Raw genomic sequence first — 112,037 nt, 5'->3', positions numbered from 1 at the left:
GGCATAGATCTCCAGCTCGGGCTTGCTGTCGATCTCCGCCGTGTCCGACAGCAGCAGCGCCCGGTTCAGCTGGTAGCCGTCGGTCTTCTGCGCGTCGGGGCGGACGATGATCTTGCCCTGGAACACGGCCCGGCCCTGGCCGCCGATGACGCCCTTCACCACCTCGCGGCTGGTGCAGTGGGGGTGGGCATGGTCGATCAGCGTGGTGATGTCGCTGTGCTGGCTGCCGGCGATGGCATAGGCGCCGGAGACGCGGCAGGTGATGCCGGTGCCGTCCAGAAGGCTGCGCGCCTCGTGCCGGGCCAGACGGGCGCCAAGATTGAGCACGAAGCTGTCATAGGTGGCGTCGCGGCCCAGGCGCGTGGTCAGGGTGGCCAGGTGGAAGGCGTCGCGCCCCTCCTCCTGCAGCTTGTAGTGATGCAGGCGGGCGCCGGGGCCGGCCACCACCTCCGCCGCCACATTGCTGAGATAGACGGCGCCATCGCGGCCCAGATGCTGCTCCACCAGCGTGGCCTCGGCATTGTCCTCCAGGGCCAGCAGCAGGCGGGGGTGCCAAGCCAGCGGGGCGTCGGCGCTGCCGCCGGCCGCCAGGAACACCAGTTCGATGGGCCGGTCCACCGTCACGCCCTTGGCCACATGCAGCAGGACGCCATCGGCCAGATAGGCGGCGTTCAGCGCCAGCAGCGCATGCCCGTCCACGGCGGCGGTGCGGCCCAGCATGGCCTCCACCTGCGCCGGGACCGTGGACAGGGCCTCGCCCAGGCTCAGCAGCGTGACGCCGGCCGGCAGCCCCTGGCGCCGCGACAGGTCGGGGCGGAAGCGGCCATCGACGAAGACCAGACGGTGACTGTCCGCCGCCACGGCGGGAATGGCGTCCACCGGAACGGCGGGCGCGTCGGCCGGTACCGGGGCGAAGCTCAGCTTCTCCAGCGGACGCAGCGTCGTGAACTTCCAGGCCTCGTTGCGCGGCGTCGGCAGGCCCAGGGCGGCGAAGCGGTCGCGGCCGGCCCGGCGCAGATCGGCAAGCCAGGGCAGGTCGGCGCCCGGCAGGGCGGCCTGCTGGAACGGGGCGAAGGGGAGGGGGGAAGCGGTGGTCGTCGTCATCGGTGTGATCCTCGGCCCTTACAGGGCGGGCAGCGGCATGCGCAGCACGGTCGTGCCCTGGCCGGAAAAGAGATCGGGAACGTAGGCCAAGTCCTGGAAGCCCAGCCGGCGATAAAAACGGGGCGCCTGGTAATCGGCGGTCTCGACCGTGGCCCGGCGGCATCCCATAGCGGATGCGGCTTCCAGGGCAGCGGATACCATGCGGGCGCCCAGCCCGGTGCCGCGCAGCCCGGCATCGAGCCAGACCATGTCCACCATGAACTCGTCACCCAGGGCATAGCAGAGGGCGCCGCCCTTCACCGTGTCGCCCGCACGCACAAAGGCGGACAGCCAGCGATAGGGCTCGCCGGTCAGCTGTTGCCGCCACCAGGTGGTGCAGGCGAAGGATTCCGCCGATTGTGGCCGTGTCGGCGGCAGGGCGATCTGCAGGGAAATCCCGCCCGGGATCTGCAGCACCGGCCAGTGTCCCTCCAGATCACGGCGATAGAAGCCCAGGGCGCCCCCCTTCAGATGGTCGGGCACTGACTGGGTCCGCTCGAACCCGGCCTGTTCCAGGGCCGTCACCGGCGCATGGGCGCGGGCGGTGATGACCATCTGTTTCAGCCCGCCGCCAAGCAGCATGCGCTGGGCCATGCCCAAGACCGCCGCTTCCGTGGCCTCCGGCGCTTCAGGACGGGTCCAGCTGCCCCACCAGGTGAAGGCACGGTCGCCATAGAGCGACAGGACCAGCCCGGCCAGGGGGGCGTCGGTTGCCATATCACGGGCGAACACGCCGAGGCGGCCGGTGGCCGGCATCGCCTCCTGATTGAAGGCGGCCAGCCCCGCCAGCACCGCCTGGGCGGCGGGCGTGAACGGGTCGGCCCCGGGTTCGACCGTGATGATGGGCTCCGCCGCCATTGCCTCAGGCCGCCTCGTCGGCGCCGAACTCGGCATAGCCTTTGGCTTCCAGCTCCAGCGCCAGCTCCTTACCGCCGGTGCGCTGGATGCGGCCGTGGGCCAGAACATGCACCACGTCGGGCACGATGTAGTCCAGCAGGCGCTGGTAATGGGTGATGACCAGCATGGCGCGCTCCGGGCTGCGCAGGGCGTTGACGCCCTCGGCCACGATGCGCAGGGCGTCGATGTCCAGGCCGCTGTCGGTCTCATCCAGGATGGCCAGCTTGGGCTGGAGCACGGCCATCTGCAGCGCCTCGTTGCGCTTCTTCTCGCCGCCGCTGAAGCCCACATTGACCGCGCGCTTGATCATCTCGTCGGTCATGCTGAGATCCTTGGCCTTGGCCCGGATCAGCTTCAGGAACTGCATGGCGTCCAGGGCCGGCTCGCCGCGGGTCTTGCGGATGGCGTTCAGTGCCTCCTTCAGGAAGGTGGTGTTGCTGACGCCGGGGATCTCCACCGGGTACTGGAAGGCCAGGAACAGGCCGGCGGCGGCCCGCTCCTCCGGCTCCAGGGCCAGCAGGTCCACGCCAGCGAAGGTCACGGAGCCGTCCGTCACCTCGTAGCCGTCACGGCCGGCCAGCACATAGGACAGCGTGCTCTTGCCCGACCCGTTGGGGCCCATGATGGCATGCACCTCCCCGGCATCGATGGTCAGGTCGATCCCCTTGAGGATTTCCTTGCCATCGACCGAGGCATGCAGATTCTTGATTTCAATCAGGGGCATCATTCCGTTTCCCATATCTTTCGATCCCGAGCCTTGCCCGTTGCCCGCCCTCCCGGACATGTCGGGACGGCGGGATCGGGAACCCGACGGGATTGCTGCTAACCCACGCTGCCTTCCAGGCTGATGGCCACCAGCTTCTGTGCCTCCACGGCGAATTCCATGGGGAGTTCCTTCAGGACCTCCTTGCAGAAGCCGTTGACGATGAGGCTGACCGCGTCCTCCTCCGCCAGGCCGCGCTGGCGGCAGTAGAACAGCTGGTCCTCGCTGATCTTGGCCGTGGTGGCCTCGTGCTCGATGCGGGCCGAGCGGTTCTTGCTCTCGATATAGGGCACGGTGTGCGCCCCGCACTTGTCGCCGATCAGCAGGCTGTCGCACTGGGTGTAGTTCCGCGCCCCCTCGGCCTTGGGCAGGATGCGGACCAGACCGCGGTAGGTGTTCTGCGCCTTGCCGGCGGAAATGCCCTTGGAGACGATGGTCGACCGGGTGTTCTTCCCGATATGGATCATCTTGGTGCCGGTGTCGGCCTGCTGCATGTTGTTGGTGATGGCGACGGAGTAGAACTCACCCACCGAATTGTCGCCCTGCAGGATGCAGCTCGGGTATTTCCAGGTGATGGCGGAGCCCGTCTCCACCTGGGTCCACGATACCTTGCTGTTCTTGCCGCGGCAGGCAGCGCGCTTGGTGACGAAGTTGTAGATGCCGCCCTTGCCGTTCTCGTCGCCGGGATACCAGTTCTGCACCGTGCTGTACTTGATGGTGGCGTCGTTCAGCGCCACCAGCTCGACCACGGCGGCATGCAGCTGGTTCTCGTCGCGCTGGGGCGCGGTGCAGCCCTCCAGATAGCTGACGTAGGAGCCCTCGTCGGCGATGATCAGGGTGCGCTCGAACTGGCCGGTGTTCTTGGCGTTGATGCGGAAATAGGTGGACAGCTCCATCGGGCAGCGCACGCCCTTGGGGATGTAGACGAAGCTGCCGTCGGTGAAGACGGCGCTGTTCAGCGTGGCGAAGTAGTTGTCGGAATAGGGCACGACGGTGCCGAGATACTGCCGCACCAGCTCCGGATGGGTCTGGATCGCCTCGGAGATCGAGCAGAAGATGATGCCCTTCTCCTCCAGTTTCTTCTTGAAGGTGGTGGCGACCGACACGCTGTCGAACACGGCATCCACGGCCACGGCGGGCATGTCGCCGGCGCCCTCGACGCCGGCCAGGATGGCCTGCTCCTTCAGCGGGATGCCCAGCTTCTCGTAGGTCTTCAGCAGTTCGGGATCGACCTCGTCCAGGGACTTCGGCTTCTCCTTCACCTTGGGCGCAGCGTAGTAATAGGCGTCCTGATAGTCGATGGGCGGATAGTGCAGCTTGCCCCAGTCCGGCTCGGCCATGGTCAGCCAGTGGCGGTAGGCGCGCAGGCGCCAGTCCAGCAGCCAGTCCGGCTCGCCCTTCTTGGCCGAGATGAAGCGGACGATGTCCTCGCTGAGGCCCTTGGGCGCCATCTCCGACTCGATGTCGGTGAAGAAGCCGTACTTGTACTTGCCTTCCGTCAGCTCGCGGACCTGGTCGATGGTCTGTTCCGTCGCGGCCATGTCTCGTTCCCTTCCCAACCTGTCCCGTCAGCCTGCCAACGCCGTTCCGCGCTCCGGCGCGGGCGCGTCGAAGAACAGGGGCGGGGCGGCCATATCGGCCAAAGTCACATCGTCCAAGGCGCGGCGGACCGCGCGGTTCACCTTGTCCCAGCTGCCGCGGCGGGCGCACAGGCTCTCCACCCCGCAGGACCCGGTCTGGCCGTCCACGCAGTCGGTCAGCGCGATGGGACCATCAATGGCTTCGATGATCTGGGCCACCGTGATGCCGCAGGGCGGCCGGGCCAGCGTATAGCCGCCGGTGGCGCCGCGATGCGACGCCAGGATGTCGCCACGGGCCAGCAGCTTCAGCAGCTTCTGCACCGTCGGCGCGGGCAGGCCGGTCCGCTCCGTCAGCGACGCCGCCGTGTGCAGCGCCCCGTCGGTGCGGGCCATGGTGGTCAGCACCACCACGGCATAATCGGTCAGCTTGCTCAGCCGCAGCATGCGCGGACACGCCCTCTTCAATCCGGACCAATCTGGTACCGTTTAAGTGAGCCTGTCCGGGGAAGGTGTCAAGGCTTGCCGCCCGGCGGGGCCATGCAGCCCCGATGACGGGGCCATGCAGCAAAAGTGTGGACGCCGAAGCAGTGGGCTGCGCCGGGACTTAGCACCCGCCGGTATGTCTGGCAAGGCACAGCAGAAAAAACCCCTCTCCGACCGGTCGGAGAGGGGCTCGATGGTTCTGTCCCGTGGGGATGCGGGATCAGGCCGGCCTGGCGGCGGCTGGCTGGCCCGCCATGCGTCCGGAGGACCGGTCGCTGCCCGGAGCCTGGTCTCCCGCCCCCTGCCGGGCCGTGTCCCTGGCCGCCTGAACTCCGGCCTGGGTGGCGTCACGGGCCACGGCGGAGGCGCGGTCCAGCGTGTCCTGCCCCTGGTGCCAGGCCTCATCCAGGAGGCGGTCACGATAGGCCCCCAGCCACTCATCCTCGGTCCGGGTCGATGGCAGGGTGGCGCCGATGGCGGCCCCCAGGGCCAGCCCCATGATGCCGGCCATCAGGGGATGGTCCTCGACCATGTCCCAGAAGCTGTCAGTGGCTTCGCTGGCCCGGCCCCGGACGCCGCCGATCATGCCGCGTGCCCGGTCGGTGATGCGGCTGCCCTGCGCATCCCGGCCGTAATCGGCGGTGGCCGCAGAGCCATAGGCGCTGTCTGCATCAGCGCTCCGCTCGTCGCGGGCATCGTAGTCGGCAATGCGATCGTAGCCGGCGGCCGTACCGTCATTTTCGTCCGACCAGCGGCTGGTGGCCTGGTCCCGCCATCCATCCGCCCGGTCGCGCACAGTGTCCCAGGCCTCGCCGACCCGTTCGCGCAGCCCGCTGGTTCTGCGGTCGGTCCAGCGGCTGGCCTTGCCGTAGCTTTCCGTCTCGCGGGCACCGGACAGCAGCATCCAGCCGATGCCGGCACCGACCAGGGCCAGCGGCCAGATATTGTCCCGTGCGGTCGCACCGATATGGGCGCGGCGATCCTTGATGTGCTTGCTCTGCATTCTGTTCTCCCCCGCGTATTATTGGCTGATCTGGGCCTTGGCCCAGCGCGCATCGTCCTTCACGGTCTCGATGGTGCGCTTGGGTTGCAGGCTGGTGGCGGACAGGGTCTTGCGGCCGGACTGGATCAGGATCAGCCCGATGACGGCCATCACCACTCCCACGATCAGCGCGGCCGCCCATTGCGGCATCACCGTGGACAGGCCGTAGACCACGGCCCAGAGCAGGAACATCAGCCCAAGGAAGGCCACGCCCCCACCCAGGGCCAGGGACACCAGGCCCCGTCCGGCCTCTGTCACCTTCTCCTGCACCTCGGCCTTGGCCAGTTCGACCTCCTTGCGGACCAGGGCCGTGGTTTCATTGGCCAGATCCGCCAGCAGGGCGGTCAGGGGCCGGTCGACCTGCGGACCACGCTGCGGTCCGGGGCCGAGGTCCGGATCGTCCATGCTCATGGCTTGGCGCCCTCCGTCGGGCGGTTGCTGGTGGATGCAGGCTTGTCAGACGCCGCCGCGCCGCCGCCGGATGTGCCGCCCCTGACGGTGTTGCCGGCGGTTCCGACACCATGGGTGCCGATGGCGCTTTCGCTGGGTGTGCGGTTGCCGCTGTCCGGGGAACTGCCCGCCGTCACCGGCGAACCGGCGGTGGCACCGGTGGTTGTGGTGGCACCGGTTGGACTGTCAGCCAGGCCGGCGCCGCCCAGCGCTCCGGCCTTGCCGGCCCCCATGCCGACCCCGGTCGAACCCGGCGTGCCAGCGCTGCTCCGGCTGCCGGTGTCGCCCAGACCTCCGGCCCCGGTGCCGCCCAGCGGCGATCCCTGCCCCCCGGCTCCGGCCCCCATCGAGGCGGTCCCGCCGGTGCTGCGCGTCGCGGCGGCATAGCTCCTGCCGCCACCGCCGGCCAAGCCCGCGGCCGTGGTGCCGGCCATCGGTTCCGGCCGGTTCCGTCCGGCCAGGGCATCGGCGGCAGGGTAATGGGAGAAGTCGTCGGCCCGCGACGAGCGTGTGCGCTGCGGGTTGCCGAATTCATCAAGCCCGCCGGACGGGCCGCGGCCGAGATCGTCGCCATAGTCGGCGGTGTACGGGCGATTGCGCGCACCGGCATAGCCGCTGGAACCATAGGCCGCCGTGCCGCTGCCGCCATAGCGGTCGCTGTCCCCGGTGCCGCGGGTCGTGCGTCCTGTCCGCACGTCCCGTGCGACGCGGCGTCGATTGCCCGAGGCTCGCAGGAAGCGGCCCAGTGCCACCCCTGCCAGCAGGGCGCCGCCGATGAACAACTCAGGCTGGCGCCGGGCGAAGGTCTCCGCCTGGGTGATGAGATCGTCGAAATCCCGCGCCCGGACCTGATCGGCGAAGCGCTCGACCCGGTCGGCCGCGCCCCGCACATAGCGGGCGCCCATGCCCTGATCCCGCTCCGAAAGCTGGTCCGCCGCCTCCCGCAGGGCATCGGCGACGCCGGCGATCTGCTCAGCCACGACGCCCTGCTGCCGCTCGAAACTGCTGCGCACGCGGTCACGCGCAACATCGGAAACCTGATCGCCGAAATGGCGGGCCTGGTCCTTGAGGTTTCCCGCCAATTCTCCAGCCTGGGCCTTGACCTCGTCGCCCAGGGCCGACGCATCGCTGTCCGGATGATCGCGGGTGGTTTTTTCGGACCGGCCGCGCGGCGTGGAGCCGGTCATGTCGCTCGCCATTCTTGGTCTCCTCGCATCCCTGAAGGATTTCCCCCACCCCGGAGCCGCACCATGGGGATGCTGCCGGGCTGGCGGTCACGCCGCTGTCAACAGGAGGCCGCCGCCTTCGTTCCGTGACAGGGGGGACGCCGCTGCCGCGCCGGCGCCAGCTATGAAATCGGCGGGGGAGACATGGCCTCGGGCATGCCCTCTCATCCGTTGACCGGACGCCGCCACGGGCGCACGCTTCATCCCATGGAGACAGGGCGGACGCCCCCTCCAGAAAGCACCGTCCGGGGGCTGGTCTTCCGGCGGACACGCGGCCGGATCTGTTGCGGCAAAGCCACCGCCCTTCGTGGGACACCCAAGGCTTGTGCCCATCCGGCTGGGGCCGGCTACAGCGGCTGAAAGACGGCGGGTGTGCCATGCATGCCCGCCGTCTTCCGTTGTGAGGGGTGCCGCCGTGCGGCTGGCCATGGGGGCCGCTGCACGGTTGCGGGTGTGAGGCGGCCGGGTATGCCGAATGCCGCAATCCTTTCCGTTACTATTTCCGGCACCATGTCCGGTCGGCGCCTTCCCTGGGCCGGGGCTCGGGGTGTGCCCGGCATGCACTGTCCGGATCTGGGCAGGGGACAAGGACCGATCCGACCGGGTTTCCCCCAGGCTGTCCCGCCCCCGCGGTCCGGCGCGTCGCCCTTTGCCGTGATGGCCTGCCTGTCGCCGGCAGCGCAGTACGACGGGGCGCCGGGCCAAAATCCCACCAGCCACGTCCTTGCCACAGGTCGGTCATACCCTGGTCCCGATTTACCGGTCGGATGCAAGCCCACACCCGTTCCTGTCTTCATTCCGTCTTCGAAACAACACAGATAATACCAATTTCCAGACAATTTCGGGCGGGCGCTGGGAAAAGGGGGTAGGGCGGGTTTTCTTAACCCGCCATTCACCATCGGGGCCATTTTTTGACCTTGGAAAGCGCGCGGAAAGTGACCGGTTTTTGCGACAGACCAGTCCGCTTTCTGCCTCGGATGCCGGCCTGGATGCCGGTCGGTGATGTCAGACGGTGAAGATGGAGGAGGGTCGGCCCGTGGTTGATCTGGCGGACAGTGGCGGAAGGGCGATGGCACGGGGGACCGGTCGCGGTCCACGCCCGGCCGGCGTCGAGGCGCTGGCCGCCCGGAGCGTGCAGGGGTTGTCGGCCTGTGTCCTGACGCTGCTGGTCTCCGCCGGGCTGCTGGTGGCCTGCGCCGACCGCACCCTGTCGGTCGCCGTGCCGCCGGCGGCGCCCGTGGCCAAGCCGAAGACGCTGGCGCCCTCGCTGGCCGAGGCGCCGATCCCGCGCAGCAAGCCCAGCGCGCTGGCGCGGCTCGGGACCACCGGCCCGGCGGAGACCAAGCCGGCGGCCATGGCCGCCGCGCTGCCCTTGCCGTTGCCGCGGCCGACGCCGCAGTTCGACCCGCATGGTCTGGTGGGCCTGACCGAACAGGAAACCCTGCGCCTGCTGGGCCAGCCCACCGATGTGGAGGAAAGCCCGCCGGCCAAGACCTGGCGTTATGCCGGTGACCGATGTGACCTGCGCGTTCATCTGTTCATGGAGATGACGACGCGGAGCTTCCGAACCCTGTCCTACGACCTCAGCAGCACGGACGAGAACCCCGATGTCGATCAGCAGCACTGTCTTGCCGAACTCGTCGCTCAAGCCTGGAGACCGGGCCAGCAGTGAGCCGCCCGTGGCGCGCGTGGCCCTGGTGGATGACGACGACCTGTTTCGGGAATCACTGGGCCTGAACCTGGCCGATGAGGGCTTCGAGGTGGTGCCCTTCGACCGCGGCCATACCGCCCTGGATTATTTCAGCAATGGCGGCAGCGCCGATCTGATCCTGCTGGACTGGCGCATGCCGCGCATGGACGGGATCGAGACGCTGCGGCAGCTGCGCGCCCGCAATATCGACATTCCCGTGATCTTCCTGACCGTGCTGTCGGACCAGATCTATGAGGAAACCGCGCTGGGTGGCGGGGCCGTGGATTTCGTCGAGAAGTCCCGGTCGCTGCCGATCCTGCTGAAGCGCATGCAGTTGATCGTCCAGGGGCGCAAGCCTGGCCTGGATGACGGTCCGCTGTCGGTTAGCCCCGGAGCGCCGGAGGCGGCCGTGGGCACCATCTTCCGCCGTGGCCCGCTGGAGCTGCGGATCGAGGTGGCGCGGGCCCTGTGGAACGGGACCCGGATCGACCTGACCCTGACCGAGTTCAACATCGTCAAGCTGATGGCGACGCGGGCCGGCGAGGACGTCTCCTACCGGGATCTCTACGATCTGGTGCATGGCAAGGATTTCGTGGCGGGCTACGGCCCGGCCGGCTACCGCGCCAATGTCCGGGCCTTCATCAAGCGCATCCGCCACAAGTTCCGTTCGGTGGATGGCAGCTTCGACGAGATCGAGAACTATCCCGGCTTCGGCTATCGCTGGTCGGACCGCTATGCCGCCGAGACCATCGCTGCATCGGCGGGTTCCGCCAGCAGTCCCCACGGTGCTTCCCCCGGCGGCCCCGTTGCCCGGGATCGTGCATGAGCGGTGGCGGCAAGGGCTGGGGCCGCGGTCGGCTGCGTGCGGGGCGCTGGCTGCTGCGGTCCCTGGCCACCCGGCTTATCATCGTGCTGCTGGTCTTCCTGACGGTGCCGCTGCTGGTCTATGAGCAGTTCCGCGGGGCCGATCTGGAAAAGCAGGCCCTGCTCTTGCGCAGCGCCCAGCAGCAGGGGCAGCTGATCGCCCGCGCCCTGGAGCCCCTGCTGGCCGGCGTCGATTCCAAGTCGCTAATGAAGCTGGGCGAACGGCTTCAGCCCTATGCCGACGCGGACACCAGCGTCCGCCTGCTGCTGCGGCCCGGCAATGCCGGGGGACGCACGGGCGAGGGCTTCTTCTACGTGGCCTCGGCGCCGGCCGTTCCCACAGCGGCCCTGGACCTGGAACGGGAGCGGCTGATGGAGCAAGGCCTGCTTCTGCGGCTCGCCGTCTCCTGCGCCGGCGATCAGCCGCTGGCCATCCCGGTCCCGCGGGAGAGCGGTGGCATCGACCTGCTGACTTCGATCACCCCGATCAAGACCGCCATGGGCTGCTGGGCGGTGGTGACCTCGCACACCGCGGCCGCCTATTACAATGCCGGGGCCGGCCGCCCCTATTGGCGGACGCCGGAGGTGCAGGCGGCGAGCCTGATCTATGTGGCCATGGCGGCCCTGGTCCTGCTGCTGCTGCTGGAATTGTGGCGCAATCTGCGCCGCTTCGGCGAGCTGGCGCGGGATATCGTGCTGCACCGGTCCCCCTCCGGCAGCTTCGCCGCCCAGAACAGCGTGCCCGAACTGGCCCCGGTGGCCGAGGATTTCGACCGGCTGGTGGCAACCCTGCACAACTCCGCCGCCAATCTGCGGCGCGCGGCCGAGGACAATGCCCATGCCTTCAAGACGCCCATCGCCGTCATCCGCCAGTCGCTGGAACCGCTGAAGCGGCTGATCCCGCCCGAGGATGCCCGTGGGCGCCGGGCGCTGGACATGATCGAGGGATCGGTGGAGCGCCTGGACGGCCTGGTCAGCTTCGCCCGCCGCATGGACGAGACCCAGGCCGACCTGCTGGAGCCGCCGCGGCAGCGCGTGGACCTGTCGGCCCTGCTGGACCGGGTGCTGCAGGGCTATCGCGGCCTGTTGGAGGAGCGGGCGGTGGATCTGGCCGGGCGCATCGAGGCCGGCGTGGTGGTGCGGGCCGGCGAGGACCTGCTGGAGACCATCATCGAGAATGTGGTCGACAACGCCATCAGCTTCTCCCCCTCCGGCAGCGTCCTGCGCGTGACCCTGCGGCGCGACCAGGGGGAGGCCCTGCTCAGTGTCGATGATGAGGGGCCGGGCGTGGACCAGGCCAGCCTGGACAAGATCTTCGAGCGTTATTTCTCGCAACGGCAGCCGGCGCTGGGGCCGGCTGCGCCCGCTGCCGGCGGTGATGATGGCATGCCCCATTACGGCATCGGCCTCTGGATCGTGCGCCGCAATGTGGAGGCCGTGGGCGGACGGGTCGAGGCCGTGAACCGCCCGGCCGGCGGGCTTTCCATGCGCATCCACCTGCCGGCCTGACAGGGCGGGACCGGGCCGCCGGCCGTGGTCAGGCCGCCGGCTTGGCGCCCGGCAGCCGTCGGGCGATGATGGCGTTGATATGGGCCCTGAGGTCGGCGTCACCGTCATACAGGCGGCGGAAATCCCGGCGGTCCAGCACCAGCACCCGGCAATAGGCGATGGCCTCCACATCGGCATTGCGGGGCTGGTCCAGCACCAGCGCCATCTCACCGAAGAAATCGCCGGTGCCCAGCCGGACCGGGGCGCTGAGGCCGGGAACGCGGACGGCGACGGCGCCGGAGGAGATGAAGAACATGGCATCCCCCCGCTCACCCTTGCGCACGATGGCCTCGCCGGGCACATAGAGCCGCGGTGTCAGCAACCGCTCGATCCGCTTCAGCCGCTCCGGGTCCAGATCGGCGAACAGGGGCACGCGCGCCACCAGATCCGCGGTCGCCAGCCCCAGATCCAGGCGCGGCGGACGCTCGGCATCGAGCCAGCGCCGGCGGATGTCCCGTTCCAGATCCTTGTAGACCTCTCGGCTGATCAGCGACTCGTCATAGAGCGATTTCAGCGTGCGCTCCTCATAGCGGAGCCCCGCCCGCAGCAGGTAGCGCGCCTGCACCTCGGCCAGATAGGCCGGATATTGCAGGCGCATGGCATCCATGGCGTGTTGCAGCCCCTCCATCCGCGTCTGCAGCACCTCGGCCAGGATGGTGCCGACCTCGCGCCCCAGCATGGGGGACAGGCGGTCGGTCACGAAGGATTGCAGCTCCTCCAGGGTGAAGCGCTGAGCCACCAGTTCGGAAAAGCGCTCCGACAGGCGGGCGGCCAGGGGGCGTTCCCACCCGGTCTGCCGCTGCAGCCACAGGCTGAAGCGGATGCTGGGCGACAGCCGCAGCATGCGGCGGGTGACCCGCTCGTAGCCGGCACGGCCACCGGTCTTCACCCCGTCCTGCAACCGGCCGGCGGCGGCGATCAGGGTCTGCACCGTCAGGCGTGACAGCACGCCCTCCTTGAAGTGGGTGAGGTAGCGCTCCTCTTCGCGCAGGGCCAGGGTGGAGAGGCCGACATAGACCCGGTCCTCCACCGACAGGGCGCCATAGCGCTGCTCCAGATCCACATGCTCCTGCGCCAGGGCGGCGCCACGCTCCAGCAGCGGTTCCAGTGCCGGCTGCGGGTCAACACCGAACTTGACGGCGATGGCCTCCACCTCGGTGCGCACGGTGCCCAGTGACAGTCCCTGCGCCCGGTTGCGCAGGGCCATGTCCACCGGCGTCAACCGGTCGAGACGCAACAGCTTCATCAGCGGGCGCAGCGTGGTGCCCTGGACGAACAGGGTGAACAGCACATACCCCGTGACCACCACGGCCACCATCTCCTGTGTGCCGTCTGGCACCCGCCGGTTTTCGGACACGGCCAGGGCCAGGGCCAGGGACACGGCGCCGCGCAGGCCGCCCCACAGCATCACGGCCTTGTACGGATGGCTGATATGGTCGGCGGCCCCCAGGGCCGTAAGGCCCGGCAGCAGCCCGTAGATCACCAGGGCGCGGGCGACGGTGGCCCCGGCGATCAGCGCGGCCAGCAGGACGAGATGTCCCCAGGTGGCATTGGCCAGTGTCGGCGGGATCAGCATGGCCGCCAGGATGAAGATCAATGAACTGGCCCAGAAGCCCAGCTGTCCCCAGACCTGTTCCAGCCCCGCCCAGCTTTCCGGGCTGATGCGGGTCCGCCCCTCGGCCGCCAGCACCAGCCCCGCCGTCACCACGGCGACGACGCCGGACACATGCAGGTAATGTTCGCCGGCGATGAAGGTGAGATAGGCGAGGCTGACGGTCAGGGTGATTTCCGAGCGCGCCTGATTGCGCAGCGGGGTCACGACCCAGCCCACCAGTTTGCCGAAGGCCCAGCCCAGGCTGACGCCGCCCAGGAATTTCAACAGGAAATCGCCGCTGGCCGCCACCACATCGATGGCCTTGCCGGCGGTGAGAATGCCCACCAGCAGCGAGAACAGCACGATGGCGGCGGCATCGTTGAACAGGCTTTCCCCCTCCACCAGGATGGAGAGGCGGCGGGGGGCACCGACATCGCGGAAGATCCCGACCACGGCGGCCGGGTCCGTGGTGGCGATGATGGCCGCCAGCAGCAGGCAGACCGTCAGCATGTGCCCGCTGCCGCTGCCATGCCAGAGCCACCAGCCCCCCCACATGGCGAAACCGCCGACGATGGTGGTCATCAGCACGGCCACCACGGCCAGCAGCAGGATGGGGCCGAAATCATCGAGAAGGCGCCGAACATCGATCGACAGCGCCGTTTCGAACAGCAGCACCGGCAGGAACAGGTAGAGGAAGGCCGAGGAGGACAGTTCCAGATCACCCGTGGCGCGCAGGAAGTCGCCCATGGCCCCCATGCCTTCTGGGGGGCCGCGCCCGACCGTGGCCTGGGCCAGGCCCAGTGCAACGCCGACGGCCGCCAGCAGCACGGTGTAGGGCAGCCGCAGCCGCTGGGCCAGGGGAGGCAGCAGGCTGATCAGGGCCAGGAGCCCCGCGACCGCGAGCAAGGTGTAGACGAGGTTGGCCATGGTCGCGAGAGACATCCGTGCCGGCGCCGATGAGACCCGCCGTCGCTGCGGGTGAGGTGATGACGGGACCCTATCGCTGTGCCACAGCGGGAACAAGCCGGCTGACGCGCCGCCCCCGCCAATCGCGCTGACGCCCACGGGGCATCGGGCCACTGCCGGGCCTTTGAAGCTGTCGGGCCTTTGAAAAGGTCCCTGACCTGATATGAATGCAACCGTGGGTGAATGATGCGGGGGCATCATAGTCGGCGACAAGGGGGCGCGGGTTTGCTATCACGAGCCGATGCAAAGGTGACCGGGCCCATGGCCGCAGATCTGATGGACTATGCTGAGGAACCGCCGGCGGCACCAGTTTCTGCTGCCGCCCCCTGGACGGTTCTGATCGTCGATGATGACGTTGGCGTGCATACGGCGACACGGCTCGCCCTGCGCCGGTTCAGCTTCCACGGACGGGGTCTGCATTTCCTCAGCGCCTATTCGGCGGTCGAAGGGCGGGCGCTGCTGGAGGCCCATCCGGAAACGGCGCTGATCCTGCTCGACGTCGTCATGGAGACCGAGGATGCCGGGCTGGATCTGGTACAGCAGATCCGGGACGATCTGCGCAATCCGCTGGTGCGCATCATCCTGCGGACCGGCCAGCCCGGACAGGCTCCCGAACGCGAGGTGGTGGCCCGCTACGACATCAATGATTACAAGGCGAAGGATGAACTGACGGCGACCCGGCTGTGGACCTCGGTCCTGACAGCCTTGCGTGCCTATGATCAGCTCCACGTCATCGAGGCGCATGGCCAGGCCATGGCCAAGGTGATGGGGGCCACGGCCCGGCTGCTGGCGGAGCGCTCCCTGTCCGGCTTCACGGCCCTGCTGGCGGACAGTCTGCGGGGGCTGGTCGGCAGCGAGCCGGTGCTGCTGCTGGTCCGGGCCGACCTGATGGCCGGAACACCGGTGGGCGAACCGCGTGTCCTCGGTGGCATCATTCCGGGGGATACGGCCGAAACGCTGCAGGGATTGCCCCTTTGCTCTCCCGTGCTGGCGGGGATGCGTGATCCGGTCATGGAGGCGCTGGTCCAGGCCCGCTCCCTTCAGGGACCGGGCTGGCTGTCCACCCATGCCCAGCTGACGCCGGACACGGCTCTGGTCATCTATGTCGGTTGGACCATGGAGCCCCTGGCGCTGGAAGCGCCGCTGATGCAGCTGTTCGCGCGCACCGCCATGGCCGGGCTGGAGGCGGTGCTGCTGCTGGAGCAACTGGCCGAGGATCGCACGCATGACCGCGCCACCGGCCTGCTGAACCGGACAGGGCTGGCATCGACGCTGGATGCCCTTCTGGTGGGGCGGGAAGCGGCCACCCCCTTCGCCGTCATCGTCATCGATCTGCTGCGGTTCCGCGACATCAACCAGGAACTGGGCGTGGCCTGGGGGGATCGGCTGCTGCTGCTGACGGCGGAGCGGTTGCAGGCCGCCAGCAGCCGGCTTGGCCCCCAGGTCCGCTGTGGGCGCATCGGCGGCGACCAGTTCGCCGTCCTGCTGCCGGGCGCGACGCTGGCAGAGGCGCGGCACCAGACTCAGACCCTGCTCCAGGCCCTGACCGCGCCTGTGGAACTGGCCGGCAAGGAGATCCACCCGCTGGTGACGCCCGGTCTGGCCTGGTCGGCCGGCCGGGACTGCCATGCCGAGGAGCTGGTGGCGCGGGCGGAAGAGAGCCTGCAACGGTCGAAGCGTGCCCATGGCCGGCTGGTCGAGGTGGTCATCGGCTCGACGCCGGAGCCGGGGCGGCTGGGACTCTCCATCGAACTCAATGCGGCATTGCGGCAGAACCAGTTCGAACTCTATTACCAGCCGATCGTGGCGGCCGAAACGCGTGCGGTCGTGGCCTTCGAGGCGCTGGTGCGCTGGCATCACCCCGTCCGGGGCATGATCGCCCCCGTGGCCTTCATCCCCACGGCCGAGGAAACCGGCCTGATCGTGCCGCTGGGAAGCTGGGTCATCCGGCAGGCCGCCCTGCAGACGGCGGCCTGGAACCGCGATGCCGGCCGCCGGGTCTGGGTTTCGGTCAACATCTCGGCGGCACAGCTGGCGGAGCCGGGCTTCCTTGATGGGGTGCAGGCGGTGATCGCCGAGAGCGGGGTCGATCCGACCCTGCTGAAGCTGGAGGTGACGGAGAGCACCATCATCGGTGCTCCGACCTATGCCGCCGAAATCCTCAGCGGCCTGCGCGACCTGGGCATCCGCCTGTGCATGGATGATTTCGGCACCGGCTATTCCAACCTGTCCTATCTCCAGACCCTGCCGTTCGACTTCCTGAAGGTGGACCGGGCCTTCGTCCAGAGCATGATCGACCGCTATGAGAGCCGGACCATCCTGCGCACCATGATGGCCCTGGCCCAGCAGCTCGACCTGGAGGTGGTGGCGGAAGGGGTGGAGCTGCCGGAACAGGCCGATGAACTGACCCGGCTCGGCTGCCAGTTCCTGCAGGGCTATCTGTTCGGCAGGCCGATGCCGGCCGGTGCTGCCGGTGCGCTGATTGCCGCTGCGCCGGGTGCGGCGCCGCTCACCCTCCCTTGAGCACGGTCAGGCCGCTGTCCCAATAGGGGACGGGGCCGAATTTGCCGGCGAGGAAATCGACGAAGGCCCGGACCTTCGGGCTGAGATGGCGGTTGGCGGGATAGACCGCATGCATGGCGGAGTCCGGTCCGGTCCAGTCCAGCAGCAGGGGCACCAGCCGGCCATCCGCCAGCTCATCGCCGATGATGAAGGTGGGCAGATGCACCAGCCCCTGGCCGGCGATGGCGGCTTCGCGCAGCATGTCGCCATTGTTGACGCGCAGCCGGCCATGGACGCGCACCGTGCGGGTTTCCTCCGCTCCCGGTGCCGTCCGGAACGACCAGAGGTCGGGCGTCGGCATGTTGGTGTAGAGCAGGCAGTCGCGGCCCGCGATATCATCCGGTGTCTGCGGTGCCCCATGCTTTTCGAGATAGGCAGGACTGGCGCAGAGCACGGCCCGGATCGGGCAGATCCGCCGGGCGATCAGGGAACTGTCCTTCAGCCGGCCGATGCGCACCGCCAGATCGTAGCCTTCGTCGACCAGGTCGACGAAGCGGTCGGATACATCCATCTCGACCTGGACCTCGGGGTACTGGTCGAGAAAGGCAGCCACGACCGGAGCCAGATGACGCAGACCGAAGGACATGGGGGCCGCCACCCGCAGCAGGCCGCGGGGAGCCTGCCGTTCATTGGCGACGGCGGATTCCGCCTCGTCCAGTTCGGCCAGGATCTGGGCCACCCGCTCGAAGAAGCTCTGGCCCACCGGTGTCAGGCTGATGCTGCGGGTCGTCCGGTTCAGCAGGCGGGCACCCAGCCGTCCCTCCAGCTCGGCGATGCGGCGGCTGGCGGCCGATTTCGACAGGTTCAGCTTGTCCGCGGCGCGGGTGAAACTCCGTGTTTCGGCCACCAGGGTGAAGAGTCTGAGGTCCTCCAGCTTGTCCATGGTGCCCAGTCGCCATTGTTCTGTTCGGTGAAACGATCCGATGCGAATGTCGGCGATTATCGGAGGAATGGCAACGCGCTATCTCTAGGGCCACCGGTGAACGACACCGATCCAAGGAAACGCCCCGGCGTTTCCCGAGACGCAGACGGAGCGCCACGGCGCGCCCCACAAAAGCAGGAGACCGATGATGACCAAGGTTCTGGTTCTCTATTATTCCAGCTACGGCCATATCGAGGCCATGGCCTCGGCCGTGGCCGAGGGCGCCCGGTCCGTTGCGGGGACCGAGGTCGTCGTCAAGCGCGTGCCGGAACTGGTGCCGGACGAGATCGCCAAGCGCAGCGGCATGAAGCTGGACCAGCAGGCCCCCATCGCCAGCCCGACGGAGCTGGTGGACTATGACGCCATCATCATCGGCACCCCGACGCGCTATGGCCGCATGGCCTCGCAGATGGCCAACTTCTGGGACCAGACCGGCGGTCTGTGGGCCAAGGGCGCGCTGATCGGCAAGGTCGGCAGTGTCTTCGCCAGCACCGCCTCGCAGCATGGCGGCCAGGAAAGCACCATCCTGACCACCCTGCCCATGCTGATGCATCACGGCATGGTCGTGGTCGGCCTGCCCTATTCCTTCGCCGGTCAGGGCGGGCTGGATGAGGTCAAGGGCGGCACGCCCTATGGCGCCACCACCCTGGCCGACGCCGACGGCAGCCGCAAGCCCAGCGCCGTGGAACTGGATGGCGCCCGCTTCCAGGGTGCCCATGTGGCCAAGATCGCGGCCAAGCTGAAGGGCTGAGGCTGCGGATCAGGGCGGACGGGTGCGGCCCGACCGGTCCGTTCCGCCCTTTGATGCGTGCAACAGGACCGCCCGCCGGCTGCCAGTCCGGGGCCGGGGGCGGGGCCAAGGAGGGTATCATGATCGAACGCCGTTCGCTGTCGAGCCTGGGCAACGCCCATTTCGGCTGGCTCGACGCCAAACACCATTTCAGCTTCGGCCATTACCGTGATCCGAACCGGATGCAGTGGGGGCCGCTGCGGGTGTGGAATGACGACACCATCGCCGCCGGCACCGGGTTCGACCCGCATCCGCACCGCGACATGGAAATCATCACCTATGTCCGCCAGGGCGCCATCACCCACCAGGATTTCCTGGGCAATGAGGGGCGCACGGAAGCAGGCGACGTGCAGGTGATGAGTGCCGGCACCGGCATCGTCCATGCCGAGTACAACCGGGAGCCGGGTGTGACCCAGATCTTCCAGATCTGGATCATCCCCAACAAGGCCGGCGTGGAGCCGCGCTGGGAGGCCCGCAAGTTTCCCAAGGGCGACAAGGCCGGACAGCTGGTGGTCCTGGCCGGCGGCCGGCCGGGTGACGCCGAGAAGGGCGCCCTGATGATCCATCAGGACGCGGCCATCCTGGGGGCGACCCTGCCCAAGGGCAGCATCGTCACCCATGAGCTGGGCCGGCGTCTGGCCTATCTGGTGCCGGCCCGCGGCCGGGTGAAGGTCAACGGCGTGGAGATCGATGCCCGTGACGGCGCCGCCATCCGCGACGAGGCGGTGCTGACCATCGAGGCGCTGGACGAGGCCGAGATCCTGCTGGCCGATCTGCCGGCGGCGGCCTGACCAGCCGGGGCCGGGGAAAGGCCCTTTTCCCCGGCCCCTTCTTCTGGAAAACTGGCGACGGGCCGGCATCTCCTGCATGGGGATTCCGGCCCGTTCCGTTGTCCGGCCCAGGCCCTGCCCTCTGGGGACCGGAGACGCCTGTGCAAGAAGGTCCCCCGCGATGTCCGATCGGTCCACCCGTGCCCTGCTGCTGGCCGCCGGCCTGTTCGGCGCCATCGCGGTCGGCTGTGGCGCCTATGCCTCCCACGGTCTGGGACCGGTGAAGGGCCAGCGGGCGGTGGAGCTGTGGACCACGGCCAGCCACTATCAGATGGTGCATGCCCTGGCCATCGCCGCCATCGTCGCGCTCCGGAGGGCTGCCGTGCGCGGGCCGCTGCTGCCGGCGGGCATCCTGTTCGCTGTCGGCTGCCTGCTGTTCCCCGGTGCGCTTTACCTGCTGGGATGGTTCGGCCCCAGTGCCCTGGGGATGGTGGCGCCGGTTGGCGGCCTATCCTTCATCGGTGGCTGGCTCTGTCTGGCCGTCGCCGGTCTGGTCCGGCATCCCGGTTGAGGCGGGTGCGCCTCAGCGCGTCGACAGCGGCTGACTGTCAGGCTTGGCCTTGTCATCAGTGCCGGCCCCGCAGAACAGACTGTGGAGGGCGGTCATGACGACCTCTGCCTGATGTCCGTCCAGGCGGTAGTAGATGGTCTGTGCGCTCCGTCGGGTTCTGACCAGACCATCCAGGCGCAGGCGGGCGAGGTGCTGGCTCAATGCCGACTGCGACAGACCCAGCAGCCGTTCCAGTGCGCTGACGGAATGTTCCCCCCCGGCCAGATGGCAGAGGATCTCCAGACGTCGTTCATTGGCCATGGCCTTGAGCAGGATACTGGCGCGCCGTGCGTTGACTCTAAGTTCGTGCGGGTCCATGTCGAAGCAATCTTGGCCTGTCCTGACGGGCGTCAAGCGCTTAGCCGAAATTTTTCATATATTTTTAACTTTTTTGCGCATGCCGAGGAGACGGCGATGGCCGATCAGGAAATCGCACTGGACTGCACGGGTCTGATCTGTCCGCTGCCTGTGCTGCGGGCCCGCAAGCGGCTGAAGGATCTGCCGCCGGGCGGCGTGCTGCTTGTGACCGCCACGGACAAGGCGGCACCGCGGGATTTCGACACCTGGTGCAAGGAAACCGGGCACCTGTTGCTGGAAAGCCGGGATGAGGGGGGCGTCTATACGCTGCGCATCCGCAAAGAGGGATGAGCCGGCAAGCCGGGATCAGTCGGTTCGATGTGCGGCCGTGACGATTTCCCATGAAACTCATGCGGGATTGGAAGAGAATGGACCCTGGAGGAAACCCGAAGAAGAACGGACTGCATGAACACGGCGCTGTTTTCCCATCCCGCCTGCCTGGAGCATGATACGGGGGAGGAGCATCCCGAGTGCCCGGCCCGCCTGCGCGCCGTTCTGGCCGCGCTGGAGGACGAGAACTTCATGTTCCTCGACCGCCGCGACGCCCCGTTGGCAACACGGGCGCAGTTGGAGCGCGTCCACCCGGCGGCCCATGTGGCCGAGGTGCTGGACGGCATACCGGTCCAGGGCATCCGCAGTATCGATGAGGACACCGTGATCTCTCCCGGATCGGGGGAAGCGGCCTTGCGGGCGGCGGGCGCGGTGGTTGCCGCCGTGGACGCGGTGTGCGGCGGAGAGATCCGCAACGCCTTCTGTGCCGTGCGGCCGCCGGGGCACCATGCCGAACCGGACAAGTCCATGGGGTTCTGCCTGTTCAACAATGTGGCCGTGGGCGCGGCCCATGCCCGGGCCGTGCATGGGCTGAAGCGGATCGCCATCATTGATTTCGACGTGCATCACGGCAACGGCACCCAGAGCTTCGTCGAGCACGATCCCGACCTGCTCTATGCTTCCACCCATCAATGGCCGCTTTATCCGGGGACCGGTTCCGTCAAGGAGCGGGGGGACTTCGACAATGTGGTCAATGCCTGCCTGCCGCCCATGGCGGCCAGCCCGGAATTCCGCCATGCCGTGCAGTTGCAGCTGCTGCCGCGGCTGGATGCCTTCCGCCCGGAACTGGTGCTGATTTCCGCCGGATTCGATGGCCATTCCCGCGATCCCCTGGGCGGTTTGCACCTGACCGAGGCTGATTTCGCCTGGATCACGACCAAGCTGGGGGAAATCGCCGACCGGCATGCACAGGGGCGCCTGGTTTCCTGTCTGGAAGGAGGGTACGACCTGCGGGCGCTAGCAAGCTGCGCCGCGGCCCATGTCAAGGCGCTGATGGCGGTCTGATGCGGCCGGGCAGAAGGGGGAGGTAAAGGGCGACAGCATTTCCCCATATCATTTCCCTGGGGTCCAATATTTCCCTGGGGCACAATGCTTGAATAGGCGCGGTTCCGGTCCTACAGTCCGCCGTTCCGATGACGTCACGGCATATCATGACAGATCAGAACCTTCCGCCCGATGTTGCGGCCCTGAGTTTCGAGGATGCCCTTGCCGAACTGGAGCGCATCGTGCGCCAGTTGGAAGAGGGGAAGGCCAAGCTGGACGACGCCATCCGCTTCTATGAGCGCGGCACGCTGTTGAAGCGCCATTGTGAGCTGAAGCTGCGGGAGGCGCAGGCCAAGGTCGACCGCATCACCGTGTCGGCTGATGGCGCGCTGGGGTTAGAGCCTGCGCGTCTGGACTGATCCGCCCGTTCCTGCCCCCTTGTGACCGGACCCCTTGCATGCCGAGCCTGCCAAAGACCCTGACAGCCGCCATGGCGGACACCGTGGAACAGGTGGAAGCCGCCATCGACGTGCTGCTGCCGAAGGCCGACCTGATGGAGGCCCGGCTGTTCGATGCCATGCGCTATGGCTGCCTGGGCGGCGGCAAGCGGCTGCGGCCCTTCCTGGTGATGGAAAGCGCCCGCATGTTCGGGGTGGCGCCGGCCTGTGCCCTGCGCACGGCGGCGGCGGTGGAGTTCATCCACTGCTACAGCCTGATCCATGACGATCTGCCGGCCATGGATGACAGCCCGCTGCGCCGCGGCCGCAAGACGGTGCATCTCCAGTTCGACGAGGCGACGGCCATCCTGGCCGGCGACGCCCTGCTGACGGCGGCCTTCGAGGTGCTGGCCGATCCGGAGACCCATGAGGACCCGCAGGTCCGGTGCAGGCTGGTGGCGGCCCTGTCCCGGGCTGCCGGCGCCCGCGGCATGGTCGGCGGCCAGATGCTGGATCTGATCGCCGAGAGCACCCCCTTCGACATCGGTGCCATCACCCGGCTGCAGCGCATGAAGACCGGCGACATCATCGCCTTCTCGGCCGCTGCCGGCGCCATCCTCGGCAAGGCCAGCCCGGCGCACCTGCACGCGCTGCAGGCCTATGCCCATGATCTGGGGCTGGCGTTCCAGATCGCGGACGACCTGCTGGATGTGGAAGGCACGGAGGATGAGACCGGCAAGGCTGTCGGCCGCGATGTTGCCGCGGGAAAGGCAACATTCGTCTCTATTTTAGGGGTAGACCGGGCGAAGGCCCAGGCTCGCCGTTTGGCGGACCAGGCGGCTGGGCACCTGGACATTTTCGGTTCACGCGCAGATATGCTGAAAGAAGTCGCCCGCTTCGTCGTCGAGCGGCGATCATAAACCGGGGGAGTGTTGAGGAATGGGTCAGTCGAAGACCCCGCTGCTGGATCAGGTGCGGGTTCCGGCCGATTTGCGCCGGTTGCCCCCGTCCCAGCTGCGGCAGCTGGCGGAAGAACTCCGTCAGGAGACCATCGACGCCGTTTCCGTGACCGGTGGTCATCTGGGAGCCGGTCTCGGTGTCGTCGAGCTGACGGTGGCCATCCATTACGTCTTCAACACGCCCGCCGACCGGTTGATCTGGGATGTGGGGCACCAGTGCTATCCGCACAAGATCATCACCGGCCGCCGCGACCGTATCCGCACCCTGCGCATGGGCGGCGGCCTGTCCGGATTCACCAAGCGGGCCGAGAGCGAGTATGACCCGTTCGGCGCGGCCCACAGCTCCACCAGCATTTCCGCCGGCCTGGGCATGGCCGTGGCCCGCGACAAGGCCGGAGCCAGGAACAATGTCATCGCCGTCATCGGTGACGGCGCGTTGAGCGCCGGCATGGCCTATGAGGCCATGAACAATGCCGGGGCGCTGGCTTCGCGGCTGGTGGTCATCCTCAACGACAACGACATGTCGATCGCGCCGCCGGTGGGGGCGCTCAGTGCCTATCTGTCCCGGCTGATCTCGTCGAAATCCTATCGCGGCCTGCGCGATATCGGCCGCCAGGTGGCCGAGCATCTGCCGCGGCCACTGCTGAACGCCGCCCGGCGGGCCGAGGAATATGCCCGTGGCATGGTCACCGGCGGCACCCTGTTCGAGGAGCTGGGCTTCTACTATGTCGGCCCCATCGACGGGCACAATCTCGACCATCTGGTCCCGATCCTGGAGAATGTGCGCGACGATCCCCATGGCGGCCCGGTGCTGATCCATTGCGTCACGCAGAAGGGCAAGGGCTATGCCCCGGCGGAGGCCAGTGCCGACAAGCTGCACGCTGTCACCAAGTTCGACGTCATCACCGGCACCCAGGCCAAGCCCAAGGCCAATGCCCCCAGCTACACCCGCGTCTTCGCCGAAAGCCTGGTCAAGGAGGCGCAGAAGGACGAGCGCGTGCTGGCGGTGACCGCCGCCATGCCGTCCGGGACCGGGCTGGATCTGTTCGAGAAAGCCTTTCCCGACCGCATGTATGATGTGGCCATCGCCGAGCAGCATGCCGTGACCTTCGCGGCCGGTCTGGCGGCGGAGGGCTACAAGCCGTTCTGCGCCATCTATTCCACCTTCCTGCAGCGCGCCTATGACCAGGTGGTGCATGATGTCTGCATCCAGAACCTGCCGGTGCGCTTCGCCATCGACCGGGCCGGGCTGGTGGGGTCGGACGGTGCCACCCATGCCGGCGCCTTCGATGTGGCCTATCTCGGCTGCCTGCCCAACATGGTGCTGATGGCCGCCGCCGACGAGGCCGAACTGGTGCATATGGTGGCCACCTGTGCCGCCTATGATGCCGGCCCGATCGCCGTGCGCTATCCGCGTGGCGAGGGTGTGGGCGTGGATATGCCGGAGCAGGGCGTGCCGCTGGAGATCGGCAAGGGCCGCGTCCTGCGCCAGGGCAGCAAGATCGCCATCCTGTCGCTGGGCACCCGTCTGGCCGAGGCCATGAAGGCAGCCGAGGATCTGGCCGCCCGCGGCCTGTCCACCACGGTGGCCGATGCCCGCTTCGCCAAGCCCCTGGACGAGGATCTGGTCCGCCGGCTGGTGGCCGACCATGAGGTGCTGATCACCATCGAGGAAGGCTCCATCGGCGGATTCGGCAGCTTCGTGCTGCACTTCCTGGCCCATGAGGGATTGCTGGATCATGGCTGCAAGGTCCGGCCGATGGTGCTGCCGGACCAGTTCCAGGACCATGATTCGCCCTACAAGCAGTATGAGGAAGCGGGCCTCAATGCCCGGCACATCGTTGCCACGGCCCTGAAGGCGCTGGGCATCGACACAGCCGGCAGCGCGACCGCCCGGGCCTGAGATCGCAGCAGCCGCAGGCCTCGGAGCCGGGGGCTGGTGCCCCCGGCCGTCGGTCAGTGTGCCTCGGCCAGACGTTGGCGCAGGTCGTCGGCGGTGAACCGGGCCATATGGCTGGGGAATTCCTGGGCCGGCCCGACAGCCGGACCGTGAATGAAGAGGATCCCCGCCTCCTGCAGCAGCAGCGCCGTCTCCGGCGCCCTGATATCACCGATATAGGTCAGAAGCTTGGCCTTCTGGGCTGACGCGGCCATGCGCTGGGCCTCGGCCGGGCTCAGGTCCCGTTGCTGGACAAAAGGAAGATCCGTGCCCACCCCGTTGATGCCGGCCGCCGCGAACACCTGCAGATTGGCACTGCGCGGATCGGCATTGGCCATGATGATGCGGCTGTAGGGCTTGAGCGCACTGACGATTTCCGCCAGACGCCCCACGGGGATGCCGATGGGCAGACCCACCAGGACAAACATGATGTAGCGCAGCAGATGCCGCGGAATGCTGTGGCAGTGGGCCAGATAGGTCTGCCGCCGGGTGGCGGAGGCCATGGTCTCGAAATGCAGCGGCAGCACCAGCATCAGCCGGAAGCGGTTGCGGTGCAGGTCATCGACGGTGGCGATGCTCTCATCGAGGCCCAGCAGGTCGAGCGCCAGACACTGGTCGCCATTGTCGGGCTGGGACAGGATGTCATAGCCCCAGGTGCCACCGCCATCCCGGCCCCGCCGATGGGGGCGGCAGAGATAGGCGGAAATCGCCTTGTGCTGCGTGTCCCAGATCGGCTGGTACCACATCTCCACGCCGGTCAAATCGGCCGGGGTGGAGGCGGGGACGAGGGACATGCCGGACATGGCCATGTCCGGGGATGGCAGGGTGCCGGTCGCCTCCAGCGCGTCGTCGTCCCGACGCGGGGCATCGGACAACAGCTCGGCCAGGCTGTGCCGTTCGACCAGGGTGCTGCCGCCGACCTTCATGATCATGGTTTCCACCGTGACATGGGCGGCGTCGGGATCGCCCAGCAACAGCGTATGCAACTGTTCCACCAACTTGGCGCAGACCAGCTGGGCCTGTTGCTTGCCCAGCGTGGCGAAGACGATGACATAGTTCTCGTCGCCCAGGCGGAACCAGATGTCATGCTCCCCGGCCGACTGCTGGATCAGCCGCTCGGTCAGGCCCTGGACCCGGTGCAGGACCAGGGGCCAGCGGGGGCCGAGCCGGGCCTTCAGCGTGTCGAAGCCGATGAGATGCATGCCCACGGCCGCCCGGGAGCCGCCGGCCAGCATGCGTTTCAGCCGGGTCTGCATCTCGACGGGCAACGGGTCGACCATGGTGGGAGCCCCGGCCCCCCGGACGGTCACGCCGGGGCCGTGAGGCGGCTTGTCCTCGCTGAGGACATCCACGAGCCAACGCGACAGGTTGGCGGCCGCTGTGGAGATTGGTGCCCAGCTCATGGCAACACCTCCTCCTCCATTCCGTTCCTATTGAAATTATTTAGGCGTAATTTCAGGAAAGAAATGACGATTCGGATTGCCTATCCCGGAGGTTATGTTCGAAACGGGCGCGATGCCCGACACCCTGGGTGCGGCGCCCCAACAGGATCATGGGGTCCGGATCATGATGTCGGGGGCTGTCCGTCGCGCGGGCCTTGACCGGGCCGTTCCCCGCAGGACAGCCCACACCGCGCCATTTGACGGCGGGGATGCGAACGGACTACTTCTTGCCTTTCTCGCCGGCGCCCTGGATGGCCTCGCCGGCCTTCTCGATGTCCTTGCCGATGCCGGACACCGTGTTGCAGGCGCTGAGGCCCAGGAGGGCCAGCAGCAGGGCACAGGTCAGGATACGCATCATCTTGTTCCGATCCCTCGGGACTCGCCTCTTTCCGCTTCAGATACCACGAAGTTGCAAAGCATGTCCAAGCAGCCAAAAGTGAGAGTCGATCAGGCGCTGGTGGAGCGGGGGCTGGCCGAAAGCCGTGCCAAGGCCCAGGCACTGGTCCTGGCCGGGCTGGTCTATGCCGATACGCGCCGCATCGACAAGGCCGGGGACATGGTCGCTGCCGATCTGGCCCTGACCGTGAAGGGCCAGGACCATCCCTGGGTCAGCCGGGGCGGGTTGAAGCTGGTCAAGGGGCTGGACCAGTTCAGCCTCGACCCCACGGGTCTGGTCGCCCTGGATGTGGGCGCCTCCACCGGTGGCTTCACCGATGTGCTGCTGAGTCGCGGGGCGGCCAAGGTCTATGCCGTGGATGTGGGGCACGGCCAGTTGGCCTGGAAGCTGCGGGAAGATCCGCGGGTGGTGGTCATGGAGAAGACCAACGCCCGCCACCTGACCGCGGAGCAGGTGCCCGATCCCATCGACCTGGTGGTCTGCGATGCCAGCTTCATCGGGCTGGAGACGGTGCTGCCGGCCCCGCTGGGACTGACGCGGCCGGGCGCGCATCTGGTCGCCCTGATCAAGCCGCAGTTCGAGGTGGGCAAGGGCCGGGTCGGCAAGGGCGGCGTCGTGCGCGAGCCGGAACTGCATCAGGAAGTGTGCGAGCGCATCACCGGCTGGCTGTCCGGATTGCCGGGCTGGCGGGTGCTGGGGGTCACGGAGAGCCCCATCACCGGCCCGGAGGGGAACAAGGAGTTCCTGATCGCCGGCGTGCGCGAGGCCTGAAGCCGGGCCGGGGACGGCGAGGCCGTCCCCGGTTGTCGGTCAGTTGGTGGCGAGCGTCAGCGGCGGCATCAGCAGCACGGTCTCGTCGAAGCTGCGCTGGCGCAGCACCGGGGCCAGCGGAGCCAGCACGGGCCGCAGATCGGCCAGGGCCTGGGCGCCGAGATGGCGGCTGACCGACTGCATCACGCTTTCTTCCGACTCGTCACCCGAAGCCAGGGCCATCAGGGTCTGCAGCGGATTCTTCGGCCGGGGCAGTGGCAGAACGGCCAGCGGTGCCGTTTCCGGCAGGCCCAGCAGGTCACGGACCTGCTTCAGCGCCACATCATACCCGCCCAGGGCGTCGACCAGCCCCAGCTCCTTGGCCTGCCGGCCGGTATAGACCCGGCCGCGGGCGATCTGCTCCACCTTCTCCAGCGGCAGCTGCCGGCCTTCGGACACGCCACGCAGGAAGCCGGCATAGGTGCTGTCCAGCTGGGCATTCAGCCGCTCCAGCTGCGAGGGGGTGAAGGGATCGTTGCCCGACCACATGCCGGCATTGCGGCCGCGGCTGATCGGGGCCGTGCTGACGCCGACCATGTCCATCAGCCCCTTGGCCACGATCTTGCCCGCCACCACACCGATGGAGCCGGTGATGGTGCCGGGCTGGGCAACGATGCGGTCGGCCCCCATGGAGACCCAGTAGCCACCGGATGCGGCCACATCGGCCATGGAGACGACCACCGGCTTTCCGGCGGCGCGGGCCTTCTGCACCTGACGGCGGACCACCTCGGACGCCACGGCCGAGCCGCCGGGGCTGTCGACACGGAACAGGATGGCCTTGACGTCGGGATCGTCGATGGCGCTCTCGAAGGCCCGGGCCACGGCGGTGGCACCGAAGCTCGCCTCTCCCGACAGCGGGTCCACCTCGGAGCCGCCGCGGACAATGGCGCCGCTGCCGACGATCAGTGCCACCACCGGCGCGTCGGCCGGCGGCGAGGGCGGGGCGGCCTCGCGGTAGGTCAGCAGCCCGATCAGGCCGTCGCGGCTTCCAGCCTTCTGTGCGGCGGGATGGGGGGCGGCCTTGCCGAGGCCGGCCCGCTCGCGGGCGCTGTCCACCGCCTCGTCCCAGTAGCCGAGCCGGTCGATCAGTTTGGCCTCCACCGCTTCCTTGTCCAGCAGCGGTGCCCGGTCGACGGCGGCGCGGACACTGTCCGGCGGCAGAGAGCGGCTGGCGGAGACGCCGGCCAGCCATTGCTCGAACAGGTCACCCACCAGGCTCTCCGTCGCCTCGCGGTTGGCAGCCGACGGCTCCTTGCGGGTGTAGCTCTCGGCGAAGCTCTTGTACTCCTTGCGCTGTTCGAACTGCGGCTCCACCGCCAGCTTGTCCAGCGTTCCGCGGTAGAAGGGCAGTTCGGCCCGCATGCCGGTGATGGACAGGTCGCCCAGCGGCTGCAGCCAGACCTCGTCGAAGGCGCTGGCCAGATAATAGGCCTGCATGCCGGTGCCGGTCTCACCGAAGGTTTCGGCATGGGCGATGGCGAACTTGCCGGCCTTGCGGAAGCGGTCGATGGCGTCGCGCAGTTCCTGGGTCGTGGCCAGCGAATGGGAACTGTCGCCGACCCGCGCCACCAGGCCTTTGATGCGCGGGTCCTTGGCCGCGGCGTTCAGGGCGCCGACCACGTCGCTGATCGTGGCGGATTGCTGGCCCAGCAGGGCGGAGACAGGATCGTTGGCATGGCCCTGGCTCAAGGAGCGGCCGAAATCGAAGCTCAACACCATGGTGTCCGGCAGCGGCGCCGGCTTTCCCGGCATGAAGGAGACAACCAGAGCCACCAGCCCGCCGATCAGCAGGACCGACAGGATGCCGATCACGGCGAAGATGCGAAGAATCACGCGCATGGAGACAACCGCCTCTAGAAAGTCCGGTGCGGCCCAAGCCGCAGCGCGCCTACTTAGCCACAGCGGGGGATCAGGCGCCAGTCCGCACAGCCCCTGGCGCGAGGCGCCACTGCAACCCGCCGGGCCGCAACCGGCTGCGCCGTAACCGGCTGGATGGTTGTTGCCGGTCCGGCGGCGGTCTATGGTCCGCGCCATGATCTGCCTACCCGTCGTCCTGCCCCTGCCGTTCCGAGATCCGGCCGATGCCGCCCAGGCGCTGGCCGGCCTGCCGGGGACCATGCTGCTGGACGGAGCCGCCGGTGGCGGACGGGGGCGGTTCAGTGCCGTCTGTGCCGACCCCTTCGCCTGGATCGAAGCGGACGGCGGCAGCGTGCGGGTGGATGGCACGCCGGTGACGGGCGATCCGTTCCATGTGCTGGAGCGGCTGCTGTCCGTCCACACCCGTCCGGCCCTGCCGGCCCTGCCGCCCTTCCAGGGCGGGGCCGTCGGTTTCCTCGGCTATGAGGCCGGGATCTGGCTGGAGCGGCTGCCGGTTCCACGGCGCCGGGGGCTGCCGCTGCCCGATCTGGCCATCGGGCTTTATGATACGGTGGCCCTGTTCGACCACCATGCCCGACAGGCCTGGGTGGTCAGCGGTGGCGAGCGGGAGCGGGACCCGCGCCGCCGCCCGGACGAAGCCGCCCGGCGCGCGGCCGCGCTGGCGCAGCGCCTGTCATCGCCTGTTGCGCCGGATAGGGATGACGAGGCCTGTCTGCTGGCGGCACCCGGCTGGCGGGCCGAACTGACGCCGGGCGCCTATGCCGCGGCGCTGGGCCGGCTGCTGGCCTATATCCGCGCCGGCGACATCTATCAGGCCAACCTGACACAGCGGTTCCTGGCCCGTCTGGCCGCGGACGCGACCCCCTGGCAGGTCTATCGGCGGCTGCGGCCGCGGACGGCGGCGCCCTTCAGTGCGTTCCTCAATCTGGGGCAGGGACGGGCCATCGCCTCCGGTTCTCCGGAGCGTTTCCTGGCCCTGTCGGCGGATGGCCGGATCGAGACGCGGCCGATCAAGGGTACCCGTCCACGCGGGACGACACCGGTGGAAGACGATGCCTTGGCGGCGGAGCTTCTGGGCAGTGAGAAGGACCGGGCCGAAAATCTCATGATCGTCGACCTGCTGCGCAACGACCTGTCGCGGGTGGCGGAGGTCGGCAGCGTGCGGGTGCCCCAGCTCTGGGGGCTGGAGAGCTACAGGACCGTGCATCATCTGGTTTCGGTGGTGGAGGGGCGTCTGCGTCCCGGTTTCGGGGTCGTGGATCTGCTGCGCGCCGCTTTTCCCGGCGGCTCCATTACCGGGGCGCCGAAGATCCGGGCCATGGAGATCATCCATGAGCTGGAACCGGCACGGCGCGGCCCCTATTGCGGGTCCGTGGCCTGGATCGGCTGGGATGGGGCCATGGACAGTTCCATCATCATCCGGACGCTGGCCATGGCCCCGGGAGACGATGGGCGGATCCAGGTCCAGGCGCAGGCAGGCGGCGGCATTGTCGCCGACAGCGACGCGGTGTCGGAGTATGAGGAAAGCCTGACGAAGGTACGGGCATTGCTGGTGGCGCTCGACCCGGCCATGGCATGGCCGCCGGTGTCGGGTGAGGAAGGGGTGGAAGCGGCATGACGGTGGTCTGGCATAACGGGAGTCTGGTTCCGGCGCAGTCCTTGCGCATCGATCCCTTCGACCGCGGATTCACCCTGGGCGATGGGCTGTTCGAGACCATCCGGGTACAGGACCGGACCGGGCAAAGGCTGGAGGCGCATTTCCTTCGTCTGCGGGCCGGGGCCAGATTGCTGGACCTGGATATTCCGGCCACGGACGAGATCCTGGCCGATGCGGTGGACGCGGTGGCTGCGGCCAACGGGCTGGAGGCGGCGGCCGTGCGCCTGACGCTGACGGCCGGGCCGGGACCACGCGGCCTGCTGCGCCCCGCCAATCCCATGCCGACCCTGCTGCTGACGGCCAGCCCGCTGCCCGGGCCATTACCGCCGGCCCGGCTGGTGGTAGCGCGCAATACCTGCCGCAACGAGAAGAGCCCGCTCAGCCGGGTGAAAAGCCTGAACTATCTCGACGGCATCCTGGCGCGCCAGGAGGCGGCCCGCCGGGGCGCGGACGATGCCGTCATGCTGAACACACAAGGTCGGGTGGCGGAAACCAGTTCCTCCAATATCTTCCTGCAGATCGACGGGACCTGGGTGACGCCGCCGGTGGCCGAGGGTGCCCTGCCGGGCACCATGCGCGCCACCCTGGCGGAAGCCTGGAGCGCGGAGTCCCGGCCGGTGACCGTGGCGGATCTGCTGCGGGCCGACGCCATCCTGCTGACCACGGCGCTGGGCATGCGCGAGGTGGCGGAGGTCATCGAATAGGGAGAGCCGGATTCCGGCAAGAAAAAGGGCCCGGAACGATCCGGGCCCTTGCAGGCTGTCGGTCGGTCTTCGCCGGTCAGCAGCAGCGGTTCACCCCGCTCCAGCGCCGGTCCAGTTCCGACAGGTAGAACGCTTCCCGGTCCAGCGGTGGCTGGTCCGGGTGCGTCTCGGCGTGACGGGCCAGATAGCTTTCGTAGGCGTTGTCACCGGAAACCTCCCGCAGGACGGTCCAGGCGGAGCGCAGAAAGCTGGCAGGTCCCGCCATCATGGCTCAGTGCCCTCCACGCGTGACCACGGCGGCGTCGAAGTCGCTGGCCGCAGCATAGGGCGCTTCGGACAGCGGCGGCACCGACAGGCCCTTGGTGTGGCGCCAGGAGATGCGGGCCATCTCGATGATGGTGACCCACAGCACCAGGATGAAGAACACCGTCAGGCCGGCGTCCAGACGCTGGTTGAAGATCAGCTGCGGCGCCGTCTCCAGGGCCTTGCCGGTCAGGGTGCCGGCCTCGAGCTTGGCGGCGAGGGCGTCGGCACCGGCCAGGAAGCCCACGCGCGGGTCGACGGAGAACAGCTTCTCCCACGACGCCACCGTGGTGGTCACGGCCAGGAAGGCCATCGGCAGGCCGGTGACCCAGGCATAGCGCGCTTTGCCCTGCTTCACCAGGACGGCCGTGGCGATGGCCAGGGCGATGGCGGCCAGCATCTGGTTGGAGATGCCGAACAGCGGCCAGAGGATGTTGATGCCGCCATAGGGGTCGATGACGCCGATATAGAGGAAATAGCCCCAGGCGGCGACGAACAGGGCCGAACAGATGACCGTGGACGGATAGGAGCCGGTGTTGCCCAGCGGCTTCCAGATATTGCCCAGCAGGTCCTGCAGCATGAAGCGGCCCACGCGGGTGCCGGCATCCACGGCCGTCAGGATGAACAGGGCCTCGAACATGATGGCGAAATGGTACCAGACGGCCATCATGCTCTGGCCGAAGGCCCCGGCGAAGATGTGCGCCATGCCCACGGCCAGCGACGGCGCGCCACCGGTCCGGTGCATCAGCGTGGTCTCGCCCATCTCCTTGGCCAGGGTGGTCATGGTCTCCACCGTGACCGGGAAGCCCCAGCCGCTGATGGTGGCCACGGCCTGATCGGCAGAGGCGCCGACGACGCCGGCCGCACTGTTGATGGCAAAATACACGCCCGGCTCCAGCACGCAGGCCGCGATCAGGGCCATGATGCCGACGAAGCTCTCCATCATCATGCTGCCATAGCCGACGAGGCGCAGGTCGGCCTCGCTGGCGATCAGCTTCGGCGTGGTGCCGGAGGAGATCAGGGCATGGAAGCCCGAGATGGCGCCACAGGCGATGGTGATGAACAGGAACGGATAGATGTGACCGGCCACCACCGGCCCCGTCCCGTCAACGAAGCGCGTGATCGACGGCATGTGCATGTCGGGGCGCAGGACGATGACGGCGAAGGCCAGCAGCAGGATGGCCCCCAGCTTGATGAAGGTGCTGATGTAATCGCGCGGTGCCAGCAGCAGCCAGACCGGCAGGATGGCGGCGACGACACCATAGGCGATGACCATCAGGGCCAGGGTCGGTCCGTCGAAGTCGAACAGCGGACCCAGCACGGGATGATGGGCCACCCAGCCGCCGCCGAAGGTGGAGGCAAGCAGCAATACGAGGCCGATCAGCGATCCCTCCATCACCCGGCCCGGGCGCAGGACACGCATGTAGACGCCGACCAGGATGGCGATGGGAATGGTCATGGCCACGGTGAAGGTGCCCCAGGGGCTGTGCTTCATGGCATTGACCACCACGAGGCCCAGCACGGCCACGATCAGCACCATGATCATCAGGGTGCCGACCAGGGCGGCGGAACCGGCCACCGGCCCCAGCTCGTCGCGGGCCATCTGGCCCAGCGTGCGGCCGTTGCGGCGGGTGGAGCACCACAGGATCACCATGTCCTGCACGCAGCCGCCCAGCACGGCGCCGGCCAGCAGCCAGATGGTGCCGGGCAGATAGCCGAACTGGGCCGCCAGCACGGGGCCGACCAGCGGGCCGGCGCCGGCGATGGCGGCGAAGTGATGGCCGAAGGTGATCCAGCGGTGGGTCGGAACGTAGTCGCGGCCGTCATTGAGCCGCAGAGCCGGAGTAGCCCGGCTGGGATCGGCGCTCAGGACCTGGGCGGTGATCCAGCCGGCATAGAGCCGGTAGCCGACGGCGTAGATGCCGGCGGCCGCAGCGATGAACCAGAAGGCGTTGATCGTTTCCCCCCGATTCAGGGCGATACCGCCCAGACAGGCGGCCCCGAAAATGCCGACCGCGATCCAGATCGCGTTCTTGATTAGAGTCGACACGTCCCCTCTCCTTCTAATGCCCCCAGAGGCATGTGCCATAGCCGGCTATGCCGGCCATGGCTGGCGCTATTGATTTCATTGTGTTCTTAGCGCTTCGAACCGTGGCAATGCACGAAAAATGGAGAAGGGCGCGACATAATCGGTGAATCGCAGCGCAGCAAACGCTGCTTTGTTACGGGATTCTGCCTGCCAGCTTGTCGGTCGAAAGTCCAAGCAGAGCGCGGAATTCCGCCTCGTCGAGAAGCAGAGGGCGTCCATCCACGGCCTGACGGACCCGTGCCCGCATCAGCTTGGTGGTGTCACGGGCGCGACCCACCACAAGGAAATCCGTCTGCCGGGTTACGCTACTTTGGGGTTGCAATCCGGCTCTGACAGCCAGGGACTCGGCCTCGCCGCGAGTCAGACTCGCGAGAGCGCCGGTAAAGCAGATGTGCCGTCCCTGCAGGACGGGATCGGTCCGAACCGCGGGAAGCGGTGCGCGCCCGGCTCGGGATGTGCCGCTGTCGCGGGGCGTTTTGACCGGAGAGCGGAGGCGGCAGGGTGTCCCTTCGGTGAGACTGCCGAATGCCAGGCCTGCGGCTGCCGCCAAGGTCCGGATATCGGCAGCGCCCACATGCTCCATGGCGCGGAGTGCGATTTCGGCACAGGCCTGGGCGTCGCTGCCGGCCTTGTGATGGTCCAGCTCGATGCCGAAATGCCAGGCGAGATAGTTCAGCTTGTGCCGCGCGAGATCGGGCCAGAGCCGGCGGGCCGCCACCAGCGTGCAGAGAAAGGAATGCTCCGGTACCCACAGCCCGTACTGCTGCAGCATGGCGCGCAGCACGCTCATGTCGAAGCTGGCATTGTGGGCCAGCAGCAAGGCACCGTCCAGATCGGGCAACAGACGCAGCCAGATCTCGGGGAATTCCGGTGCGTCGCGCACATCGTCGGGATGGATGCCATGGACCGCGATGGTGAACGGCGTGAAGCGCAGTTCCGGCGGCCGGATCAGGAACTCCTCGGTCCGGACGACGCGCCCGTTCTCGATCCAGGCCAGACCGATGGCGCAGGCGCTGGCCCGGCTTTCATTGGCCGTCTCGAAATCGATGGCGACCAGGCGTGACGACGGGGGCAGGGGGTCAGCGGTCACCGGCGATGGCCCGATGACGCAGGAAGGCGTCGGCCAGGACGCAGGCCATCATGGCCTCGCCCACCGGCACCGCCCGGATGCCGACGCAGGGGTCGTGCCGGCCCTTGGTGACGATTTCCGTCTCCTGCCCATGGATGTCCAGCGTCTGGCGCGGGGTCAGGATGGAGCTGGTGGGCTTCACGGCGAAGCGGACCACGATGTCCTGGCCGGTGCTGATGCCGCCCAGGATGCCGCCGGCATGGTTCGACAGGAACAGGGGCTGGCCGTCCGGCCCCATCCGCATCTCGTCGGCATTGTCGATGCCGGTCAACGCGGCGGCGGCGAACCCGGCCCCGATCTCCACGCCCTTGACGGCATTGATGCTCATCATGGCGGCGGCCAGCTCGCTGTCGAGCTTGTCATAGATCGGCTCGCCCCAGCCAGCCGGCACGCCCGAAGCCACCACTTCGACCACGGCGCCGACGGAATCGCCGGTTTTGCGCAGCTCGTCCAGATCCCCGGCCCAGAGTGCCGCGGTTTCCGCATCCGGGCAGAAGAACGGATTCCGCTCCACCTCGGCCCACTCCCACCGGCTGCGGTCGATCCGGCGGGCGCCGATCTGGACCAGGGCGGCGCGGATCAGCACCGGTGTTCCCGCCAGTTCCAGCACGCGGCGCGCCACGGCGCCGGCGGCGACGCGGCTGGCAGTTTCCCGGGCGCTGGAGCGCCCGCCGCCGCGATAGTCGCGGATGCCGTACTTGGCCCAGTAGGTGTAGTCGGCATGGCCGGGGCGGAACTTGTCCTTGATGTCCCCGTAATCCTTCGAGCGCTGATCCTCGTTCTCGATGAACAGCATCACCGGCGTGCCGGTGGTCAGCCCCTCGAACACGCCGGACTTGATCTGGACGCGGTCCGGCTCGCGCCGCTGCGTCACATATCTGGACTGGCCCGGCTTGCGCCGGTCGAGGAAGGCCTGGATGAAGGGTTCGTCCAGGGGCAGGCGCGGCGGCACCCCGTCGACGATGCAGCCGATGGCCGGGCCATGGCTTTCGCCGAAGGTGGTGAAGCGGAACAGGGTGCCGAAGGAATTGCCTGCCATCGGCCGGGCCTCCAGGGTAGGGGCGGGCGCCGCTGCGCCCGCCGGTCCGTCCGTCAGCCGGCGGACGGGGTCATGCTGGCCAGCAGGGCGCCCGTCTCGGCCGCGGTGTCGACGCGGGCCATGCCGACGGTGTGATAGCCGGCATCCACATGCAGGTTCTCGCCGGTGACGCCGGATCCCAGGTCGGACAGCAGGAACAGGGCGCTGTTGCCCACTTCCTGGATGGTGACGTTGCGGCGCAGCGGCGCGTTCAGCTCGTTCCAGCGCAGGATGAAGCGGAAATCGCCGATGCCGCTGGCGGCCAGGGTCTTGATCGGGCCGGCGGAGATGGAATTGACGCGGATGCCCTGCGGCCCCAGGTCGTTGGCCAGATACTTCACGCTGGCTTCCAGCGCCGCCTTGGCGACACCCATGACATTATAGTGCGGCATCACCTGCTCGGCGCCATAGTAGCTGAGCGTCAGCAGGCTGCCGCCGGCTCCCATCAGCGGCACGGCGCGCTGGGCGACGGCCGTGAAGGAGTAGCAGCTGATGTCCATGGTCCGGGCGAAGTTGGCCCGGCTGGTGTTGAGATACAGCCCGTCGAGTTCGTTCTTGTCGGAGAAGGCGATCGCATGAACGACGAAGTCCAGACCGCCCCACTTCTCCTTGATGGCTGCGAAGGTCGCGTCGATGCTGGCCTCGTCGGTGACATCGCAGGGCAGGACCAGGTCGGACCCCACCTGCTCGGCCAGGGGGCGCACGCGCTTCAGCAGGGCGTCGCCCTGATAGGTGAAGGCCAGCTGGGCACCATGGGCATGTGCGGCCTGGGCAATGCCCCAGGCAATGGAACGGTCGTTGGCGACGCCCATGATCAGGCCGCGCTTGCCGGCCATCAGCGGGGCCGGGGTGGTCTCGGTCATCTCTTCTTCTCCGCGTCGATCCTCCCCGGCGACGGCCGGACCGCGCAGCGGGGGGGGTCGGAAAAACGGCGCGCATCCTACACGAATGCCATGCCCGGTCAAACGCGGGAGGCGGGCATGAGCCCCCGCAGCCGCGCAGCCACGCGATTGGCGGGGGTCGGGGAGGGGCTGCGGCACCTTCCCGGCCGTCTGCGGGACGGCGGCGCCATCCTCTTGCATGCGGGCGGCCGTTTCTGGCGCAACAATGATTTCCAGGCTTCCGCCTCGCTGACCTATACGACGCTGCTGGCGCTGGTGCCGCTGCTGACCCTGACCTTCGCCATCTTCACGGCCTTTCCCGCCTATAGCCGCCTGAAGGATCAGGCGCAGACCCTGCTGTTCGAATTCCTGGTGCCGTCGGTCGGCCAGCAGATCCAGAGCTATGCTAGCAGTTTCATGGCCAATGCCGCCGCCCTGACCGGATTTGGCGCCATCGGTCTGGCCGTGACCTCGATCCTGCTGTTCTTCTCGGTCGAGGGGGCCTTCAACGCCATCTGGCGCGCCAGCGAGCCGCGGCCGATCATCGTGCGGCTGCTGTCGTTCTGGGCCGTACTGACCATGGCGCCGCTGCTGCTGGGGGCCAGCATGTCGGTCAGCTCCAGCATCCTGACCGACATGCACCTGTTCGGCAGCCAGGCCATCGGGGGCTTGCGTTTCCTGATGCCGGGCCTGTTCGAGGCGGCGGCCTTCACCTTGATGTACCTGACCATTCCCAACCGCGATGTCGGCTGGAAGGATGCCCTGGCCGGCGGTCTGGCCGCCGCCCTGCTGATGGAGCTGTCGAAGATCGGCTTCGCCCTCTATATCACGGCGTTTCCCACCTATGAGACCATCTATGGCGCCCTGTCGGCGGTGCCGATCTTCCTGCTCTGGCTGAACCTCGTCTGGTCGATCGTGCTGTTCGGCGCGGAGATCACCGCCGTGCTGCCGGAATGGCGGGCCGGCAAGATCACCCAGGGCGGACCGGAGGGGCTGCTGTCGGCCCAGCGCATCGTCATCGCCATCGCCATCCTGGGCGAACTGCAGCGGGCGGCCCGGCTGGGCGTGGGCGTGCGCCGCCAGCATCTGGCCCGGGTCATCCCCGTGGGCGCCGCCATCATCGACGGTATGCTGGAGCAATTGCGCGCCGCCCATTGGGTGGAGCGCACGGCGCGCGGGACCTGGGTCTCCACCCGTGACCTGCACCAGGCCACCATCGACGATCTCCGCCACAGCCTGGGATTGGGGCTGCGCGGCAACCTGCGCTCGGTCGGACATCTGGAGACGGGATGGCAGCACCGGCTGGCCACATTGTTCGAGCAGGCCGAGACGGCGGATAGCCGAATCCTGGCCTGTCCGGTTGCCGAACTCTTCAACACCGACGAGACGCCTCCGCGCGGCTGACCGCCGCATGTGCCCATTCTATCAGCGGATTGCCTGTATCGGCGCCAGATATCTGCACGCCCAATTGGCACTTTCGGAACTGTTTCTGCGCCGATGCTGACATTCTGTGCAAAAATGCAACGGTGGTGAGCAATAAAGCCCCGACTGTATCCGCGCGCCGTTGCGTGTGCCGGATCTTCTCTGCTAATTCGAATCATCTGCCATGCGCGGTGTACGCTGCTGGCGCGAACAATGGGCGTATCTTCGGTCACCTTAGCCAGTGGCCAGGGCGCGTCCGTATTCAGAACGACGTCGACAAGACGCGTAAAACAGGGGAACTGGCTTCATGATCATTGAGAGTTGGAAGCGCAACGCTGCTCGCTCCGCCCTGCTGGCAGGTGCCGCACTCAGCGCCATCGCTGTGCCGGCACTTGCCCAGGATACGGGATCGCTGGACGAAATCGTCGTCACCGGTACGCGCATCGCGCGCAAGGACTTTGTGTCTGACAGCCCGCTGTCGACCGTCGGCGCCGAGCAGTTCCAGCAGACCGGCTCCCTGACTGCGGAAAACCTGTTGAATCAGTTGCCGCAGGTCGTGCCGGACGCGACCACGACATCAAACAACCCCTCAGCCGGCGGTCGTGCCAACATCAATCTGCGCGGCCTTGGCAGCAACCGTAACTTGGTGCTGATCAACGGTCGCCGGATGATTGGCTCCGACTCCAGCATGTCGGTGGACGTCAATACCATTCCCGGCGCGCTGGTTGACCGCGTGGAGGTCATCTCCGGCGGTGCCTCCGCCGTGTACGGTGCCGATGCCGTTGCCGGTGTGGTAAACTTCATCCTCAAGGATGATTTCGAAGGCATCGAGTCCAACCTGCAGTACGGCATTTCGGGTGAGGGCGACGCCAAGGAGAAATCGGCCGATGTCACGCTCGGCGGCAATTTTGCCCAGGGCCGAGGCAACACGACCCTGAGCATCGGCTACTCCGAGCGTGATCGGCTGGGCAAGGGCGAGCGCGATTTCACGTCCCAGGCCACCTCCACCACCTCCTACCTGCCCTGGGGCTCGGTGGTGTTCGGCGCCAACGCTCCGACCCAGGCTGCGGTCGATTCCGTGTTCGGTAAATATTCCGGCTACAGCTCGGGCACGGTGTCGCGAAACGACCGCTACAGCTTCAATCCCGACGGCAGCCTGTTCAGCATCAGCCACAGCAGCAGCGCCCCGGCGCCGTTCAACGTCAAGGTCGATCCCAGCCAGCTGTCGACCTGCATCCTCGACGGTAGCTGCAATGGTGGTGATAAGCGCGTCAGCTATAATTTCGAGCCGGAGAACGCCCTGATCCTGCCGCTGGAGCGGGTCAACATTGCCGGCACCTCCCGCTACAAGATCAACGACTATATCGAAGCCTATGCCTCTGGCTTCTTCACCAACTACAACTCCAAGACTCAGCTGGCGCCAAGCCCGGCACCGACCGGAAGCCAGGGGTCCTTCTTCGTGCCCGTCACGAACCCCTTCATTCCGGCGGACCTTGCTGCGCTGGCGGCCGGTCGTGCCAATCCCACAGCCGACATCCCGCTGTTGACTCGCTTCAACACGGTTGGCCCCCGCATCTCGGAATACGAGAACAACGTATTCCAGGTCCTGGGCGGCTTCCGTGGCGATATCCCCGGTATCAACAGCTGGAAATACGACTTCTACGCGGCAACGGGGCGTGTCAGCACCACCGAAACCCAGTATGGCAACGTCTCGTATAATGCCGTCCAGTCCCTGCTGACGGCTGCTGATGGTGGCGCCAGCCTCTGCGAAGGAGGGTACAATCCGTTTGGCTTCAATGCGATCTCTGAAGCCTGCCGGAAGTATGTTGAGGTGACGGCGAAGAACACCACCACCATCGAACAGGATGTGGTGGAACTGAACGTCACGGGCAATCTGTTCGAGCTGCCCGCGGGTGCGGTCGGGTTGGCGCTGGGCGGTCAGTACCGGGCTGAAACTTACGACTTCAAGGCCGACTCTGTCCTGGCGTCCGGCGATGTCTCCGGTTTCAACGCGCAGCAGTCGCTCAATGGCGATGTTGAAAACAAGGACCTTTACGGCGAACTTTATGTGCCGCTGCTGGCTGATCTGCCGTTTGCCAAGCAGGTCAGTGTCACGGCCGGTTACCGCTTCTCCGATCACTCCGCGGCTGGCACCTTCAGCAGCTACAAGGGGGAGGGCAGCTGGGAGGTCAATGATCTGCTGCGGCTCCGCGGTTCTTATCAGCGTGCCGTCCGCGCGCCGAACATCGGTGAGTTGTATTCGCCGCAGGATGAGGACAATCCCGAGGTCCTTGATCCCTGCAATGTCGGGTCCTCCTATCGTACTGGTGCCAATGCTGCCGCCGTTCGCGCGCTCTGCCTGGCCCAGGGCGTGCCGGCAGGCCTGATCGACAGCTATGAACAGTCCAACGATCAGGTTGATGCGCTGGTCGGCGGCAATCCCAATCTCTCCGAGGAAAAGGCGGACACCTTCACGATTGGCACGGTCCTCAACTCGCCGTTCCAGAACGAGTATCTTGCCAATCTGACCCTGTCGGTCGATTACTATAACATCAAGGTCAAGGACGCGATTTCCTCGATCGATGCGGAGCTGAGCATCCCCCGCTGCTTCAATTCGAACGGGGATAACCCGAGTTTTGCAGCGAATAACTTCTATTGCCAGCTGTTCAAGCGTCGTGGTTTTGACGGGTCGATTGAGGATGTCCAGCAGACATCGGCCAATCTGTCCAATATCAAGACGTCGGGCATCGACGTTCAGCTTGATTGGTCCGCGGACCTGCCGAGCGATCTCGGCCGGCTCGGCTTCAACTTCGTCGGCACCTGGGTTGACACCTTCAAGGAGCAGGCGCTGCCGGGCGACGCGTTCCTGGAATATGCCGGTTCCATCGGCACGTCCATCGGCGATGCCATTCCGGAGTGGAAGGGAACCTTCACCACCACGCATATCTATGGCCCGGTTACGACACAGGTGCGTGCCCGCTACATCGGTGCGATGGAACATCGTCAGGTCCGCGATGGCTCCGGCACGGCCGGTGGCGTCCCGGCCACCTGGTACTTCGATCTGAACGCGACCTATGATGTGTCGGAGAACATCTCGCTGCGCGGTGGCATCGTGAATGCCTTCGATCAGAAGCCGCGTCTCTACACGCCGAACGTCCAGGACAATACGGACCCGTCTGTCTACGACGTGGTCGGTCGTCGCTTCTTCGCCGGTGTCACGGCGAAGTTCTAAGGACAGGGATAGGGCGGTCCCGCCGCCCTATCTTCTCTTTTGACTGGAAAGGCGGCGCCCGGTTCGTGCGCCGCCTTTTTCATGCTGTGCCGGAGGCGCAGAGCGCGGAAATCGACACGGCGATGGGGGCTTTGCAGGTATCCCTTGTGTCCGCTGCCCATGCCAATGACCACCAATGCGGACGGCGGTGTGATCGGCTGACGCCCGTGCGGACAAGGCGCTGTCGCCCTATGTTCCTCTCGTCCTGGCTAGGATGTCGTGTGGCTTCAGACTGGAACAATATCGAAAGCGACCGTCATCCGATGCTGGGCGCTGTGGAAGGGGATGGTGCCGTGCCAGACATACGATGGAAAAACGACAAGGCGCCCGGGTTTGGGCTGCACGGCGTGGGCGTAGGGAAGACGTAATTCCGGCCCCAGATTTGGCTCTCCAAACTTCAGCCAGCCCTGGCGTGCCTCTGGATCCCCGGCGCAATCAGGAACCACCACGTAGTAACAGGCGCTGATCCAGCCTGCCGAGTGGATATGGTCGAGATGGAAGCCTTGATCCTGCAAACGGACGGACCATGACCCGCTGATCTTCAGGGCCGTTGATTTTCTGCCGAGAAATGGATGGGTCGGATCATCTGGATAGCGCGCAACTATTCCGCCAATGGTGTTCATCAGCAAGCCGCGCAGATGCTGGATGATGGCGGGCTGATTACGGCGCCCGAACAGGTTTTCCGTCGTCTGTGTGCCATTGCGCAGCGTCTGATCCACAGGCGCCTGTCGCGTCGTGTGCATGCTGGCCAGCGTCTGTGCCAGGGCGGCATTGAACGCTGCCATGCTGTCGTATCCAGGCGGGGGATGCTCTATGTCGACGACTGCAACGCAATTTTTGTAATCATTAAGAATAGTCTGGCTGGGGTCGCCCAGTAATCTTAGGGCGAGAGCCTCAAGGGCCAGCCCCATTTGATCATAGGGGGAAATTTCTGTCAGGCTTCTCGCATGGGTGAGTGCGGTTTCAACCTGCCCCATGCGCAGCGCTGCTTCAGCAGCGCCCCGAAGCAATGGGGGGGATTTTGGAAGAATCCCGAGTGCCTTCTCGAATTTCGCCAGAGCTTCCTGCGGCCGCGCAGCAGTCAAGAGCACATAACCCGCGGTGCGCAAAATCTGCGGATTGGATGGCTCCAACCGTTCTGCTGCCGCAGCATCCGTCAAGGCCTCATCTACTGCATTGAAGTGCGACGCCGCTTCAGCCGACATCTCCAGCACGGATGCGTCATGTGGATAGCGGCCTTTGAGATGTCTGTAGGAGGCCAAGACTTCACTTGTGCGATCCAAGCGCCAAAGCAGCTTGTTCAAGTTGGCATGCGCGTTTCTGTCACGAGGCGACAGAGCAAGCACATGGCGGTAAGCGTCCACGGCCTCTTCATGCCGATCGAGAACGGCCAAGCCGTTGCCCAAATTGAGCCAGATTGCGGCTTCGGCAGGGGCAGAGGTGACAGCTTCCTGCCAGCAGAGCAGCGCCTCCTCATAGCGGCCCTGGTGCTTCAACGTCAAACCAAGATTATTCAGAAGTTTCGGCGCCCGTGGCTTCAGGGACAGGCCGAAGCGGAGGACGGTTTCCGCTTCTTCCGCGCGGTCATGGGTGTTGAGGAGAGAGCCGAGATTGGTGATGGCTGGAACATAGCCTGGGTGCAGATCCAAGACGCGGCGCAACGCCTTCTCCATTTGGGCGTAGTCGCCCATTGCGCCAAAGGCTTCGGATTGGTTGAACCAGGCCTCGACATAATCAGGCTTGATCTGAGTGGCGCTCCGGTACTGAGCAAGGGCCATTTCTGGCTGATTGAGATCTAAAAGAATATTGCCCAGGTTGTTCAGAACATGGGGCTGGTGCCGGTTGGAGCGCAGGGACTGCCGCATAAGGTCCGCGGCCACCTCCAGCCGACCGGCGGCTTTCGCCAGGAGGCCGAGCAGTTGCAGGGCGTCGGGATTGCCGGGGGCCATCGCCAGGACACGGCGGAAACAGCGCTCGGCCTCGTCAAGCCGCCCCGCCTTCTGAGCGGCCAAGCCTGTCTGGAGCAGGGCGAGGATGGCTGGGGCGGGGGGCGACATGATGTTTGATCCTTCAACCGAGTCCGGCTTTGCGCCGCACGTCGTAATCGTGGTTCTTGGCCCATTTTTCGACGAAGGCGGACAGGTCGGCATCGGGCCGGTCGGGGAGCACCACCACCAGCCGGCAATACTGGTCACCGCTGCCCTTGCCCTCGGCTGCGGGAACGCCTTTGCCTTTCAGGCGCAGCAAAGTCCCCGTGTTCGATCCCTTCGGGACCTTGACGGCGACCTGCCCGTCCAGTGTGGGAACCTTGATGGTGGCGCCGAGAACCGCTTCCTGCAGGGTAACAGGAACGTCCATATGGATGTCGTCGTCCCGCCGTGTGAAATAGGGATGGGCATCGACATGGACCTCGACGATGGCGTCGCCGGCGCCAGCGCCGCCTAACCCGGGAAGCCCCTGGCCCTTCAGACGCAGCTTGGTCTGATCCCGGGTGCCGGGCGGCACCACCACATCGATGCTCTTGCCGGTGGACAATTGCAGGCGCCGCCGGGTGCCGAGACAGGCCTCGGCAAAGGGTACGGTGACCGAATAGGCGACGTCGCTGCCCTTGGCCTTGACCCCGGCACTGCTGCCGTAGCGGCGCTTACCGGTCCCGAAGAAATCGGCGAAGGGATCGTCCTCGAACTTGAAGGACTCGTCCCGGGGACCGGCGCCGGCATAGGCGCGGCGGAATGACCGGTCCGGCCGCTCCGTCCCATTGGCGTCGATCTCGCCGCGATCGTACCGGGCCCGCTTCTCCGCGTCGGAGAGCAGACCATAGGCGGCGTTCACATCCTTGAATTTATGCTCGATATCGGCCCGGCCCGGATTGAGGTCGGGGTGATACTGTTTGGCCAGGCGCCGATAGGCAGACTTGATGTCCTCGGCGGAGGCTGTCCGCCCGACACCAAGAATCTGGTAGGGATCGCGCATGGTCACCACAAGCAATAGGAGTTTGGTTGGCGCATCCTACGCTGCCGCCTTGCGGGGTCAAGCGGTGGAGAGGATCAGACAATCGTTATCGCCCGAACCGGTAAAGGTCCAGCCCGTCACGGAGACAAAATGCGGGGCAGATAGAAAAAGGCCCCAGTCCAGCGACCGGGGCCTTCTGTGCAGTCGGATCGTGTCTGCCAGCGGAACCGTCAGCTGACGATCTTCCAGCTGCCGTCGGGCTGCTGGCAGGCCTGGCCATAGGCCTGTTCGCTGCGGCCGCCGACGATGATGGTCTGCTGGAACTCGCGGCAGTACCCGCCGGTGGCACTGTTGGTGCCCTCGCGGGTCGGGGTAACGATCACGCGGTTGCCGTTGTTGGGATTGTCCCAGACGATCGGCTGGTTCAGCGGGGTCGAGCGATTCCACGCCGTGCGCGTGTTGCGATCCAGTGCCGCCTGATCGGCGCGGTCGAGCGAGGCGCCGACCTCTGAGCCGATCAGGGCACCCAGCAGGACGCCGGCACCGGTGGTCCAGAGCTTGCCCTTGCCGCCGCCGAGCTGGGAACCGGCCACGCCGCCGGCCAGGCCGCCGAGCAGGGCGCCGCCGGTCTGCTTCTCGCCGCCGGTCGTCGAACAGCCGGCCAGCAGGGCGGCCATCATGGTGACGGCCAGGAACTTGCGGATCATGTCTTCGCCTCTTTCACTCGCCTCCCCAATTCCGGCTGCGTCGGATCGTCCCTGCGGGTCGGACACAGCCATGCGGGCCAAGGCATGGACAACCATGTAATGCTGCCTATCCTGCTCGACAAATCGGGCGTAACTATGACGCAGATCACGACCATGTCCCTGGATACCGCCACCGAACCTTTTTCGCTGTTCCGTACCTGGATGCAGGAGGCGGAAGCCGCTGAAGTCAACGATGCCAATGCCATGGCTTTGGCCACCGTCGATGCCGCCGGGCGTCCCACGGTCCGCGCCGTCCTGCTGAAGGGGCTGGATGAGCGTGGTTTCGTCTTCTATGGCAACACCGAGAGCCGGAAAGGCACGAATCTGGCCGCACGGCCGGTCGCCTGCGCCAATTTCCATTGGAAGAGCCTGCGCCGGCAGGTCCGTATCGAAGGCGCCGTCGAGCCGGTGACCCCGGCGGAGGCGGATGCCTATTTCGCCACCCGCCCCCGGGGCAGCCAGATCGGGGCCTGGGCTTCGCAGCAGTCGCGTCCGCTGGACAGCCGGGCCACGCTGGAGGCCCGCATCGCCGACCTGGAGCGTCAGTATGAGGGGCGGGACGTGCCGCGTCCGCCGCACTGGTCCGGCTACCGTATCCTGCCGGACTATGTGGAGTTCTGGCAGGATGGACAGTTCCGCCTGCATGACCGCATCACCTTCCGCCGTGAGGGGCCGGGGTGGGTGGTCGGCCGTCTTTATCCCTGAGCATCGGCATGTCCTCCGTGCCGACGGCCGATGTCTGGCGCCGCCGTGCAACCTGGGTCAGCGTCTGTGTGGCGCTGACCCTGATCGGGGCCAAGCTTGCCAGTTATCTCGCCACCGGCAGCGTGGCCATCCTGTCCTCATTGATCGACAGTTCGGTCGATCTGCTGGCCTCGGTGGTGACCCTGCTGGGGGTCGCGCGGGCGTTGCAGCCGCCCGACCGCAATCACCGCTTCGGCCATGGCAAGGCCGAGCCGCTGGCCGGGCTGGCGCAGGCGGCGTTCGTCTGCGGCTCGGCCCTGTTCCTGGGCTATGAGGCGGTCCGACGCCTGAATTCACCGGAGCCCGTGGGCGCCACGAGCATCGGCATCGCCGTCATGGTCTTTGCCATCGTGCTGACCCTCGCCCTGGTTCTGTTCCAGCGCTGGGTCATCCGACAGACCGGGTCGATCGCCATCGGCGCCGACAGTCTGCACTACAGCGGCGACCTGTTCATGAATCTGGCGGTCATCGTCGCTCTGCTGCTGGCCGATCTCAGCGGCTGGCCGTACTGGGACCCGCTGTTCGCCCTGGGGATCGCCGCGTTCCTGGCCTGGTCGGCCAGCCGTATCGTCGTGCAAGCCCTGGGCGTGCTGATGGACCGGGAACTGCCCGACACCGATCGCCGCCACATCATGGACATTGTCCAGAGCCATGCCGAATGCCGGGGAATGCATGATCTGCGCACCCGCTCCACCGGCATCGGCCAGCATATCGAATTCCATCTGGAACTCGACCCCGGCATGACCCTGGCCCAGGCCCATGACATCACCGATGCCATCGAAGCCAAGGTGCGGGCTGCATTTCCGACGGCGGAGATCACGATCCACCAGGAACCGGCCGGCCTGCAGGATGAGCGCCTGGACCATCGTCTGGCCTGAGGGCACATCGCCCCTGGCGATCGTCCCTGCCAGCGCCAAGGGGGTGGTGTGAAAGGCAGACCTGCGGGTAAGCATTGCTCCCTGTGCGCCCCGTCACACAAGATTGTGGCGTCTCGCCTTACATTGCGGAACATTTCCGGTTGGTTGCCTGCGTGTAACAGGCGGCCTCGGATATGACAGGACGCGGCATTGTGCCGGGTCAAGGGGCGCGCATGGAGTTCACCGTCAAGTTCTGGGGCGTGCGTGGCACGTTTCCCTGCCCGTCGCCGACGCATCTGCAGTATGGCGGCAATACCAGCTGTCTGGAGATCCGGGCGGCTGGCAAAGTGCTGGTGCTGGACGCCGGTACGGGCCTGCGCTCCCTGGGCAAGCAGTTCCTGCGCGAAGGCGTCAAGGAGGCCACGCTGTTGATGACCCATGCCCATTGGGACCACATCAACGGCTTTCCCTTCTTCGAGCCCGGTTACCGTCCGGATTTTTCGCTGCGAGTGGTTGCCCGCGACCTCAAGGGGTGCAGTTGTATCGGCGAGGTGCTGACCACCTGCATGGAGAATCCGCTGTTCCCGGTTCCGCTGACCACCATGCGGGCCAAGCTGAGCTTCGACAATCTGCGCACCGGCGACATTCTGGATTTCGGCGGCGGTCTTCTGGTGCGCACGGCACCCCTGAACCACCCGGGGGGCGCCGTCGGCTACCGCATCGAACATGGTGGCAAGGCCTTCTGCTATGTCACCGACACCGAGCATATTCCCGGTCAGACCGATGAGAACATCCTGTCCCTGATCGAAGGGGCGGATCTGGTCGTCTATGACAGCAGCTACACCGAGGAGGAGTTCGCCGCCCGCATCGGCTGGGGCCACTCCACCTGGAACGAAGGTGTCCGCCTGTCCCGTCTGGCCGGGGTGAAGCAGTTCTGCCTGTTCCACCATGATCCCGACCACGACGATCAGGCGATGGCGGCGATCGAGCGGGAGGCCCGCCAATCGTTCGCCGGTGCCTTCGCCGCCCGCGAGGGTTCCTGTATCGATATGCTGCGCCTGGAGAGTGAAGCGGCCTGAGTCCTGGGCCCCCATCGGTTGATGGCGTAGCCCCGCAGGGAACCCCGGTTCCGACGACCGGTTGAAGCGGAAGACTGCTGTCTGTCCCGCCCTGCCGGAGCCGTTCCCATGTCGCGTGCCGCGGTTGTCCTGTCGACTTTTTGCCTTCTGCTTGCGCCTGGTCTGGCCGCCGGGCCAGGTCGCGCCCAGGGGCAGCCAGAACCTGTGCCGACATCGCCGATCCCGGCGGATCAGCCACAGCCCGCCCCGCCGGTGGAGCGTGCCACCATGCCGCCTGCGTCCATCGAAGCGGCCCGTCAGGCCCTGGCCAGGGCTGCCGCCTCTTTCGCCGGTCTTGCCGACCGGACGGCGCAGCCGGCCGACGCAGCCCGTGCCGATGCGGCCCGGACCGAGGCAACAACGGCCCTTGATCGAGCGGCGGCCGCGCTGCACGCATCTTCCGCGCAGTCCCCGGCCCAGTCCGAGGCATTGTCCGCCCTGGAGCAGGCCAGGATGGCACTGTCACAGGCCGGCGCCGACCGGGACAGACGTCTGGCCGTTGTCTCTGCCCTTGGGCAGGCGGATCATCAGTTGGCGACCCTGCTGGGGAACCCGGCCGCCGCTGGTCCGGCAGCGGCGGCCGAGGAAGGAGCCGAGGCTGTGGCCCCCGTCATGGGCGATGTCGGCGTCCGACCGCAGGAAGCGGATGAGGCGGCCATGGCAAACGAGCGGGCCAATGCGGGGTCGGAAGCACCCACAGCGCCCCCGCCGGACCAGGAGCCGGTGGCGGAGACGGCAGCGACGGGTGAACAGCAACAAGCACCATCGGAAACCGGCATCGGCGGCATCCTCGGCCGGCCGATCCAGGATGCGGCCGGCACGGCCATCGGCAGCGTCGAGGACCTGTTGCTGAACCCGGCCAGTGGCGACATCACCCATGCCGTTGTCACCCTGAGCCAGGACGGGCGTCAGATCCTGCTGCCCTGGAGTGAGATCCAGTCGGCGGGCGGCGGTTTGACCAGCCGGCAGAGTGCCGACGCGCTGCGGGCGGCCGCACCCTATAAGCCGGCCAACCCGCAGGACCCGATGGTGGGGCAGAGCCAGCCGGGCGGAGTGCCAAAGGGGAACTGAACCCCGCCGTCAGGGTTGAATAGCCGGCGTCAAGGGTATCCATCGGGGGAGCAGGATCATGCGGATGCAGGATTGGGCCGGGATCTGCGCCGGCGCCGCCCTTTTGGCGGGCAGTGTCCTGCCCGCAGCGGGACAGGAGACGAGCACGGCTGGCCAGGGCGCCACCGACCGCGCCACCGTCCAGGTGCAACCGGCGGAACCGCAGGTCACGATTGAACGGCAGGGGCAGGCCGAGGTGACGATTGTCCCGCCGGGCGGGCAGCAGGCAGCGGCGCCGTCAGGACAGGAGAAGATCGATCAGGCATTGTCCGATCAGGCTGCGGTTTCCGACCAGGCGGACGGGGAAGACCGTGAGTCCCTGTTGGGACGGACCGTGATCGGACGTGATGGCGAAGAGATCGGCGAGATCGACGATCTGCTGATCGACCGGCAATCCGGCCAGATCCAGGCGGCCATCATCGGTACCGGCGGATTTCTCGGCCTGGGGGCGCGCAAGGTCCAGGTGCCCTGGAGCCAGGCTCAGGTCGCGCCTGGACAGGATCAGGTGCGCATCCAGATGGACCAGGCCGAGTTCAAGGCCGCTCCCACCTGGGACGAGGATCAGATGGCCGCCGGCATGACGGCCTTGAAAGGGCAATGACATGTCCTCCCGCCACCGTGCCGGTTGGCTGGCCGTGAGCCTTCTGCTGATGCCGGGGTCCGCGGCTGCGGCGGACGGGAGCCTGTCCGGCACCGCCAGCGCGCCTGTGGCCAATGCCGCGCTGGCCGAAAATCTGGTGGGCAAGCTGGTGCAATCCGTGGACGGAGAGGGGATCGGCGAGATCGAGGATGTCCTGTGGAACCGTCGCAGTGGGGAGGTGGAGGCGATCATCGTTGCCACGGGCGGCTTCCTTGGCCTGGGTGAGAGGCGCATTCGCCTGCCCTGGAAGCCGGCCGATCTCGATGCGGGTGCCGATACGGTGACGCTGCCCATGCGTGCGGAGCAGGTTGCAGCCCTGCCGACCTTCGACGGTTCCGCCCTGGATGAGGATCTGGTCGGCCTGCGGGAGCGTTGATCCCCGGCTTGCAGGATGCGCCCGAAGCGCGTAGGGCTGGTCGGCCATTCCGGAATACATCAGCGTCCCGATGACCTCTCTGATCCTGTTCGTCTTCGTCCTTGTCTATGTCGGGATGGGCCTGGGGCGGTTTCCGGGACTGAAGATCGACCGCACCGGCATCGCGCTCCTGGGGGCGATCCTGCTGCTGGTTTCCGGCGCCATGGATGAGGCCGCGCTGATCGCGGCCGTCGATTTTCCCACCCTGTTCATCCTGCTGGGACTGATGATCCTGTCGGCCCAGTTCGAACTGGCAGGATTCTATGGCTGGTGCGCCCTGCATGTGTCGCAGGCGGCCCTCAGCCCGCAGGCCCTGCTGGGGCTGGTGGTCCTGACCGGGGGCGGCCTGTCGGCGGTGTTGGCCAATGACGTGGTGGTGTTCGCCATGACGCCGCTGCTCTGTAGCGGGCTGGCGGCCCGCGGCCTTGATCCCCGGCCCTATCTGATCGCGCTGGCCGGCGCGGCCAATGCCGGATCGGCGGCCACCCTGATCGGCAATCCGCAGAATATCCTGATCGGGCAGGTGGGTGGGCTGGAATTCTGGCCCTTCCTGGCCGCTTGCGGCGTGCCGGCCCTGCTGGGCCTGCTCTGTGTCCAGGGCACGGTCGCCTGGGTCTGGCGTGGGCGTCTGCGCCTGGCGGACGCGCCGCAGGCAGCGCTGCCCCGCGTGGCCCCGGATCGGTGGCAGTTGGGCAAGGCGGTCCTTGGTACGCTGGTGCTGCTGGGATTGTTCGCCTCGCCCCTGCCGAAGGAGCAGGGGGTGCTGGCGGTGGCGGCGGCCATGCTGGTCAGCCGCTCCCTCTCCAGCCGCCACATGCTGGGGCTGGTGGACTGGCATCTGCTGCTGCTGTTCGCCGCCCTGTTCGTCGTCACCCGGGCCCTGGCCGATACGGGGTTGCCCGGGGCGGCGATGGCCGATCTGGCCGCGGCCGGCTGGGGGCTGGAGCGTCTGTCGCTGTTGACGCCGCTGTCGCTTCTGGCCAGCAACAGCATCGGCAATGTGCCGGCGGTCATCCTGCTGATGCAGGTCTGGCCGCAGCCGCCGGAGGGGGCGCTCTATGCCCTGGCCGTGCTGTCCACCCTGGCCGGCAACCTGTTCCTGACCGGCAGCATGGCCAATCTCATCGTGGCGGAGCGGGCCGCGGCCCAGGGCGTCCGCCTGGGCTTCCTCGACCATGCACGCTGCGGCGTGCCGATGACCCTGGCGTCCATTGCGCTTGCTCTGCTGTGGCTGGTCCTGACCGGGCAGGCGGGACTCTGATCCCCCATAAAGCAACGGCGGCCCCGGGATACCAGGAGCCGCCGTCGGCCGGGCGAAGGAGTGGGAGTTCAGGCCGCCTTACGCACACTGGCGTCGAACAGGGCCTGGATGGTGTCCTTGGTCAGATCCTTGACGATGAAGACGATCCGGGTGCGGTGATCGTCCGTCGGCCAGGCCTCCAACTGCACCGGCGGATGGAACAGGTGCTGGACACCGTGGATGACGATGGGGCGATCCGCCTCCTCCACATTCAGCAGGCCCTTGACGCGCAGCAGGTTATCGCCCTGGAGCTTGGCCACCGTCTCGAAGAAGCCGACCAAATCATCCCAGGGCAGCGGGGCTTCATGGGTGATGACGAAGGACCGGATGTGATCGTTGTGCCGGTTGATGTCGTGATGATGGTGGTCATGGGTGCAATGGCCATGTTCATGGTCACAGCCGGCATGGTCCCCATGGTCATGATCGTGATCATGGTGGTCGCAGTGACCGTGCTCATGATCACAATGGTCATGGTCATGCCCGTGACCATGGTGATGCCCATGGTGGTGCCCGTGCCCGTCCTCCTCATAGGCCTCCGCCTTCAGCCAGCGCTGCACGTCCAGCGACTTGGTGGCGGGATTGTAGAGGCCGGCATCGAACAGCAGCACCGGCAGACCGGTGTCGGTCTGGGCGTCCACCTGCCGCGCGCCGGGATTGAGGGCTGCCAGCCGGTCACGCAGGGCGGCCACGACGGCCTTGTCGGCGATATCGGTCTTGGTCAGCACCACGCGGTCGGCCACGGCGGCCTGCTTCAGCGACTCCTCGTGGTCGTCCAGCTGCTTCATGCCGTGCACCGCATCCACCGTGGTGACGACGCCGTCCAGGCGGAAGCGCGACGCGATCAGCGGATCGGTCATCAGCGTATGGAGGATCGGCGCCGGGTCGGCCAGACCCGTGGTCTCGATCACCACGCGGTCGAACTCGGTGACCTCGCCGCGCAGGCGACGCACATAAAGATCGCGCAGCGTCTCGGCCAGATCACTGCGGATGGTGCAGCACAGGCAGCCGGAATCCATCAGCACCGTGTTCTCGTCGGCCTTGCTGACCAGCAGATGGTCCAGCCCGACCTCGCCGAACTCGTTGATGATGACGGCGGTGCGGGCCATGCCGGGGTCGCGGATGAGGCGGGACAGCAGCGTGGTCTTGCCGCTGCCCAGGAAGCCGGTCAGCACCGAGATCGGCAGGCGGGGCGGCGGGGCGGGCGGGGTGGCGTCGGTCATCGGGGGTCCGCTGGTTTCCGGGAATGGTCCGGGGGGGCGGTGCGGGCTGCACCGGCCCTGATCATGGTTCCGTTCTATATGAGGAGCCGCCGCAGGCAATGCCACCCGCAGCAGGGCAGCCGCGACACAGGAGCAACCATACCGCGCCTGGGGATATTCCCCGGGGCGCGCTGGCCCATGCTCATGCCTTGCCCTGGCAGGCCGGGCACAGGCCGGCGACCTCCACCGTCTGCCGGCTGACGGCGAAACCGCTTCTGGCGGCCACGGTGGCGATGGCCTGGCTGACCTCCGGTGCCGAAAGCTCGGTCGCTTCGCCGCAGCGCTCGCAGACCAGGAACTGGCCGGCATGGGCGTGGCCGGGATCGGCGCAGCCGACGAAGGCGTTCAAGCTCTCGATCCGGTGGACCAGCCCTTGCTCCAGCAGGAAATCCAGGGCGCGGTAGACGGTCAGGGGAGCCACACGGCGCCCGTCCTGGGACAGGTCTTCCAGGATGTCGTAGGCGCCACGCGGCCGGTGGCTGGACCAGACCAGCTCCAGGACCCGCTCCCGCTGTGGGGTCAGCCGCACGTCGCGCGCGGCACAGATCTGCCGCGCCCGGCTCAGCGCCGTGGCGACGCAGGAATGGTGGTCATGGCCATGCGGGGCATGATCATGGTCGGCCCGCTGGTGGGCCGTATGGCTGGCCGTGTGGTTGGTCGTCATGGGCGGTTGCACCTGGAAGCACTGGGGGCCGAGCCTAGTACAGATGGGCGGTCCTGTCTGCGCCGGCGAGGTGTCAGGGGCCGAGATGGCGTCTGGACCTTTGCCGGGATCGCCCTAGCTCTGGGGGAGGACCGACCGGAAAGAGAGGCAGAGCCATGGCCGCACCCATCGTCATCATCGGCGCCACCGGCGGGATCGGGGAAGCCCTGACGCGCCGGCTGGGCACGGCCGGCCGCGACCTGTTCCTGATCGGGCGCAATGCCGACACGCTGGGGCCGCTGGCGGCCGGCCTCGGTTCCGGCCATGCCGTGGCCGATGTGTTCGACGACGCGGCGCTGTCCGCTGCAGTGGCGGCGGCGGACCAAGGCGGTGGGATCGCCGGTCTGGTCTATTGCGTCGGCAGCATCGTCATCAAGCCCCTGAAAGCGGCCGGTCAGGCCGACTTCCTTGATGCCTTCCGCCTGAACCTTCTGGGCGCCGTCACCGCCTTGCAGGCGGCGGAAAAGGGCCTGAAGGCGGCCAAGGGGTCGGTCGTGCTGTTCAGCACCGTGGCGGTGGAGCAGGGGTTCCCCAACCACAGCGTCATCGCCAGCGCCAAGGGCGCCGTGGCCGGGCTGGCCCGGTCGCTGGCGGCGGAATGGGCGCCCCATGTCCGGGTCAATGTGCTGGCACCATCGCTGACGCGCACACCGCTGGCTGCACCTCTGCTGGCCAGCGCCAGCATGGCCCAGGGCATCGCTGCCATGCACCCGCTGCCCCGCCTGGGTGAACCCGATGATTGCGCGGCCGCCGCAGCCTTCCTGCTGTCGCCGGAGTCCAGCTGGATCACCGGTCAGGTGCTGGGCGTCGATGGCGGACGCGGCACACTGCGGACGAAAGGCTAAGTCCCGTCCATGCGCCTCTTGCCGCCGGGGCGCGATGGTCCAGTTTGTTCAGGTGTTGGCTGGAGGAGGAAGGAGCGCCCATGCCGTCGCGCCGTGATCTGCTGCTGGGGATCGCCGGGTTGGGTGGCTGGGTGCTGCTGCCCCGGTCCGGCCTCGCCGCCGCGGTGCCGCCATCGGCTGAGATCCCTTTCACCGTCTATCGCAATGGCGACAGCCCCATGGGCAGCCACAGGCTGCGCTTCCGCCGTGAGGGCGAGCGGCTGATCATGGAAAAGGAGATCGCCTTCGAGGTGACGCTGGCCTTCATCACCGCCTACCGCTATCGCCACACCAACCGCGAGGTCTGGGAGGCAGGACGGCTGGTGTCGATCGAGACCCGGACCGACGATGACGGCAAGGCCTTCTGGGTGCGAGGCGCGGCCACGGCCGACGGGTTCGCCGTGGACAGCAGCAGCGGCCCCGTGCTGGCGCCGGCCGACATCATCCCCACCAGCTATTGGAATGTGGCAACCCTGCAGGCGACACAGCTGCTGGATACGCAGCGGGGTCTGCTGATGGATGTGCGGCTGGACGACCGCGGGCAGGAGACCATCGAGGCGGGCGGCACCGCGATCCAGGCCCGGCATCACATCATCCAGATCCTGACCAACAAGCCCGGCGCCACCGACGCCATCGAGATCTGGTACGACAGCCACGACTCCTGGGTGAAGCTGGCCTTCGCGGCCAAGGGCCAGGATATCGCCTATGTCCTCGACCCGCCGGGGCTGATCGGGCCAGGGCAGGCGGCGCTGCCGCTGCCGGGCTGGCGCGGCTGAGCCATGGCGGGGATCGGGACGCTGCGGCTGGTCCTGGGCGACCAGCTGACCCCGTCGCTTGCCAGCCTGCGCGGGCTGGACCGGGACTGCGACGTGGTTCTGATGGCCGAGGTCATGCAGGAGGCGGGCTATGTCCCGCACCATCCCAAGAAGATCGCCCTGCTGTTCAGCGCCATGCGCCATTTCGCCGGAGAACTGGCCGGCACGGGTGTGCACGTGGACTATGTGCGCCTGGACGCTGATGGCAACAGCGGCAGCCTTGACGGGGAACTGCGCCGGGCCATCGACCGGCACCGGCCGCGCCGGATCGAACTGACCTTTCCCGGCGAGTGGCGGGTGCTGGAGATGATGCGGGCGTGGCAGGCCGAGCTCGGCCTGCCGGTGGAGATCCGGGAGGATGACCGTTTCTTCTGCACGCCGGCCCGGTTCCGGGCCCATGCCGATGGCCGGCGCCAGCTGCGCCTGGAGTTCTTCTACCGCGAGATGCGCCGGACCCACGGTGTTCTGCTGACCCCCGACGGCGAGCCGGAGGGCGGCCAGTGGAACTATGATGCCGACAACCGCAAGGCACTGCCCCAGGGGCTGTCGCCGCCGCCGCGCCTGCGCTTCCTGCCGGACCACATCACCCGCGACGTGCTGGCGCTGGTGCGGCGGCGCTTCAGTCACCATTTCGGCGATCTGGAGCCGTTCGGCTTCGCCGTGACCGCGGCGCAGGCGGATGCCGTGTTCCAGCACTTCCTGCGCCATGGTCTGGCCCGCTTCGGCGATTACCAGGATGCCATGGCCGAGGGGGAGGAGACGCTGTTCCATGCCGTCATCAGCCCCTATCTCAATTGCGGGCTGCTGGATGCCAAGGCGGTGGTGCGGGCGGTGGAGGCGGAATACCGGGCCGGGCGGGCGCCGCTGAACGCCGCGGAAGGCTTCATCCGCCAGATCCTGGGCTGGCGCGAATATGTCCGGGGCATCTATTGGCTTAAGATGCCGGACTATGCCAGGAGCAACCATCTGGACAGCCACCGGCCCTTGCCGGACTTTTACTGGACGGGGCGGTCGGGCATGGGCTGCCTGGACGCCGTCATCGGCCAGACGCGGCGGGAGGCCTATGCCCACCATATCCAGCGGCTGATGGTCACCGGCAATTTCGCCCTGATCTATGGCGCCGACCCGGCGGCGGTGGCCCACTGGTATCTGGCCGTCTATGCCGATGCCTATGAATGGGTGGAGCTGCCCAATGTCCACGGCATGGTCATGCATGCCGATGGCGGGCTGCTGGGGTCGAAGCCCTATGCCGCCAGCGGCAAATATATCGACCGCATGTCGGACCATTGCCGGCACTGCCGATTCGACGTGACGCGCAGCACCGGGGACGGCGCCTGCCCCTTCAATTTCCTCTACTGGGACTTCATCGCCCGCAACCGCGGCCGGCTGGCCGGCAACCCCCGCATGGCCATGGTCTACAAGACGCTGGAGCGCATGGATGGGGAGAAGCTGGCGGCCATGCGGGCCGAGGCGGCACGCTTCTTCACTGCCCAGGCGGCAGGCGCCGAACCCGTTCCGCCACCGTCCGGTCCCCCACAACTGTCCCTTGGCCTGGAGCCCCCGTCATGACCCATCCCCGCACGCCCACGCCGACCGACGGGATCGCCTGGGTGACCGGTGCCTCCAGCGGCATCGGCGAGCATGTGGCCCTGATCCTGGCCGCCCGCGGCTGGACCGTGGCCGCCAGCGCCCGCCGGGGGGAGGTGCTGGCCGATCTGGCCCGCCGGGCCGGGGGGCCGGGGCGCATCCTGCCGCTGCCGCTGGACATCACCGACCCGGCCGCCGTCCGGACGGCTGTCGCCGGTCTGGAGGCTGAGCATGGACCCGTGGCCCTGGCCGTGCTCAATGCCGGAACCTATGTGCCGGATTCGGCGCGCACCTTCTCGGCCGAGGCGTTCCGGCAGACGGTGGAGGTCAATCTCATGGGCAGCGCCCAGTGCCTGGAGGCGCTGCTGCCGGGCATGATCCGGCGGCGCCTGGGCCAGCTGGTGCTGGTGTCCAGTGTGGCCGGCTATCGCGGGCTGCCGCGGTCCCTGGCCTATGGGGCCAGCAAGGCTGCGCTGATCAATCTGGCCGAATCGCTGAAGCTGGATGTGGAGCGTTTCGGGCTGAAGGTGCAGCTGGTGACGCCCGGATTCATCAAGACACCGCTGACGGACCGGAACGACTTCCCGATGCCGTTCCTGATGCCGGTGGAGCAGGCGGCGCTGCGGCTGGTCGACGCGCTGGGGCAGGACCGGTTCGAGATCAGCTTCCCGCGGCGCTTCACCTTCTGGCTGCGACGGTTGCGGTGCCTTCCCTATCCGCTGTATTTCACGCTGGTGAGGAGGACCCAGCCAAAATGACCGATCGCGTGCCTGTGGACGAGGCGGTGGCCGGCTATGTCCGGTTTTATCAGGAGCTGCGGCCGGAAACGGTGGCACGGCTCGATCGGCTGGCCGTGCCCGATGTCCATTTCAAGGACCCGTTCAACGAGTTCCGCTCCCGCGACCGGATGAAGCAGGTGTTCCTGTCCATGTTCCAGCGGGTGGAGCAGCCGCGCTTCATCGTGCGCGACCATGCCGTCAGCGGCCAGACCGCCTATCTGCGCTGGGGCTTCTCCTTCCGGGCCAGGCGCCAGCCGCAGCCCTGGACCATCGAGGGCATGTCGGAGGTGCGCTTCGACCATGCCGGGCAGGTGGTCAGCCATGTGGACCATTGGGATGCCGCCGGGCAACTGTATGAGCGGCTGCCGGTGCTGGGCTGGCTGATGGCGGTCCTGCGCCGCCGTCTGGCGGATTAGGGCTTGCGGGGCGCGCCGGGCTGGCCTAGGTCAGCCCACGGTGCAGGGTCTGGCGACCGCTCCGGTCGTGGCGGGTCCATGCGCCGTCCGCCGATCAACGGGAATTCCATCCCATGTCGCTTCCGATTGTCCGTACCGTTGCCGATCTGCGCGCCGCCGTGGCCGCATGGCGTCATCAGGGCCTGCGCGTCGCCCTGGTTCCCACCATGGGGGCCCTGCATGAGGGGCACCTGACCCTGGTCCGGCACGGCCGCAGCATGGCCGACCGCGTGGTGGCCAGCGTCTTCGTCAATCCCACCCAGTTCGGGCCGTCGGAGGATTTCAGCCGCTATCCCCGCGACGAGGCCGGCGATGCCGCCAAGCTGGCCGGGGCCGGCTGCGATCTGCTGTTCGCGCCGACGGTGGAGGCCATGTATCCCGCCGGCTTCAGCACCAGCATCGAGGTGGGTCCGGTGACCCGGCGCTGGGAAGGGGCGGCCCGCCCCGGCCATTTCAGCGGCGTCGCCACCGTGGTGACCAAGCTGCTGCTGCAGTGCCTGCCGGACGTGGCCTGCTTCGGCGAGAAGGATTACCAGCAGCTCCAGACCATCCGCCGGCTGGTGGCGGATCTGGACATCCCCGTGGCCATTGAAGGCGTTCCCATCGTCCGTGATGCCGACGGGCTGGCCCTGTCGTCGCGCAACGCCTATCTGACCCCGGCCCAGCGGCAGACGGCGCTGGCGCTGAACCGGACCCTGCACCGGGTGGTGGAGCGGCTGCGCCGGGATCCGGCGGTGGTGGACGCCGCCGCGGCGGAGGGGATGGCGGCCCTGCTGGCGGCCGGATTCGAGGCGGTGGATTATCTGGCGGTGGTCGATGCCGCCAGCCTGGAGCCGGTGGAGCGGATCGACGGGCCGGCCCGTGTCCTCTGCGTGGCGCGGCTGGGCGGCGTCCGCCTGCTGGACAATTTCCCGGTCTGAGACCGGGGCGCGGGACCAGCCGGGGGGTGATCCCCGCCCCCCGGTTCGCGGCCATCAGCCCTTCATCTTGGCCAGGAAGGCGCGGATGCGGGCGGCGTTGGCGCCCAGATCGCTCTTGCCGACGCGGGACTTCGAGCGGACATCGATCAGGCTGCCGCCCTGGCCATTGTCCGCGACGCGCACGACCACATCATCCTTGAAGCCCCACCAGGCGGTGGTGGCCACGGCCTCGACCCGGCCCGCGGCCGGTTCGCTGGCGATGACCTCCCAGCCCAGGGACCTGGCGGCCTCGGTGGCCCGGGCCACGGCCTCGGCCGGGGCCAGCGGCAGGGTCAGCGGCGCCAGATCGGGATAGGCGGCCTTCTGCTGGGCCGCGACCTCCGGCCCGGCATAGTCCGGCGGGTTGGCGGCACCCTGGCGCAGCGGCAGGGCGGCGACGAAGGCCGGCGGGTTGGCGGTATCGGTGCTGATGTCGTGGATCATCGGCACCTGGCCGGCCTTGAGCTGCAGGCTGAACGGGCCGGCGAAGGCCGCAGCCCCCAGCAGCAGCCCGACCAGGGCGAAGCCGAACCCGTGCCGGCCGCTGCCCGGCCGGACCAGGATCGCCCCCAGCAGCGACAGCACCATGCCGACGATGGCGAGCATGGCGCCCCATTTCAGGCCGGTGAAGGCCACCGCCAGGGACAGGGCGCCGAAGCGGTAGGCCGGGGGCGGCACCAGCACCAGCATGCCGGCGGTGATGCTGAGGGCGAAGCCCAGGGGGACGACCCAACGCAGGCGGTCGACGAGACGGGAGGTGGACATCGGCAGGTTCCCTTTCTGTGGCGGGCCGTGCGGCACGCGCCTGCGCGGCCGGCCGCCTTTGCCCGCAAGGTACCCACAAACGAAACCGGCGCCACCGTGAAGGGGCGCCGGCCGGATCAACTCCGCGTGTGCGGGATCACCACACGCCGGTGTTGGGCATGCTGGCCCAGGGTTCCGCCGGCGCCTTGGCGCCGCCCTTCTGCAGCAGCTCGACGGAGATGTTGTCGGGCGAGCGGATGAAGGCCATGTAGCCGTCGCGCGGCGGGCGGTTGATGGTGACGCCCTTGTCCATCAGCGACTGGCAGGTGGCGTAGATATCGTCCACGGCGAAGGCCAGATGGCCGAAATTGCGGCCGCCGGTATAGACCTCGGGGTCCCAATTGTAGGTCAGCTCGACCTCGGCCTCGGGATTCTCGTCGGCGGCGAGATAGACCAGGGTGAAGCGGCCCTTCTCGTTCTCCATGCGGCGGGTCTCCTTGAGGCCCAGCTTGCCGCAGTAGAATTCCAGCGACTCCTCGAGATTGGTCACGCGGACCATGGTGTGCAGGAACTTCATGCTTCTCTCCAGCGGATGGGGACAGCGCCGGGCGCCCCTTAACATATGGGGCGCCCCGATGCCACCCCGGCATCCGGCGATCAGCCGCCGATCTCCACATTGCCCATGCCGGAGGTATTGACCTGACGGCGGTCGGCCACGCCGTCGAAGCGGACATTGCCCATGCCGGAGACGGAAACGTCCAGGCTGGGCGTGTGGCCGCCCTCGATGTCCACATCGCCGGCCCCGCTGACCTGGATGCTGACCGGGCCGGAGACGCTGGCGATGCTGGCACTGCCGAAGCCGCTGAGTGCCACCGAGGTGGGGCCGCCGACGGCGCCGGTCTTGATCGACCCGGCCCCGCTGATCGAGACCGAGAGCGCACCGGACACCGCGCCCACGGTCAGGTCGCCGGCCCCGGAGACGGAGAGGGAGGCCTGGGTCACGCGGCCGGCCTCCAGGTCCAGGGCCATGCCCGACTGCACCGACAGGGGCGCGTCCAGATCGCCGATCCGCACGGTGCCGATCAGGTCGTCCAGCTCCACCGGGCTGCCGGCGGGCACGGTCACGGCCACGGTCAGGCTATTGTCCGCCTTGATCTCGGAGGTGCGGTTGCGCTCCCGTTCCTCTTCGATGCGCAGCCGGTCGCCCTCCGGACGCACCTGGATGCGGGCCACGCGCTCGGGCGTGCCGGTGACCTGCACCTCCATGCGGCTGGCGCCGGGGACCACGGTGACCGTCACCTCGCCGATGACGCCGCGCACATGCAGGCGGCTGGTGCTGTAGCTGTCGGCCAGGGCCGGGCCGGTCAGCAGGGCCAGGGCGGCGGCGAGGAGGAGGGGACGGCGGATCATGGTGCGGATGCTCCCGGCAGGTCAGGTCTGGGCCGGAGACCAGCAAGGGCCGTGCCAGGGCCGGACGGGCGCGGACGGCCACGGATCATCTGGCCGGGCCGTGGCGGGAATGGCGAAGAAGTGGCGGAAATGGCGCAATGATGCCGATCCGGTGGGGCCGGCCCGGCGGGACCGGCCCGGACACAGGCCCGGTCAGGCGCTGCGCGCGTCCCGCAGACCCTCGCGGGCCAGCTGGTCGGCCCGCTCATTCTCGGGATGGCCGGCATGGCCCTTGACCCAGTGGAACTCCACCTGGTGCTTCTGCACCAGATCATCCAGCCGGCGCCAGAGATCCTCGTTCTTCACCGGGTCCTTGGCGGCGGTCTTCCAGCCGTTGCGCTTCCAGCCGTGGATCCAGCCGGTGATGCCGTTCTTCACATACTGGCTGTCGGTGTGCAGCCGCACCAGCATGGGCCGCTTCAGGGCCGACAGGGCCTGGATGGCGGCCATCAGCTCCATGCGGTTGTTGGTGGTTTCCGGCTCGCCGCCCTTCAGCTCCTTCTCGATGCCGTTCCAGCGCAGGATGGCGCCCCAGCCGCCGGGACCGGGATTGCCGGAGCAGGCGCCGTCGGTGAAGACATCGACGCCGGTTTCAGTGCTGTCGCTCATGGCCGCTCAAGGAGAAGGAAGGGAAAGGCCGTACTCGGCCGGGCTCTTGACCTGCTGGTGGAAGCGCAGCTTGTGCAGATATTCCAGCGGGTCCTTGCGCTTGACCAGGGCCCCGGCCGGCGTGTTCAGCCAGTCATAGAGCCGGGTCAGCAGGAAACGGATGGCGCTGCCGCGGCAGAGCAGGGGCAGGGCCTGCATCTCCGCCGCCGACAGCGGCCGCAGCCGGGCGTACCCGGCCAGCAGCAGCCGGGCCTTGGTGACGTTGAACGACCCGTCCGGCTCGAAGCACCAGGCGTTGAGGCAGATGGCCACGTCATAGGCCAGCAGGTCGTTGCAGGCGAAATAGAAGTCGATCAGGCCGGACAGGCGGCCATCGCGGAAGAAGACATTGTCCGGGAACAGGTCGGCATGGATGACGCCGGACGGCAGGTCGGCCGGCCAGTGCGCCTCCAGATGGTCCAGCTCCGCCGCCAGCGCCGCCGCCAGCCCCGGCTTCACCGTGTCGGCCCGGTCGCGGCAGGAGTCGAACAACGGGCGCCAGCCCGCCACCGACAGGCTGTTGCGGCGGGTCAGGGCGAAACCGGCCCCGGCCAGATGCAGCCGTGCCAGCCCTTCGCCCAGGCCGGCGCAATGCTCCGGCAGCACCCGGCGCGGCCACATGCCGGCCAGGAAGGTGACGATGACCGCCGGCCGGCCACAGAGGGCGCGCAGGGCGTCGCCGTCGCGGGCCGGCACCGGCTGCGGGCAGGTGACGCCATGGGCGGCCAGATGCCCCATCAGCCCCAGGAAGAAGGGCAGTTCGACCGGATCGACCCGCTTTTCATACAGGGTGAGGATATAGGGGCCGTGCTCCGTCACCAGCAGGTAGTTGCTGTTCTCCACCCCCTCGGCGATGCCCTTGCAGGACAACACCGCGCCCAGATCGTACTGGGCGACGAAGTTGCGCACATCCTCGTCGGAGACTTCGGTATAGACGGCCATTCCCCGTGGGTAGCCGGTTCCGCCCGGCCGGTCAATCGCCGCGACAGCCGCTGACGGGGCCGGCGCCGGGGCCGCCGTCAAGGTGACATCGGTTGACGCAAAGGCGACGCCAACGCGACCAAAGGCGACCAAAGGCGACGCTAACGCGACCTTAAGGCGACATCGCCGCGGGCGCTGCGAGCCGTCAATCCATTGAAAATCAAAGAAACATGCTGCTTAAGGTGACAAAGGTGACAGGAATTAAGTGGCGTTTATATACTTCTCAAACCCAGCATCGCGTAACGCTCTGTCCCATGGTATGATGCCGCGTTGGCAACCAAGGGGGCATTCGCAATGGGCTGGAATGACCACGTTGATTTCGACTTATCGGATAAGCTGGGCGCTATGATTGATGCTGGCGGGTATCTGGAAGAAGGCACTCCGGCTTATGGCATCGTCAAGCTTGTCTCTGATGCTGGCGAAGGCATTCTCTCCGACAAGCAGAGGCACGTCTATACTACCATCGTCCTTCCGGCCTTGGAGCAAGCCATCAAGGATGGTGTGTTCTAAGCAAGAAGCCCCGGATCACTCCGGGGCTTCTTCGTCTTCAGCCTTGACGTCGGTTTCAGGTTTCGGCTTCCCCTTCGCGATCCGCCGTAGCTTGTCCTCGAAGGCGGCTTCGTCCTCGTCGCATCCAAGTTCGCGGGCGGCGTCCTGGAAGCGCTTGATCTGGTCATTGGTGCCGTCATGAGGATTATGCTTGTTCATCTTGCCCTCTGATCTTGTAATGGGCCTTAGGGTCGCGTTCATATTCCCCAGCCTGGAACTCTAGAAGCCCCTTACGCGTAAGCCTATCCAAGTCCTTTTTGCTTGTATGCCATGTCCTTCCGGTAACGCGAGCCGCTTCTGACACCTGTATCATTCTATTCCGGAAAGCGTACCCGATAATCTTAACTTCATGCTCCTGGAGCGTTTTCCAAACATCAACTCCAAAGAACTGAGCAACGTCGCGGTCTGTTGCGCGCTTGCGTGACTCGTGATCGTTACGCAATGTGACGCGCACAATGACGCCGTGCAATGCTTCTTGCTTGAACAACGGGGCTGGAAGCCCCCAATCATTCATGCTGTCCCGTATGCGTCGCGTTCCCTCGCGCGCCATCTGGACATATCCGAGGTATCGCAAAGCATCCATAAGATGATAATTTCTAGTGGCTCGTGCGCTGTAAATTGTCAGCTCGCTAACGGGCGGCACAAAACCTCCAGGACTCTCTACCTCAAGCCTTTCTGGAAAGAATTTCACTGTTATTTCACTGCCACTAAAGCTATACGAACGATGTACACACGCATTAACTAATGCCTCAAACCATGCCCACTTCGGGTATTCAGGAGTTGTGACGAATTTTCCTTCTTTGTTAAGCCATGTAACGTCAAAAATGGTGTCCTGAATAATGTCTTGCGCCTCGGTCAAAATCTTTACGATGTTTCCTTCCACCCATTTATCTTTTATTGGGTTGTAGTTCTCTCCTGTTCCTTCGGCCTCCGTATGAAAACGCTGTATGCGAACGCGGCATCCAGGAATAGCCCGGCGAGGATTTTTGGCGGCAAGAAGAACAAGATTATTAAATGGTATAAACTTTTCGCCATCGCGGCGGCCAAGCTCGCGATCTGCTAAGATTTCTTCATTGCTCCAGCTTGGCCGACCTTCACGCTGCCTAAATGCATCGCAATAATCTTGCACAATCCGTAGGTCAAAATCGGCAGGGAATGCATAAGGTGATACCTCAAGTTCGAACGACAATTCTTGCCGCGTTGCCCTGAAGTCACGCTTTTCTTCATCACTCATTTTATGGCGGCTATCGCCGTAACGTATCCACGCCTCTCCCTTATTGGTTTCGACTAGGCGTCCAATATATGGAATATAGATCGCAAGGCAAAAATCTTGCTGATCCCCAACAACCACCCCGAACCTCTTAATCTCGGGACGCGCCTGCGGGCACATATTGAGGTGGAAGCTTTCGATTTTGTTCAGAACTTTAACGTCAAGGTTAGAGCAACCAAGAGCATTGCCCTTGCTATCGGAGCCAAAAACCAGCACTCCACCATCTGGCGTGTTAGAGAATGCGCTATAATATGTCGCCAAGTCTTCGAAATCGACCCGATTCGCCCGCTTGTAATCAATACGGCGGTCTTCAGCGAAATACCCCATTAGGCGCTGATTCAGCCTCACCCAGATTTCTCGCGGGGTCCATAGCGCGGGGTTGTCGTTCACGGAGAACGGACTATCGAACGGCAACTCGTACTGGGTTGACTGCTTATCCATCAATATATAGTGTGTCGAGTTGGGCTCGACACACTATCCCTTGCTCCTGGTTAGACCGCCGGTAGGTGAGACGCTTGCCCACGATGCCCTTCAGAGCTGCTTCTGTGCGCTCGCTATCATCTACCTTGCGCTCATTATAGCGGAAATCGAACTCTGCCAGATAGCGGTGCAGATGCTTCTCGGCGCAGTGCTGGTAGATGCCGTTCATGCCGCGCTTGAAAATGCTGAAGTACCCCTCAATCGTATTCGTGTAGGCGTCGCCGCGAACGTACTCCTTGGCGGAGTGGTTTACGGTGGCGTGCCCAGCGAACTCCTGCCCAACCTCCTTATAGAGGCGGCTTTCGTCGGTGTTCAGGCAAGTGGCCGGATCGACATTCGCCTTCAGGATATCGCGCACGCCCTGCTTGGTAGCGCGGGCCACATGGAACGAGCGGACGTTGCCGCCACGCTCGACCAGGGCGACGACGCAACGCTTGTTGGCTGGGCCGCGCTTGCCGTTGGATGTCTTGACCTCCTTCTCACCGAAGTAGGTCTCATCCGCCTCAACGGTCGCGCCTTGGCCACCCATCGGCTCGAAGCCCAGCGTCTTCATGGCTTCGCGGAGACGGTGCGTCATAAACCAAGCTGTCTTGTAGGTGACTTCCAGAACGCGGTGGAGCTGGTGGGAGCTGATGCCCTTCTTGGAAGAGCACAGCAGGTAGCAAGCCTGGAACCACTTGTAGAGCGGGACGTGGCTGGACTCGAAGACCGTACCGACCTTCACCGTGAACTGCTTGCGGCACTGGTAGCACTTGTAGACGCCAATGCGGGTGGCGCCGCCCTTCAGCTTGCCGATCCGCTCCACGCCGCCGCAGTGCGGGCACGCCGGGCCGTTCGGCCACACGACGCTCTCCAGCTTCGCGTAAGCGGCTTCTTCATCGTGGAAGTACGGGGCGGGCAGGACGGACATAGGGGCATCTCCTTGATGCCCCTACAGTACCGCCCAAGCTTGAGTTTGGCAGGTATATAAACGCCAATTAAGTCCTTTTGTCGCTGTCACCTTAAGCGTGTGTGGTTTCACCATGTCCAAGATCCTGATGCCGCGGCATCGTCCGGACAGGGAACCACAGAATAGGACTATTGTCCACGAGGCGGCGATGATGGCCATGGCATCTCTGCGGCCGGCCCGCGCGCGGCCCCGGCCATGGGGTTGGCGGGTCGGGTGGAGGGGCAGACCAGGCGTGGTCCTGTCGCGAAAGGGCCGGTCTGGCGGGGCCGGTGAGGCCAGTTGGTAAAAACGGCACGAAAATGGCGAAAACCGCCACACGGTGGCGGCTGACGCTGCGCATTCGGGGGGTGATCTGGAAAAAGACAAGGAAATCCGGGCACTGCGGCAGTTGGCACGCCGGTTGCTTTTGACGAGGCATGGCCGCACCGGCCACCGCAACGCCAACCGCCGCACGGCCAACCAAGGATGACGACAATGACCGACCTGACCCTGACCACCTCCGCCGCCGCCGCCACCACCGCCGCCACCTCCGCCACGAGCGACCTGTTCGAGCAGGTCATGGATGTGGTGACCGCCGCCGAGCTGGTGCCGGTGCTGGCCTCCGCCGCCGTGCTGCTGGCCATCCTGGCCGAAGCCTTCTGATCGGCACCGACACAGCCTTCCCTTCCGCCTGCCAGGGATGACGGCCATGGGCCTGATGAACCGCCTCAGCGATGTGATCAATGCCAATCTCTCCTCGGTGCTGGACCGGTCGGACGATCCGGCACTGACCCTGGCCCAGGCCATCCGCGCCATGGAGGACGCCCTGTCCGATGCGCGCTGCGGCACGGTCCGGCTGATCGCCGAGCGCAAGGCGCTGGAAGCCCGCTGGCAGGCCGCCGAGTTCACGATGCTGGAGTGGGAGCGCAAGGCCGAGCTGGCCCTGTCGCACCAGCGCGAGGATCTGGCCCGCGCCGCCCTGTGGAGCCGCGAGCAACTGCGGCGCCAGGCCGAGCCGCTGAGCGCCGAGATCGAGCGGCTGAACCAGGCCATCCGCCAGCTGGGCGAGGATGCCGCCCGGCTGGAGACCAAGCTGGCCGAGGCCCAGGCCCGGCGCCGCAGCCTCAGCACTCGTTACCGCGGGGCGGTGGACCGGCTGCGCGTGCGCACCAGCCTGGAGGATGGCCGCCTGGACGAGGCCCTGGCCCGCTGCGCCGACCTGGAGCGCGGCATCGACGAGATCGAAGCCGCCGCCGAGGTCGAAGCCATGGGCCGGCGCCCGCGCACCCCGGCAGAGGAACTGGCGGCGCTGGACGCCGAAGACCGCGTCCGCCGCGACCTGGAGGCGCTGCGCCGCCGCGTGGCCGGCGGCTGACCGCCGGCTTTGCCCGATCCCCTTGCACCCCCGTTCGCCCGATATCACCGCCTTCGATGGAGAGCCCTTTGACCACGTTCGACCACATCGCCCGCTCCGCCCGCAGCCGCAAGCTCTGCAAGGACCCCGCCAACGGTCTCATCTTCGGCGTCTGTGCCGGCGTGGCCTGGTGGCTTGGCATCAAGACCTGGGTCGTGCGCCTGCTGGCCGTGCTGTCCCTGGTCTTCTTCGCCGGCACGACCCTGCTGGCCTATGTCGTCGCCGCCCTGATCCTGCCGAAGCGCAAGCTGGGCCGCTATGAGGAGGTCTTCGGCCGCTGCGGCGATCGCTGGGGGGACCGCGGCGCCCCGGATTATCCGGGGCGCTGATCCCCGGCCTGCCGCACCGTACCCGGAGGTGCCGCGCAGGGGTGCTGTGCCGGGGGGCGCTGTGCCGGGAGCGCTGTCCCGGAGGCGCCGCCCCGGACTGGATCGTCGGCCCGCTCTTCTCCGCCCGCACCTGGGACAGGGTGCGGGCGTTTTTTTCAGCAGCACCCAGGGGGGGCATCGGGATGCGGTCTCACCCGTACAGATCGTACCGCACGGCATGGGCATAGCGCTTGTCGATGGCCTCGGCCGCGGCCTCGTCCTGCCTGGTCATGGCGGCCAGCATCTGGCCGGGGGTCGGCAGCGCACGGTGTTCGATCCGCGATTCCGGCGCCCACAGCCTTGCCCTGTTCACGGCCTTGCCGCAGTGGAACAGCACTTCGTTCACGGTCACAAGGATCGCCGTCTTGGGGATTTTCCCGCCCTCGGCGAGGCTGGCGCGGAGGGCCGGATCGTCGGTGACGCGCCCGCGCCCGTTGATCCGCAGGAAGACCTCCAGGCCCGGAAACAGGAACAGCATTCCCAGCCGGTCGTCCTCGACCAGGTTGCGCATGGACTCGATCCGGTTGTTTCCCGGCCAGTCGGCAAAGGCGATGGTCTTGGAATCCAGCATCCTGACAAATCCCGGCGGGCCGCCGCGCGGCGATGCATCCAGGCCCGTGTCGCGCCCGGTGGCGAGGCAGAAGAAGGTCGCCCTGGCCAGATAGGCGGCATGGAAGGCGGCGAGTTCGTGCATGACCGCCTTCTGGATGTGCTCCGCGGGCGGATCATAGAGCCGATCGAGGTCGGGCGCGACAGACGGCGGGGGCTGTTCGGTCACGGGCTTGCTCCAGTCTTTCTCCTGTCCGGCGCACTCTAGCGCCGGATAAAAGGCGCCGCTAAGCTATCGCGGCCAATTGTTAGCGGGTTTACGCCATGCTTGAGGAAAAGTTCGCCCTTGTTGCCGCCGATTCACGCGAACCGGTCATCATCGCGGTCTACGACACGCGAGCGGAATATGGCGAACTGGGAATGCACAGCCATCGGCGCGGCCAGCTTTGCGGCCAGCGCCGCGGGCTGATCACCATGGGCACCGAGACGGGCACCTGGGTGGTTCCCGCCGGCCATGCGGTCTGGCTTCCTCCCCATCAGCGGCACTTTGGCTACACCCATGGCGCGGTGGAGGGGTGGAGCTGCTATATCGCGGACACGGCCTGCGCGACGCTTCCGGACCGGCCCTGCATCATCAAGGTCTCGGGACTGTTGCAGGAAGCGGTCATCCGGGTCTCCGGCTGGCAAGGACAGGAGATGGACGAGGCGCAGTGGCGCCTTGCCATGGTGCTTCTCGATGAACTGAGGGCTGCCCCCATCGAGCCCTTCAATCTGCCGATGCCGGTCGATCAGCGCCTTGTCCGGATCGCACGCGCCCTGCTCAAGGACCCCGGGGACCGGCGCGACATGGGGGCGTGGGCGGCCTGGGCCGGCGTGTCCGAGCGCACGCTGAGCCGCCGCTTCGTGGTCGAAACCGGCTACAGCTACACCGTGTGGCGGCAACGGGCCCGGCTGATGCGCGCGCTGGAGCTGCTGGCCGACGGAGCGCCGGTGACGAATGTGGCCTTCGACCTGGGCTATGACAGCGTCAGCGCCTTCATCGCGCTGTTCAAGCGGATGCTCGGTGTCACACCGTCGGCCTATTTCAGTGGCGGCGCCGTGCCGGACCCGCCCCGCGTGAAGCCCGGTTCCGGAGGGGAAGGGGCATCGGTCAAGCCGGCCCCCGGTGCAAGGTCCGTCACATCATCCCGGCGTGCGGACCGATCGGGAGGCGACGCGGACCGGCGGCCACGACGCACCGGACCAAAGTTCTGATCGGCGCCCCCTGGCCGCCCAGTTCTGCGTCAAGAGCATCCCGCGTGACCAGCCCCTGCGCCAGCCCGCACCGGGGGCGGGGTGCGGGCATTTTTAACCATTCGGAAACCTGGTGGTGGCCGGAAATCCGTCTGCGGCGGTCAAAAGAGTGCTTTTGTAGGTTTACTGCGTCAATGAAAGACAAAACCCGGCCATTTCTGCGGTCCGACTCGATGAACAGCCGCTGTCACGGTTTAGGTTCGGTATTTATCTAATGAAAAGAGTCGGAAAATCGGACCTCCGAAATGTTCATAAATTTCAAATTTCAAGCAATAAAATTATAAAATTATCGATTCTGGCCATGGAATCCGTGGGCATCGGTATAGATTGACTCTCAAATGGACTAAACCGAAAGGTATAGAACTGTGGGAAGTTAACAGAAGGTTGGGGGGATTTCGATGGTCAATGTAACCGATTTCACGATCCGGACCCGGATCTTTGCCACGTTCGGTCTGATTCTGCTGATCTGTCTGGGCCTGGGCGGTTTTGCCCGCATGCAGCTCAGCACCATCCGGGCCGCTGTCGATGTGGTGGCCGGAAATTCGTTGCCTTCGGTGGTCAAGAGCAACGCCATGCTGAAGGCGGCGCTGAATTACCGGCGGTACCAGGCCTTCATCCTGTTGTCGGATGACAAGGACGAGATTGCCGACCGCCTGACCAAGATGGCCGCCATGGCCGACATCGTGGCCAGCCAGCGCAAGGCCTATGAGCCGCTGATCTCGGTCGAGCGGCCGCAGATCGACCGGTTCGACCGGGCCTGGGCCGCCTTCCTGCCCAAGGCGGCGGAGATGGAGAAGAAGATGCGCGCCGGCGACAAGGATGGCGCCTTCGCCATCTATAACGGGGAGATGCGCACCCAACTGGAGCAGTCGCTGGCGGCCATGGAAGAAGTGGTGGCCCTAAACGAGAAGGAAGGGGAAAAGGCCACGCGGCAGGTCGAGGATGCCGACGGGCAGGCCAGCATGGGCATCCTCATCGCGCTGGTCCTGGCGGTGGTGCTGTCGGTCGGTGCCGGTGTGGTGACGGTGTCCACGGTGTCGACGCCGGTGCATGAGCTGACGGCGGTGATGGGGCGTCTGGCCCGGCGTGAGCTGACGGCCGAGGTGACGGGTGCCGAGCGCGGCGACGAGATCGGGGCCATGGCCCAGGCCGTGCAGGTGTTCAAGGAGGGGCTGATTGAGGCCGACCGTCTGGCGGCGGCGCAGAAGGCGGAGGAGGAGGCCAAGGCCGCCCGCGCCGCCCGCATCGACGCCCTGGTGCGGAAGTTCGACGAGACCTCCAGCCAGTCGCTGCGGGCCTTCGGTGCGGCCGCCACGGAGCTGGATGCCACGGCGCAGAGCCTGGCGGCCATGTCGGAGGAGACCAGCCGGCAGGCCTCGGCCACGGCGGCGGCGGCCGAGCAGACCACGGCCAATGTGCAGACGGTGGCGGCGGCGGCCGAGGAGATGGCGGCCAGCATCGCCGAGATCAACCATCAGGTGGCGCGGTCGAAGAGCATCGCCGAGAAGGCGGCCCAGGATGTGCGCCAGACCAACGGCACGGTGGCCGGGCTGGCCGAGGCGACGCAGAAGATCGGCGATGTGGTGAACCTGATCCAGGCCATCGCGGCGCAGACCAACCTGCTGGCGCTGAACGCCACCATCGAGGCGGCCCGCGCCGGCGAGGCCGGCAAGGGCTTCGCCGTGGTGGCCAGCGAGGTGAAGAACCTGGCCTCGCAGACGGCCAAGGCCACGGAGGAGATCGCGTCCCAGATCGCCTCGGTGCAGAAGGTGTCGGCCGAGACCTGCACGGCCATCGGTGCCATCGGCGAGACCATCGAGCAGGTGAACGAGATCTCCACCTCCATCGCCGCGGCCATGGAGCAGCAGGGGGCCTCGACCACCGAGATCAGCCGCAATGTCTCCCAGGCGGCCACCGGCACGCAGGAGGTGTCGAGCAACATCGTCCAGGTGACCGAGGCCGCCGGCCAGTCCGGCGCCGCCGCCAGCCAGGTGCTGGGGGCGGCCGGCGATCTGGCGCGTCAGGCCGAGACCATGAAGCACCAGGTCGAGACCTTCCTGAGCGCGATCAAGGCGGCCTGACGGTCCGGTCCCGCCTTCTGTCCCGCCACATGCCCCGCCGCGATCCCGACCGGACGCGGCGGGGGGCCCGGCCAGCCCCCTGCGGGGACGGCCGGCCGGCGGCTCCCGCCGCCGTCTATTCCGCCGCCAGCACCTTCGGCAGCTTGAAGGTGACGCTCTCGGTGGCGGTCACCACCTCCTCCACGCTGACATGGTAGCGGCTGCGCAGCGCCGCCAGCACCTCTTCCACCAGCACTTCCGGGGCCGAGGCGCCGGCGGTGATGCCCAGGGTGCCGATGCGGTCCATCCGGTCCCAGTCGATCTGGGCCGCCCGCTGCACCAGCATGGCGCGGCCGCAGCCATGCTGGCGCGCCACCTCCACCAGCCGCACCGAATTGGAGCTGTTGGGCGCGCCCAGAACCAGCAGCGCATCGGCCCGGGCGGCGATGGCCTTGACCGCGGCCTGCCGGTTGGTGGTGGCGTAGCAGATATCCTCCCGCAGGGGGCCGGCGACGGCCGGGAAGCGGGCGCGCAGGGCCGCCGTGATCTGCGCCGTGTCGTCCACCGACAGGGTGGTCTGGGTGACGAAGGCCAGATTGTCGGGATCATCCACATGCAGGGCCGCCACGTCGGCCACCGTCTCCACCAGCAGCACGGCGCCGGGCGGCAGCTGGCCCATGGTGCCGATGACCTCGGGATGGCCGGCATGGCCGATCAGCACGATCTGGCGCCCGTCCTTGTGGTGGCGCTCGGCCTCGCGGTGGACCTTGCTGACCAGGGGGCAGGTGGCATCCACATAGAGCAGGTTGCGGCGCTGCGCCTCGGCCGGGATGGATTTCGGCACGCCATGGGCGGAGAACACCACCGGCCGGTCGTCCGGCACCTGGTCCAGTTCCTTGACGAAGACGGCGCCCTTGCGCTCCAGGCTTTCCACCACGAAGCGGTTGTGCACGATCTCATGCCGCACATAGACGGGGGCGCCGTATTTCTCCAGCGCCACCTCCACGATCTGGATGGCCCGGTCCACGCCGGCGCAGAAACCCCGCGGGGCGGCGAGGAGGACGTGCAGGGCGGGCTTCTGGCTCATGAACACTTCCGATGACTGGCGGGAAAGGGCGGGGTGCGGTCGGGGGCGGGCTTGTGCCCCACGGTCTGGTTCTCTATTGTCACGGCGCCCCCGAAAGCGGGCGGACAGACGTATCTCCGATCGACTCTGGCGAGCACCCGTTCGATGACAACCCGCACCGACCATAATATAGGAACGCCGACCGGAAAAGCCGCCCGGCCGTGGCATGCGCTGGCCCTGGCCGGTGCCGCGCTGCTGTCGCTCAGCGGCTGCGGCGAGAGCACCGGGTTCATCGCCGGCTGCCCGAACCTGGGCATCGTCCGCGACGGCGCGCTGGTGAAGCAGGCCGGCGGCGATGCGCTTCTGGCCAACATCCAGGGCGATTGCAGCTACAGCGACACCGGCGTGACCGTGGACGCCATCCTGACCATTACCGCCAACGGCACCGGCAGCAGCGTGCCCGTGCAGTATTTCGTGGCGGTGACCGATCCGCAGCGCAACGTGCTGAGCAAGCAGGTGTTCAACAGCGCCGTGCCGCTGAACAACGGCACAGGCATGGTGCGCGAACGCTTCCAGCAGGTCATTCCCGCGCCCAAGACCATGGATGCCCGCTGGTACGAGGTGCTGGTCAGCTTCCAGCTGGACACCACGCAGCTCGACGCCAACCGGGCCATGAACGAGAAGCGCTGAGCCGGGACGCCCGGGCCTGCCCGGTTCGTCTGACCAGTTGACTCCAAGGCGCCATCGGATAGTGTGGCGCCCGTATTGCCGACGACCCCATGCGGGAGAGACCGGCCGTTCCCCCTGCGGGAGTGGCCGGCGCCGAAGGAGCAACCGCCCCCGGAAACTCTCAGGCAGAAGGACCGCAGGGGGTAGGCGCATCTGGAAAGCAGGCGGGGCCGGCATCCGTGCCGGGCCGACAGCCCACCGACGGAGTAAACGGGGCACCGTCCCCCGTGAATCTCTCAGGGGCCAGGACAGAGGGGGGCAGGCCTGCGCGGGATGGTCCCGGGCGGGATGACCTCTGTCCGGGAGCCGCACCCGTGGGTTCTTCGTCCGATACCGTCCTCTCCACGCCTTTGAACGCCCTGCACCGGTCGCTGGGGGCCAAGATGGTGCCCTTCGCCGGCTATGACATGCCGGTGCAGTATCCGCTGGGCGTGCTGAAGGAGCATCTGCATACCCGCGACAAGGCCGGGCTGTTCGATGTCTCCCATATGGGGCAGGTGCGGCTGCGTGGCGCCGATCCCGCCCGTGCCCTGGAGGCGCTGGTGCCCGGCGACCTGCTGGCGCTGGCCCCGGGCCGCATCCGCTACACCATGTTCACCAACGCGGCCGGCGGCATCCTGGACGACCTGATGGTCACCCGGATCAGCGACAGCGAGCTGTTCGTCGTCATCAACGCCGCCTGCAAGACGGCCGATCTGGCGCATCTGCACGCCAACCTGCCGGGCGTGGAGATCGAGTATCTGGGCGACGAGGCCGGGCTGCTGGCGCTGCAGGGGCCGGCGGCGGCCGCGGTCATGGCCCGGCTGGCGCCGGAGACGGCGTCCATGCCCTTCATGTCGATGCTGGCCACCCGCATCGGCGGCATCGCCGTGCAGGTCAGCCGCTCCGGCTACACCGGCGAGGACGGGTTCGAGGTCAGCGTCGCCGGCGGCGAGGCCGAGGCCCTGGCCCGGCTGCTGCTGGCCGAGCCGGAGGTGGAGGCCATCGGCCTGGGCGCCCGTGATTCGCTGCGGCTGGAGGCCGGGCTCTGCCTCTACGGCCACGACATCGACACCACGACCACGCCGATCGAGGCGGCGCTGGGCTGGACCATCTCGAAGCGGCGCAAGGCCGAGGGCGGCTTCCCCGGCGCCGCGGTGGTGCAGGCCCAGCTGAAGGACGGGGTGACGCGCAAGCGCGTGGGCATCCAGCCCGAGGGCCGCGCCCCCGCCCGCGAGCACACCGAGATCCAGGATCCGGACGGCAACCGCATCGGCGAGATCACCAGCGGCGGCTTCGGCCCCACGGTCAACGCGCCGGTGGCCATGGGCTATGTGGCCGCGTCCCATGCCGCCGTGGGCACGCCGGTGCAGCTGATCGTGCGCGGCAAGCCGCTGCCGGCCAAGGTGGCGGCGCTGCCCTTCGCGCCGCACCGCTATTTCAAGGGATGAGGGCCGCGGGGGCCGGGGGCGGACAGCCGCCCCGGCCCCGACGGCTGCGGATTTGCCGGGGTTCATCCAGAAACCCCGGTCGACTGACAGGCACGCTTCTCGGAAAAGGGGACAGGACCATGACCATCCGTTTCACCCAGGACCATGAGTGGATCAAGCTCGACGGCGAAATCGCCACCGTCGGCATCACCGACTATGCCCAGAACTCGCTGGGCGATGTGGTCTTCGTCGAGGTGCCCGATGCGGGCAAGGCGCTGGCCAAGGGCAAGGAAGCCGCTGTCGTGGAGTCGGTGAAGGCGGCCTCGGAGATCTATGCCCCGGTGGACGGCACCGTGACCGAGGGCAACGGCGCCCTGGTCGACAATCCGGCGCTGGCCAACACCGACCCCCTGGGGGAGGGCTGGTTCTTCAAGATGACCATCGCCGACGCCGCCCAGCTGGATGCGCTGATGGACGAGGCCGCGTACAAGTCCTACGTCGAGAGCCTGTGATGCGCTATCTGCCCCTGACCGAGGCCGACCGCCGGTCGATGCTGTCCACCATCGGGGTGGACAGTGTCGACGCCCTGTTCCGCGACGTGCCGGAAAGCGCCCGTCTGCCCGGCCCCATCGCCGATCTGCCCAACCACCAGGGCGAGCTGGCGGTGGAGCGCCACCTGTCCCGGCTGGCGGCCAGGAATGTGACCGCCGGGTCGGTGCCTTTCTTCCTGGGCGCCGGCGCCTACAAGCACCATGTGCCGGCCTCGGTCGACCAGATGCTGCTGCGCGGCGAGTTCCTGACCAGCTACACGCCCTATCAGCCGGAAGTGTCGCAGGGCACGCTGCAGTACCTGTTCGAATTCCAGACCCAGGTCGCCCTGATCACCGGCATGGAGGTGGCCAACGCCTCCATGTATGACGGCGCCACCGGCACGGCCGAGGCCGTGCTGATGGCCACCCGCATCACCCGGCGCACCAAGGCCATCCTGTCCGGCGGGCTGCATCCCCATTACCGCGAGGTCACCGAGACCACCTGCGGCGTCCTGGGCATGACCATCGACAGCCGCAGCCCGGATCCCAAGGGGAAGGAGGATCTGGCGGCGCTGATCGACGACCAGACCGCCTGCGTCGTGGTGCAGACCCCGTCGCTGTTCGGCCATGTGTCCGACTTCACGGCGCTGTGCGATGCCGCCCATGCCAAGGGCGCCCTGGTCGTGGTGGTGGTGACCGAGGTGGTGAGCCTGGGCCTGCTGACCCCGCCGGGCGCCATGGGCGCCGACATCGTGGTCTGCGAGGGCCAGTCCATCGGCAATCCGCTGAATTTCGGCGGGCCGTATCTGGGCCTGTTCGCCACCCGCGAAAAGTATGTGCGGCAGATGCCGGGCCGCCTGTGCGGCCAGACGCTGGATGCCGAGGGCAAGCGCGGCTTCGTGCTGACCCTGTCCACCCGCGAGCAGCATATCCGCCGCGAGAAGGCCACCAGCAACATCTGCACCAACAGCGGCCTGTGCGCCCTGGCCTTCACCATCCATCTGTCGCTGCTGGGTGAGCAGGGCTTCGGCACGCTGGCCCGCATCAACCACGCCAACGCCGTGCTGCTGGCCGACACGCTGGCCAAGGTCAAGGGCGTGGAGGTGCTGAACGACGGCTTCTTCAACGAATTCACCGTCAAGCTGCCGAAGAAGGCGGCCAAGGTGGTGGAGAAGCTGGCGGACAAGGGCATCCTGGCCGGCGTGCCGGTCAGCCGCTTCTATCCCGATATCAAGGATCTCGACCATCTGCTGCTGGTGGCCGCGACCGAGACCAACACCCCGGACGACATGGACGCGCTGGTCGCCGCCCTGGAGGAGGTTCTCTGATGAGCATGAACAGCCAGGGGCGCGCCACCGCCCCCCATGCCGCCTCCCATGCTGCGGCGACCGCCACCGATGCCGGTGCCACCTTCACCGGCAACAAGGCGCTGAACCAGGAAGAGGCGCTGATCTTCGAGCTGGGCAACCCCGGTGTCGTCGGTGTCGATCTGCCGGAGCCGGCCACGGCAAAGACGCGCCTGGGCGCAGTGAAGCCGCGAGGGGCCATCGGCCTGCCCGACCTGTCGGAGCCGCAGGTGGTCCGCCACTTCACGCGGCTGAGCCAGAAGAATTTCGGCATCGACAGCACCATGTACCCGCTGGGCTCGTGCACCATGAAGCACAACCCGCGGCTGAACGAGAAGATGGCCCGGCTGCCGGGATTCAGCGACGTGCATCCGTTGCAGCCCGCCTCCACCGTGCAGGGGGCGCTGGACCTGATCGACCAGCTGGCCCACTGGCTGAAGACCCTGACCGGCATGCCGGCCGTGGCCATGTCGCCGGGCGCCGGCGCCCATGGCGAGCTGTGTGGCCTGATGGCCATCCGCGCCGCCCTGGCGGCCCGCGGCGAGACGCACCGCACCCGCGTGCTGGTGCCGGAATCGGCCCATGGCACCAACCCGGCCACGGCGGCCTTCTGCGGGTTCACCGTGGACGCCATCCCGGCCGAGGAGAATGGCCGCGTCAGCGTCGAGGCGGTGAAGGCCAAGCTGGGCGACGATGTCGCCTGCATCATGCTGACCAACCCCAACACCTGCGGCCTGTTCGAACCGCAGATCAAGGCGATCGCCGACGCCGTACACGCGGCCGGCGGCTATTTCTACTGCGACGGCGCCAACTACAACGCCATCGTCGGCCGGTTGCGCCCGGCGGACCTGGGCGTGGACGCCATGCACATCAACCTGCACAAGACCTTCAGCACGCCCCATGGCGGCGGTGGTCCGGGCTCCGGCCCGGTGGTGCTGTCGGAGGCGTTGGCCCCCTTCGCCCCGCTTCCCTTCGTGGTGCATGGCAAGGACGGCTTCGCGCTGGTGGAGCATGCCGACGACACCAAGGCCAAGCCGTTCGGCCGCATGAAGGCCTTCCATGGCCAGATGGGCATGTTCGTGCGGGCACTGGCCTATATCCTGTCCCATGGCGCCGACGGGCTGCGCCAGGTGGCCACGGATGCGGTGCTGAACGCCAATTACGTGCTGGCCAGCCTGCAGGACGTGATGTCGGCGCCCTTCGGCGGCCCCTGCATGCACGAGGCCCTGTTCGACGACACCTTCCTGAAGGGCACCGGGGTCACCCCGCTGGACTTCGCCAAGGCCATGATCGACGAAGGCTTCCATCCCATGACCATGTACTTCCCGCTGGTGGTGCATGGGGCCCTGCTGGTGGAGCCGACCGAGACCGAGTCCAAGGGCACGCTGGACCAGTTCATCGCCACGCTGCGTTATCTGGCCGACAAGGCCAAGGCCGGCGATGCCGCCCATTTCCAGGCGGCACCGCGGCTGACGCCGCGCCGGCGCCTGGACGAGACGGCGGCGGCCCGCAAGCCGGTGCTGCGCTGGACCCCGCCGGTTCCGGCCCCGGCGGCGGAATAGTCGGTTGTACTTGTCCTGATGCTGCCACTTGTGGGATAATCGGCCCCGGGATCTGAGCGCGTTGATCCCTGATTGTCGGTAATCCTGATTGTCGGTCATGAAGTAAGGGGCGGCGTCATGTGAGACGTCGCCCCTTATGATTCCGGCCCCTGTTCTGGGCTCCCCGTCGCCGGGGCCGGTATCCCGGATGGTTCCCGCGCAACTGAATTCAATAGTATGTTATGCGGGCGGATCGGCTCCTATCGGCCGGTCTGTGGCGCCGCATTGCGGATTTTCCTGCGACTGTTTCTCTCATTGCGCAAAAGGCCGCTCCCTGTATTATCTTTCTCCGTCGCCGGACCGTGCCATGACCGATTTGGTCCGACCTCTGGAGCCCGCCCCCTCCCCCATGCCGCTATTCCGGTCTTTCCCCCATGCCGCCATCGCCCTGTTGGCGGCCGCAGCGGCCCTGTATGCGCCGGCCTGTGCGGCCGATCCTGGGCGAGAAGACCGCATCGTCATCGCCTCCGACCCCTGGTGTCCATACGCATGTAACCCGGACAGCGACGGCGCCGACGGCTATATGGTCGATCTGGCCCGCGAGATCCTGGGGGAGGCCGGGCTGACGCTGGAATACCGGGTGGTCAATTTCCAGGTTCTGCGGCGGATGGCCGAGGACGGGTCCGCCACCCTGGTGCCCGGTGTCGCCTCGGATCTGTATGGGACCCTGGTGCTGCCGGACCGGGCCCAGGGCAATTCCCCCAATGCCGTTGCCGTGTCGCGCCTGCGACCGTTCCGCTGGACCGGACCGGATTCCTTCGCCGGGCACAGGCTGGGCGTCATCCGCGACTATAATTATGGTGGTGCCCTTCAGCGCTATATCGACAGCCACCTGTCCGATCCCGACCGCATCGAGGTGCTGAGCGGCTTCGGCTATTCCCATGTGGCCCAGGGGCTGCGGCTGCTGGAGGCCGGGCGCATCGACCTGATGCTAGACGACTTCAACGTGCTGCGCTGGCATCTCAGGCGGTCGCCGCAGCTGGACGGGCTGCAGGTGGTGCCGCTGGACGACCGGGCCGACCTGTTCATCGGCGTGGCGATCAGGAATCCGCGCGCGGCCGAACTGACCCGGATGCTGGCGGAGGGAACCGAGCGGCTGCGCCGGTCCGGGCGGCTGGCCGCCATCCTGGCCCGCTACGGCCTATCCGACTGGCAAAACCCGCTGTAAGGATGTCCTGCTAGATTATGGCTGGCCGTGCTCGACGGAGCTGGGAATCCGGCGCGGCCCCGAGGACATGATGCGGTTGATGATGTGCATAGGCGGGCTTCTGGCCCTGATGGCGCTGGCCGGCACTGGCCAGGCGGACGAGGGGCGCGCGGCGGAGAGGGCGGCGGAGAGGGCGGCGGAGGAGCCGCCCGCCCTGGAGTCCGACCGCGATCTGCTGATCCTGGGCGATCCCTATTGCCCCTACAGCTGCGATCCCGCCGGCGGCACCGAAGGTTATATGGTGGACCTGGTCCGGGCCATCTTCGAGCCGCAGGGCTATACCGTGTCCTATCGTATGGAGCGCTGGAGTCATGCCCTGCGGCTGACCGAGCAGGGACATGCCGACCTGCTGGCCGTGGTCGGCCAGGGCCGGGGGCGCGAGGGGCTGCTGTTCCCCGCCCTGCCGCAGGGCCGGTCGCAGAAGGGGGTGGCCAGTCTGCGCGCCCGCCAGCTCCATCTCCACACGGCCGAGGAGCTGGCGGTCTATCGGGTTGCCATTGCCCGCGGCTATCTGTTCGGCCCTCCGCTGGACGGCTACATCGAGACCCATGAGAACGATCCCGACCGCATCGCCCTGGTGTCGGGTTTCGGCGCCCAGTTGACGGCGCAGAGCCTGCGCCTGCTGGAAGATGGCACGGTCGATCTGGTGCTGGATGATATGCATGTGCTGGATGGGGCTGCACGGCGGTTGGGACTGGTGGAACGGCTGGCGTTTCAGCCTCTGGACGGCGCCGTGCAGGACGTGTTTGTCGGCGTGTCCCGGCTGACGCCCGAGGCCCGGGATCTGGTCCGCCAGCTGGAGGAGGGGATCGCCGCCCTGCGCGCCGACGGGCGGCTGGCCCGCATCCTGGGCCGCTATGGTCTGAGCGACTGGGAGACGGCGCGGCCGGGGAACCGGCCGGCCACAGGCCCGTCCGGCCCGACTTGACGCGGACCGTGCTTTCGTCCCAGCCTCACGCCGGGCAGGGATGGAGGCGAGACAGCATGAAAGCCGGCAACACAGTCCTTTCGGGCTATGGCACCACCATCTTCGAGGTGATGTCGCGGCTGGCCGAGCAGCACAAGGCCGTCAATCTGGGCCAGGGCTTTCCCGACGGCAACGGGCCGGCGGCGGTGGTGGAGGCGGCGCAACGCTATCTGGCCGAGGGCTGGAACCAGTATCCGCCCATGCTGGGGCTGCCGGCCCTGCGCCAGGCCGTCGCCACCCATGCCCGGCGCTTCTACGGGCTGGATCTCGACTGGCAGGCCGAGGTGATGGTCACCTCCGGCGCCACCGAGGCGCTGGCCGCCTGCCTGTTCGGCCTGCTGGAGCCGGGCGACGAGGTGGTGCTGTTCCAGCCCCTTTATGACAGCTATGTCCCCATCATCCGCCGGGCCGGCGCCATTCCCCGCTTCGTCAGCCTGAAGGCGCCGGGCTGGAGCTTCAGCCGGGCCGATCTGGAAACGGCCTTCAGCGACCGCACCAAGCTGGTCATCCTCAACAACCCGCTGAATCCCGCCGGCAAGGTGTGGACGCGGGAGGAACTGACGCTGCTGGCCCAGGCCGTGGAGGCGCACGACGCCTATGCCGTCTGCGACGAGGTCTATGAGCATCTGGTGTTCGACGGGCGCCGGCACCTGCCGCTGATGGCGCTGCCCGGCATGCGCGAGCGGACCCTGCGCATCGGGTCGGCCGGCAAGACCTTTTCCCTCACCGGCTGGAAGGTGGGCTATGTCAGTGCGGCACCGGCCCTGTTGCAGCCCGTGGCCAAGGCCCACCAGTTCCTGACCTTCACCACCCCGCCCAACCTGCAGCATGCCGTCGCCGTCGGGCTGGGGCTGGGGGACCATTATTTCCGGGAGCTGGCCGATCGCCTGCAGGCCCGCCGCGACCGGCTGAGCGCCGGTCTGGCGGCGGCGGGCCTGTCGGTGCTGCCGGCCGAGGGCACCTATTTCCTCACCGCCGATGTGCGCGGCAGCGGGCTGGATGAGGATGATGCCGCCTTCTGCGCCCGGCTGACGGCCGAGGCCGGGGTGGCGGCCATCCCGGTCAGCGCCTTCTTCGAGCAGGAGGCCCCGCGCCATCTGATCCGCTTCTGCTTCTGCAAGGCGGAAGAGACCCTGGACGAGGCCGTGCGCCGGCTGGAGGGCTGGTTCGCGGCGCGGGCATGAGGGGGGCGTGAGGGGGCGGCTCCGCCTCATCCGTGACCAGGGCCAGCGGGGGCGTCATCCGCGCCGGTAAGCGCCGGGAGCCGGCCGGGCAGCACCGCCACCAGCACGGCCAGCGTGGCCAGCCAGACGACGCGGCTCTGGTAACGGTCGTGCGGGTTCGACAGCGCGCCGTTGATGAAGGCGTTGCCCAGCAGCGCCAGCAGCAGGAACAGGGCCAGGACCGCCAGATCCGGGCGGCCGCGGCGGGCCCCCAGCACGGCCAGGGCCGCCAGCGCCAGCATCGACAGGTGCGCCACCGGCACATGCACGCGGTTCAGCGCATCGAACAGGGCCTGGGTCGTCTGCTCCTGCTGCTGGCGGGCGGCGCTGAAGCCGGGGTTGAGCCAGGGCAGGTGCTGGCGCATGACCCAGCGCGTCACCTCCTGCCATTCGTCCAGCCCGTCGCCGGTCTCCACCTCCAGCAGCTGGTCCCCGGTGGCCTTGGCGGCCAGGGCCAGATTCCAGCCGGGATAGGCCTTCAGCGCCGCGGCGGTCAGGCGCGACAGCTCGGCGTCGGCGCCGCCCCACCAGCCGATGGCGCGGAACGGGCTGTCGGGGTGCCAGATGAACCAGTTGGTGTCCCGCGGCAGCCGGTCCTGGTGGTTGCACAGCGCATAGGCCGGGTCGGGGCAGTGTTCGGCCAGGAAACGCTGGGCCACCCCGTCCTGCACCAGCCGGCCGAAGACGAAGACCGGGCCGCCGGGGGTGAAGGTGGCCTTGCCCACCAGCGCCAGATGCAGCAGCGGCATCAGCACCAGCCCCGCCCCGACCAGGGCGGCCGGCGGCAGCAGGCGGGGGCGCATCCGGGTCAGGCGGGGCGCCAGCCGCGGGACCAGCAGGGCGGCGGCGGCCGTCACCGCCACCAGCCCGATGGCCAGGGCCATGCTGCTCATATGCGACAGCAGCGCCAGCAGGCCGACGGCGGCGAGACCGCTGCGCTCCGCCGCTGACAGCCGGTCCCAGCGGAAGCCCAGCAGCCACATCACCAGCACCAGCAGCGGCACCAGCGCGTCGGGCATCAGCTGCGCCGTATACCAGGAGATGCCGGTCAGCAGCGACAGGGCCACGGTCACCGCCGCCGTGGGCAGCGGCCCGGCCGGCCGGTCCTGACAGCGCAGCAGCAGATGCACCAGCCACAGCGTCAGCCCCGCCTGCACCAGCACCGGCCCCCACAGGCTGGTCCAGCCCAATGAGGCGGCATAGAGGAACAGGCCGTAGAACAGGCTGCGGCCCGGCTCCAGCTCCCAGGTCAGGACGCGCAGGATGTAGCCGGCCGTATCGAAGAACACCAGCGGCCAGCCGTTCCACAGGGCCGGCGCCAGAAGCGCCGCCAGGGCCACGAGAACGGACAGGACCCAGGCGCCGAAACGCCGCAGGGCCGGAGGGATGGAGGGCGCGGGGGCCGAGGCGGGGAACGGGGTCATGCGGACAGGATGCCGGGCGCTTGTGTCGATGCTGCGACGGAACTAGGCAGACCTTGTGGCGGGGCGCAACGCCGCTGTTGCAAACAGTGTGAAAACGGCGTCCTCTGGCCGCATCGCCGCCACAGTCGCGCACCAATGTGCAGATGATCCGGTGTGCGGACGATCCGGGCCGATGGTCCGGTCCCGCCGTTTTCCGTTCTGCCCGTCCCCCGGGGTTCCGAGAGACAACTCCCTCCATGTCGCGACCGTCCGCTGTTGCCCTTCTGCTGACCCTCGGCCTGATCCAGGCCGGCCCCGCTGCTGTTCCCGCTGCCGCCCAGGGACCGTCGGGGCCAACCCCCCCGGCCGCCGGCACATCCGGCCAGACACCTGCCCAGGGCGCCCCGGCCCAGGGTGCCCCGGCCCAGACCGGTCCCGGGCAGCCGGCCCCCGAGGCCGAGCCGGTGCCGCGCCCGTTCGAGCTGGACAAGGTCGAGGTCGCCGCCGAGCGCGACCGGCCCCAGGTCTGCTTCGCCTTCACCCGCGAGCTGCCGCGCCCCGGCCGGCGCGGGCCGGACTTCGCCAGATTCGTGACGGTGGAGCCGGCGCAGGAGGTCAGCGTCACCGTCCGCGACAAGGAGCTGTGCCTGGAAGGGCTGCAGCATGGCCAGACCTACGGCATCACCCTGGCGGCCGGCCTGCCGGCCGTGGGCCAGGAGAAGCTGGCCGAGGCGGTGACGCGCACGGTGAAGGTGCCGGACCGCCGCCCCACCCTGGCCTTCCGTGGCCAGGGCTATATCCTGCCGCGGGTCGGCGGCGAGGGACTGCCGCTGCGCAGCGTCAATGTGGACCGCGCCCGCCTGTCGGTGCTGCGGGTCAAGGACCGCGCCCTGGTCGAGCAGATCTATTACGGCCGCATCAACCAGACCATGACCGACTTCGAGGTCGGCGAGATCCTGGAGAAGAACGGCGAGGTGGTCTGGCGCGGCGAGATGGCCATCGGCGGCGAGCACAACCGCTCGCAGCTGACCGCCTTCCCCATCGACGCCGTGCTGGGGTCGCTGACACCGGGCGTCTATGTGGCCGTGGCCGAGAATGCCGCGCTGCCCATGGTGGCCTGGGACCGCCGCGCCACCCAGTGGTTCGTGGTGTCCGATCTGGGCCTGACCAGCTTCCGTGCCGAGGACGGGCTGACCGTCTTCGCCCGCACCCTGTCCTCGGCCAAGCCGCAGCCCGGTGTCGAGCTGCGGCTGGTGGCCCGCGGCAATGCCGAGCTGGGCCGCGCCACCACCGGGGCCGATGGGCTGGCCCGCTTCCCGGCCGACCTGCTGCAGGGCCGTGATGCCCGGGCGCCGCAGGCTCTGTTCGCCGTGGGTCCGGATGGTGGCTTCTCGCTGCTGGATTTCGGGGCGCCGGCCGTGGAGCTGGCCGGGCGCAATGCCGGAGGCCGTGGCGCCGTCGGCCCGTTCGACGCCTATCTGTTCGCCGACCGCGGCGCCTATCGTCCGGGCGAGATCCTGCACCTGACCACGCTGGTGCGCGACGCTGATGCCAAGGCCGTGACCGGACAGCGGCTGCTGTTCAAGCTGGTGCGCCCTGACGGGCTGGAGATCGCCCGCCGCCTGGGTGACGACCGCGGCGCCGGCGGCTATGCCGTGGAGTTCGAGCTGCCGGCCAATGCCGCGGCCGGCCGCTGGACCCTGACCGCCCATGCCGATCCCAATGGCCCGGCCCTGGGCCGGACCGAGATCAGCGTCGGCGAGGTGGCGCCGCCGCGGGTGGAGGTCAGCCTGACCGCCGACCGGCCGCGCATCGGGGCCGACGGCAAGGCCGCGCTGCGGCTGGACGGGCGCTATCTGACCGGTGGTGCTGCCGCCCGTCTGCCCGGCGAGATGACCCTGACGCTCCGCCCCGCCGCCACGCCGTTTCCGGGCCTGGAGGGCTACCAGTTCGGGCTGGTGCAGCAGCCCTTCACGCCGGAGAAGCGTCCGCTGCCGGGCTTCACCACCGCGGCCGACGGGTCGGCGCGCATCGCCGTCGATCTGGGGACGCTGCCCGCCACCAACCGGCCGTTGGAGGCCGTACTGCAGGCGACGCTGCATGATGTGGGCGGCCGCTCGGTGGAGAAGGAGATCGTGCTGCCGGTCGATGCCCGGGCCTTTGCCCTGGGCGTGAAGCCCGGCTTCAGCGGCGACGGGGTGCCGGAAGGCGCCACCGTCGGCTTCGAGGTGGTCGCCGCCGCTCCCGACGGGCAGAAACTGGCCAAGGCCGGCCTGTCCTGGGAGCTGTACGAGGAAGAATATGTCTATGAGTGGTTCGAGGCCGACGGCCGCTGGGACTATCGCAGCAGCGTGCGCGACAAGCGCCTGACCGGCGGCGGCGTCGATGTGGCTGCCGGCGGCAGCGGCAGCATCGAGGTGCAGGTCAAGGCCGGCCGCTACCGGCTGGAGGTGTTCGATCCTGCCAGCGGCACCGCCACCAGCGTGCGCTTCTCCGCCGGCTGGTGGGCCAGCGCCAAGCTGGGCGACACGCCGGACACGGTCGATGTGGTGGTGGAGGGGCCGCAGCGGCAGCCGGGCGGCACCGCCCGGGTCTTCGTGCGCCCGCCCTATGACGCCACGGTCATGGTGGCCCTGGCCGACCGCCGCATGCGCCAGACCCTGGTGCAGACAGTCCCGGCCGCCGGCGCCTTCCTGGATCTGCCGCTGCCCGAAGATCTGACCGGCGGCGCCTATGTGCTGGTCAGCGCCTATGCGCCCGCCGATCCCCAGCGCCGCAGCCTGCCGCGCCGTGCCGTCGGCGTGTCCTGGGTCGCCGTCGATCCCGCCGCCCGCCTGCTGGACGTCAAGATGGAGGTGCCGGCGGAGACGCGGCCGCGGGGAACCCTGGCCCTGCCGGTGAGCATCAGCGGCCTGCCGGAGGGGGCGCAGGCGCATCTGGTGGTCACAGCCGTCGATCAGGCCCTGCCCGGCGGCCGTGACGGCGCCAGCCCGGACCCGGCCGCCTGGTTCTTCGGCAAGCGCCGTCTGACCACCGAGATGCGCGACGTCTATGGCCGTCTGCTCGATCCGGCCGCCATGGCCGCGGACCCGGCGGACGCCATCCGCCCGGCCCCGCGCCCGGCGGGGACGCCGCCCAGCGGCAGTTCCCCCGTTTCCGTTTATTCCGGTATCGTAACGGTCGGTGCGGATGGCCGGGCCGAGGTGCCGCTGGCCCTGCCCGACATGCAGGGGCGGCTGCGTCTGACCGCCGTGGCCTGGAGCGACAGCAAGCTGGGCCGGGCCGAAGCGGCGCTGACCGTGCGCGATCCGGTGGTGGGGGATGTGACGCTGCCCGCCTTCCTGGCGCCGGAGGACCATGCCCAGATCGGCGTCAGCCTGACCAATGTCGCCGGGCCGCGCGGGACCTATACCGCCACCCTGACGGCCGAGGGGCCGCTGAAGGTCGAGGGCGGGCCGGCCGAGTTCAAGGCGCTGGCCCAGGATCGCACGGTTTCAGCCAACCGGACGCTGGTCGCCACCGGTGCCGGCCAGGGCCGGCTGACGCTGACCGTGACCGGGCCGGGCGGCTATACGCTGAGCCGGGACCTGCCGGTGATGGTGCGGCCGGGCCTGCCGGTCGCGGCGAACCATGGCCGCGGCACCCTGGCCCCCGGCGCCACGCTGGCGCTGCCGTCGGGTCTGGAGTCCGGGCTGAAGCCGGATGACAGCCGGACGGCCGTGCTGGCCGGTCCCCTGCCACTGTTCGATGTGCCGGCGCTGCTGCTGGCCACCGACGGCCGGGCCTTCGGTTCGGCCGAACAGCTGGCCGGACGGCTACTGCCGCTGCTCTATGTCAACGACTGGAACCGCGAGCTGGGGCTGCCGGCCGATGCCGCCCTGAAGGAGCGGGTGGTGGATCTGGTCGAGCGGCTGTCGGCGCGGCAGCGCGGCGACGGCGCCTTCGCCCTGTGGTCGGCGGACGGGCCGGGCGATCCCTGGGTCACCGCCTTCGTGCTGGATGTGCTGACCCGTGCCCGCGAGGCCGGCTATGTGGTGCCGGAGGAGGGATACCGGCGTGGACTGGACTGGCTGACCCGCACCATCGGCAACAGCTGGGTCGATGATTCCGAACTGACGGCGCGGGCCTATGCCATCTACACGGCGGCCCGGGCCAGGGCCATCGATGCCGCCCCGGTGCGCTTCTTCCAGGAAACCTTCCTGCCCAAGCTGACCGACCGGCTGGCCCGGGCCCAGATCGCCGCCGCCTTCGCCCTTTTGGGCGACAATGACCGGGCTGGCCAGATCTTCGGCGCCCTGGACCAGCCCGGCCCCGCCGCCGGCAATGAGGGCCAGGATTTCGGCACCACCCTGCGCGACCGGGCGGCGACGCTGGCGCTGATGGTGGCCGGCGGCGTCGATACCGGCCGTCTGGTGGCGGAGGCCGAGGCCGTGAACGGGCTGGTGCAGGACCCGACCCGCGTCAGCACCCAGGAGCGCGCCTGGCTGCTGGTGGCGGCGGACGCCCTGGGGGCGCGGGCCGGCGGCTTCAGCCTGACCGTGGATGGCGGGTCGCAGACCTTCAACCGTCCGCTGCTGCGCCGCATCGATCCGGCCAAGCCGCCGGTGCTGGTCAACAGCAGCGACCGGCCGATGCAGACCCTGGTCTCGGCCGTCGGTGCGCCCAAGGCGGCGCCGGAGCCGCTGGCCAGCGGGCTGAGCCTGACCCGCAGCCTGCTGGACGCCAAGGGCAAGCCGGTGGACCCGGCCAAGGTGCCCCAGGGCGAGATGCTGGTGGTGGTGCTGGAAGGCAAGGCCGAGGTGCCGCCGCGCGGGCCGCTGCTGGTCACGGACATGCTGCCGGCCGGCTTCGTCATCGAGAATGTGCGGCTGGCCGGCAGTGCCCAGCTGGGCGACCTGTCCTGGCTGGGGCCGCTGTCCGACGCGCAGCAGGTGGAGTTCCGTGACGACCGCTTCCTGGCGGCGCTGGATCTGCCGGCCGACAGCAGCAGCTTCCGTCTGGTCTATCTGGCCCGCGCCGTGACCCCCGGCCGCTTCGCCCTGCCGGCGGCGCGGGTGGAGGACATGGTAGATCCCGGCCATCTGGCCCGCACGGCAGCCGGAACCCTGACGGTGCTGGCACCGAAGCGCTGACCGGCGGGGCAAGGCCACGGGCAAGAAAAGGGCCGGGACACGCAGCGTCCCGGCCCTTTCCTATCGGGTCCCCGATCCGGCGGATGGCCGCGCCGCCCTGTCTGGCATCCCGTCCAGGGCCGTGTTGTCAGCGGGCCGTCAGCAGCGGCTGGCCCGGCGCGGCCAGCGGTTCGGTCCCGGCGATGCTGAGCAGCGTGTCGCCGGCGCTGGCGAAGCGCTCCAGCCGGCGGGACCAGACGATGCCGGCGCTGCGGGCGCGGCAGGGGTGACGCTCGCCGCTGACCGGGTCCACCAGCTCGGCCACCAGCGCGCCGGGCTGAACGGAGGCGCCCAGAGGCACATGGAAGGCGATGATGCCGGCGGCCGGCGCCTGAACCCGGTCGACGCCGGCCAGCGGGGTGGCGGCGCAGACGGAGGCCGGCGCCGCGGGCACCGGGCCGGCCAGCACACCCCGGACGGCCAGATGCGCCAGGATGGCATCCGCGTCCGCCGCCGCCTGGGCATCGTCCACATCGGCCAGCCCGCGTAGCTCGATGGTGGTGGCGGCGCAGGCGTCGGGAATGGGGTGGCCGCCGCCCAACCGCTGGCGCAGGCGCCACCACAGGCCGGAGCAGGCCTCGTCGAACGGATCGCCGCCGGACTCCTCGGCCAGCAGCGCGGCCCGGCAGCCCAGCCGGGCGGCCAGATCGGCGAAGCCCGGCCACAGGGAATGGGTGGTGTAGAGATGCGGCACCGCCTCGGAATCGCAATGCAGGTCCAGCATCAGGTCGGCGTCGGCGGCCAGACCCAGCAGCAGCCGGCGCAGTGCCTCCAGCTCGCTGGCCGCGGGCAGGGCGGCGGCGGCCTCGGCGATGGCGGCGCGGATCAGGGCCGTGTTGGCCACCGGATCGGCGCCCAGCCGGTCCCGCACCGCCGCGGCCACCGGGGCCGACAGGTCGGCGAAGGCGCGGTTGAAATTGCTCCCCGCCGCCAGATCGAACCGGCCCACACCCGCGCCCAGCACCACCTGGTCCAGCCCGATGGGGTTGGCGGCGGGCACCAGCACCAGCTCGCCACGCAGGTCGCTGTCGGGCAGGGCCTCCAGCCGGTGGCGCAGATGCTGGGCCACCAGCATGCCCGGAATCTCCCCGGCATGCAGGCCGGCCTGGATATAGACCTTGGGCCCGGCACCGGCGGTGCCGAAGCGGTGGACCCGCAGACTGCGCCGGGTTCCGGGGCGGCCATGGGGCAGGGGCATGTCGATGGTGCGTGCGTGCATGGGGAGATTAAGCCGTGCCGGACCGGCGACGTCCAGTGCGGCATCGCCCGGCCCGGCGCCAGGAGCGCGCGGGGCTGGCGTCCCGCCCCGTGGACAGGCACTATTGCCGCGGGTTTATTGTCATAGCGATGCGCGTGATAGGATGTGGATGTCCGTCGTGCCGGCGTCGCGGTCAGGCCGGGCCGTCGCCTGCCTGTCGCTGGCGCTGCTGACCTATGGGGCCGTCGGGCTGCCGGCACCGCCGGGGCTGGGGCCGGCCGAGCTGGCCGTCGGCCTGCTGCTGGCGCTGGCGCTGCTGCCGGTGTGCGGCGTGGCGCCTCCCGCCGCGCCGGTATCGGGAACCGGGCTGCTGCTGGCGCTGGCGGGGCTGGGTCTGCTGCGCGGCGCGGCCTTGGACTGGGGGCCGGGCGATCTGGTCCGCGACGTGCTGCCGCTGGGGTTCCTGTTCCTGCCGGTCCTGCTGGCGCGGGCCGGGGTGACGCTGACGTCTGCCCTGCGCCGCCGCTTCGCCCTGGCCCTGGCGCTGGCGGGCGTGCTGTTCGCACTGCGCTGGTGGCTGGCGCTGGGCGGAGCCGTCAGCAGCGTGGGGGCGGTGGCGCTGGCCCAGGGGCAGGGATATCTGCTGAACAGCAGCAGCGTCGCCTTCGCCGCCACCCTGCTGCCCCTGTGGGGCCTGGACCGGCTGCGGCGGCTGCGGACGCTGCCCCTGGGGCTGGCCGGACTTGCCGGTGGGCTGTTGGCGCTGACGGCGCTGGCCGCCTCGGTCCACCGGGCGGCGCTGCTGCTGGCGCTGACCGGACTGGGCGTGGGGCTGATACGGCGGGTGGTGCGGCGCCCGGCCCTGGGACCGGCATTGCTGGCGGCCGGGCTGCTGGTCCTGCCCCCGCTGGGCGGGCCGGTGCTGAAGCTGGGCGCCCTGGCCGCCGCCAAGACCGAGGCCGTGGGGCTGAACAATCGCGGGGCCGAATGGGCGGCGGTGCTGGAGCAGGTGGGGCGGGACCCGGCCGCCTTCCTGCTCGGCGACGGCTGGGGCGCCTTGCTGGACAATCCCGCCGTGGGGCACTGGCGGGTGTCCTACACCCACAATCTGGCCAGCTACATGCTGCTGAAGACCGGGGCGCTGGGGCTGCTGCTGCTGGCCGCCTATCTGGGTGGGCTGCTGGCGAGCACAGGGAGAACGGCGCGGCGCCACCCCGACCTGCTGCTGGCGGCCCTGGCGCCGCTGGCAGCCGGGATGCTCCTCCATACCAGCTACAAATATCTCTGCTTCGGTCTGCTGCTGGCCCTGCTCAGCCTGCCTGAACGTAAAACGGGTAAGTCTTAAGAGAAACTCCCTTTACAGTCGTGATTGTGCCTATCATGCTCTAGCACGCCGCCCGATTGCCGCATCGGACCGTTCCATGACCGCCCGCTCGGTGCTTCTGATCAACCGTGTCCTGCCCCCGGCGCCCGGTGCCTCCGGCCGGCTTCTGGCGGATCTGGCCCGGCATCTGGCCCAGGCCGGCTGGCGGGTGACGGTGCTGGTGGACCAGGGACCCGGTCCGGCTGCGATCCGGGACGGGACCGCGGCCGAGCGGGATGGAATGCCCGATATCGCGGTGGTGGTGACCGGAGGGGCGGCGGGCCCCGGCAGGGCCGCGTCGGCGGGCGTCCGCGCCTATGCCGCCGCCGGCTGGCGCCTGCTGCGGGCGGCCCTGCGCCTGCCGCCGCACGACCTCGTCATCACCATGACCGATCCGCCGCTGCTGGCGCTGCTGGCGTCCGTGCTGCGGCGGCTGCGGGGCGGGGAGACGCTGCACTGGGTCCAGGATCTCTATCCCGATCTGCTGCCGGTGCTGGGCCGGCCGCTGCCGCAGCCATTGTCGCGTCTGGCCGGCCGGATCATGCGGGCGGCCCTGGCCGACCAGGGCGCGGTCCTCTGCATCGGCCCCTGCATGGCCGCCCGTCTCTGTCGCGCCGGCGTGCCGGCGTCCCGGATCACCGTCGTGCCCAACTGGCCGCAGGATGCGCTGCGCTCGGCCCAGCCCGACCCCATCCGGCTGGCCGCCCTGCTGGGGCGGCGGCCACCGGGGCTGGTGGCGCTCTATGCCGGGACGCTGGGACTGGCCCATCCCGTGGAGATCCTGGGCGAGGCGGCATGGCGGCTCGCCCGCAGCCACCCGCAGATCACGCTGCTGGTGGTCGGGGCGGGGCGGCAGGCCGACCGGCTGGTGGAGGTCGTCGCCCGCCACCGGCTCGACAATCTGCGGCTGCTGGCGCCGCTGCCGGAGGCGGACATCGCCAGCCTGTCGGCCAGCGCCGACCTGCACATCGCCCTGATGCGGGAGGGGGCGGCCGGGCTGATGCTGCCGTGCAAGGTCGGCGCGGCCCTGGGGGCCGGCCGGCCGGTGCTGTTCTGCGGTCCGGCGGAGTCCGGCGCGGCCCGGATGCTGCGGGACAGCGGCGCGGGGCTGGTGCTGCCACCGACCGGTGGGGCACTGGCCGCGGCCCTGGGCCGGCTGGCCGATGAGCCGGCGGCGCTGGCCCGATTGCAGCGGCAGGCCCGGGCGGCACGCCAGGGCTGGACCCGGGCCGAGGCGGTGGATCGGATCGGCCGTCTGGCCGCCGGCGTGGTCGGCGGCGTGCAGCCGGTGGACAGCGCTGTCCTGGGCATGGCGGGCCCCGCATGAGTGCGGCCGAGGGCAACGCCCCTGGTGGCAGCCTGGTCGCCGGTGCCATGGCCTCCGGCGGCGGCCTGGGCGCGGCCGTGGAGACGCCGACGGACGGAGCCGAGGCCGCAGGCGGGATCATCCTGCTGCCCGGCGGCGCCCTGCCGGCCTCGCTGCGTCCGCTCTGGCAGGCCTGGCGCCGTGCCTGGCCCTGGCTGCTGAGCGGTGCGGCGGCAGGGACGCTGCTGGCGCTTCTGCTGCTGCGGCTGGTGTCCCCGACCTACACGGCGCAGATGGTGGTCGGCCCCGTCGGCCGTAGCGGTCCCGCCGCCATGGGCGCGCGCAGCCCGGCCGGGGCGGCCCCCAGCCGTCCGCTGGCCGAGAGCGGCAGCGGCGACGAGCTTCTGTCCGATTTCGCCCGCTATCTGGAGCTGTTGACAACGGTGCCGGTGGCCGGTCGGCTGGTGGCGGACCCGGCTGTCATGGTGCCGCTGTTCCAGGAGGCGTGGGATGCCGGACGGCAGGTCTGGCGGCCACCGCCGGGCCTGGGCGCGCGGGCCGGACGGCTGGCCCGGCGGTTGGCTGGTCAGGAGGACTGGGCGCCGCCTGATGCCCATGATCTGGCCCGGCGGCTGCGGCGCCTGCTGGTGCTGGAGACCATCGATGGCGGGCCGATGCGGCGCATCCGCATGCGCCATCCGGACCGTGGGGTGGCACTGGCCGTGCTGGTCAGGCTGCATGCGGCGGCCGACGGGCTGCTGCGCGAGGAGGCGGTCCGCCGCATCCGGGCGGAGCGGGATTTCCTGCGCCGGCGCCTGGGCGAGGGCACCACGGCGGAGACCCACCGGCTGCTGTCCGCCCTGTTGGCCGATCAGGAGCGGCTGCTGCTGATGCTCGACCTCGACCTGCCCTTCGCTGCCGATCTGGTGGTGCCGCCCACGGCGCCCGGCCTGACCGACTGGCCCGATCCGGTGCGGCTGCTGCCACTGGGCACGTTGGCCGGACTGGCTGCCGCGTTGATCCTGCTGTCTGCCCGCGCGGCCAGCGGACGCATCCAGGGGAGGGGGCGATGAACCGTCTGCCGCTGTCGATCGTGGTGATGACCCGCAACGAGGCCGCCAACATCGGCGCCTGTCTGGACTCGCTGGCCGGATTGGGCGAACTGGTGGTGGTGGACAGCGGCAGTGATGACGGGACGCCGGCTCTGGCCGCCGCCGGCGGCGCCTGGGTGGTGCCGTTCCAGTGGAACGGCCGCTATCCCCGCAAGAAGCAATGGTGCCTGGACCTGCCCGGCCTTCACCATGACTGGGTGCTGTTCGTCGATGCCGATGAGCGGGTAACCCCGACCCTGCGCCGCGCGCTGGAGCGGTTGTTCCGCGCCGGGCCGGACTGCGCCGCCTATTTCATCGACAGCCGGCCGCTGTTCCTGGGACGGATGCTGCGCTTCGGCACGCGCTACCGCAAGATCGCCCTGATGCACCGGCGCCGCTGCCGTTTTCCCGATTGCGAGGCCGGCGGCGGCTGGGAGGTGGAGGGGCATTACCAGCCGGCGGTACGCGGGCGGATCGGCCGGCTGGGCGGATTCCTGCTGCATGTGGAACTGCGCGGCCCGCACTGGCTGTTCGACCGCCACAACCGCTATTCCGACTGGGAGGCGGCGGGCCGGGGGGCCGCCGGCTCTGCGCTGGCGCTGCACGCAGAACGGCCGTGGCGGCGTCTGCTGAAAACCCTGTTCCAGCACCTGCCGCTACGGCCGCTATTGGTCTTTCTGCACGCCTATCTGCTTCGTCTCGGTCTGCTGGACGGGCAGGCCGGACTGGATCACGCGCTGTTCAGGGCTTTCTATTACTGGCAGGTCGAACTGAAACGCCGATGGGCCGGCACCGGACCGACCATTCAGTCGTCGCCCCGGGCGTCGTCGCCAGCCCGATCACCGGCATCGTTGTCACCGGCCAGCGCCTTGATCAGTTCGAAGGCACGCCGGCGCACCGGCTCTTCCTGAATCCGGTAATAGGCGCGAACCAGTTCCAGCGTTTCACGCCGGGCCATGGATTCGAATTCCTGGGTCTCGCTCGGCTCCATCGCCGGCAGGCTGGTATCCTGCGACGGCAGATCCTCGAAGAAGAAGGTCACCGGCACACCCAGCACCTGCGATAAGTTAAACAGGCGGCTCGCGCTGATGCGATTGGCGCCGCGCTCGTACTTCTGCAACTGCTGGAAGGTAATTCCCACGGCCTCGCCCAGTGTCTCCTGGCTGAGACCCAGCAGTGTGCGACGGAGACGCAGCCGTTGACCCACATGGATGTCGATGGGATTAGGTCCTTCCCCCCGTTTCGACAGGGAGTATGGCTGTGCCAGTCCGGCCTTTTTCGAGCTCTTCTTTGCGCTCATCACTTTCTCCTGATACCTGAACGGCGCCTTCGCTGTATAGAACAGAAACCTTAGCGGGCAAATGGATTTGTTCGGGCATGAATGACCCCGGCTTTCCCTGATGGATCAAGCCGCCCGGGCCGACTCTACCGCACCGCTATTAACGGTCAGGCAGGCAATTCGGCTTGTCCAGACCCCGCATTTTTTCAGGCGATGGCTGATCTGCGTGGAAGCGAAGCCGCGCATAGGTTGCTGGGGCCAGATGTCGCAGGCCGGCCGTGGCCGTCTGCACCAGACGGATGCCGGCGCTGAGCGGGGCCGGCATGCCCAGCAGCGTCCGGCGCAGCCGGTCCTGCTCCGCCCGGCCCAGGGCGGCCTGACGCCGCGACACCCCGCCCGGGGCGAAGCGGGCCACAGGCAGATCCAGGCGCAGGATACGCGCGGTCCCGGCCAGGGCCTGCAGGGTGAAAGCATGGTCGCCGGCGATGCGCAGATCGGTGGGATAGCGCAGGGACGCCACATGGGCCCGGCGGTAGAGCAGGGCACAATGGTGGGCGACCATGCCGTACCAGGCCCAGCGCCAGTGCCGCGACGGTTTCAGCCGCGGCCGGCCGTCGCCGGGGTCCTCATAGGCATGACCGTAGGCCAGGTCCGGCCGTTCCGTCCGCAGCAGCGGCGCCAGCCGCGCCAGCGTATCGGGCGCCGCCAGCCGGTCGCCGGCATTGAGGAACAGCAGATAGCGGCCCCGGGCCTCCGCCATCGCCCGGTTCATGCCGGCGAAGGAACCGCCGTCGGGCCGGCTGTCCCACCAGGCCAGCTCCGCCGCCCAGTCCGCCAGGGCTGCGGCACAGCCGTCGCGGGAGCCGCCATCGGCCACCAGCCAGTCGAAATCACGCTGCTGCTGCGCCCGGATCGAGGCACGGGTCGCTTCCAGCCCGGCCAGATCATCCTTGACCACGGTGATGATCGACAGCAGCGGCGGCATCAATGATCGTCGAGGCTGGCGATGGCGGCAGCGGTCAGGGCCAGCTGTCCCAGAATGGTGGTGACGCCCTGGGCCACCGGCAGGAACTCGAACGGGTCGGGATCGCGCGGCACCACCAGCACCGAACCCGGCGGGATCAGCTCCAGCCGGTGGCGGTCCGACAGGCCGGACAGGGGCTGGGCGCTGCCGTCGGGATAAATCAGGAAGGCGCGGCCGCGGTCGGCGGCGCGGGTCAGGCCCCCGGCTTCCCGCAGGTAATCCTCGGCCTCCTTCTCCGGCGTGAATTGCAGCGAGGCGGGGGACAGCACCTCGCCGGCCACGGTGACGGTCAGCGGCCGCCGCGGCAGCAGCAGCCGGTCGCCGGGTTCCAGCACAAGGTCCAGCTCCGGCCGGGCGGCCAGGGCGGCGGGGTCGGCCTCCACCGTGATCCGGCCCAGGGCCGGACGGTGGCGCAGATCGTCGGCCAGGGCACGGGCCAGCTCGACACGGGCGGCGTCGGGCGGATTGCTGCGGGTCAGGGCCTGGGCCAGACCGTGGTCGACATCGCGTGCCGCCCGGCGCAGCGCTTCCTCCTCGGTCCGGCGGGCGCTGCGCCGGGTGAAGATCGCGCCGGCCGGGTAGGCCTGCGGCGTCAGCCCGCCGGCCCGGACCAGGACCGAGGACAGCTTCTCGCCCGGCGCGATGTCATAGGTGCCGGGCTGGGCCACCTCGCCGGCCAGGGTGATGCTGGGCGCCGGCCCCGGCCGGTAGCGGGCGCCCACGCGCACCGAATCCCCCGGTTCCAGCCGTACCCCGGCCGGGTCCGCCAGCCGCCGGGACTGGCGGAGGCCGGTGCTGCCGGAGCGGCTGGTGATCTCCAGCAGCGCCGGGTCGGCATGGCGGGCCAGCCCGCCCGCCGCCTGCAGCAGGTGCGCCAGCTCCACCGTGTCGGCCACGGGATAGGCGCCGGGCGCGGCGACAGCGCCACGCACCTGCACCAGATGCGCAGCCAGCAGCCGGGCCAGATCCTCCTCTCCCGGCCAGGGGGAGGGCGGTGCGGCGGCCGGGGCGGCATCGACCTCCTGTCCGGCCTCTCCGGCGTCGGGATCTCCGGCCGGAGCGGGGGTGGACGGGGAGGGGACCAACCGCTCCAGGCTGGCCCGGTCGAGGATCAGCACGCGGTCCCCATCCTGCAGGCGCCGGTCCAGGTGGCCGGCGAGGATATCGGCGGGGGCGAACGGCATCCGGCTGTGGCTCAGGCTGCGGGCATCGCGGCGATCCAGCACGGCGAACAGGGGATAGGCCTCCGGGGTCAGGGCGTCGGCCAGCAGGGCGCGCAGCGTCGTCCCGGCTGCCTCCAGGGCCACCCGGCCGGGGCGGCGGACGGCACCGGCCAGTTCCACCGCCGGCCGGTCGAGATCCACCACCTGTCCCGGATGGGCGGGACCGTCCAGCGGGCCACCGGCCGCCTCCCGCAGGTCGGCCAGGGTCAGGCCGGGCGCCAGCGGATAGAGGCCGGGCCGCAGCACGCCCTGGCGCAGCAGCACCGCATGGGACAGCAGGAACGGCGCCAGCCCGGGCCGCTGCCGCATCAGCGGCGGGCAGGGCAGGTCCGGCCCGTCCAGGCCGGCGGCGGCCAGGGTCAGGGGGCCTGGTGTCCGCCCGGTATCCGCCGCCAGGGCCGCGGCAAGGGCGTCGAGGCCGGGACAGTCCCGGTCCGCGGGCGGGCGGCCGGCCAGAACCGCGAGCACGGACCGGCTGGAGAGCCAGCGGATCTCCTCTTCCCCCAGCAGCAGCAGCGTGTCGCCCCCGGCGGGGCGGACCGGTTCCTGCCCCGCCAGGATGCGGTCCAGCGATACCGCCCGCAGGGTTCCGGACTGGCCGGAGGCCCCGACCAGCACGGCCAGGGGACGGTAGGCGTCGGGGGCGGGATCGGCGTCCGTCAGCAGCCGCTCCAGCCCGCCGGCCCGATCCAGCGGCCGGGGGCCGGGCTGGCGCACCCGGCCTTCCACCTGGACCACGCCCTGCCGGTCGTCGCGGCGCGGCGCCAGCAGCAGGATATCGCCATCGGCGAACAGCGTGCCGTCCGCCGATGCCGGTCCGGACGCCCCGTCTTCGACCGGTGTGGCGCGTTCGGCCCCGTCGGGGCCATACCCCAGGCGCAGCAGCCGGTGGGGACCGGGATGCAGGGCGCCGCCGGCCCAGGCCAGCAGACGGACCAGATCAGGCCGCTCCCCCGGCGCCAGCTCATAGATGCCGGGCCGGCGCACACCACCGGCCACGGCCAGCGTCGGCCCCAGGGGCGGCACCAGCAGGCGGCTGCCGTCGGCAATGCGGGCGGTGGCGGCGCCGCCGCCGCTGCCGAGCAGGTCATAGAGATCGACAGGCCGGCCCGGCCCCTGCTCCCCCGGCGGCAACAGGCGGATGTCGCGCAGACTGCCGCCGGGCAGCACGCCGCCAGCGGCCAGCAGCGCGTCGAGGACACTGGCGAACGGGGAAAGCGTCTGCCGTCCGGGCCGGGGGACGGCCCCCAGGACCAGCACGCTGAGCGGCCGTGCCTCGGCCAGCGAGACGAAGGCCCGGGTCTGGGCCATGGCGGTGGACACCGCCGCCTCGATCTCCGTCCGCACCGCGGCCAGGGTGCGCCCGGCAGCGGCCAGGGGCAGCAGTTCGTCGATGACCAGCAGCCCGTCGCTGCCCACGCGGTATGTGGCGGTGGTGGCGGTCTGTCCGCGCAGGACGACGGTGACGGCGTCGCCGACGCCAAGCACATGGTCGTCGGCCGCCCGGTCCAGCACCGGGGCCGGGATCGGCGATGCCAGCGGCGGCGGACCGGCGAACAGGTCATAGCCGAACTGGCGCAACGACTGGCCGGCACGCGCGGAATAGGCAGCCTCCAGCGCGGTTTCTGCCGGCGCGGTTTCCGCCAGCGCGGCTTCCGCCGTTCCGGCCGAGCGCCGGCTGTTATCGCCCGTCGGTCCGGCCCGGCCGGGCAGGGACAGCAGCAGGGCGGCGAGGCACAGCAGGATCAGGCGCATTCCCGGGACATCCGCGCAAGCGACGTCCCGGGCAGTATATACACGCTAAGGGATCAGTAGAGTATGCTTTTACGCGCCAAACGTGCGCGGATCAGCGCGGGTGGCCATCCAGGCTCAGGATCGGGCCGTAAAGGTCCGGCCGGCGGTCGCGGAAAAGGCCCCAGCCGGCGCGCAGGCGGGCCAGCGCATCGAGATCGAAGCTGGCGGTCAGCACGGCTTCCCCCTCGCGTCCCGCCTCGGCCACCTTCTCGCCCTTCGGTCCGGCGATGAAGCTGGAGCCGTAGAAGGTGATGCCGCAGCAATCGCCCTCCTCGCGGCCAATGCGGTTGCTGGCCACCAGCGGCAGCAGATTGGCGCCGGCATGGCCCTGCATGACGCGCTGCCAGTGGTCGCGGCTGTCCAGCCCGTCATCCTGCGGTTCGGAGCCGATGGCGGTGGGGTAGAACAGCAGCTCGGCCCCGGTCAGGGCCATGACGCGGGCGCATTCCGGGAACCACTGGTCCCAGCAGATGGCCGTGCCGATCTTGGCATACTTAGTTGTGTAGACCTGGAAGCCCGTATCCCCTGGATTGAAATAGTATTTCTCCTGATAGCCGGGTCCATCCGGGATGTGGCTCTTGCGATAGACCCCCAGAATCTCGCCATCGGCATCGATCATGGCCAGGGAATTGTAATAGGCGGCGTTGGCCTTTTCGAAGAAGCTGACCGGCAGCACCACCGACAGCTCCCGCGCCAGCCGGGCCATGCGCGCCAGCACCGGATGCCCCGCCACCGGAGCGGCCAGTTCGAACAGTTCGGGCTTCTGGTCCTTGCAGAAATAAGGCGTTTCAAACAGTTCCTGCAGCAGGATGATCTGTGCGCCCTCGGCATGGGCGCGGCGGACCATGGCCTCGGCCCGGTCCACATTGGCCGCCCGGTCCCAACTGCAGGCAAACTGGGTTGCCGCCACGGTTACCTGTCGCATGCTCATCCTCTCGACTGCTGCCGCTTTGTTGCTGGATCGCCGGTGTCGGCGGGGGCAGCATAGTGATGTTGCCCCGGCCCGCCCAGATGGGATCTTCCGCCCCGATGTCCAGGGGGGACCGCGCTATGGCCGGCGACGGAAGGCGCAGCCCGCGGGCCGTGTCATGGAAGGGTATTGACCGAAAGTCTGAAATAAAGCAGGCCATTGTCGGCAGGGGGCTGAATAATACTTAGAAGCCTAATGGCTGTATCAACTCTTAATCCGAAAGACGAAGTGCTGTTTGTTGACTGTGTGCCCTGTTGCCAAAAAGGCAAAAACGACGCAAAGTCCGGAACGACCAACCCAGGGTGACGCGGACATTGAGTGATGCCCGTAAAAGTTTCGTCTTTTGTGGGCGGGCTGGCTGCCTTGTGCGCGGAATGGTTGATTTTCCAGAATGGCCAGCGGGCTTCATGATATTGATTATGTGGAATGATTAATGACTGCAAGTAAGGGACATGAATCCGCGGTGGCACTGGCAGTCGATCCGGTCGGGGCGGTTGACGCCGGGCTGGGGCATCTTTTGCGGGAGGGGCATCGGGCCTTGGCCCGCTCGCTCCAGGCACAGATCGCCACCCATGGAGTCAGCATGGGGCAGTGGTTTTTCCTGCGCGCCCTGTGGGATGAGGACGGTCTGACCCAGCGCGAGCTGAGCCAGCGCGTCGGCATGATGGAGCCGACCACGGTGACCGCCATCAACAGCATGGAACATCGCGGTTTCGTGCGGCGGATGCGCAACCCCCATGACCGGCGCAAGGTCAATATCTTCCTGACCCCGAAGGGCCGGGCGCTGAAGGATGTGCTGCTGCCCTGTGCCGTGGAGGTGGCCCGCATCGCCGTCCAGGGCGTTCAGCCGCCGGATCTGGTCAAGGCCGCCCAGGTGCTGCGGCAGATGCTGGGCAATCTGGAAGGGCAGATGGCAACGACGCTCGGCACCGCGGCCGGCCACGACGAGATCGATTGACACCGCCCGTTCCGGGCTTCACGCCAGCTGCCGCCGTGTGCGCAGGATCAGCGCCAGGAAGAAGGGCGCGCCCAGCAGGGCGGTGACCACACCCAGCTTCAGTTCCGGTCCCGGCGGCCCCAGGCGCACGGCGATGTCGGCGGCCAGCAGCAGGGACGCGCCCCCCAGGGCCGACAGGGGCAGCAGCCGGCTGGGGCGGTGCCCGGCCAGCGGCCGCAGCAGATGCGGCACGATCAGCCCGACGAAGCCGACAGTGCCCACCACGGACACGGCGGCCCCCACCGCCAGCGCGGTTCCCCCCACCACCAGCAGGCCGGTCCGGCGCACGTCATAGCCCAGGGACCGGGCGGTATCCTCCCCCAGCGTCAGCGCATCCAGCGCCCGGCCGGCGGCCAGCAGCAGGCCCATGCCCACCAGCATGAAGGGGGCGGCCAGTGCCACCTGGTCCATGCTGCGGTCGGCCAGCGACCCCAGCATCCAGAACACGATCTCGGCCAGGGCGAAGGGGTTCGGCGACAGCGACAGGGCCAGCGAGGTCAGGGCGCCGGCCAGGCTGCTGATGGCCACACCGGCCAGGATCAGCGACAGGAGGCTTGTGCTGCGGCCGGCCAGCAGGAACAGCAGCAGCGCCGCCACCAGCGCCCCGGCCATGCCGCCCAGGGGCAGGGCCGGCGCCCACAGGGTGGAGAGGCCGCTGTAGAAGCAGATGACGGCGCCCAGCGAGGCGCTGGCCGAGACGCCGACCACGCCCGGTTCCGGCAGCGGATTGCGCAGCAGCCCCTGGAGCGCCGCGCCCGACAATCCCAGCGTCGCCCCCACCAGGGCGCCCAGCAGGGCGCGCGGCAGGCGGATCTCGGCGAAGATCACCGCCGCCGTGCTGTCGCCGCCCTGCCACCAGGCCCGCACGGCCAGGGGTAGCGACACCGGGCTGGGGCCGACCGAGAGCGAGCCCAGAATCAGAAGCAGCAGGGTGAGCAGCAGCAGCGGCAGCAGCCAGCGCCGCCCGGCTCGGGCAAGGACGTCCGGGGCGCCGGCGGAGGGGGGGATCATGGGTGTCGTCGTTGCTGAGGGGGTCATGGAGGCGTCCCGGAGGCTGCGGCCGGGTGGAGGACCGGGGCCGCCCGCAGCAGCCGGTCACGGGCGGCCGCCAGCCGCTGCACCGCCTCGGCGGTGAAGGGGCCGCCGCAGGTCCACAGGGGGGCCGGCACATCGATGCGGGCCGCGGGCGGCACGCTGCGGGTCAGGGCCGGGTGAGCCGGGAGCCGGGTGCTCAACGAGGGGCGCGTCTCCGCGGCCAGGCGGGTCAGCAGCAGGTCCGGCGGGTCCGCCGCCACCAGCTCCACCGGCAGATAGCCATAACCCTGCAGGCCATGGCTGCCGGCGTAATTGTCCAGGCCGGCCCGCTGCATGACCGCATCCATCAGGGTGCCGGCCCCGGCGGTGAAGCCTCCGGCGGAGAAGCTCAACAGGCGCGGGCGCCGGCCGTCGGCCGGGGCCGCCGCTGCCAGCATCCGGTCCATGGACGCGATCAGCGCCTCCGCCCGGTCGCCGCTGTCCAGCGCGGCGGCGACCTGGCGCAGCTGGGCGCGGATGCTGTCGAAATCCTCGGCCAGGCCAAGCTCGACCACAGGGATGCCGCGGGCCTTCAGCAGGGCCACCGTCGGCCGCGCGGTGTAGATCCCCGCCAGGATCAGGTCGGGCCGCAGGGCCAGCACCTCCTCCGCCGTGCCATGGGTGACCGGCAACGAGGCCGCCTGCACCGCCACATAGGACAGGTCGGCGTCACGGGAGAGGTCGGACAGGGCGGCGATGCGCTCCGGCGGCAGCAGCAGCACCGCCAGCTGGTCGGTGCAGAGATTGAGCGAGACCACCCGCTGCGGCGGGAGCGGCGCCGCCATGCCGGGTGATATCAGGCCCAGCAGCAGCAGGGCGGCGGCGGGAAGCAGGCGGAACCGCAGAGGCATGTCTCGCGCCGGGCAGGAGGACGGGGAAGGGCGCGCGCGACCTTACGGCGGCCGCGGGCGGCAGGCAAGCCGCGGTGCCACAGCGGGTCATGGTGACAGAACCACACTGGTCGGGTGGCACCGCGCCGCGTTATGCTCAGGGAATGAGCAGGGCGGCACCGAGGCTTGGGATCACGGGCAGCGCCGGGACGGGCAAGACCACCCTGGCGGCGGCGGTGGCGTGCCGGCTGGCCGTGCCCGTCCTGCCGGAAGCCATGCGGGCGCTGCTGGAGCAGGGCTTCGACCTGCACAGCCTGAGCCGCGACCAGCACCGGGATCTGCTCTGCCGTCAGGCCGATGCGCTGGCGTGCGACCTTGCCCGTATCGATGGCGGGCTGGTCAGTGACCGCACGCCGCTGGACATGGCGGCCTTCTGGCTGTCCAACGGCTATGGTGTCGACGATCCGGCGGCCACCGAGGCGCTGTTGGCCCGTGCCATCATGGCCCTGGCCGATTACAGCCACATCGTGCTGTTGCCCTGGGGTGCCATGCCGCTGGCGGCGGACGGCGTGCGCAGCCCCAACCCCTGGCTCCAGCTGCATTTCCAGACCATCATCGAGGGGCTGTGCCGGCGCTGGGTCGAACCGGCCCGGCTGATCGCCCTGCCGGAGACGGCCATGGCGCCGGAGGCGCGCTGCGCCTTCGTCCTGGAGCGGCTGGCCGCCGACTGACCGCAGCCGCCTCCATGGCCGGGATCAGGTCAGCGCGTCGTCATCCTCGTCGTCGTGGGCGGCAGGCAGGACGGCACCCTCGGTGCGGGCGCCGGCAAGGTCGGCACCGCGCAGGGTGGCGGCCTGGAGATTGGCCCGGGTCAGGTCGGCGCCGCGCAGATCGGCGCCGGCCAGATTGGCATGGCGCAGCACCGTGCCCACCAGACTGGCCTCGGCCAGACGGGTGCCGCTGAGATTGGTCGGCCATTTGCGCCCGGTATCGTGGCCGTCCGGCCCCTTGATCTCCACCGGCCCGAAATGAGCCGCGTCCAGGCGGGCGCCGCCCAGGTCGGCGCCGCGCAGATTGGCGCCATCCAGGGCACTGCGGCTGAGATCGGCATATTGCAGGTTGGCATCGACCAGATCGGCCATGACCAGCGAGCATTCCCGCAGCTTGGCCCCCTGGAGATTGACCCGCTTCAGGTTGGCGCCGGACAGGTTGGCGCCATTGAGGTCGATATGGGACAGATTCTGACCTTCGAGATTGGCCCGTGCCCCCTTGGCGCCGCTGCTGGCGATCCAGGCCTGGTGCTGGGCCAGGATGCGCTGGATGGTCTCGCTGAAGGATTCGGCGGCGCGGCTGAAATTGGCGCCGAGCAAATCGACATTGCTGAGATCGACGCCGTCGAGATTGGCCCCCTGCAGGTCGGCCCCGCGCAGATTGGCCCCCGACAGCATGGCCCCGGCCAGATTGCAGTCGCGCAGCCGGGCGCCGGTGAGGTTCGAGCCCATGAGGTTGACGCCGCGCATGTCGGCCCCGGTGAAGGTCCCGTTCTTCAGCACGGCCCGGCTGAGATTGGCGCCGGTCATCTGCGCCCCGGTGCAGTCGGCCCCGACCAGGCTGCATTCGCTGAGATCGGCCCCGGCCAGGTTGGCATTGGCCAGCAGGGCGTCGTCCATCTCCGCCCCGCGCAGATCCGACGGCTCCATGCGCAGGGTATTGGCGCTGCGCCGGTCCAGCAGCGCCCCGCCGCGCAGGTCGGCCCCGCGCAGCACGGCGCTCTTCATGCGGGCCCCGCGCAGATGGGCGCCACGCAGGTCGGCATTGGTCAGATTGCAGTTCACCAGCACCGCCCGCGTCATCCGCGCGGCGAACAGGTCCGCCCCGGACAGGTTGGCCGCGGTGAAGTCGCAGTCCGACAGGTTGGCGCCCGAGAGTTTGCAGTTCTGGAGATTGGCGTGGGAGAAATGGTGTCCCTGCAGGTCCTGAAGGGCCAGCATGGCCCGCGCCCCACCGGTGAGCCGCCGCAGCCAGCGTTCATGCTTTTCGATGATGGAAAGGATTTCCTGGGGCGTCATCCCGAGGGCTGTCCGCGGTTCGAAGGGCTGGGCGCAGTTCCTAAACCTGCCACAGGCCGGGCGGAATGTGTTAGATGCTTCTTGCGACCCGTCCGTACAGGCCCCGCCAGGAGCAGCCGCCGTGAATGACACCCAGACCCCGTCGCCGCCGCGCCATATCGTCAATGCCTATGATGCCGAGCTGAAGGCGCTGCACGGTCTGATCACCCGCATGGGCGAGATCGCCTGCCGCCAGATCGACGATGCCATCGCGGCCATCGTCAACCGCGACGGCACCCTGGCCCAGACCGTGATGCAGGGTGATTCCGAGCTGGACGCGCTGGAGCGGGAGGTGGAGAGCCATACCGTCCGCCTGCTGGCCCTGCGTCAGCCCATGGCCCGCGACCTGCGCGACGTGGTGGGGGCGCTGCGCATCGCCTCCAACCTGGAGCGGATCGGGGATTTCGCCGCCAATGTGGCCAAGCGGTCGCTGGCGCTGCAATCGCTGCCGGTGATCGAACTGACCCGGTCGCTGCAACCCATCGGCCGGGCCGTGGCCGAGATGCTGCGCGAGGTCATGCGCGTCTACCACACCGACGATCTGGCCGCCGCCCTGGCCGTGCGCAGCCGGGACGAGGAGGTGGATCGGGCCTATACCGCCCTGTTCCGCGAACTGCTGACCTATATGATGGAATCGCCGCAGCGCATCACCGCCTGCACCCATCTGCTGTTCGTGGCCAAGAACCTGGAGCGCATCGGCGACCACACCACCAACATCGCCGAAACCATCTGCTTCCGCATCCAGGGACGCGAGCCGGAGGGCGAGCGCAGCAAGGGCGACGAGAGCAGCTTCACCGTGGTGATGGCCAAGGACGTCACCGGACCGGTGCCCTGAAGGCGCTGTCCCCAGCCATGGCCGGAACCGGCACCGCCCTGTGGCTGTTGCCTGCCCGGACCTGACGCCGGACAGCCGGCGCCAGCGCATGCCCAGCGGCAGCACGGGACCGGCCCCCATGATCCTCACGCGCATCGAGACCGACCACGAAACCGGCGGCAATCTGCTGGATGATGCCGGCAACGCCATGCAGCAGGGTTTCGAGGAGCGGCGCCGGGCCTTCCTGCGCTTCGGCGCCCTGTGGGCGGCCCATGGGGACATGATGGATGCGGCGGTGCATCCCGCCATCGCCGACCGGGTTCCGGCCGCCATCGCCGCCGCTGTGGAGCTGCAGCGCGAGGTGGAGGGGCTGGCCGCGCTGCTGGCCGAACGCGAGGCGGCCGGCGACGCGCTGTGGCACGCCCGTTTCGCCCGCCTGCGCGATGCCTTCCGCCAGCAATGCCGGGTCGAGCAGGCCGACATCATCGCCGCCCTGTCGGCGCTGGCGCCGGAGCAGGTGGCGCAGGCCAGCCGGACGGCCGGGGAGCGGCTGCGTCACCGCGGCTGAACCGGGGCGGGGGGCTCTGGATCGGATGGATTGGCCCTGGCATGGGCTTTGCTTCGTTCCGCGGCGAGTGCAGGGCCCGCCGGCCCCGCCGCTTCCGTCCCAGGGTCTGCCCCATGCCCAGCTGCCCCCCCATCCTGTCATCCTCCGCCTCGCCCCTGCCTTGGCGCCGGCCCGTCGCCGCCGCTCGGACCGCCCTGGGGCTGCTTCTGGCGGCGGCGCTGCTGGCCACGGCCGGCTGTTCCAATCGCCCGCCGGCCGTGTCGGTGCCGCTGCGGCCGCAGCCGGTGCTGCAATCGGCCGGGCACTGGCAGGTGGTGGCCGATGATGTGGCCTCGGCAATTTCCGCCCATCTGGAGTTCCAGACCGGCAAGAAGGTTCCGGTCCAGCTCTATATGATGCGGCAGGAGGATTCGGTGTTCGCCGACGCCTTCCTCAGTGCGGTGACGACGCGGCTGGTGGGGATGGGGCATCTGGTGGCCGTCGATCCCCGGCCCGACGTCACCGCCGTGGGCATCGATGTGCTGACGGTGAAGACCGATCCGGCCCAGCGCCGGTCCCATACGGCGCCGGGACCGCTGACCATTCTGGCCTCCGGCGTGGCCGTGGCCGCCAATCTGGCCGACCGCTTTCCCTGGGGCAGCACGGGCATCGCCGGCGCCCTGCTGGCCGATACCGCCCTGGCCCGGCCCGAGGAGACGGACACCGAGATGATCCTGACCGTCTCCATCGCCCGCGAGGGCTATTACACCTTCCGCAGCTCGGCGGTCTATTACATCAACGGCCGCGATCTGGGCCTGTATCAGACGGTGGATGGCGGCGGTCTGCGCAACCTCAACGATGTACCGTCGGAACGAATCGGCTATGATCTGGGCGGCAAACCCTATGTGCTGCCCCGCCGGCGCTGAGGGACGGGAAGCGGGGGGGCAGGCCGACATGGCCTCCCGCAGAACCTATCCTTACGATAGGGCAGGGCCTTATCGCCTTGACGCCGACGGGCGGTGGTTCATCATTATGCTATAGGGATCGTGTGGAGTGTTGGGGGCCGCCATGGGGCTCGACGGATTGATTCAGGCCAGTGCGCAAATCACGCAGCAGGCCAGAGCCAAGGCGCAGGCGATGCAGTCGGTGACGGAAGAAGCCAACAACCGTCGTCAGCAGCGTATCATGCAGCAGATTCAGGAACCGCCGGCGGCGGTGAAGCTGTCTGTCGACATGATCGGCGCCCGTGGGGCCATGCTCGACGTCTCCGTCTGACCGGGCCGGCCACCGTCCGCACGGTCTTGTTTCCTGCTCAGCCTTCACGCCCGCCGGCGCCGCCGGCGGGCGTTTTCGTTGGCGTGGCGCCGCGATCAGCCGGCCGCCGTGCCCCGCTGCATGATCTCCCGGCCCGTTTCCATGGCGATGTCGCTGACCCGGCGGGCGAACTCCACGCCTTCGCTGTATTCGGCCTGCATGATCTCGGCCTGCAGGCGCATGACGTCGGTGACCGAGCGGGCCGCCGCCAACTGGCGCATCTGCTCGGCCCGGCGCTCCAGCGTGCCCTGGGCCGTGCGCATCCATTCCTGCATGATCTGCTGTCCGCGCTGGCTCATGATCTGGCCGGCCTCGGTCATGGCCCGCTGGCTGGCCTGGAGACGCTCGGCCCCCTGGCGCAGGGCCTCGGTCCCGCCGGCGCTGCCACTCCCGGTGTCCGTGCCGGTGCCCATGCCGGGTTCCGTGCCGATACCGGTCTTGGTGCTGTCTTCAGCCATCTGATCCTCCCCTCGATGTGGCCCCGCGGACCGGATCGTCCGCGCGGGCACGGGGGGAACACGCGGCAGCGGCGGGTGGACCGCCGGCGGCGCCTTGCGGGACGTGATTCCTCGCCGATCGGGAGTGCCCGCATGGGGGCCGTTCCCCTGTTGGGGATTTGACGCGAATATAGTGTTTGTAAGCCTGTGCCGCCGCGTCAGGATATAACGAGAATTCGTGCCGGAATTCGCGGGTTCGCAATGCTTGAGCCGAGGAGGAGGCTGTGCGACCGGTCACTCCGCTTCGGTCCCTGTCGTGGTTGAACGGGCTTGGCGCAGTGGCGCTGCGCTCCCTGCGTGTGCGCCTGCTGGTGCTGGCGGCGGCCGCCAGCCTGCCGCTGTTCGTGCTGGCCAGCGTCGTTCTGGTCCGGTTCGCCGATATCCAGTTCGACTGGGCGATGGAACGCCAGAGGAATCTGGCACGCGCGACCGCCGCCGCGATGGAGCGTGAGATCGGGTCCCTGGTCGGGTCCCTTGAGATCCTGGCGCTGGCGCCGGAACTGTCCTTCGGGGATATGAGGGGGTTCCACGACCGGCTGGCCCGCGTGACCAGGCCGTACCCGACACGGTCCTTCGTGCTCTATGATTCCGACGGGCAGCAGGTCGTGAATTCAAGCCTTCCCTATGGCAGCCCGCTTGGCCAGCGCACGTCCCGCGAGAATCTCGATTTCGTCTTCGCCACCGGCCGGCCGCGTGTCACCGATCTGTTCATCGGCAAGCCCCTGGGGCGTCTGCTCGTCGCCGTCGATGTTCCGGTGATGCAGGGGGGCCGTGTCGCCTATGTGCTGAGCGGCGGGCTCACACCCGCCGGATTGACCGGCATCCTGGCCGAACAGCATTTGCCGTCCGGCTGGGTCGTCGTGGTTGCGGATCGGGTCGGCCGGATCATCGCCCGCATCCCGAATAGCGACCTGTTCGCCGGGAAGGCCGTCAGTCCGCTGATCCTCTCGCATCTGGCGCAGGCGGATGAAGCGGTCTTCCCCAACGTCACCCAGGACAAGACCGCCGTCTACACCGCGGCCCTGCGCGCGCCCAGCAGCGGCTGGATCGTTGCCGTCGGCGTGCCGCGGGAAGAACTGGACGGGGCCAGGAACCGCGCCCTCTGGACATTTTTCGTCGGCGGCGGCGCCCTGGGGACCCTCAATCTGGCCCTGGTCCTGTTCATCGCGCGCAGCGTCTCCCGGCCGATCCGCCGTCTGGCCCTGCATGCCAAGGCCCTTGGGCAGGGCGAGGCCCTGCCCTTCGCCCCCTCTGGCCTGGGCGACGTGGACATCGCCGCCGCCGCCCTGTCACAGGCATCCGATGCGCAACGACAAACCGCGGAGCATCAGGCGCTGCTCATGCGGGAGGTCGACCACCGCGCGAAGAATGCGCTGACCGTGGTCCAGACCATCGTCAGACTGACCCGCGCCGAGCGCCCCGCCGACTTCGTGGACGCCGTCGACGGCCGCATTGCCGCCCTGGCCCGGGCGCATACGCTGTTGGCCAAAAGCCGCTGGCGCGGTGCGGACCTGAGCACGCTGATCGGCGAGGAGCTGATGCCCTATGGCGATGCCGAAGTCCGCATCACCCTGGCCGGACCGGCCGTCACGCTGCAGGCCGATGCCGTGCAGTCGATCGGGCTGCTTTTCCATGAGCTTGCCACCAATGCCGCGAAGTATGGCGCGCTTTCCAGTCCCGCGGGCCGGATCATCGTGGCCTGGCGGATCGCGCCGGCCGGTGATCTGGAGGTCACATGGCGCGAGCACGGGGGGCCGCCCCTCGGCGGACCGCCCGTCAAACAGGGCTTCGGCTCCACGATCCTGGCCGCCGCGGCGACCCAGGTCGGCGGATCCGCCGTGCAGGAATGGGAGCCGACAGGACTGCGCTGCACGTTCAGGATCAAGGCGGACTTCTTCGCGGCGGCATAGTGCGCCACGGCGCCGATCCCCCCAGGGCGGGGGAAAACGGCACCGGCCCGGGCTTGCGGCCACGGGAATCGGGGCGGTCCGAGGCACGCCGGTCGCGGCGTCGGCCAAAGCCGCCAGTATGGTGAGTCGGATGGGAAGCGTGCGCGGGGAATGGTGCCGGCTGTCAGGATTGAACTGACGACCTACCGCTTACAAGGCGGTTGCTCTACCGCTGAGCTAAGCCGGCGATCCGGGCCGGTCCGGGGGTGACCGGACCGGCGCCGCAGACTAGCGCCGACGCGCGACCTCGTAAAGCGCCACGGCGGCGGCGTTCGACACATTCAGCGCGCCGACCGGTCCGCCCGTGGGCAGCTTGGCGATCTCGTCACAGCGCTCGCCGGTCAGCCGGCGCAGCCCGTCGCCCTCGCTGCCCAGCACCAGGGCGCTGCGGCCGCTGAGATCGACCTGGTGCAGGTGGCGCTCCCCGCTCTCGGCCAGGCCGACGGTCCAGAACGACGCCTGCTTCAGATCGTCGATGGCCCGGGCCAGATTGGTCACCCGCACCAGCGGCACCACCTCGACCCCGCCCGACGCCGTCTTGGCCAGGGTGCCGGTCAGGGGCGGGGCATGGCGGTCCTGCACGATCACGGCCTTGGCGCCGAAGGCCGCGGCCGAGCGGATGATGGCGCCGACATTGTGCGGGTCGGTCACCTGGTCCAGCACCACCACCATGGCCTGGGGATCGCCGGAGGTGGCGATGATGATGTCCTCGATCGCCACTTCCGGCAGCGGGGCACAGTCCAGCGCCACGCCCTGATGCACGGCGCCCGGCGGCAGCATCCGCTCCAGATCCTCTTTCTCCACCAGATTCGGCTCCGGCCGGTCCAGCTCGCGCCCGGCCGCGGTGTCGAACGCCTGATCCAGCGCCTCCAGCCCCGCCTCGGTCACCCAGAGCGAGCGGCAGGTGCGGGCGGGATTGGCCCAGGCGGCCGATACGGCATGGATGCCGTAAAGGAGGTTGTGCTTGTTGAGGGTGGGACGGCCCTCGGCGCGGCCTTCACCCCGGCCTTCCGCCGCCATCTCGCCGCGCGGCGCACGCGCCGGCCGGGGGCCGGCCTCGCGCCGCTCGTCGCCGCGGTAATCCTCCGCCCGGTCGGGGCGCCGGTCGGAGCGTGGCGCGGCGCGGCGCTCGCCCGCGGGGGCGCCATCGCGCGGCGGACGCGGGCCACGGCCGGCGGCGCCGGCCGTCCGGGGGCCGGGCTTGCCGCGGGCAGGTCGATCCCCGTCGCGCGCCTGGTCGTCATAGACGCGGCCAGGAGCGCCAGCAGAGGCGCGGGCTGGTTTGCCCGCGGCCGATTTGCCGGGGCCGCCGGCGCGGGTGGGCTTGCCGCCCGGCGTATGGCCGGTGGGGGCGGGGCCGCGGGAGGTGCGGCGGTCGGAATTCCGAGGGGGGCGTTGATTCTTCATAACGGCCTATCATCGGGGAACAGGCCGGTCCGCGCCACCAGTTTCGCCGCGGGCGGGTCATGCGTGAAAAAAATGATGAAATTGGCGTTGACACGCCCCCGGCGATTTAGCTATTCCCCCCGGCACCGTTCCGGCGCTGGTCGGGACGCGGCACCGCGGAAGGGTGGCCGAGTGGTTAAAGGCAGCAGACTGTAAATCTGCCCGCATAGCGTACGCTGGTTCGAATCCAGCCCCTTCCACCAGTTCAGGCGCGCTCCAGGTCTTGGGGCGCGCCGTTCTGCATGATGGTGGTCGCGTCACCCAGAGTTCGGGGCACGGGCGGGTGTAGCTCAATGGTAGAGCAGAAGCCTTCCAAGCTTACGACGAGGGTTCGATTCCCTTCACCCGCTCCAACTCAATACTGATACGCATCGGCGCCTCAAGGTCGCACCAGGCAAGGGCACAGGAGCTATGGCGAAGGCAAAGTTTGAGCGGACGAAGCCGCACTGCAACATCGGCACGATCGGCCACGTGGACCACGGGAAGACGTCGCTGACGGCGGCGATCACGAAGGTTCTGGCTGAGACCGGTGGGGCGA

The 112,037-nt window shown here is 68.5% G+C and carries 102 protein-coding genes, 3 tRNA genes and 1 riboswitch (1 of these 106 running past the window's edge); of the genes, 59 read left to right on the top strand and 46 right to left on the bottom strand.

Annotation, left to right across the window (positions count from 1 at the left end; translation table 11 throughout):
- From sufD to DK368_RS16720, 8 genes are all read right to left on the bottom strand, one after another.
- On the bottom strand, nt 1-1,104 hold the 5' portion of the coding sequence (sufD, locus tag DK368_RS16755) for a Fe-S cluster assembly protein SufD (RefSeq protein WP_114395121.1). The gene continues 207 nt to the left of window position 1, outside the view; 1,104 of the gene's 1,311 nt are visible here — the first part of the coding sequence; its start codon is at nt 1,102-1,104; its stop codon lies off the left edge, out of view.
- An 18-nt stretch (nt 1,105-1,122) separates the two neighbouring features.
- Nucleotides 1,123-2,001: a GNAT family N-acetyltransferase gene (locus DK368_RS16750; RefSeq protein ID WP_162306072.1), complete on the bottom strand. Its 879-nt coding sequence runs from the start codon at nt 1,999-2,001 to the stop codon at nt 1,123-1,125.
- Between the two features lie 4 nt (nt 2,002-2,005).
- A complete protein-coding gene (gene sufC, locus DK368_RS16745; RefSeq protein WP_420818906.1) occupies nt 2,006-2,764 on the bottom strand; it encodes a Fe-S cluster assembly ATPase SufC in 759 nt (252 codons plus the stop codon).
- A gap of 98 nt (nt 2,765-2,862) precedes the next feature.
- Entirely contained in the window at nt 2,863-4,344 is a 1,482-nt protein-coding gene (gene sufB, locus DK368_RS16740; RefSeq protein ID WP_114395119.1) for a Fe-S cluster assembly protein SufB, read from the bottom strand.
- Nucleotides 4,345-4,371: 27 nt separating this feature from the next.
- Nucleotides 4,372-4,827: an SUF system Fe-S cluster assembly regulator gene (locus DK368_RS16735; protein ID WP_114395118.1), complete on the bottom strand. Its 456-nt coding sequence runs from the start codon at nt 4,825-4,827 to the stop codon at nt 4,372-4,374.
- Between the two features lie 259 nt (nt 4,828-5,086).
- Nucleotides 5,087-5,869, bottom strand: a complete 783-nt coding sequence (locus DK368_RS16730) for a hypothetical protein (protein WP_114395117.1) — start codon at nt 5,867-5,869, stop codon at nt 5,087-5,089.
- 18 nt (nt 5,870-5,887) lie between these two features.
- Nucleotides 5,888-6,319: a phage holin family protein gene (locus DK368_RS16725; RefSeq protein ID WP_240002539.1), complete on the bottom strand. Its 432-nt coding sequence runs from the start codon at nt 6,317-6,319 to the stop codon at nt 5,888-5,890.
- A complete protein-coding gene (locus DK368_RS16720) occupies nt 6,316-7,557 on the bottom strand; it encodes a hypothetical protein (RefSeq protein ID WP_114395116.1) in 1,242 nt (413 codons plus the stop codon). The genes DK368_RS16725 and DK368_RS16720 overlap by 4 nt, the downstream gene beginning before the upstream one ends.
- A 1,096-nt stretch (nt 7,558-8,653) precedes the next feature.
- Here DK368_RS16720 and DK368_RS16715 point away from each other — a divergent pair.
- The 3 genes from DK368_RS16715 to DK368_RS16705 are packed head-to-tail and all read left to right on the top strand — an operon-like array spanning nt 8,654 to nt 11,647.
- On the top strand, nt 8,654-9,256 hold the full coding sequence (locus tag DK368_RS16715) for a hypothetical protein (RefSeq protein WP_114395115.1): 603 nt from the start codon (nt 8,654-8,656) through the stop codon (nt 9,254-9,256).
- A complete protein-coding gene (locus DK368_RS16710) occupies nt 9,192-10,100 on the top strand; it encodes a response regulator transcription factor (RefSeq protein WP_114395114.1) in 909 nt (302 codons plus the stop codon). The genes DK368_RS16715 and DK368_RS16710 overlap by 65 nt, the downstream gene beginning before the upstream one ends.
- Entirely contained in the window at nt 10,097-11,647 is a 1,551-nt protein-coding gene (locus DK368_RS16705; protein WP_114395113.1) for a sensor histidine kinase, read from the top strand. Before DK368_RS16710 ends, DK368_RS16705 begins: the two co-directional genes overlap by 4 nt.
- A 28-nt stretch (nt 11,648-11,675) precedes the next feature.
- On the opposite strand, the gene DK368_RS16700 is transcribed toward DK368_RS16705, so the two are convergent.
- Nucleotides 11,676-14,207: a cation:proton antiporter gene (locus DK368_RS16700; RefSeq protein WP_114395112.1), complete on the bottom strand. Its 2,532-nt coding sequence runs from the start codon at nt 14,205-14,207 to the stop codon at nt 11,676-11,678.
- Nucleotides 14,208-14,507: 300 nt separating this feature from the next.
- Here DK368_RS16700 and DK368_RS16695 point away from each other — a divergent pair, with 300 nt between their 5' ends.
- Nucleotides 14,508-16,769 carry a putative bifunctional diguanylate cyclase/phosphodiesterase gene (locus tag DK368_RS16695; protein WP_162306071.1) on the top strand — a complete coding sequence of 754 codons (2,262 nt, stop codon included), beginning with the start codon at nt 14,508-14,510 and terminating at the stop codon, nt 16,767-16,769.
- Here the strand turns inward: DK368_RS16695 and DK368_RS16690 are convergent.
- A complete protein-coding gene (locus tag DK368_RS16690; protein WP_114395110.1) occupies nt 16,756-17,691 on the bottom strand; it encodes a LysR family transcriptional regulator in 936 nt (311 codons plus the stop codon). The two genes, DK368_RS16695 and DK368_RS16690, sit on opposite strands and share 14 nt — an antisense overlap.
- A gap of 187 nt (nt 17,692-17,878) precedes the next feature.
- Between DK368_RS16690 and wrbA the strand changes: the two genes are divergently transcribed.
- From wrbA to DK368_RS16675, 3 genes are all read left to right on the top strand, one after another.
- Nucleotides 17,879-18,481 carry an NAD(P)H:quinone oxidoreductase gene (wrbA, locus tag DK368_RS16685; RefSeq protein ID WP_114395146.1) on the top strand — a complete coding sequence of 201 codons (603 nt, stop codon included), beginning with the start codon at nt 17,879-17,881 and terminating at the stop codon, nt 18,479-18,481.
- Between the two features lie 119 nt (nt 18,482-18,600).
- Nucleotides 18,601-19,311, top strand: coding sequence for a pirin family protein (locus tag DK368_RS16680; RefSeq protein WP_114395109.1), 711 nt, complete (start codon nt 18,601-18,603; stop codon nt 19,309-19,311).
- A gap of 160 nt (nt 19,312-19,471) precedes the next feature.
- Entirely contained in the window at nt 19,472-19,861 is a 390-nt protein-coding gene (locus DK368_RS16675) for a DUF423 domain-containing protein (protein ID WP_114395108.1), read from the top strand.
- Between the two features lie 12 nt (nt 19,862-19,873).
- On the opposite strand, the gene DK368_RS16670 is transcribed toward DK368_RS16675, so the two are convergent.
- Nucleotides 19,874-20,218, bottom strand: a complete 345-nt coding sequence (locus DK368_RS16670; protein WP_114395107.1) for an ArsR/SmtB family transcription factor — start codon at nt 20,216-20,218, stop codon at nt 19,874-19,876.
- Between the two features lie 96 nt (nt 20,219-20,314).
- Here DK368_RS16670 and DK368_RS16665 point away from each other — a divergent pair, with 96 nt between their 5' ends.
- From DK368_RS16665 to dxs, 5 genes are all read left to right on the top strand, one after another.
- The gene (locus DK368_RS16665) at nt 20,315-20,548 is read left to right on the top strand and encodes a sulfurtransferase TusA family protein (RefSeq protein WP_114395106.1); all 234 of its coding nucleotides are present in this window, start codon (nt 20,315-20,317) and stop codon (nt 20,546-20,548) included.
- Nucleotides 20,549-20,662: 114 nt separating this feature from the next.
- Nucleotides 20,663-21,592 carry a histone deacetylase family protein gene (locus tag DK368_RS16660; RefSeq protein ID WP_114395105.1) on the top strand — a complete coding sequence of 310 codons (930 nt, stop codon included), beginning with the start codon at nt 20,663-20,665 and terminating at the stop codon, nt 21,590-21,592.
- Between the two features lie 146 nt (nt 21,593-21,738).
- Nucleotides 21,739-21,990 (top strand): exodeoxyribonuclease VII small subunit, encoded by a 252-nt coding sequence (locus tag DK368_RS16655; RefSeq protein ID WP_114395104.1) that lies wholly within the window; start codon nt 21,739-21,741, stop codon nt 21,988-21,990.
- 38 nt (nt 21,991-22,028) lie between these two features.
- Nucleotides 22,029-22,928, top strand: a complete 900-nt coding sequence (locus DK368_RS16650; RefSeq protein ID WP_114395103.1) for a polyprenyl synthetase family protein — start codon at nt 22,029-22,031, stop codon at nt 22,926-22,928.
- A 19-nt stretch (nt 22,929-22,947) separates the two neighbouring features.
- On the top strand, nt 22,948-24,870 hold the full coding sequence (gene dxs / locus DK368_RS16645; protein ID WP_114395102.1) for a 1-deoxy-D-xylulose-5-phosphate synthase: 1,923 nt from the start codon (nt 22,948-22,950) through the stop codon (nt 24,868-24,870).
- 53 nt (nt 24,871-24,923) lie between these two features.
- Here dxs and DK368_RS16640 read toward each other — a convergent pair whose 3' ends face one another.
- Both DK368_RS16640 and DK368_RS16635 read right to left on the bottom strand, forming a co-directional pair.
- Entirely contained in the window at nt 24,924-26,309 is a 1,386-nt protein-coding gene (locus DK368_RS16640) for a nucleotidyl cyclase domain-containing protein (protein WP_114395101.1), read from the bottom strand.
- 259 nt (nt 26,310-26,568) lie between these two features.
- Nucleotides 26,569-26,706: an entericidin A/B family lipoprotein gene (locus DK368_RS16635; RefSeq protein ID WP_114395100.1), complete on the bottom strand. Its 138-nt coding sequence runs from the start codon at nt 26,704-26,706 to the stop codon at nt 26,569-26,571.
- A gap of 60 nt (nt 26,707-26,766) precedes the next feature.
- On the opposite strand from DK368_RS16635, the gene DK368_RS16630 reads away from it, so the two are divergent.
- On the top strand, nt 26,767-27,516 hold the full coding sequence (locus DK368_RS16630) for a TlyA family RNA methyltransferase (RefSeq protein WP_114395099.1): 750 nt from the start codon (nt 26,767-26,769) through the stop codon (nt 27,514-27,516).
- Between the two features lie 39 nt (nt 27,517-27,555).
- On the opposite strand, the gene sppA is transcribed toward DK368_RS16630, so the two are convergent.
- Complete coding sequence (gene sppA, locus DK368_RS16625) at nt 27,556-29,394, bottom strand: signal peptide peptidase SppA (RefSeq protein ID WP_114395098.1); 1,839 nt, start codon at nt 29,392-29,394, stop codon at nt 27,556-27,558.
- Between the two features lie 193 nt (nt 29,395-29,587).
- On the opposite strand from sppA, the gene pabB reads away from it, so the two are divergent.
- The gene (gene pabB, locus DK368_RS16620) at nt 29,588-31,051 is read left to right on the top strand and encodes an aminodeoxychorismate synthase component I (RefSeq protein ID WP_114395145.1); all 1,464 of its coding nucleotides are present in this window, start codon (nt 29,588-29,590) and stop codon (nt 31,049-31,051) included.
- A complete protein-coding gene (locus tag DK368_RS16615) occupies nt 31,048-31,794 on the top strand; it encodes an aminotransferase class IV (protein WP_114395097.1) in 747 nt (248 codons plus the stop codon). Before pabB ends, DK368_RS16615 begins: the two co-directional genes overlap by 4 nt.
- 76 nt (nt 31,795-31,870) lie before the next feature.
- On the opposite strand, the gene DK368_RS16610 is transcribed toward DK368_RS16615, so the two are convergent.
- The 5 genes from DK368_RS16610 to fabI all read right to left on the bottom strand — a co-directional run bounded on the left by DK368_RS16610 (nt 31,871) and on the right by fabI (nt 37,256).
- Nucleotides 31,871-32,062: a YbdD/YjiX family protein gene (locus tag DK368_RS16610; protein ID WP_114395096.1), complete on the bottom strand. Its 192-nt coding sequence runs from the start codon at nt 32,060-32,062 to the stop codon at nt 31,871-31,873.
- A gap of 3 nt (nt 32,063-32,065) precedes the next feature.
- A complete protein-coding gene (locus tag DK368_RS16605) occupies nt 32,066-34,147 on the bottom strand; it encodes a carbon starvation CstA family protein (protein ID WP_114395095.1) in 2,082 nt (693 codons plus the stop codon).
- Nucleotides 34,148-34,319: 172 nt separating this feature from the next.
- Nucleotides 34,320-35,276 (bottom strand): exonuclease domain-containing protein, encoded by a 957-nt coding sequence (locus tag DK368_RS21670; RefSeq protein WP_162306070.1) that lies wholly within the window; start codon nt 35,274-35,276, stop codon nt 34,320-34,322.
- Nucleotides 35,266-36,354, bottom strand: a complete 1,089-nt coding sequence (gene aroC, locus DK368_RS16595; protein WP_114395094.1) for a chorismate synthase — start codon at nt 36,352-36,354, stop codon at nt 35,266-35,268. Before aroC ends, DK368_RS21670 begins: the two co-directional genes overlap by 11 nt.
- 53 nt (nt 36,355-36,407) lie before the next feature.
- A complete protein-coding gene (fabI, locus tag DK368_RS16590; RefSeq protein WP_240002538.1) occupies nt 36,408-37,256 on the bottom strand; it encodes an enoyl-ACP reductase FabI in 849 nt (282 codons plus the stop codon).
- A 117-nt stretch (nt 37,257-37,373) separates the two neighbouring features.
- Between fabI and DK368_RS16585 the strand changes: the two genes are divergently transcribed.
- Nucleotides 37,374-38,678: a YihY family inner membrane protein gene (locus tag DK368_RS16585; protein ID WP_114395093.1), complete on the top strand. Its 1,305-nt coding sequence runs from the start codon at nt 37,374-37,376 to the stop codon at nt 38,676-38,678.
- A 325-nt stretch (nt 38,679-39,003) separates the two neighbouring features.
- Complete coding sequence (locus DK368_RS16580) at nt 39,004-41,928, top strand: TonB-dependent receptor domain-containing protein (RefSeq protein WP_114395092.1); 2,925 nt, start codon at nt 39,004-39,006, stop codon at nt 41,926-41,928.
- Nucleotides 41,929-42,194: 266 nt separating this feature from the next.
- On the opposite strand, the gene DK368_RS16575 is transcribed toward DK368_RS16580, so the two are convergent.
- The 3 genes from DK368_RS16575 to DK368_RS16565 form a co-directional block, all read right to left on the bottom strand.
- Nucleotides 42,195-44,024 (bottom strand): tetratricopeptide repeat protein, encoded by a 1,830-nt coding sequence (locus DK368_RS16575; protein ID WP_162306069.1) that lies wholly within the window; start codon nt 44,022-44,024, stop codon nt 42,195-42,197.
- A gap of 13 nt (nt 44,025-44,037) precedes the next feature.
- On the bottom strand, nt 44,038-44,940 hold the full coding sequence (locus DK368_RS16570) for a DnaJ C-terminal domain-containing protein (RefSeq protein WP_114395143.1): 903 nt from the start codon (nt 44,938-44,940) through the stop codon (nt 44,038-44,040).
- 209 nt (nt 44,941-45,149) lie between these two features.
- Nucleotides 45,150-45,626, bottom strand: coding sequence for an RT0821/Lpp0805 family surface protein (locus DK368_RS16565; RefSeq protein WP_114395090.1), 477 nt, complete (start codon nt 45,624-45,626; stop codon nt 45,150-45,152).
- A 153-nt stretch (nt 45,627-45,779) separates the two neighbouring features.
- On the opposite strand from DK368_RS16565, the gene pdxH reads away from it, so the two are divergent.
- The 7 genes from pdxH to DK368_RS16530 all read left to right on the top strand — a co-directional run bounded on the left by pdxH (nt 45,780) and on the right by DK368_RS16530 (nt 51,810).
- A complete protein-coding gene (gene pdxH / locus DK368_RS16560) occupies nt 45,780-46,370 on the top strand; it encodes a pyridoxamine 5'-phosphate oxidase (RefSeq protein WP_240002542.1) in 591 nt (196 codons plus the stop codon).
- Between the two features lie 8 nt (nt 46,371-46,378).
- On the top strand, nt 46,379-47,287 hold the full coding sequence (locus DK368_RS16555; RefSeq protein ID WP_114395088.1) for a cation diffusion facilitator family transporter: 909 nt from the start codon (nt 46,379-46,381) through the stop codon (nt 47,285-47,287).
- A 212-nt stretch (nt 47,288-47,499) separates the two neighbouring features.
- Complete coding sequence (locus DK368_RS16550) at nt 47,500-48,345, top strand: MBL fold metallo-hydrolase (RefSeq protein ID WP_114395087.1); 846 nt, start codon at nt 47,500-47,502, stop codon at nt 48,343-48,345.
- 267 nt (nt 48,346-48,612) lie between these two features.
- Nucleotides 48,613-49,455, top strand: coding sequence for a PRC-barrel domain-containing protein (locus DK368_RS16545; RefSeq protein ID WP_114395086.1), 843 nt, complete (start codon nt 48,613-48,615; stop codon nt 49,453-49,455).
- Nucleotides 49,456-49,513: 58 nt separating this feature from the next.
- Nucleotides 49,514-50,095 carry a PRC-barrel domain-containing protein gene (locus DK368_RS16540; protein WP_114395085.1) on the top strand — a complete coding sequence of 194 codons (582 nt, stop codon included), beginning with the start codon at nt 49,514-49,516 and terminating at the stop codon, nt 50,093-50,095.
- A gap of 1 nt (nt 50,096) precedes the next feature.
- The gene (locus tag DK368_RS16535; RefSeq protein WP_114395084.1) at nt 50,097-50,510 is read left to right on the top strand and encodes a PRC-barrel domain-containing protein; all 414 of its coding nucleotides are present in this window, start codon (nt 50,097-50,099) and stop codon (nt 50,508-50,510) included.
- Nucleotides 50,511-50,580: 70 nt separating this feature from the next.
- The gene (locus DK368_RS16530; RefSeq protein WP_114395083.1) at nt 50,581-51,810 is read left to right on the top strand and encodes an SLC13 family permease; all 1,230 of its coding nucleotides are present in this window, start codon (nt 50,581-50,583) and stop codon (nt 51,808-51,810) included.
- A 68-nt stretch (nt 51,811-51,878) separates the two neighbouring features.
- Here DK368_RS16530 and DK368_RS16525 read toward each other — a convergent pair whose 3' ends face one another.
- Both DK368_RS16525 and DK368_RS16520 read right to left on the bottom strand, forming a co-directional pair.
- Complete coding sequence (locus DK368_RS16525) at nt 51,879-53,069, bottom strand: CobW family GTP-binding protein (protein WP_114395082.1); 1,191 nt, start codon at nt 53,067-53,069, stop codon at nt 51,879-51,881.
- Between the two features lie 181 nt (nt 53,070-53,250).
- Nucleotides 53,251-53,772 carry a Fur family transcriptional regulator gene (locus tag DK368_RS16520; protein ID WP_114395081.1) on the bottom strand — a complete coding sequence of 174 codons (522 nt, stop codon included), beginning with the start codon at nt 53,770-53,772 and terminating at the stop codon, nt 53,251-53,253.
- Nucleotides 53,773-53,927: 155 nt separating this feature from the next.
- Between DK368_RS16520 and DK368_RS16515 the strand changes: the two genes are divergently transcribed.
- From DK368_RS16515 to panC, 6 genes are all read left to right on the top strand, one after another.
- Nucleotides 53,928-54,656, top strand: a complete 729-nt coding sequence (locus DK368_RS16515; protein ID WP_114395080.1) for an SDR family NAD(P)-dependent oxidoreductase — start codon at nt 53,928-53,930, stop codon at nt 54,654-54,656.
- A gap of 80 nt (nt 54,657-54,736) precedes the next feature.
- Nucleotides 54,737-55,471: a DUF6134 family protein gene (locus DK368_RS16510; RefSeq protein WP_114395079.1), complete on the top strand. Its 735-nt coding sequence runs from the start codon at nt 54,737-54,739 to the stop codon at nt 55,469-55,471.
- Between the two features lie 3 nt (nt 55,472-55,474).
- Nucleotides 55,475-57,079: a cryptochrome/photolyase family protein gene (locus DK368_RS16505; RefSeq protein ID WP_193552308.1), complete on the top strand. Its 1,605-nt coding sequence runs from the start codon at nt 55,475-55,477 to the stop codon at nt 57,077-57,079.
- Entirely contained in the window at nt 57,076-57,855 is a 780-nt protein-coding gene (locus DK368_RS16500; RefSeq protein ID WP_114395078.1) for an SDR family NAD(P)-dependent oxidoreductase, read from the top strand. The genes DK368_RS16505 and DK368_RS16500 overlap by 4 nt, the downstream gene beginning before the upstream one ends.
- The gene (locus DK368_RS16495; RefSeq protein WP_114395077.1) at nt 57,852-58,292 is read left to right on the top strand and encodes a nuclear transport factor 2 family protein; all 441 of its coding nucleotides are present in this window, start codon (nt 57,852-57,854) and stop codon (nt 58,290-58,292) included. The genes DK368_RS16500 and DK368_RS16495 overlap by 4 nt, the downstream gene beginning before the upstream one ends.
- A gap of 113 nt (nt 58,293-58,405) precedes the next feature.
- Nucleotides 58,406-59,251 carry a pantoate--beta-alanine ligase gene (gene panC / locus DK368_RS16490; RefSeq protein WP_114395076.1) on the top strand — a complete coding sequence of 282 codons (846 nt, stop codon included), beginning with the start codon at nt 58,406-58,408 and terminating at the stop codon, nt 59,249-59,251.
- Nucleotides 59,252-59,305: 54 nt separating this feature from the next.
- Here panC and DK368_RS16485 read toward each other — a convergent pair whose 3' ends face one another.
- The 5 genes from DK368_RS16485 to DK368_RS16465 form a co-directional block, all read right to left on the bottom strand.
- On the bottom strand, nt 59,306-60,055 hold the full coding sequence (locus tag DK368_RS16485) for a DUF1499 domain-containing protein (RefSeq protein WP_114395075.1): 750 nt from the start codon (nt 60,053-60,055) through the stop codon (nt 59,306-59,308).
- Between the two features lie 136 nt (nt 60,056-60,191).
- Nucleotides 60,192-60,611: a VOC family protein gene (locus DK368_RS16480; protein WP_114395074.1), complete on the bottom strand. Its 420-nt coding sequence runs from the start codon at nt 60,609-60,611 to the stop codon at nt 60,192-60,194.
- 80 nt (nt 60,612-60,691) lie between these two features.
- On the bottom strand, nt 60,692-61,444 hold the full coding sequence (locus tag DK368_RS16475) for a GIN domain-containing protein (RefSeq protein ID WP_114395073.1): 753 nt from the start codon (nt 61,442-61,444) through the stop codon (nt 60,692-60,694).
- A gap of 192 nt (nt 61,445-61,636) precedes the next feature.
- Nucleotides 61,637-62,092, bottom strand: a complete 456-nt coding sequence (rnhA, locus tag DK368_RS16470) for a ribonuclease HI (protein ID WP_114395072.1) — start codon at nt 62,090-62,092, stop codon at nt 61,637-61,639.
- A gap of 6 nt (nt 62,093-62,098) precedes the next feature.
- Nucleotides 62,099-63,073 (bottom strand): homoserine kinase, encoded by a 975-nt coding sequence (locus DK368_RS16465; protein ID WP_114395071.1) that lies wholly within the window; start codon nt 63,071-63,073, stop codon nt 62,099-62,101.
- Between the two features lie 333 nt (nt 63,074-63,406).
- Between DK368_RS16465 and DK368_RS16460 the strand changes: the two genes are divergently transcribed.
- A complete protein-coding gene (locus tag DK368_RS16460; RefSeq protein ID WP_114395070.1) occupies nt 63,407-63,622 on the top strand; it encodes a hypothetical protein in 216 nt (71 codons plus the stop codon).
- A 15-nt stretch (nt 63,623-63,637) separates the two neighbouring features.
- Here DK368_RS16460 and DK368_RS16455 read toward each other — a convergent pair whose 3' ends face one another.
- The 3 genes from DK368_RS16455 to DK368_RS16445 are packed head-to-tail and all read right to left on the bottom strand — an operon-like array spanning nt 63,638 to nt 66,321.
- On the bottom strand, nt 63,638-63,820 hold the full coding sequence (locus DK368_RS16455; protein ID WP_114395069.1) for a hypothetical protein: 183 nt from the start codon (nt 63,818-63,820) through the stop codon (nt 63,638-63,640).
- Nucleotides 63,807-65,321 carry an ATP-binding protein gene (locus tag DK368_RS16450; RefSeq protein WP_162306068.1) on the bottom strand — a complete coding sequence of 505 codons (1,515 nt, stop codon included), beginning with the start codon at nt 65,319-65,321 and terminating at the stop codon, nt 63,807-63,809. Before DK368_RS16450 ends, DK368_RS16455 begins: the two co-directional genes overlap by 14 nt.
- A 43-nt stretch (nt 65,322-65,364) precedes the next feature.
- Nucleotides 65,365-66,321 carry an IS1595 family transposase gene (locus DK368_RS16445; RefSeq protein WP_114395067.1) on the bottom strand — a complete coding sequence of 319 codons (957 nt, stop codon included), beginning with the start codon at nt 66,319-66,321 and terminating at the stop codon, nt 65,365-65,367.
- Between the two features lie 513 nt (nt 66,322-66,834).
- On the opposite strand from DK368_RS16445, the gene DK368_RS21465 reads away from it, so the two are divergent.
- From DK368_RS21465 to DK368_RS16430, 3 genes are all read left to right on the top strand, one after another.
- The gene (locus DK368_RS21465) at nt 66,835-67,002 is read left to right on the top strand and encodes a hypothetical protein (RefSeq protein WP_155524605.1); all 168 of its coding nucleotides are present in this window, start codon (nt 66,835-66,837) and stop codon (nt 67,000-67,002) included.
- Between the two features lie 46 nt (nt 67,003-67,048).
- Entirely contained in the window at nt 67,049-67,714 is a 666-nt protein-coding gene (locus DK368_RS16435; RefSeq protein WP_162306067.1) for a PspA/IM30 family protein, read from the top strand.
- 68 nt (nt 67,715-67,782) lie between these two features.
- Complete coding sequence (locus DK368_RS16430) at nt 67,783-68,082, top strand: PspC domain-containing protein (protein ID WP_162306066.1); 300 nt, start codon at nt 67,783-67,785, stop codon at nt 68,080-68,082.
- A gap of 190 nt (nt 68,083-68,272) precedes the next feature.
- On the opposite strand, the gene DK368_RS16425 is transcribed toward DK368_RS16430, so the two are convergent.
- The gene (locus DK368_RS16425; RefSeq protein ID WP_114395063.1) at nt 68,273-68,899 is read right to left on the bottom strand and encodes a pyridoxamine 5'-phosphate oxidase family protein; all 627 of its coding nucleotides are present in this window, start codon (nt 68,897-68,899) and stop codon (nt 68,273-68,275) included.
- 95 nt (nt 68,900-68,994) lie between these two features.
- On the opposite strand from DK368_RS16425, the gene DK368_RS16420 reads away from it, so the two are divergent.
- Nucleotides 68,995-69,924, top strand: coding sequence for an AraC family transcriptional regulator (locus tag DK368_RS16420; protein WP_114395062.1), 930 nt, complete (start codon nt 68,995-68,997; stop codon nt 69,922-69,924).
- 437 nt (nt 69,925-70,361) lie between these two features.
- A complete protein-coding gene (locus DK368_RS16415; protein WP_114395061.1) occupies nt 70,362-72,044 on the top strand; it encodes a methyl-accepting chemotaxis protein in 1,683 nt (560 codons plus the stop codon).
- Nucleotides 72,045-72,159: 115 nt separating this feature from the next.
- Here DK368_RS16415 and ispH read toward each other — a convergent pair whose 3' ends face one another.
- Nucleotides 72,160-73,110, bottom strand: a complete 951-nt coding sequence (ispH, locus tag DK368_RS16410) for a 4-hydroxy-3-methylbut-2-enyl diphosphate reductase (RefSeq protein WP_114395060.1) — start codon at nt 73,108-73,110, stop codon at nt 72,160-72,162.
- 144 nt (nt 73,111-73,254) lie between these two features.
- Between ispH and DK368_RS16405 the strand changes: the two genes are divergently transcribed.
- From DK368_RS16405 to DK368_RS16370, 8 genes are all read left to right on the top strand, one after another.
- Nucleotides 73,255-73,779 (top strand): hypothetical protein, encoded by a 525-nt coding sequence (locus DK368_RS16405; RefSeq protein ID WP_114395059.1) that lies wholly within the window; start codon nt 73,255-73,257, stop codon nt 73,777-73,779.
- A gap of 82 nt (nt 73,780-73,861) precedes the next feature.
- A riboswitch (glycine riboswitch) is annotated at nt 73,862-73,965 on the top strand.
- Nucleotides 73,966-74,132: 167 nt separating this feature from the next.
- Nucleotides 74,133-75,248, top strand: coding sequence for a glycine cleavage system aminomethyltransferase GcvT (gene gcvT / locus DK368_RS16400; protein ID WP_114395058.1), 1,116 nt, complete (start codon nt 74,133-74,135; stop codon nt 75,246-75,248).
- A 119-nt stretch (nt 75,249-75,367) separates the two neighbouring features.
- Entirely contained in the window at nt 75,368-75,739 is a 372-nt protein-coding gene (gene gcvH / locus DK368_RS16395; protein ID WP_114395057.1) for a glycine cleavage system protein GcvH, read from the top strand.
- Nucleotides 75,739-77,085, top strand: coding sequence for an aminomethyl-transferring glycine dehydrogenase subunit GcvPA (gene gcvPA / locus DK368_RS16390; protein WP_114395056.1), 1,347 nt, complete (start codon nt 75,739-75,741; stop codon nt 77,083-77,085). The genes gcvH and gcvPA overlap by 1 nt, the downstream gene beginning before the upstream one ends.
- Complete coding sequence (gene gcvPB, locus DK368_RS16385; RefSeq protein WP_114395055.1) at nt 77,085-78,665, top strand: aminomethyl-transferring glycine dehydrogenase subunit GcvPB; 1,581 nt, start codon at nt 77,085-77,087, stop codon at nt 78,663-78,665. The genes gcvPA and gcvPB overlap by 1 nt, the downstream gene beginning before the upstream one ends.
- A gap of 346 nt (nt 78,666-79,011) precedes the next feature.
- Nucleotides 79,012-79,872 carry a substrate-binding periplasmic protein gene (locus DK368_RS16380; protein ID WP_162306065.1) on the top strand — a complete coding sequence of 287 codons (861 nt, stop codon included), beginning with the start codon at nt 79,012-79,014 and terminating at the stop codon, nt 79,870-79,872.
- A 79-nt stretch (nt 79,873-79,951) separates the two neighbouring features.
- Nucleotides 79,952-80,839: a substrate-binding periplasmic protein gene (locus tag DK368_RS16375; protein ID WP_240002541.1), complete on the top strand. Its 888-nt coding sequence runs from the start codon at nt 79,952-79,954 to the stop codon at nt 80,837-80,839.
- Between the two features lie 56 nt (nt 80,840-80,895).
- Nucleotides 80,896-82,062 carry an aminotransferase gene (locus DK368_RS16370; RefSeq protein ID WP_114395052.1) on the top strand — a complete coding sequence of 389 codons (1,167 nt, stop codon included), beginning with the start codon at nt 80,896-80,898 and terminating at the stop codon, nt 82,060-82,062.
- 26 nt (nt 82,063-82,088) lie between these two features.
- Here the strand turns inward: DK368_RS16370 and DK368_RS16365 are convergent, their stop codons facing one another.
- A complete protein-coding gene (locus DK368_RS16365) occupies nt 82,089-83,525 on the bottom strand; it encodes a hypothetical protein (RefSeq protein WP_114395051.1) in 1,437 nt (478 codons plus the stop codon).
- A gap of 236 nt (nt 83,526-83,761) precedes the next feature.
- On the opposite strand from DK368_RS16365, the gene DK368_RS16360 reads away from it, so the two are divergent.
- Nucleotides 83,762-88,636 carry an alpha-2-macroglobulin family protein gene (locus DK368_RS16360; protein ID WP_114395050.1) on the top strand — a complete coding sequence of 1,625 codons (4,875 nt, stop codon included), beginning with the start codon at nt 83,762-83,764 and terminating at the stop codon, nt 88,634-88,636.
- A gap of 127 nt (nt 88,637-88,763) precedes the next feature.
- Here the strand turns inward: DK368_RS16360 and DK368_RS16355 are convergent, their stop codons facing one another.
- Nucleotides 88,764-89,894 carry a M14 family metallopeptidase gene (locus DK368_RS16355; protein ID WP_114395049.1) on the bottom strand — a complete coding sequence of 377 codons (1,131 nt, stop codon included), beginning with the start codon at nt 89,892-89,894 and terminating at the stop codon, nt 88,764-88,766.
- A gap of 148 nt (nt 89,895-90,042) precedes the next feature.
- On the opposite strand from DK368_RS16355, the gene DK368_RS16350 reads away from it, so the two are divergent.
- The 4 genes from DK368_RS16350 to DK368_RS16335 all read left to right on the top strand — a co-directional run bounded on the left by DK368_RS16350 (nt 90,043) and on the right by DK368_RS16335 (nt 94,544).
- Nucleotides 90,043-91,218 carry a hypothetical protein gene (locus tag DK368_RS16350; RefSeq protein WP_114395048.1) on the top strand — a complete coding sequence of 392 codons (1,176 nt, stop codon included), beginning with the start codon at nt 90,043-90,045 and terminating at the stop codon, nt 91,216-91,218.
- A gap of 76 nt (nt 91,219-91,294) precedes the next feature.
- Complete coding sequence (locus tag DK368_RS16345) at nt 91,295-92,563, top strand: glycosyltransferase family 4 protein (protein ID WP_114395047.1); 1,269 nt, start codon at nt 91,295-91,297, stop codon at nt 92,561-92,563.
- Nucleotides 92,560-93,615 (top strand): hypothetical protein, encoded by a 1,056-nt coding sequence (locus tag DK368_RS16340; RefSeq protein ID WP_114395046.1) that lies wholly within the window; start codon nt 92,560-92,562, stop codon nt 93,613-93,615. Before DK368_RS16345 ends, DK368_RS16340 begins: the two co-directional genes overlap by 4 nt.
- The gene (locus DK368_RS16335; protein ID WP_114395045.1) at nt 93,612-94,544 is read left to right on the top strand and encodes a glycosyltransferase family 2 protein; all 933 of its coding nucleotides are present in this window, start codon (nt 93,612-93,614) and stop codon (nt 94,542-94,544) included. Before DK368_RS16340 ends, DK368_RS16335 begins: the two co-directional genes overlap by 4 nt.
- Here DK368_RS16335 and DK368_RS16330 read toward each other — a convergent pair.
- The 4 genes from DK368_RS16330 to aguB all read right to left on the bottom strand — a co-directional run bounded on the left by DK368_RS16330 (nt 94,439) and on the right by aguB (nt 99,878).
- Entirely contained in the window at nt 94,439-94,933 is a 495-nt protein-coding gene (locus DK368_RS16330; RefSeq protein WP_114395044.1) for a helix-turn-helix domain-containing protein, read from the bottom strand. The genes DK368_RS16335 and DK368_RS16330 overlap by 106 nt on opposite strands.
- A gap of 139 nt (nt 94,934-95,072) precedes the next feature.
- Nucleotides 95,073-95,897 (bottom strand): glycosyltransferase, encoded by an 825-nt coding sequence (locus DK368_RS16325; RefSeq protein WP_114395043.1) that lies wholly within the window; start codon nt 95,895-95,897, stop codon nt 95,073-95,075.
- Nucleotides 95,897-98,914 carry an SLBB domain-containing protein gene (locus tag DK368_RS16320; protein ID WP_114395042.1) on the bottom strand — a complete coding sequence of 1,006 codons (3,018 nt, stop codon included), beginning with the start codon at nt 98,912-98,914 and terminating at the stop codon, nt 95,897-95,899. The genes DK368_RS16325 and DK368_RS16320 overlap by 1 nt, the downstream gene beginning before the upstream one ends.
- Nucleotides 98,915-99,005: 91 nt before the next feature.
- Nucleotides 99,006-99,878, bottom strand: a complete 873-nt coding sequence (gene aguB, locus DK368_RS16315) for an N-carbamoylputrescine amidase (RefSeq protein ID WP_114395041.1) — start codon at nt 99,876-99,878, stop codon at nt 99,006-99,008.
- A 478-nt stretch (nt 99,879-100,356) separates the two neighbouring features.
- Between aguB and DK368_RS16310 the strand changes: the two genes are divergently transcribed.
- Entirely contained in the window at nt 100,357-100,881 is a 525-nt protein-coding gene (locus tag DK368_RS16310; RefSeq protein ID WP_114395040.1) for a MarR family winged helix-turn-helix transcriptional regulator, read from the top strand.
- An 18-nt stretch (nt 100,882-100,899) separates the two neighbouring features.
- On the opposite strand, the gene DK368_RS16305 is transcribed toward DK368_RS16310, so the two are convergent.
- Both DK368_RS16305 and DK368_RS16300 read right to left on the bottom strand, forming a co-directional pair.
- The gene (locus DK368_RS16305) at nt 100,900-101,931 is read right to left on the bottom strand and encodes a FecCD family ABC transporter permease (RefSeq protein ID WP_114395039.1); all 1,032 of its coding nucleotides are present in this window, start codon (nt 101,929-101,931) and stop codon (nt 100,900-100,902) included.
- Nucleotides 101,932-101,954: 23 nt separating this feature from the next.
- A complete protein-coding gene (locus DK368_RS16300; RefSeq protein ID WP_114395038.1) occupies nt 101,955-102,845 on the bottom strand; it encodes an ABC transporter substrate-binding protein in 891 nt (296 codons plus the stop codon).
- A gap of 143 nt (nt 102,846-102,988) precedes the next feature.
- Between DK368_RS16300 and DK368_RS16295 the strand changes: the two genes are divergently transcribed.
- Entirely contained in the window at nt 102,989-103,555 is a 567-nt protein-coding gene (locus tag DK368_RS16295) for an AAA family ATPase (RefSeq protein ID WP_162306063.1), read from the top strand.
- Between the two features lie 24 nt (nt 103,556-103,579).
- Here DK368_RS16295 and DK368_RS16290 read toward each other — a convergent pair whose 3' ends face one another.
- Nucleotides 103,580-104,893, bottom strand: coding sequence for a pentapeptide repeat-containing protein (locus DK368_RS16290; RefSeq protein WP_114395036.1), 1,314 nt, complete (start codon nt 104,891-104,893; stop codon nt 103,580-103,582).
- A 121-nt stretch (nt 104,894-105,014) separates the two neighbouring features.
- On the opposite strand from DK368_RS16290, the gene phoU reads away from it, so the two are divergent.
- From phoU to DK368_RS16270, 4 genes are all read left to right on the top strand, one after another.
- Entirely contained in the window at nt 105,015-105,767 is a 753-nt protein-coding gene (gene phoU, locus DK368_RS16285; protein WP_240002537.1) for a phosphate signaling complex protein PhoU, read from the top strand.
- Between the two features lie 118 nt (nt 105,768-105,885).
- Nucleotides 105,886-106,314: a hypothetical protein gene (locus tag DK368_RS16280; protein ID WP_155524604.1), complete on the top strand. Its 429-nt coding sequence runs from the start codon at nt 105,886-105,888 to the stop codon at nt 106,312-106,314.
- Between the two features lie 113 nt (nt 106,315-106,427).
- Nucleotides 106,428-107,219, top strand: a complete 792-nt coding sequence (locus tag DK368_RS16275) for a hypothetical protein (protein ID WP_114395033.1) — start codon at nt 106,428-106,430, stop codon at nt 107,217-107,219.
- A gap of 142 nt (nt 107,220-107,361) precedes the next feature.
- Nucleotides 107,362-107,568: a hypothetical protein gene (locus tag DK368_RS16270; protein WP_155524603.1), complete on the top strand. Its 207-nt coding sequence runs from the start codon at nt 107,362-107,364 to the stop codon at nt 107,566-107,568.
- A gap of 95 nt (nt 107,569-107,663) precedes the next feature.
- Here the strand turns inward: DK368_RS16270 and DK368_RS16265 are convergent, their stop codons facing one another.
- Nucleotides 107,664-108,065 (bottom strand): phasin family protein, encoded by a 402-nt coding sequence (locus tag DK368_RS16265; RefSeq protein WP_114395031.1) that lies wholly within the window; start codon nt 108,063-108,065, stop codon nt 107,664-107,666.
- 317 nt (nt 108,066-108,382) lie between these two features.
- On the opposite strand from DK368_RS16265, the gene DK368_RS16260 reads away from it, so the two are divergent.
- Nucleotides 108,383-110,014 (top strand): sensor histidine kinase, encoded by a 1,632-nt coding sequence (locus tag DK368_RS16260; protein WP_114395030.1) that lies wholly within the window; start codon nt 108,383-108,385, stop codon nt 110,012-110,014.
- Nucleotides 110,015-110,165: 151 nt separating this feature from the next.
- Here the strand turns inward: DK368_RS16260 and DK368_RS16255 are convergent.
- Nucleotides 110,166-110,240, bottom strand: a tRNA-Thr gene (locus tag DK368_RS16255).
- A 41-nt stretch (nt 110,241-110,281) separates the two neighbouring features.
- Nucleotides 110,282-111,460 carry a 23S rRNA (guanosine(2251)-2'-O)-methyltransferase RlmB gene (gene rlmB / locus DK368_RS16250; protein WP_114395029.1) on the bottom strand — a complete coding sequence of 393 codons (1,179 nt, stop codon included), beginning with the start codon at nt 111,458-111,460 and terminating at the stop codon, nt 110,282-110,284.
- Nucleotides 111,461-111,617: 157 nt separating this feature from the next.
- Here rlmB and DK368_RS16245 point away from each other — a divergent pair.
- From DK368_RS16245 to DK368_RS16235, 3 genes are all read left to right on the top strand, one after another.
- Nucleotides 111,618-111,702: transfer RNA gene (locus tag DK368_RS16245), tRNA-Tyr, on the top strand.
- Between the two features lie 76 nt (nt 111,703-111,778).
- A tRNA-Gly gene (locus DK368_RS16240) sits at nt 111,779-111,852 on the top strand.
- 58 nt (nt 111,853-111,910) lie between these two features.
- On the top strand, nt 111,911-112,037 hold a 127-nt coding region (locus DK368_RS16235; protein WP_240002540.1), incomplete at its 3' end, for a GTP-binding protein.

The sequence above is a fragment of the Oleisolibacter albus genome (assembly GCF_003336875.1).
GTDB classification, from domain to species: domain Bacteria; phylum Pseudomonadota; class Alphaproteobacteria; order Azospirillales; family Azospirillaceae; genus Niveispirillum; species Niveispirillum album.
The sequence above is the reverse complement of the archived record's forward strand: the minus strand, read 5'-3'. Positions and strand labels throughout refer to the sequence as shown.

Excerpts from the sequence above, each read along its gene's own strand:
- DK368_RS16750 (WP_162306072.1), bottom strand. The coding sequence starts at position 2,001 with ATGGCGGCGGAGCCCATCATCACGGTCGAACCCGGGGCCGACCCGTTC.
- sufC (WP_420818906.1), bottom strand. The coding sequence starts at position 2,764 with ATGCCCCTGATTGAAATCAAGAATCTGCATGCCTCGGTCGATGGCAAG.
- sufB (WP_114395119.1), bottom strand. The coding sequence starts at position 4,344 with ATGGCCGCGACGGAACAGACCATCGACCAGGTCCGCGAGCTGACGGAA.
- DK368_RS16735 (WP_114395118.1), bottom strand. The coding sequence starts at position 4,827 with ATGCTGCGGCTGAGCAAGCTGACCGATTATGCCGTGGTGGTGCTGACC.
- DK368_RS16730 (WP_114395117.1), bottom strand. The coding sequence starts at position 5,869 with ATGCAGAGCAAGCACATCAAGGATCGCCGCGCCCATATCGGTGCGACC.
- DK368_RS16725 (WP_240002539.1), bottom strand. The coding sequence starts at position 6,319 with ATGAGCATGGACGATCCGGACCTCGGCCCCGGACCGCAGCGTGGTCCG.
- DK368_RS16720 (WP_114395116.1), bottom strand. The coding sequence starts at position 7,557 with ATGGCGAGCGACATGACCGGCTCCACGCCGCGCGGCCGGTCCGAAAAA.
- DK368_RS16715 (WP_114395115.1), top strand. The coding sequence starts at position 8,654 with ATGGCACGGGGGACCGGTCGCGGTCCACGCCCGGCCGGCGTCGAGGCG.
- DK368_RS16710 (WP_114395114.1), top strand. The coding sequence starts at position 9,192 with ATGTCGATCAGCAGCACTGTCTTGCCGAACTCGTCGCTCAAGCCTGGA.
- DK368_RS16705 (WP_114395113.1), top strand. The coding sequence starts at position 10,097 with ATGAGCGGTGGCGGCAAGGGCTGGGGCCGCGGTCGGCTGCGTGCGGGG.
- DK368_RS16700 (WP_114395112.1), bottom strand. The coding sequence starts at position 14,207 with ATGGCCAACCTCGTCTACACCTTGCTCGCGGTCGCGGGGCTCCTGGCC.
- DK368_RS16695 (WP_162306071.1), top strand. The coding sequence starts at position 14,508 with ATGGCCGCAGATCTGATGGACTATGCTGAGGAACCGCCGGCGGCACCA.
- DK368_RS16690 (WP_114395110.1), bottom strand. The coding sequence starts at position 17,691 with ATGGACAAGCTGGAGGACCTCAGACTCTTCACCCTGGTGGCCGAAACA.
- wrbA (WP_114395146.1), top strand. The coding sequence starts at position 17,879 with ATGACCAAGGTTCTGGTTCTCTATTATTCCAGCTACGGCCATATCGAG.
- DK368_RS16680 (WP_114395109.1), top strand. The coding sequence starts at position 18,601 with ATGATCGAACGCCGTTCGCTGTCGAGCCTGGGCAACGCCCATTTCGGC.
- DK368_RS16675 (WP_114395108.1), top strand. The coding sequence starts at position 19,472 with ATGTCCGATCGGTCCACCCGTGCCCTGCTGCTGGCCGCCGGCCTGTTC.
- DK368_RS16670 (WP_114395107.1), bottom strand. The coding sequence starts at position 20,218 with ATGGACCCGCACGAACTTAGAGTCAACGCACGGCGCGCCAGTATCCTG.
- DK368_RS16665 (WP_114395106.1), top strand. The coding sequence starts at position 20,315 with ATGGCCGATCAGGAAATCGCACTGGACTGCACGGGTCTGATCTGTCCG.
- DK368_RS16660 (WP_114395105.1), top strand. The coding sequence starts at position 20,663 with ATGAACACGGCGCTGTTTTCCCATCCCGCCTGCCTGGAGCATGATACG.
- DK368_RS16655 (WP_114395104.1), top strand. The coding sequence starts at position 21,739 with ATGACAGATCAGAACCTTCCGCCCGATGTTGCGGCCCTGAGTTTCGAG.
- DK368_RS16650 (WP_114395103.1), top strand. The coding sequence starts at position 22,029 with ATGCCGAGCCTGCCAAAGACCCTGACAGCCGCCATGGCGGACACCGTG.
- dxs (WP_114395102.1), top strand. The coding sequence starts at position 22,948 with ATGGGTCAGTCGAAGACCCCGCTGCTGGATCAGGTGCGGGTTCCGGCC.
- DK368_RS16640 (WP_114395101.1), bottom strand. The coding sequence starts at position 26,309 with ATGAGCTGGGCACCAATCTCCACAGCGGCCGCCAACCTGTCGCGTTGG.
- DK368_RS16635 (WP_114395100.1), bottom strand. The coding sequence starts at position 26,706 with ATGATGCGTATCCTGACCTGTGCCCTGCTGCTGGCCCTCCTGGGCCTC.
- DK368_RS16630 (WP_114395099.1), top strand. The coding sequence starts at position 26,767 with ATGTCCAAGCAGCCAAAAGTGAGAGTCGATCAGGCGCTGGTGGAGCGG.
- sppA (WP_114395098.1), bottom strand. The coding sequence starts at position 29,394 with ATGCGCGTGATTCTTCGCATCTTCGCCGTGATCGGCATCCTGTCGGTC.
- pabB (WP_114395145.1), top strand. The coding sequence starts at position 29,588 with ATGATCTGCCTACCCGTCGTCCTGCCCCTGCCGTTCCGAGATCCGGCC.
- DK368_RS16615 (WP_114395097.1), top strand. The coding sequence starts at position 31,048 with ATGACGGTGGTCTGGCATAACGGGAGTCTGGTTCCGGCGCAGTCCTTG.
- DK368_RS16610 (WP_114395096.1), bottom strand. The coding sequence starts at position 32,062 with ATGATGGCGGGACCTGCCAGCTTTCTGCGCTCCGCCTGGACCGTCCTG.
- aroC (WP_114395094.1), bottom strand. The coding sequence starts at position 36,354 with ATGGCAGGCAATTCCTTCGGCACCCTGTTCCGCTTCACCACCTTCGGC.
- fabI (WP_240002538.1), bottom strand. The coding sequence starts at position 37,256 with ATGACCGAGACCACCCCGGCCCCGCTGATGGCCGGCAAGCGCGGCCTG.
- DK368_RS16585 (WP_114395093.1), top strand. The coding sequence starts at position 37,374 with ATGAGCCCCCGCAGCCGCGCAGCCACGCGATTGGCGGGGGTCGGGGAG.
- DK368_RS16580 (WP_114395092.1), top strand. The coding sequence starts at position 39,004 with ATGATCATTGAGAGTTGGAAGCGCAACGCTGCTCGCTCCGCCCTGCTG.
- DK368_RS16575 (WP_162306069.1), bottom strand. The coding sequence starts at position 44,024 with ATGTCGCCCCCCGCCCCAGCCATCCTCGCCCTGCTCCAGACAGGCTTG.
- DK368_RS16570 (WP_114395143.1), bottom strand. The coding sequence starts at position 44,940 with ATGCGCGATCCCTACCAGATTCTTGGTGTCGGGCGGACAGCCTCCGCC.
- DK368_RS16565 (WP_114395090.1), bottom strand. The coding sequence starts at position 45,626 with ATGATCCGCAAGTTCCTGGCCGTCACCATGATGGCCGCCCTGCTGGCC.
- pdxH (WP_240002542.1), top strand. The coding sequence starts at position 45,780 with ATGTCCCTGGATACCGCCACCGAACCTTTTTCGCTGTTCCGTACCTGG.
- DK368_RS16555 (WP_114395088.1), top strand. The coding sequence starts at position 46,379 with ATGTCCTCCGTGCCGACGGCCGATGTCTGGCGCCGCCGTGCAACCTGG.
- DK368_RS16550 (WP_114395087.1), top strand. The coding sequence starts at position 47,500 with ATGGAGTTCACCGTCAAGTTCTGGGGCGTGCGTGGCACGTTTCCCTGC.
- DK368_RS16545 (WP_114395086.1), top strand. The coding sequence starts at position 48,613 with ATGCCGCCTGCGTCCATCGAAGCGGCCCGTCAGGCCCTGGCCAGGGCT.
- DK368_RS16540 (WP_114395085.1), top strand. The coding sequence starts at position 49,514 with ATGCGGATGCAGGATTGGGCCGGGATCTGCGCCGGCGCCGCCCTTTTG.
- DK368_RS16535 (WP_114395084.1), top strand. The coding sequence starts at position 50,097 with ATGTCCTCCCGCCACCGTGCCGGTTGGCTGGCCGTGAGCCTTCTGCTG.
- DK368_RS16530 (WP_114395083.1), top strand. The coding sequence starts at position 50,581 with ATGACCTCTCTGATCCTGTTCGTCTTCGTCCTTGTCTATGTCGGGATG.
- DK368_RS16525 (WP_114395082.1), bottom strand. The coding sequence starts at position 53,069 with ATGACCGACGCCACCCCGCCCGCCCCGCCGCCCCGCCTGCCGATCTCG.
- DK368_RS16520 (WP_114395081.1), bottom strand. The coding sequence starts at position 53,772 with ATGACGACCAACCACACGGCCAGCCATACGGCCCACCAGCGGGCCGAC.
- DK368_RS16515 (WP_114395080.1), top strand. The coding sequence starts at position 53,928 with ATGGCCGCACCCATCGTCATCATCGGCGCCACCGGCGGGATCGGGGAA.
- DK368_RS16510 (WP_114395079.1), top strand. The coding sequence starts at position 54,737 with ATGCCGTCGCGCCGTGATCTGCTGCTGGGGATCGCCGGGTTGGGTGGC.
- DK368_RS16505 (WP_193552308.1), top strand. The coding sequence starts at position 55,475 with ATGGCGGGGATCGGGACGCTGCGGCTGGTCCTGGGCGACCAGCTGACC.
- DK368_RS16500 (WP_114395078.1), top strand. The coding sequence starts at position 57,076 with ATGACCCATCCCCGCACGCCCACGCCGACCGACGGGATCGCCTGGGTG.
- DK368_RS16495 (WP_114395077.1), top strand. The coding sequence starts at position 57,852 with ATGACCGATCGCGTGCCTGTGGACGAGGCGGTGGCCGGCTATGTCCGG.
- panC (WP_114395076.1), top strand. The coding sequence starts at position 58,406 with ATGTCGCTTCCGATTGTCCGTACCGTTGCCGATCTGCGCGCCGCCGTG.
- DK368_RS16485 (WP_114395075.1), bottom strand. The coding sequence starts at position 60,055 with ATGTCCACCTCCCGTCTCGTCGACCGCCTGCGTTGGGTCGTCCCCCTG.
- DK368_RS16480 (WP_114395074.1), bottom strand. The coding sequence starts at position 60,611 with ATGAAGTTCCTGCACACCATGGTCCGCGTGACCAATCTCGAGGAGTCG.
- DK368_RS16475 (WP_114395073.1), bottom strand. The coding sequence starts at position 61,444 with ATGATCCGCCGTCCCCTCCTCCTCGCCGCCGCCCTGGCCCTGCTGACC.
- rnhA (WP_114395072.1), bottom strand. The coding sequence starts at position 62,092 with ATGAGCGACAGCACTGAAACCGGCGTCGATGTCTTCACCGACGGCGCC.
- DK368_RS16465 (WP_114395071.1), bottom strand. The coding sequence starts at position 63,073 with ATGGCCGTCTATACCGAAGTCTCCGACGAGGATGTGCGCAACTTCGTC.
- DK368_RS16460 (WP_114395070.1), top strand. The coding sequence starts at position 63,407 with ATGGGCTGGAATGACCACGTTGATTTCGACTTATCGGATAAGCTGGGC.
- DK368_RS16455 (WP_114395069.1), bottom strand. The coding sequence starts at position 63,820 with ATGAACAAGCATAATCCTCATGACGGCACCAATGACCAGATCAAGCGC.
- DK368_RS16445 (WP_114395067.1), bottom strand. The coding sequence starts at position 66,321 with ATGTCCGTCCTGCCCGCCCCGTACTTCCACGATGAAGAAGCCGCTTAC.
- DK368_RS21465 (WP_155524605.1), top strand. The coding sequence starts at position 66,835 with ATGACCGACCTGACCCTGACCACCTCCGCCGCCGCCGCCACCACCGCC.
- DK368_RS16435 (WP_162306067.1), top strand. The coding sequence starts at position 67,049 with ATGGGCCTGATGAACCGCCTCAGCGATGTGATCAATGCCAATCTCTCC.
- DK368_RS16420 (WP_114395062.1), top strand. The coding sequence starts at position 68,995 with ATGCTTGAGGAAAAGTTCGCCCTTGTTGCCGCCGATTCACGCGAACCG.
- DK368_RS16415 (WP_114395061.1), top strand. The coding sequence starts at position 70,362 with ATGGTCAATGTAACCGATTTCACGATCCGGACCCGGATCTTTGCCACG.
- ispH (WP_114395060.1), bottom strand. The coding sequence starts at position 73,110 with ATGAGCCAGAAGCCCGCCCTGCACGTCCTCCTCGCCGCCCCGCGGGGT.
- DK368_RS16405 (WP_114395059.1), top strand. The coding sequence starts at position 73,255 with ATGACAACCCGCACCGACCATAATATAGGAACGCCGACCGGAAAAGCC.
- gcvH (WP_114395057.1), top strand. The coding sequence starts at position 75,368 with ATGACCATCCGTTTCACCCAGGACCATGAGTGGATCAAGCTCGACGGC.
- gcvPA (WP_114395056.1), top strand. The coding sequence starts at position 75,739 with ATGCGCTATCTGCCCCTGACCGAGGCCGACCGCCGGTCGATGCTGTCC.
- gcvPB (WP_114395055.1), top strand. The coding sequence starts at position 77,085 with ATGAGCATGAACAGCCAGGGGCGCGCCACCGCCCCCCATGCCGCCTCC.
- DK368_RS16380 (WP_162306065.1), top strand. The coding sequence starts at position 79,012 with ATGACCGATTTGGTCCGACCTCTGGAGCCCGCCCCCTCCCCCATGCCG.
- DK368_RS16375 (WP_240002541.1), top strand. The coding sequence starts at position 79,952 with ATGATGTGCATAGGCGGGCTTCTGGCCCTGATGGCGCTGGCCGGCACT.
- DK368_RS16370 (WP_114395052.1), top strand. The coding sequence starts at position 80,896 with ATGAAAGCCGGCAACACAGTCCTTTCGGGCTATGGCACCACCATCTTC.
- DK368_RS16365 (WP_114395051.1), bottom strand. The coding sequence starts at position 83,525 with ATGACCCCGTTCCCCGCCTCGGCCCCCGCGCCCTCCATCCCTCCGGCC.
- DK368_RS16360 (WP_114395050.1), top strand. The coding sequence starts at position 83,762 with ATGTCGCGACCGTCCGCTGTTGCCCTTCTGCTGACCCTCGGCCTGATC.
- DK368_RS16355 (WP_114395049.1), bottom strand. The coding sequence starts at position 89,894 with ATGCACGCACGCACCATCGACATGCCCCTGCCCCATGGCCGCCCCGGA.
- DK368_RS16350 (WP_114395048.1), top strand. The coding sequence starts at position 90,043 with ATGTCCGTCGTGCCGGCGTCGCGGTCAGGCCGGGCCGTCGCCTGCCTG.
- DK368_RS16345 (WP_114395047.1), top strand. The coding sequence starts at position 91,295 with ATGACCGCCCGCTCGGTGCTTCTGATCAACCGTGTCCTGCCCCCGGCG.
- DK368_RS16340 (WP_114395046.1), top strand. The coding sequence starts at position 92,560 with ATGAGTGCGGCCGAGGGCAACGCCCCTGGTGGCAGCCTGGTCGCCGGT.
- DK368_RS16335 (WP_114395045.1), top strand. The coding sequence starts at position 93,612 with ATGAACCGTCTGCCGCTGTCGATCGTGGTGATGACCCGCAACGAGGCC.
- DK368_RS16330 (WP_114395044.1), bottom strand. The coding sequence starts at position 94,933 with ATGAGCGCAAAGAAGAGCTCGAAAAAGGCCGGACTGGCACAGCCATAC.
- DK368_RS16325 (WP_114395043.1), bottom strand. The coding sequence starts at position 95,897 with ATGCCGCCGCTGCTGTCGATCATCACCGTGGTCAAGGATGATCTGGCC.
- DK368_RS16320 (WP_114395042.1), bottom strand. The coding sequence starts at position 98,914 with ATGCGCCTGATCCTGCTGTGCCTCGCCGCCCTGCTGCTGTCCCTGCCC.
- aguB (WP_114395041.1), bottom strand. The coding sequence starts at position 99,878 with ATGCGACAGGTAACCGTGGCGGCAACCCAGTTTGCCTGCAGTTGGGAC.
- DK368_RS16310 (WP_114395040.1), top strand. The coding sequence starts at position 100,357 with ATGACTGCAAGTAAGGGACATGAATCCGCGGTGGCACTGGCAGTCGAT.
- DK368_RS16305 (WP_114395039.1), bottom strand. The coding sequence starts at position 101,931 with ATGATCCCCCCCTCCGCCGGCGCCCCGGACGTCCTTGCCCGAGCCGGG.
- DK368_RS16300 (WP_114395038.1), bottom strand. The coding sequence starts at position 102,845 with ATGCCTCTGCGGTTCCGCCTGCTTCCCGCCGCCGCCCTGCTGCTGCTG.
- DK368_RS16295 (WP_162306063.1), top strand. The coding sequence starts at position 102,989 with ATGAGCAGGGCGGCACCGAGGCTTGGGATCACGGGCAGCGCCGGGACG.
- DK368_RS16290 (WP_114395036.1), bottom strand. The coding sequence starts at position 104,893 with ATGACGCCCCAGGAAATCCTTTCCATCATCGAAAAGCATGAACGCTGG.
- DK368_RS16280 (WP_155524604.1), top strand. The coding sequence starts at position 105,886 with ATGATCCTCACGCGCATCGAGACCGACCACGAAACCGGCGGCAATCTG.
- DK368_RS16275 (WP_114395033.1), top strand. The coding sequence starts at position 106,428 with ATGCCCAGCTGCCCCCCCATCCTGTCATCCTCCGCCTCGCCCCTGCCT.
- DK368_RS16270 (WP_155524603.1), top strand. The coding sequence starts at position 107,362 with ATGGGGCTCGACGGATTGATTCAGGCCAGTGCGCAAATCACGCAGCAG.
- DK368_RS16265 (WP_114395031.1), bottom strand. The coding sequence starts at position 108,065 with ATGGCTGAAGACAGCACCAAGACCGGTATCGGCACGGAACCCGGCATG.
- rlmB (WP_114395029.1), bottom strand. The coding sequence starts at position 111,460 with ATGAAGAATCAACGCCCCCCTCGGAATTCCGACCGCCGCACCTCCCGC.